The sequence below is a fragment of the Skermania sp. ID1734 genome (assembly GCF_007489285.1).
GTDB lineage: Bacteria > Actinomycetota > Actinomycetes > Mycobacteriales > Mycobacteriaceae > ID1734.
The window spans coordinates 55,518-149,823 of record NZ_VLIY01000014.1 but is presented as its reverse complement, the minus strand read 5'-3'; the positions used below and the strand labels follow the sequence as shown (position 1 = coordinate 149,823).

The following is a 94,306-nucleotide window of genomic DNA, read 5'->3' as shown; positions in this document are numbered from 1 at the left end:
ACCCCACCGAGCGGCTCAACCGAGAGATCCGCCGCCGCACCGACGTCGTGGGCATCTTCCCCAACCGAGATGCCATCGTCCGCCTCATCGGCGCCGTCCTTGCCGAGCAGACCGACGAATGGGCCGAAGGACGCCGATACCTCGGACTCGAAGTCCTGGGCCGCTGCCGACTCACCCTGACCACCGACACCGACACCAGCTCGCAGACGGAGGTGACCACTGATGCACTGATGCAACTACCCGCCTGATCACCAACGAAGGATCACAATTCAGTTACACCACTTCTAGGGGCTTGACCCGCTGCGGCTCATCAGGCAATTGCTGCTGCAATACAGGACTTCGCGCAGACCACACGATCCAGCGCTGCCAGATATGTCGGCGCAGACGAACAGACCAAGAACAAGATTCGCCGATGAGATCGATCGAGCGCATCCGACGCTGCCAACCGCTCTCCATGAACGACTTCGCAACCGAACTTTGCGCCCAGACCGAGCTTCTCGTCGACAGCGCCGACAACGCCGCACGAATCGCGGACCTTCTCCCCCAACACTGGCAAGGGCGGGCGGCGCGATCGGCCACGACAAGAGCGCGCACAGATTGGGAGACTGCACGACGAATCGGCCACGCCATTGACGAACTCGGCGATCACTACACCCGGTTCGGCACGCATCTCGCCGACATCCGCGCCACTCTGCTGAATCTCATCGATGAGGCAGTCGACGAGGGTATGGCCGTCACCGACAACGGAACGGTCACTTCCACATCCGATCCCGATCATGCCGCGTTCCTGCAGCACCGAATTCGGGCACAGATCAACGCCTTTGTCGACACTGAACATCAAGCGGCGAAAGCACTCGACTCGACGCTGACCGAACTCACTACTGCGGCCCCGCACCTCGCGAGCTCGGCGCTGCCGACCGACCCCGCCCAACTGCATCATGCGTGGCAACAACTGTCGACCGATCAGAAGGAGGCCTTGTACGCGCAGGACCGCTTCTTGGGCAACCGTGACGGCATCCCACAGGCCGAGCGTGACATCTTCAATCGCCGAACACTCGAATTGCTGCGCGCCGACTGCACCGCCGCACAGGCGACGGTGGACCAGCTCACGGCCGCTCATCCGGACTGGGCAGCGGGCCGGAACATCCCAATGGATCCCCCGCCGTCCGCGACGCATCACTGGAAACAAACCCATGCAGATTTTGTGTTGTGGCGCAACCGCATCGACGCAGCACGTGCCCGAACCCGCAACATCGACGGCTACGACGCGGTCGCTCGCGCGGCGCAGCCACCACGATTGCTGACGCTCCTCGACAACAATGGCCACGCCGCCGTCGCGACGAACGACCCCGACACGGCGACGCACGTGGTCACCTTTGTGCCCGGCACCGGCGCCACACTGACAGACTTCGATCGCGGCATGACGCGCGCGATTGCCATGCAGGACAAGGCCGTCGCCCTCGGCAGCGGTCAACCAGCAGTGATCGCCTGGTACGGATACGACGCGCCACAGAGTCTGGTCACCGACTCACCGTCGCACGCGTACGCCGACCGCGCGGCGCCGGCACTCGACCGGTTCCAGGAGGGCTTGCGCGCAACGCACATCGGCCAGCCATCCATGAATACCGTTGTCGGACATAGTTACGGAACGACCGTGATCGGTCACGCGGCGAGCAATGGCTACGCCTTGAACGCCGACCGGCTGATCCTGGTGGCAAGCCCCGGCGTCGGCGTCGACAACGTCGCAGACCTACGACTCACCGGCGTCGACCCGGCGCAGAACGGCACCCGAGTGTTCGCCACGACAAACAAATTCGACCCAATCCGCGCAAGTCCCCCGTTCATTCACGAAACCCAACCGATCCGGCCGGAGTTCGGCGCAACAGTCTTCGACGGCGCGCCCACTCGTGGGCCGTGGTGGTCACCCGGCGGAATCGTCTGGGACGGCTCGGGCAGCCACAGTTCGTACTGGGACCCCGACAATCCGGCACTGCACACGATCGCGCGGATAATTGTCGGGCAGCACTAGATTGCGCGCTCCCGGTCCGCCCAGTAGGGGTCGCGCAACTTACGCTTGTACAGCTTGCCGTTTGGATCGCGCGGCAGTTCGTTGACGTAGTCGATGGACTTGGGCCACTTGAACTTCGCCAGCCGCTTGGCGGCAAAGTCGAGCAACTCGGCAGTCAACGCCTCGTCACCCTCGATACCGTCGGCCGGTTGCACCACCGCCTTGATCTCTTCGCCCCAATCTTCATGGGGCACACCGAACACCGCCACATCGGCGACCTTCGGGTGGACGGCCAACTCGCCCTCGATCTCGGCCGGATAGATGTTGACGCCGCCAGAAATGATCATGTCCGACTTGCGGTCACACAGGTACAAGTAACCGTCCTCGTCGACGTACCCCACGTCACCGAGCGTGAAAAGGTCACCCACCCGCGATGCTTCGGTCTTCTTCTTGTCGTGGTGGTATTCGAAGGAGGAACCACCCATCCGCATGTACACCTGGCCGACCTCACGGGGCGGCAATTCATTGCCATTGTCATCGAGCACCTTGACAACAGAATTGGGCCACGCCTTACCCACCGAGCCGGGCTTGCGCAGCCATTCCTCGCCCGAAATCGATGTCCCGCCACCCTCGGTTGCGGCGTAGTACTCGGTCACCACCGGCCCCCACCACTCGAGCATGCGGCGCTTGATCTCCAAGGGGCACGGCGCGGCGCCGTGGATCATGCAGCGCAGCGACGACACGTCGTACTTGGCGCGAACCTCCTCAGGCAGGGCGAGCAGGCGGTGGAACTGGGTGGGAACCATGTGCGAATGGGTGACCCGATGCTCTTCGATCAGCCGCAGCATTTCCTCCGGATCCCAGCGGTCCATCAGGACGACCTTGTGCCCCAATTGAATAGAGATGGTGACGAAGTTGAGCACGGCAGTGTGGTAGAGCGGGGAGCCACAGATGTGGACGTGGCTGTCGAATGCACGCAGTCCGAAGATGCCGAAGAACCCACTCGCGGCCAGCGGCACCTCGTCCGGATCATTACCCGTCAGCGGGCGACGGACGCCCTTCGGACGTCCGGTAGTTCCGGACGTGTACAGCATCGGTGCGCCGGTGGTGCGAATCTCGGGACGTCCCGGCGGTAGATCGGCGCCGAGTTCGGACAGCGGTCGGAACCCGTCGATGGTGCCGACCGCGAACCGCGCGTCCGCCGGGACCCCGGCCTCGTCGGCCGCCTGCACGGCCGCCTCGGCAAAGCGCTCACCAGCCAGAAACGCTTTGGCCTCACTGTCTTTGAGGATGTAAGCGACCTCCGGCCCGGTGAGGTGCCAGTTGACGGCAACAATGTAGAGGCCGGTCTCGAAGGCAGCGAAATAGAAGGCGACCAGGTCGGCGGTGTTGTGCAACATCATCACCACGGCATCGCCGGGGCGCAGACCCATCTGTTGCAAACCTGCACCGTAACGGTCGGCGCGCGCGGCGAGTTCACCATAGGTCAGCGAGTTGCCATCCGGATCGACCAGGGCGATCCGGTGCGGATCGGCAGCAGCGATCTTCCACAGGCCGGGGGCGAGTGCGTCGTCGGTCATTCCTCGAATTTAGAACGTGTTCTAGCTATCGGCAAGTGCGGCGAGGCGTCGCATTTGTTCGACGTCGCCACACGTCACCAACAGCATCGTCACGCCGGCGTCCGACCATTGCTTGATTTCGGTGCGCACCCGGTCTCCGTCGCCGATGATCATCGTCTCGACCACCATCTCGTCCGGTACTGCGGCGGCCGCCTCCGTCTTGCGGCCGGACTGGAACAGCCGGCCGATCTCGTCGACCTCGGCGGCGTACCCCATGCGCCGGTATACCTGCGCGTGAAAGTTCAACTCCGGCGCGCCCATGCCCCCGACGTATAGCGCGATCACGGGTCGCAACCGCTCGATCTCGGCCGCCCGGTCGTCCGTGACGATCACCTGGCAACTCGCGGCCACCTCGAAATCGGCCCGCGACCGTCGCGCGCCGGTACGAGCGAAGCCCTCGTCGAGCCACTCGTTGTACATGGGAGCCAGCCGTGGCGAATAGTAGATCGCCAGCCAGCCGTCGGCGATTTCGGCCGTCAGTGCCACGTTCTTGGGACCTTCAGCGCCGAGCCAGATCGGCAAATCCGCACGTAACGGGTGGGTAATCGGCCGCAACGGCTTGCCCAGACCCGTCGCGCCAGCGCCGGTATACGGCAACGGATAGTGCGGGCCGTCGTTGTGGACGGCGGTCTCGCGGGCCAGTACCTGCCGCACGATGTCGACGTACTCACGCGTGCGCGCGAGCGGCTTGGCAAACGGCTGTCCGTACCAGCCCTCCACCACCTGTGGCCCGGACACGCCCAGTCCGAGGATTGCCCGCCCACCACTGAGGTGGTCGAGGGTCAGGGCGTGCATGGCACACGCGGTCGGCGTCCGCGCGGACAACTGCGCCACTGACGTTCCCAACCGGACGCGCCGCGTCGCCGAACCCCACCAGGCGAGCGGGGTGAAGGCGTCGGAGCCCCAGGACTCGGCGGCGAACACCGCATCGAACCCGACCTCGTCGGCCGCGCGGACCAGTTCGCCGGCGTTCGGAGTGGGCTGGGCGCCCCAGTATCCGAGTTGTAGTCCGAGCTTCATCGCGCGCCTTTCGAAGGGGTGATTCGAAGTCACCCTTGCGAGCAGAATAAGAACCTGTTCTACTCGAAGTTGTGAGCAATGTGAACAGTGCTGTTCGTGACGCACAGCTCGAAAAGCCGCTCAGTGCGCCGCTGCACATGCAATTCGATTACACCAGGTCCGTCGGCCCGGTGCTCGGTCGATTCTTAACGGCCTTGCGCGGCAAGCGGATCCTCGGTATCCGAGGTAGTGACGGGCGGGTGATCGTGCCGCCTTCCGAGTACGACCCGGTGACGTCCAAGCCGCTGACCGAGTTTGTCGACGTCGCAGACACCGGCACGGTCACCACCTGGAGCTGGGTGGCCAAGCCGCTCGAGGCGCATCCGCTGCCGCACCCGTTTGCGTTCGCTTTGATCCAACTCGACGGTGCCGATACCGCGATGCTGCACGCCGTGGACGCTGGTTCGCCCGACGCAATGTACTCCGGCATGCGGGTACGCGCCCGCTGGCGCGGCGAAACGATCGGCGCCATCACCGACATCGTCTGCTTCGAGCCCGGCGAGAACAGCGAAACACCCACGACGGCAAGCGACTCCAGTGGCGAGCCGATCACCATCCTCACCACGCCCGTCAAACTGGAATACCAGCATTCAGCGTCGTTCCAGGAGAGCTACTACCTGCGCGGGTTGAAGGAGGGCCGGCTCATCGGCGGCCGCACCGACGCGAACGGAAAGGTGTACATCCCGCCGCGGGGCGCCAACCCCACCGACGGCCGGCCCACAACCGAGCAGGTGGAACTGCCCGACCGCGGCATCGTCACCACCTTCTGTGTGGTCAATGTGCCGTTCCTGGGTCAGCGCATCAAGCCGCCCTACATCGCGGCGTACGTGTTGCTGGACGGCGCAGATATCCCGTTCCTGCACCTGATCTTGGAATGCGACCCAGCGGAAGTGCGGATGGGAATGCGGGTCGAAGCGGTGTGGAAGCCACGCGAACATTGGGGCTACACCCTCGAGAACATCGACCACTTCCGGCCCACCGGCGAACCGGACGCCGATTACGAAACCTACAAGCATCACCTGTGAGGACGCGTCGATGACCGAAGTGGCTGTGGTGGGTTTTGCCCAATCCCCCAACGTTCGTGAAACAACCGGCACCACCAACGGCGTGGAAATGCTGGTGCCCTGCTTCCAGGAGCTGTACGACAAGCTCGGAATCACTAAGTCCGACATTGGTTTCTGGTGCAGTGGCTCATCAGATTATCTGGCCGGACGCGCGTTTTCGTTCATTGCCGCCGTCGATGCCATCGGCGCAGTGCCGCCGATCAACGAGTCGCACGTCGAAATGGATGCAGCCTGGGCGCTGTACGAGGCGTACCTGAAGATCCTCACCGGCGAGGTCGACACCGCCCTCGTCTACGGCTTCGGCAAGTCCTCGGCAGGACGGCTGCGACAGGTTCTGTCGATGCAACTCGACCCGTATGTGGTTACTCCCCTCTGGCCCGACTCGCTGAGCATTGCCGGCCTGCAAGCCCGCGCCGGGCTGGACGCCGGTAAGTGGACCGAGCGTTCGATGGCCGAGGTCGCAGCACGCAGTCTCGCTGCCGCGCAATCAAATCCGAATGCCCAGCGTTCCGGTCCGGTCGACATCGACGCGCTGCTCGCCACTGAGTATGTGGCGAATCCGTTGCGCGCCCATGACTGCGCACCGATCACCGACGGCGCCGCGGCAATCGTACTTGCGGCCGGTGACCGTGCCCGGGAATTGTGCGAACGCCCGGCATGGATCAGCGGAATCGCGCACCGCATCGATACCCCGAACCTCGGCGCGCGTGACCTGACCGTGTCGGCGTCCACCACCGCTGCGGCGCGCGACGCCACTCGCGGCGATGTCACCGGAATCGACAGCGCGGAACTGTATGCGCCCTTCTCGCATCAAGAGTTTATTTTGCGCGAGGCAATCGGATTGGCCGCCGACACCGAGGTGAATCCGTCGGGCGGTCCGCTCGCCGGCAACCCGTTGTTCGCCGGTGGGCTCGAACGCATCGGACACGCGGCAAACCGAATTCACTCCGGCCAGGCAGGAAGGGTGCTGGCACACGCGACGAGCGGGCCTGCCCTGCAACAGAATCTGGTCGCGGTCATGGAAGGTCGAGACAAGTGAGCAAGCAACTCGCCGCAGTGCTGGGGACCGGACAAACGCATTACGTCGCCAAGCGCCAGGACGTGTCGATGGCGGGCTTGTGCCGGGAAGCCATCGATCGGGCGCTCGCTGATTCCGGGCTGAGTCTGGAAGAAATCGACGCGGTGGTCGTCGGTAAGGCGCCCGACCTGTTCGAGGGTGTCATGATGCCCGAGCTCTTCATGGCCGACGCGCTCGGCGCCACTGGCAAGCCGCTCATCCGGGTGCACACGGCAGGGTCGGTCGGTGGCTCGACGGGATGTGTGGCGACGAGCCTGGTGCAGTCCGGGCAGTATCGCCGCGTACTGGCCGTGGCATGGGAGAAGCAGTCCGAATCGAATGCCATGTGGGCGTTGTCCATTCCCATTCCCTTCAACATGCCGGTGGGCGCCGGCGCGGGCGGCTACTTCGCCCCGCACGTGCGCTCCTACATCCGACGTGCCGGTGCACCAGCACATGTCGGTGCCATGGTCGCGGTGAAGGACCGGCTCAACGGCAGCCGAAATCCATACGCGCACTTGAAGCAGCCGGACATCACCTTGGAATCGGTGCAGGCGTCGCAGATGCTGTGGGATCCGATCCGCTATGACGAGACGTGCCCATCTTCGGATGGGGCCTGTGCGCTGGTCATCGGGGACGCGGACAGTGCCGCGGCCGTCGAGGCGCAGGGCCGCAAGGTCGCCTGGATTCACGCCACCGCCATGCGGACCGAACCGACCACCTACGCGGGACGAGATCAGGTGAACCCCCAGGCTGGCCGCGACGCTGCTGCCGCACTGTGGAAGGCGGCCGGCATCAAGGATCCACTCGAGGAAATCGACGCCGCAGAGATCTACGTGCCCTTCTCCTGGTTCGAGCCGATGTGGTTAGAGAACCTTGGTTTTGCCGCTGAGGGCGAGGGCTGGAAGCTTACCGAGGCCGGCGAGACGGCTATTGGTGGACGGATCCCGGTCAATGCCTCCGGTGGTGTGCTGTCGTCGAATCCCATTGGCGCGTCGGGTCTCATTCGATTTGCCGAAGCCGCCATGCAGGTGATGGGACGCGCCGGCGATCATCAGGTGGCCAATGCGCGCAAGGCGATGGGACACGCTTACGGTGGCGGCTCGCAATACTTTTCGATGTGGGTCGTTGGCTCCGAGCGGCCTGAGTGATGGACACCGTCCATCCGGCGCGCGCCGCCGGGCTCGCCTCCCAGGCCGCAGTTCGTGCGAAGAACAAGCAGCAGTGGCTCGCCTTGTTTGCCCCGGAGGCCTGCGTCGAGGATCCAGTCGGACCGTCAGGGTTCGACCCGGAGGGCAAGGGCCACCATGGCGCCGAGGGAATCTCCGCGTTCTGGGACATGGCCATCGCCAAGGCCGACTCGATCGAGTTTCATTTTCACGACTCGGTCGCGTGCGGCAACGAAGCGTGCTTTCTCGGATTCATCAGAACACTGATCGGCGGCATGCAGATCGATGCCGAGGGCGCCTTTACCTATCGGGTGAATGACGACGGCAAGATCGTTGCCTTGCGGGCGTTCTGGGAGGTCGAGCGGGCAATGTCGACCGCCAAGCCCGTCGCCTGACTCAGCGCCCTTCTCGTTAGGCACCCTCTCGCGGCGAGCCCGAACAAATGGTCGCGTTTGGCCCTCGTTTTCGGGCCATATGCTCGTGATCAACGCGGGAGCCAGCGTAAACCCGGGCCGCACAGTCGCAGCCCGGGTTGCGCTGTAGCACTAGTGCTTGACCGGACAGGTCCCGTAGTCGACCTGGAACTCCTTGATGCCGTTAAGCCAGCCCGAACGCAAGCGCCGCGGCTCCGCGACCCTCGACATGTCGGGCAGATGGTCGGCAATAGCATTGAAGATCAGGTCGATCTCGAGCCGCGCCAGGTTCGCACCCAGACAGAAATGCGCACCGGTGCCGCCGAAGGACAAGTGCGGGTTCGGGTTTCGAGTGATGTCGAACGAGGTCGGGTTCTCGAAGACATCCTCGTCGAAGTTCGCGGAGCTGTACATCATGACAACCCGCTGGCCCTTCTTGATCTGCACGCCGCCGAGTTCGGTGTCTTCCAGCGCCGTTCGCTGGAACGACGTCACCGGGGTGGCCCAGCGAATGATCTCGTCTGCGGCGGTGGCCGGACGCTCGCGCTTGAACAGTTCCCACTGGTCCGGATACCGCAGGAACGCGTGCATGCCATGGGTGATCGCGTTACGCGTCGTCTCGTTGCCGGCCACAGCCAGCAGGATGACGAAGAAGCCGAACTCATCCGAACTCAGCTCGTGCCCGTCGACGTCTGCTTCGATCAGCGTGGTGACGATGTCGTCGGCCGGACACTTCTTGCGCTCTTCGGCCATTTGGTATGCGTAACCGAGGATTTCGGCCGAAGCCGCCACCGGGTCAAGATCGAGTTCGGGGTCGTCGTAGCCGGTCATCTGGTTCGACCAGTGGAAGACCTTCTGCCGATCTTCTTGCGGCACACCGATCAACTCGGCAATCGCCTGCAGCGGAAGTTCGCAGGCGACCTGCGTGACGAAGTCGCCGGAACCGGCTTGTGCGGCCTCCTTGACGATCTGCTCAGCCCGCGCCGACAACTCGGCACGCAGGCTGTTGATGGCGCGCGGCGTGAACCCGCGGGAAACTAGCTTGCGTAGCTTCGTGTGCTCGGGCGCGTCCTTGTTGAGCAGAACGAACCGCTGCAGCTCGATCTGGTCGCGCGTGATGTCGTCGTTGAACCGCGGAATGGCGGTGTTGACCCATGTCGAGAAGACGTCGCTGCGGCGCGAGACTTCTTTGACGTCGTGGTGCTTGCTGACCACCCAGAATCCGTCGTCGTGGAATCCGCCCACCTCCGGTGGCTGTGGGTTCCACCAGATGGGGGCAGTCTTGCGCAGTTCCGCGAACTCCTGGAAGGGAACACGTTGCGCGTAGATGTCCGGATCGGTGAAGTCGAATCCGTCGGGAAGATTTGGCTCGGCCACCAGCGTCTCCTGCGTGTGCTATCTCACTTGACCACCCTGGCCGGCACGCTCGGGCAGCGCCGCCCATCGATGTGGAACACGTTCTAACATCATTGAACCACATCGGGCAAAGGCTGGGAAGAATCAGCGACAATGCCGCCTTGTCGAGGTGTCAGAACGTGTTCTATTTTTGTTGGTATCGAAAGGAGTTTCCGAATGGGCAATCCGGTAATCGTGGAGGCAGTGCGCACACCGATCGGCAAGCGGCGCGGTTGGCTGGCGGGGCTGCACGCAACCGAGATACTCGGCGCTGCCCAGCGTGGCGTGATCGAGCGCGCACAGATCGACCCACTGCTTGTTGAACAGGTCATCGGCGGATGCGTCACCCAGGCCGGTGAGCAGTCCAACAACGTCACCCGCACCGCGTGGCTGCACGCCGGCCTGCCGTGGCAGTCCGGCTGTACGACGGTCGACTGTCAGTGCGGCTCGGCGCAGCAGGCCAATCACTTGATCGCCGGTCTCATCGCCACCGACGCCATAGATATCGGAATCGCCTGCGGCGTGGAGGCCATGAGCCGGGTGCCGCTCGGAGCGAATGTCGGCGAGCACGCGGGTCCTCGTCGCCCGGACAGCTGGGACATCGATCTGCCCAACCAGTTCGAGGCAGCGGAACGGATCGCCCGACGACGCGGGCTGACCCGAGCCGATCTCGACGGTCTCGGCCTGCGCTCGCAATCACTCGCTAAACAGGCTTGGGCACAAGGAAGATTCGAGCGCGAGGTGATACCGGTGACAGCGCCGGTGCTCGACGCCGACGGCAACGCGACCGGCGAGAAGCGAGAAGTGACTCGCGACCAAGGATTGCGCGATACGAGCCCCGAGTCGCTGGCGCAATTGAAGCCGGTCCTCGACGGCGGCCTGCACACGGCGGGGACGTCCTCACAGATCTCCGACGGCGCGGCCGCGGTCCTCCTGATGGACGAGGCCCGCGCACGCGCCGAGGGGCTCACCCCGCGTGCCCGCATCCGCACCCAGTGCCTGGTCGGCGCGGAGACCGAGTTTCACCTCGACGGACCGGTGCAAGCGACGGCCAGACTCCTCGAACGGAGCGGGATGAGCATCAACGATCTCGACCTGTTCGAAGTGAATGAGGCATTTGCCTCGGTCCTATTGTCGTGGGCGGCAGTGCAAAAGCCGGACATGGACAAGGTCAACGTCAACGGTGGCGCGATCGCGCTCGGGCACCCAGTGGGCAGCACGGGATCGCGGCTGATCACGACCGCCCTCCATGAACTCGAGCGCCGCGACGGTAACACCGCACTGATCGCCATGTGCGCCGGCGGTGCACTCTCGACGGGAACGATCATCGAGCGGATCTAATTCTTAGAAATCGGCACCCGGCCAGCTGGTTATTCTGGAGCAACCGAACTATTCCCGTAGTTCGGGTTGCGAAACGCCAGAAAGTCACATGCCACCAGCACACACACGCTAGGCAAGGCAAAGACGGACAACCGCTGGCCGTTTCGGCGTGGGATGCAGCTAACCTGTGCAATCGAGTGGTTGGCAGTGTCCATCGTGGGCAATCAGCAACTAGTTCGCTAATATTGGAGAAGAAACCGGCAAATTGCCACCGAGGAAGGGGCCTGGGTAGCCCACGATGCCAGACTTCGCTGCACGGCTGAACAAACTGTTCGAGACGGTTCATCCACCGGGACGCAAGCCGCACACCAACGCCGAGGTTGCGGCGGCGCTCACGGCGGCGGGTCACCCGATTTCCAAGCCATACCTTTCCCAGCTGCGATCCGGTCAGCGGACGAACCCCTCGGACGAGACGGTCGCCGCCCTGGCCCGCTTCTTCAAGGTCAAGCCGGACTACTTCTTCAACGACATCTACGCCACCAAGATCGAGCACGACCTCGAGCTGTTGTCACAGCTCGAGGGATACGGCCTACGACGATTGTCTATTCGGGCATTCGATTTGTCGGAGGAGTCACAGACCCTGCTGACCGCTCTGGCCGAAAAGCTGCGCGCCAGCGAGGGCCTGCCCTCGGTGCCGCCGGACGGCACCGAGTAGCTCGACTCAGCTGGCTCCGTAGACCGGCTCTGGGGGTGTCGCCGCTCCGATCAGCTTGGTGACCACCGGTCCGATCTCGTCGGGTGACCAGCGCTGCCCCTTGTCGATCGGCACACCGTGCCGCCAGCCATCGGCGAGCGCGATCTTGCCGCCCTCGACCTCGAACACTCGACCGGTGACATCCCGCGACTGCGCACTTCCCAGCCAAACGACCAGGGGTGAAACATTTTCCGGTGCCATTTCGTCGAATCCCTCAGCCGGCTTCGCCATCGCGTCCGGCATGGCCGCCTCGGTCATCCGGGTGCGCGCGGCAGGCGCGATGGCGTTGACGGTGACGCCGTAGCGGGCAAACTCGGCCGCGGCGTTAATGGTGAGCACCGCGATTCCGGCCTTGGCTGCCGCGTAATTGCTCTGCCCGATGCTGCCTTGCAGTCCCGCACCAGAGCTGGTGTTGATGATCCGGGCGTCGACGCCGCGTCCCGCCTTGGACTCGCTGCGCCAGTATTCGATCGCGTGGCGAAGGGGTGCGAAGTGGCCCTTGAGATGCACGCGAATCACCGCATCCCACTCGTCCTCGCTGAGGTTGGCCAGCATCCGGTCACGCAAGAAACCGGCGTTGTTGACCAGCACGTCCAGGCGGCCGAAGGTATCGATGGCGGTGCCGATCAACCGTTGCGCGCCAGTCCAATCGGCGACATCGTCGCCATTGACGACTGCGTCGCCGCCGCCGGCACGAATCTCGGCCACGACCGCTGAGGCAGGGTCTTCACCCGACGCCGACCCGTCCAGGCCGGCACCCAAATCGTTGACCACGACCTTGGCGCCCTCCGCGGCGAATGCCAACGCGTGCGCCCGGCCGATGCCCCGGCCCGCGCCGGTGATCACCACGACGCGACCATCACAAATCCCGCTCAATTGCCCACTCCTGTTGTGTTATTAGATGAATTCTGTGCTGCAGCTTGTTCCACCGCGCCGAGGAACGCCGGCCGTTCGCCACCGCCGTGCACGGTCAGCGTGGAACCGCTGACATAGCCCGCCAGCTCGGACGTCAAAAATGCCGCGCACTGCCCGACGTCCTGCGGCGTCGCCAATCGCCGCAGTGGAATTGTTTGTGCGACAGCGGCAAGTCCGGCCGCGTCGCCGTAATGCAGATGGCTTTGCTCTGTTTCGACCGGCCCCACAACGATCGAGTTCACCCGCACCTTCGGCGCCCACTCGACCGCCAGGCTGCCGACGAGACTGTCGACTCCGGCCTTGGCCGCACCGTATGCGGCGGTACCCGGTGACGGCCGGTGGCCGCTCACGCTCGACACCATCACAATCGATCCGCCCTGCGGTTGGGCCTGCATCACCTCGTTGGCCTGCTGGGAAACCAGAAGCGGCGCCAACATATTCAGTTCCACGATCTTGCGGTGAAAGTTCGGGCTGGCGTCGGCCGCGAGCGCGAACGGTGCGCCGCCGGCGTTGTTGACGACGGCGTCGAGACGGCCGTAACGATCGACGATCCGCGCTATCAGGTCGTGTACCGCAGCTTCATCCCGCACATCGCACGAAACGAAGTCGGCGACCCGATCGCCAACCGCCAACTCGGCTTGACCGGGCCGACGCGCACACACCACCACGGTCGCACCCGCTTCCAGGAACACGCGACTGATGCCGGCACCCACACCGCGCACTCCGCCCGTCACCAGAACGACCGAATCATCCAAAGCAAGACTCAACGTCACCGTGCTAACCTACCAAGCAAGTGCTTGTTTGTGTACCGGCGCCCGCTCACAGAATGGACATGGAATGGGAATCAGCAGCTCACCCGGCGGGCCGGGCGTCAGCGTCATCACCATCGACTACCCGCCGGTCAATGCCTTTCCGGCCCGCGGTTGGTTCGATCTCGCCGACGCGGTGCGCTCCGCCGGCCGAGACCAGAGCGTCCGGGCAGTGGTGATCCGGGCCGAGAACCGTGGCTTCTGCGCCGGTGTGGACATCAAGGAGATTCAGCGCAACGTGCGCAACGGTGCGGCCAGCGCGAAGCACCAGAGCCTGATCGACCACAACCGCGGCTGTGCCGAGGTGTTCTCCGCGGTCTATGACTGCCAGGTGCCTGTGGTCGCGGCGGTGCAGGGCTTCTGCCTTGGCGGCGGCATCGGGATAGTAGGCAACTCCGACATCGTGGTGGCCGCGGACGACGCGACGTTTGGTCTGCCCGAAGTTGACCGCGGAGCGCTGGGTGCCGCCACCCACCTATCGCGACTGGTTCCGCAGCATCTGATGCGCGCATTGTTCTTCACCGCGAAAACCATTACAGCGACGGAACTTCACCATTACGGGTCGGTGTATCGCGTGGTCCCACGCGCCGAGCTTGACAGTGCCGCACTGGAAGTGACAGCCGAGATCGCGGCCAAAGACGGCCGAGTGATCCGCGCGGCCAAGGAAGCACTTAATGGCATCGACCTGCAGAACGTGCACCGCAGCTACCGGTTCGAGCAGGGATTCACCTTCGAACTCAACCTGTCCGGTGCGGCGGATGAGATTCGCGACCGGTTTGAGTCAGACCTGGCCAAACAACGAACACAGAAGGCGTGAGGATGCGCGATAAGAGAACGACGCTCGACGAGGCTGTGGGTGAACTGCGCAGCGGCATGACGATCGGCATCGGCGGATGGGGTTCGCGACGCAAGCCGATGGCGTTCATAAGGGCGCTGCTGCGAACCGACATCACCGACCTCACCGTGGTCACCTACGGCGGCCCCGACCTCGGATTGCTGTGTTCTGCAGGCAAGGTCCGCAAGGCCTACTACGGTTTTGTGTCGCTGGATTCGCCGCCGTTTTACGATCCCTGGTTCGCGCGTGCCCGCACCAGCGGCGCGATCGAGGCCCGGGAGATGGACGAGGGCATGCTGAAATGCGGGCTCGAGGCGGCTGCCGCACGCCTGCCGTTTCTGCCGATTCGCGCCGGCCTCGGTTCCGATGTCATGAATTTCTGGGGCGACGAATTACGCACTGTCACCTCACCGTATCCCGACAGCAATGGACAGGTTGAGACGGTGGTCGCGATGCCGGCGCTGCGACTAGACGCGGCATTTGTGCATCTCAATCTCGGTGACGCCCATGGCAATGCCGCCTATACAGGTGTCGATCCGTATTTCGATGACCTGTTCTGCATGGCTGCCGATCGTCGGTACCTTTCGGTCGAGCGTGTGGTGAGCACCGAGGAACTGGTGAAGTCGGTTCCACCGCAGTCACTTCTGCTCAACCGGATGATGGTCGACGCCGTGGTTGAGGCGCCCAACGGCGCCCATTTCACCCTCGGGGCAAACGATTACGAACGCGACGAGAAATTCCAGCGTCACTACGTCGAGTCGGCAAAGGATGCGGCGACGTGGCAAGAGTTTGTCGAGCAGTATCTGAGCGGCGGCGAGGACGACTATCAAGCGGCCGTGCGCAGGTTCGCTCAGGAAGGCACCCGATGACCACCACAACTGATACCACCCGCGCCGAGATCTGCGCGGTCGCCTGTGCGGAAATATTCTCCGGCGCTGGTGAAATCATGGCGAGTCCGATGGCGACGCTGCCGAGCATCGGTGCGCGGTTGGCCAAGCTGACGACGGAACCGGATCTACTGCTCTCCGACGGCGAGGCGCTGCTCATGGCAGAGACGCCGGCGCTGGGCGACAAAGGTGCCATCGAGGGCTGGATACCGTTCCGGAAGGTGTTCGATGTCGTTGCGTCCGGACGCCGGCATGTGGTCATGGGCGCCAATCAGATTGACCGCTACGGAAATCAGAACCTGTCCGCATTCGGCCCGCTGCAGCATCCGACGCGGCAGATGTTCGGCTCCCGCGGCGCACCCGGAAATACGATCAACCACGCCACCAGTTATTGGGTGCCGAAGCATTCCAGTCGGGTGTTCTGCGAGCAGGTCGACATCGTCTGCGGTGTCGGGTACGACAAGATAGATCCAAGCAATCCGGCATTTCGCTATCTGCACATCCACCGCGTGGTCACCAACCTCGGCGTCTTCGACTTCGGCGGTCCCGGCCACACGATGCGGGCGCTCAGTTTGCACCCCGGAGTGACCGCCGATGAGGTTGCGGCGAATACCTCGTTCGAGATCGCCGGACTGCACGAGGCCGAGCCCACCCGCTACCCCACCGATGAGGAACTGCGGTTGATCCGAGAAGTCATCGACCCCCGCGGAATTCGCAACCGGGAGGTACCCCAATGAGCACCTTGCGCACCGCGCTGACCGAGCTGGTAGGCGTCGAGCACCCCGTCGTCCAGACCGGCATGGGCTGGGTGGCCGGCCCGCGCCTCGTTGCGGGCACAGCAAACGCGGGCGGCCTGGGAATTTTGGCGTCGGCCACCATGACCTACGCCGAGCTCGAGGCGGCGATAGCAAAGACCAAGGGGCTCACGGATAAGCCCTTCGGCGTCAACATTCGCGCGGACGCTACCGATGCGGCGCAACGCATCGAGCTGATGATCCGCGAGAACGTGCGGGTCGCCTCTTTTGCGTTGGCGCCCAAGCAAGAACTGATCGAACGGCTCAAAGATGCCGGCGTCATTGTGATTCCGTCGATCGGCGCCGCCAAGCATGCCAGGAAGGTCGCGGCGTGGGGGGCCGATGCCGTGATCGTGCAGGGTGGCGAGGGCGGCGGCCACACTGGGCCTGTTGCAACCACGTTGCTGCTGCCCTCGGTCCTCGATGCCGTGGACATCCCGGTGGTGGCCGCCGGCGGATTCTTCGACGGGCGCGGCCTTGCGGCAGCCCTGGCCTACGGTGCCGCCGGGATCGCAATGGGCACTCGATTCCTGCTGACCACCGACAGCACGGTGCCGGACGCGGTCAAGCAGGAGTACCTGCGCCGGGGACTGCAAGACACCACGGTCTCGTTCAAGGTCGACGGAATGCCGCACCGGGTGCTCAATACCGAGCTGGTCGACAAACTCGAGCATTCCGGGAGCACCCGTGGACTCGTTGCCGCGGTGAGCAATGCCGCGAAGTTCAAGAAGATGACGGGCATGAAGTGGTCGGCCATGATTCGCGATGGGCTGGCCATGAAGAAGGGCAAGGAACTCACCTGGTCGCAGGTGATCATGGCGGCCAATACGCCGATGTTGTTGCGGGCCGGACTCGTCGAGGGCAACACCCATGCCGGCGTGCTGGCCTCAGGCCAGGTTGTCGGGATGCTCGATGATCTGCCGAGCTGTAAAGAGTTGATCGAGCGGATAGTCGCGGACGCAGTTTTGCGGATCGAGGAACTGAGCAAGCTGCCGACGTAGCGGACTGGTATGTGGCAGGGTAGAGCCCCGTGCGACGGTGGTGGGGCGAGCGTGGGTCGATCAGGCCCTCCTCAGGGGCAACCCCTGGGTGCACATCATCAGTTGGGCACAGCGTCCGGAGCCGCTCGGCGCGCTGCGCGAGCTACACGGCGCCAAGGACGATAGTTTTTGGTCGCCCCACCGCCGCACACGCCGTATGACGCCTCGCGCCGTCTCACCAGCCGTCGCGCACGCTCTCGCCGATGAATTTGCGCGCGGCGGTTTTCGGTGGCGGCACAGCGAACTGGCCGAGGCGTTTGCAGCGATCATCGACCCTGTCGAAGCGGAGTCCCTCGCCTTGCGGGTGGTCGGCTTAATTCCTAGGGAGCCAATCGATCCGCAAACTACCTTGCAGGCGGTCCTCGCTGACCTCCCTGAGTTGCCGGAGACTGTGGTCGCACCTGAAGGCGAACCGGGCGGGTTGCGCTTTGGCGTCCCCGAAATTCTGGATTGCGGTGCACTGGCGACGATGCTCAATCTGACAACTGCAGAATTGGAGTGGTTTGCCGACCACGGTGGCTGGCTACGCACCGCGCGGGAACCACTGTCGCACTACCGATATCGACGGCTACCCAAATCGACGGGCGTGCGACTGGTCGAGGCACCCAAGCCCCGACTGCGCGAAATTCAACGGACCATCAACCGGCGCATACTCTCGGGGATTCCGGCCCACCCTAGCTGCCACGGATTCGAGAAGGGCCGCAGCGCTGAGACGTTTGCGATGCCACACGCGCAAGCCGACGTCGTGGTCCGCGTCGACCTTCGGGATTTCTTTTCCAGCATCACCGTCGCGCGGGTCCGGGCTGTTTTCCGCGCGTGTGGCTACCCCGATTCGGTCGCGACCGCATTGGCCGACCTCTGCACTCATGCGTCCGCGATCGCACCGCTGCGTGGGCTGGATCATCGCCAGCGGACGCTGCTGCGAGTCCCGCACCTTCCGCAGGGCGCGCCGACCTCACCGCGTCTCGCCAATCTTGTTGCGCGTAACCTCGACCGGCGCATTTCCGGGTACGCGCGCCGCAGCGGCCTGGCGTATACGCGCTATGCCGATGACCTTGCGCTGTCGGGAACAATGGATGCCGATTCGGCCGTTTGGGCGGTGACGCGCATCGCTGAAGCCGAGGGTTTCCTCGTTAACCCGGCGAAAACCTCTGTACGGCGACAACATCAGCGTCAAATCCTGGCGGGCCTAGTCGTCAACAACCGTCCGGCTGCTCCCCGTTACGCCTACGATCAGGTTAGGGCGCTGTTGCACAACTGTCAGCGCACCGGCGCTGCGGCGCAGAACAGGCAGGGACACAACGACTTCCGATCGCATGTCTACGGCCTCATCGCCTGGATCGGTGAGACCAGCCCTGCGCGTCGACAACGATTACTGGCCATGGCTGAGCTCGTGGACTGGGACTGAAGGGCATCAGCGTGGCGGCTCCTCCAGGTGCACCGTCGAACCCAGCGCTCCAACGAGGGTCCGCAGGCACAGCTCGCGCACTTCGTCGCGCGACATCGTCTGCTGGGCAACCCAGTTGACGCAGACGGCCCGAGTGAATGCCAGCCAGCCCAGCACCGCAGCACCGGCGACATCGCGCTCGTGCCCGTGCAGCGCCAGTGCGTCGAGCATACGCCGACGCAACACCGCGAGTTCGTCGTCGATGATGGCCTGGATCGTCTGATCACCAGACAGTGCACCGCGATTCACGGCGAGCACGCCATGGGGGTTCTTGATGAAGTGCTCGATGTAGGCGTCGAGGCCAGCCGAAACCTGTTCGGCCATGGGTAGGTTCGGATCGATCTCGGTGGCGGACAGCAGTTGGTCCGACGCTCGCTGAACGATCGCCGCGAAGAAGTCGCGCTTGTTCGGAAAATAGTGGTAGAGCAGGCCACGGGAGACACCGGCGAGTTCGGCGACCTCTTCGATCCAGACATCTTCGTAGGGATGCTCGGCAAACAACCGCGCGCCGATGTCCAAGAGTTGCGCACGCCGCTGCTCCGGATCGAGACGACGGCGCGCAGTGCTCACGGACGAATTCTACTTGACATGGATTCAATAGGGGGTACGTTGCTTACTATACGTCAGTTCAGCAGCGGAGGTTGGCCATGACCGTTGATCTACTGGACGCGCAGGCACCGGCAGTCCCACATCCGCCACATCGCCTTCCGCTGCTCGGCGATCTGCTGGGCATGCGGCCCCGGACGCCGATCCAGAGCATCACCGAGACGGCGCGCACCATCGGTCCGATCTTCGAGCGCAAGATCTTCAACCGGCGAATCGTGCTGGCATCCGGCCCGGACTTGGTGGCCGACCTCTCCGATGAAAAGCGCTTCGGCAAGTTCCTCTCCCCCGCTGTCGCTGCCCTGCGACCGATCGGCGGCGATGGCCTCTTCACGGCGTACAGTTCCGAGCCCAACTGGCGCAAGGCGCACAACCTACTGCGGCCGGCCTTCACCCAGTCGGCGATGCGCAGCTACCACCAGACCATGCTGGATGTTGCCGGTGAACTGACCCGGTATTGGGACCAGCACGCCGGGGTGGCTCCGGTCGACGTGTCGCCGGACATGACGAAGTTGACGCTGGAAACCATCGGCCGCACCGGGTTCAGCCACCCCTTCGATTCGTTCCGCCGAGAGCGGCCGCATCCCTTTGTCGACGCCATGGTCGGCGCGCTGCGCCACGCGCAGCTGCGGACCTTCCTGGCGCCGCCGGTTGTCGGGGATCTCTTGTGGCGCAATGCTGATCGCCGCAACGAACAGCGGCTGCAATACATGTTCGGCGTGGTCGACGACGTGATCCGAGAGCGCCGCGAATCCACCGGCCCGCGCCCGGAGGACCTGCTCGAGTTGATGATGCGAGCGCAGCGCGAACAAGATCCGGATCAGCTCGACGATCGCAATATCCGTTTCCAGGTCATCACGTTCTTGGTTGCCGGTCATGAAACAACCTCGGGGGCACTGTCCTTCGCGCTCTATTACCTGTCGCGGCATCCGGACGTGCTGGCACAGGCGACCGCCGAGGTTGATGCGGTATGGGGAACCGAACGCCCGGGCTTCGAACAGGTCGCGAAGCTGCGCTACGTCCGCCGCGTCCTCGATGAGTCGCTGCGGTTGTGGCCGACCGCGCCCGTGTACGCCCGCGAGGCGAAACAGGACACACTGCTGGCTGGCAGGTACCCGATGAAAGCCGGCGACGGTGTGCTGGTGATCATTCCGGCGCTGCACCGTGACCCGATCTGGGGACCCGACGCCACAGAATTCAATCCCGATCGGTTTTTGCCCGAGCACGTCAAGGGCCGCGCCCCGCACATTTACAAACCCTTCGGAACCGGCGAACGCGCCTGTATCGGAAGGCAGTTCGCGATTCATGAAGCGGTGCTGGTGCTCGGCACCATCCTGCAGCGCTACCACATCGCGGGTGAGCCGGAATATCAACTGCGGGTCGCCGAGCGGCTGACGATGTTGCCGGAGGGGTTTCGCTTGACTTTGCGTCGGCGATAAAAAGCAATTGCTCTCGAACGTTTGTTCGTATACGCTGGTGCCATGGACCATTCGGGGGGACAACCAATATTCGACGCGATCGCCGATCTGCGCCAGAACCTCGCAACACTCGATCGCGATATCGATGACGCTGCACGCATAGATCTGCTCACCGAGCTTGAAGAGCTCAAATCCTGTTGTGCTGCAGCCCAAGCCAAGACAACAGCTGACCTGGACGAATCCCGTCGGCGTGAGCGCGCTCAGCGCGGCGTACCCGCCGATCAGCAGGGACGCGGTATCGGCATGGAAGTCGCGCTGGCTCGCCGCGACTCCACCCACAAGGGGAGTCGGCACCTTGGTATGGCCCGCGCGTTGGTACACGAGATGCCGCACACCCTGCGCTTGCTCGAACGCGGTCTGCTCAGTGAATGGCGCGCGACCATCCTGGTCTGCGAAACCGCCTGTCTGACACGCGAAGATCGCATGGCAATCGACGCCGAGCTCTGCGCGGACCCCGGCACCGTGGAAGGACTCGGTGACCGAAGGCTGCGGGCCAAAGCCCGTGAACTCGCCGCCCGCTATGACGCGGAGGCCATGGTCAAGCGCGCCCGCAAAGCGGAAGGCGACCGGTGCGTCACCACCCGTGCCGCCCCCGACACGATGGCCTATCTGACAGCGCTGCTACCGGTAAAACAAGCCGTCTGCATTTATGCCACCCTCGACCGCGACGCCAAAGCCATTCGCGCCGCCGGCGACAACCGCGGCCACGGGCAGATAATGGCTGACCTGCTCACCGAACGAGTCACTGGCATCGCGTCGGCCAACGCGGTACCTGTCAGCGTCAACCTGATCGTCTCGGACGAAGTGCTCTTCGCTGACGGCACCGAGCCTGGCTATGTGCCCGGCTACGGTCCCATCCCGGCTGGATTGGCCCGGCACTGGGCCAAAGACGCCGCCGCCGACTCACGCGCCGAACTCCGGAAGGTCTACGCAACGCCGAAAACTGGGACCCTGACCGCGATGGAGTCGAAATCCCGATGCTTCCCCACCGCGCTCGCTCGGTTGATCGACACCCGCGATCGTGTCTGCCGAACGCCGTGGTGCGATGCTCCGATCCGGCACCGAGACCACATCACAGCCTACGAGAGCGGTGGCGCTACGACCGCCGATAACGGCGCCGGACTCTGCGAAGCTTGCAACTACGCCGAACAAGGCGAGGGCTTTGACGCCAAACCAGAACCGACACCGCCCGGCGAGCCGCACGTCTACACACTCACCACACCAACCGGACATCAATACCGTTCGGTCGCACCACCTTTGCCGAGGCCGCTCGAACAGATAAATATCGTGGGCGTAGTGGAACGGCACCTTGCGGGACTGTTCTACGACATCACGTATGAGGATGCCGCGTAGATCTACAAGCGTTCGATGATCGACGCGTTCGCGGTGCCGCCGCCCTCGCAAATGGTGAGCAGACCGTAGCGTCCGCCGACCCGATCGAGCTCGTTGAGCAGCGTTGCGAAAAGCTTTGCCCCGGTGGCGCCGAGCGGGTGCCCGAGCGCGATCGCACCGCCGTTGACGTTGACCCGCTCGGGGTCCGCACCAGTGTCCTTTAACCACGAGAGCACCACCGGCGCAAAGGCTTCGTTGATCTCGATGACGTCGATGTCGTCGATCGTCAGTCCCGATCGAGCCAGCGCGTGCTGGGTGGCGGGGATCGGGCCGGTGAGCATGTAGATCGGGTCTGACCCGCGGGCACTCACATGATGAATCCGGGCACGCGGCGTCAGGTTGTGCTGGGCCACCGCCTGCTCCGACGCGAGCAGCGTGGCGCTGGCACCGTCAGAGATCTGGCTGGCCACGGCAGCGGTGAGACGGCCGTCCTCCACCAGCGTCTTCAGTGCCGCCATCTTTTCGAGACTGGTTTCGCGCGGTCCCTCGTCGACCGCAAACTCGCCAACCGGGATGATTTCGCGCTGAAACTTACCGTCGGCGATCGCCGCGCGTGCCCGCTCATGACTACGCAGGGCCCAGCGCTCCATGTCTTCCCGACTGATGTCCCACTTGTGTGCAATCAGTTCGGCGCCATGGAATTGGGAAACCTCTTCGTTCCCATAGCGTTTGTCCCACCCGACGGAACCCTTGAACGGCGTCTCGAACCCGTACTCGCGTCCGGCCAGCATCGCCGCCGAGATGGGAATCGCGCTCATGTTCTGCACGCCACCGGCGATGATCAGATCAGCGGTGCCGCTCATTATCGCCTGGGCCCCAAAATGAATCGCCTGCTGACTCGACCCGCATTGCCGATCGACGGTCACGCCGGGCACTTCGTCGGGGTAGCCGGCCGCCAACCATGCGGTGCGGGCAATATTTCCGGCCTGCGGGCCGACCGCGTCCACACAGCCGAAGATGACGTCGTCCACGGCACCCGGGTCGACGCCGACGCGCTCGACCAGGCCGGTGAGAATAGCGGCGCCCAGATCGGCCGGATGGGTGCCCGCCAACGCGCCATTGCGCTTGCCGACCGCGGTGCGCACCGCGTCGATGATGAATGCCTCGGTCATGTCAGTCTCATTTCTTACTCACGCCGGGCACGGACAGCCCGTCGAGCACGATTGTCAAATAGTGTTTGGCGACCGCGTCCGCGGTCATCGATCCGCCCGGCCGGTACCAGCGGACAGCGACCCACACGGTGTCGCGCAGGAACCGGTAGGCAAGCTCGACATCGGTGTCCGGCCGAAAGCTGCCGTCGCGGATTCCGCGCTCCAGCACGCCCATCCACATCTGCCGGAACTCCTGGTTGCGTTCGTCGATGTAGGCGAACCGCCCGAGGTCGTGCAGATGCTTGGCCTCATCCTGGTAGATGGCCACCGCGGAATGCGAGGCGTCGATAGCCTCGAATGACGCGGTAACCAACGCTTCCAGCGTCGTTCGCGGCGAGAGACCGGCGTCGATGATCTCGCGGTACCTCCCGAACAGGTCATCGAGGAAGCCACGCAAGATCTCATCGACCATCGATTCCTTGGAATCGAAGTGATGATAGAGACTGCCGGAAAGGATACCGGCTGCGTCGGCGATGTCGCGGACTGTGGTTGCTCGTAGTCCGCGCTGCGCAAAGAGTTTCGCCGCTAGATTGAGCAATTCCTCACGGCGACCGCCCTTTTCACCGGTGTCTTTGGGAGCTGGCACTTCAATGGATCCTATCTGCGACGCGGTCAGGCCCGCTGGCTGCTGATCGACACGACCTCACCGGTGAGGTAGGTGGTGTAATCGCTGGCCAGCATGGCGATGGTCGCGGCCACCTCCCACGGTTGCGCGGCCCGACCGAATGCCTCACCGGCGGCCAGCCTGTCGAGCAATTCGTTGGAGGTTACCTTGGCCAGGAATGCGTGCGTGGCGATGCTCGGCGCCACCGCGTTGATCCGCACGCCGAGTTCTGCGGCCTCGATCGCGCTGCACCTCGTCAACGCCATCACGCCGGCTTTTGCGGCGGCGTAGTGCGCTTGGCCGTGTTGCGCGCGCCACCCCAGCACACTGGCATTGTTGACTATCACACCACCGTGACCGGCATTGCGAAAGTACCGCAACGCCTCTCGGGTACAGCGGAACGTACCGTTCAGCGTCACGTCGAGCACGCGATCCCACTGCTCGTCAGTCATGTCGATGACGGGCGTCTCGCCGCCCAGGCCGGCGTTGTTGACGACGACGTCCAACCGTCCCATTACCTGCGCCGCTTCGGAGAACAGTCGGGCAACCTGCTCCGAACTGCTGACGTCGCACGGCACGGCGGCAACCCGTCGATCCGGATAGTTTTCGGAGAGCTCGGCACGCGTGGTTTCCAAACGCCGTTCGTGATAGTCCGAGACGATCACGTCGGCACCCTCGGCGAGCATCCGGCGCGCCGTTGCCGAGCCGATTCCCGTTCCGGCGGCGGCGGTGACGAGAGCCGTTCGACCCGTGAGCAATCCGTGCCCTACGACCTCCGCTGGGGCGATGGCGAGCGGATGGGAGTTGACCGTCATGGACGCGCCTCTCGCGGTAGGCCGAGCACCCGCTCGGCAAGGATGTTGCGCTGCACCTCGTTCGATCCGCCGTAGATCGTGTCGGCGCGACTGAACAGGTAGAGCCGTTGCAGTTCCGATAGCCGCCCGTTCTCGGGCGCGTCAGCAGCGAGCAAGCCCGGCGCACCGAGGACCTCCATCGCGAGTTCGCCGAGACCGCGATGCCAGTTGGCCCACAACAGCTTCGCTACCGACGCCTCACCCGCGCCGGTGCCGGCGTCGACATTCGCGAGCGTCCGCGCGGCGTGCGCGCGCATCACCCGCAGACCGATCCAGGCCCGGGTCAGCTTGTCCCGGATCACCGGATCGCTAGCGGCGCCGTTGCGTTCGGCAAGCTCAACTATCTCTTGCAACTCACGGGCAAAGCCGATCTGCTGACCGAGGGTGGACACCCCGCGTTCAAAGGTCAAGGTGCCCATGGCAATGCGCCAGCCATCCCCGACAGCGCCCACGACCAGATCTGCACTCGTGCGGGCATTGTCGAAGAACACCTCGTTGAACTCGGAGGTCTCGGTCAACTGGAGGATCGGGCGCACCTGCACACCTGGCTGTTTCATCGGCACCAGCAGGTACGACAGGCCGTGATGACGCTTGGACCCGGGTTCTGTGCGCGCGACTACGAAGCACCAATCGGCGACGTGCGCAAGAGAGGTCCATACCTTTTGACCGTTGATGGACCATCCGTCGCCGTCGAGGCGCGCGGTCGTCGAGACCGCGGCCAGGTCGGAGCCGGCGCCCGGTTCGGAGTAGCCCTGACACCACAGTTCGCGCACGGCCTTGATCCCGGGCAGAAACCGGCGTTTCTGGGCATCGGTGCCGAACGCCATCAAGGTGGGGCCGAGCAGTTCCTCCCCGATGTGCGACACCCGTGCGGGGGCGTTAGCGCGGGCGTATTCCTGGTGGAAGATGACCTGTTGTTCCAGCGTCGCCGCACGTCCGCCGTACTCGCGCGGCCAGCCCAGGCAGGTCCACCCGGCAGCAGCCAAGTGGCGGTCCCAGGCCAGCCGCTCCTCATACGCCTCGTGCTCGCGCCCCGGGCCGCCCAGCCCGCGCAGCTGCGCAAACTCACCGACAAGGTTGTCGGCGAGCCAGTCTCGAATCTCCTCGGCGAACCTCGCGTTTGCGGAGTTGCCATCAGCACCCGTCACACGAGTAGGATAACCTACCAAGCACTTGCTTGCTAACGTGGAACGAGAACGACCCGCTAGGTGGAAACGGTGACTCAACCCGCCGCGACGGACCCGTCGCAGACGACGCCCATGGCGCTGCGCCACGCCGCGGCGACGTGGGGCGATTCCGAAGCGGTCGTCGACGGTGACGTGCGAATCACCTGGTCCGGGCTGCTCGCGGCGGTACAGACTGTCGCACGCGGCCTCATTGCCCGCGGACTGCAGCGTGCGGATTGCGTCGCGATCTGGTCGCCAAATACCCATCATTGGGTGACGGCGGCGCTGGCAGTCCACTACGCGGGCGGCGTTCTGATCCCGATCAACACTCGTTACACCGCAGCGGAGGCGTCGGATCTGATTGCACGGACCCGTTCCCGGGTGCTCTTCGTTGCCGCCAGCTTCCTCGGCAAAGACCGGCTCGCCGAACTGCGGCAGTTGACCGACGCCCCCGACCTCGACACGGTGATCCGAATACCCGTGGGCGAGACGGCAACTCCAGGCTCTCCCGGCGACCTCGAATGGGACGATGTCGCCCAGTTTGCGCGGGCGGTCTCCCCGACCGAAGCCGATGAGCGCGCCGATTCCATTGCACCCGAAGATCTTTGCGACATTCTGTTCACGTCCGGTACGACGGGTCGAAGCAAGGGCGCGATGTGCGCGCACCGTCAGGCCCTGGCGGTTGTGCGTGCTTGGGCGGAGTGCGCGACGCTGACCGCGCAAGATCGCTACCTGATTATCAACCCGTTCTTCCACAGCTTCGGTTACAAGGCCGGAATACTGGCGTGCCTGGTTACCGGAGCGACCATCGTGCCGCAGGCCGTATTCGACGTACCGACCGCAATGAGCACTGTTGCGGCGGAACGCATTACCGTCCTGCCTGGGCCCCCGACCATTTACCAGTCGATCCTTGACCATCCCGATCGGGACCGCTTCGAACTGTCCACCCTGCGCGTTGCCGTCACGGGCGCGGCTGTCGTGCCGGTCGCGCTGGTCGAACGAATGCAATCGGACCTGGACTTCGACGTTGTGCTCACGGCCTACGGACTCTCCGAAGGTTGCGGATTCGGCACCATGTGCCGGCCCGATGACGACCCGGTGACTGTCGCGACGACGTGCGGGAGGCCGATCGCGGGCTTCGAGATTCGGATCGATGACCGCACCGGCGAGTTACTCATGCGTGGCCCCAACGTGATGCTCGGATATCTCGACGACCCGGAAGCCACCGCCAAGACCATCGATTCCGACGGCTGGTTGCACACGGGAGATGTCGGCTACATCGACGATCGCGGCTACCTCAAGATCACCGACCGACTCAAGGATATGTACATCTGCGGGGGCTTCAACGTATACCCGGCCGAGGTGGAACAGGTGCTGGCTCGTCTGGACGGCGTCGCCGACTCGGCCGTGATCGGTGTCCCCGATGACCGAATGGGCGAGGTGGGCAAGGCTTTTGTGGTCCGCCGTCCTGATCACGCGCTATCAGCAGACGACGTGATCGGCTACGCCAAGGCGAATCTGGCCAACTACAAGGTGCCGCGAACCGTGGAATTCCTCGACGTGCTGCCGCGGAACGCTGGTGGCAAAGTGCTCAAGCGCGACCTGCGGGCCGCGGAAGGCAGGACATAGCAGTGGATTTGGAACTCGATTCCGCGGAGTTGACATTTCAGCAGGAAGTGCGCGACTTTCTCGCCGAACACGTGCCCGCACAGCCGTTGCCATCGATGGACACCCGCGAAGGGTTCGAAGCCCATCGCGAATGGGAGCGCACGCTGGCCGACGCACGACTGTCGGTGGTGTCCTGGCCGACCGAACTCGGTGGGCGCGACGCATCTTTGGTGGAATGGGTGCTCTTCGAGCAAGAGTACTACGCCGCCGGTGCGCCCGGCCGGGTGAGCCAGAACGGCATCTTTCTGTTGGCGCCCACCTTGTTCGAGCACGGCACCCCCGAGCAATTGCAGCGCATCATGCCGCGCATGGCACGAGCCGACGACATTTGGGCGCAAGCCTGGTCCGAACCGGAGGCGGGCAGCGACCTGGCCGGTATTCGCTCGACCGCAACGCAGACCGACGGCGGCTGGTTGCTGAACGGTCAGAAGACCTGGAATTCCCGCGCCGCCTTCGCGGACTGGGGTTTCGGCCTCTTCCGCAGCGATCCGGCGGCCGAACGACACCGCGGCCTGACCTACTTCATGTTTCCGCTCACCGCGGAAGGTGTCACGGTGCGGCCGATACCGCAACTCGACGGTGAGCCGGGCTTTGCGGAGTTGTTCTTCGACAACGTCTTTGTGCCGAATGCCGACGTGATCGGGGGCGTGCACGACGGTTGGCGCGTCGCGATGAGCACCTCGAGCAACGAGCGCGGGTTGTCGTTGCGTAGCCCGGGCCGGTTCAACGCGGCCACGGATCGGCTCATCCAGTTGTGGCGCAAGCAGGCCGACCCCGCCGACACGGCCGCCCGCGACCGAGTGGTCGATGCCTGGATCGGCGCGGAAGCGTACCGGCTCAGCACGTGGAGCACGGTCACCCGGCTGATCGAAGGCGGCGCGCTCGGCGCGGAGTCCTCGGTGAACAAGCTGTTCTGGTCGCAGCTCGACGTTTCTATCCATGAAACCGCGCTCGATCTGCTCGGCGCTGACGGCGAACTCGAAGGTCCGTGGCTCGACGGGTACTTGTTCTCACTATCCGGCCCGATCTATGCCGGCACCAACGAAATCCAGCGCAACATTGTCGCCGAGCGGCTGCTCGGACTACCGAAGGCCGATCGATGAAGTTCGCATTGTCAACCGAGCAATCCGATTTCGCCCGCAGTCTCGGTGACCTATTGGCCGGCAGCAAGACCCCAGACATCGTGCGATCGTGGGCCCGCGGCGATCTCGACCCTGGGCGGGCGCTGTTGCGGCAGCTCGCCGATGCCGGCGTCACCGGCTTGATCGTCGACGAGTCCTACGACGGCCTGGGGGCGTCACCGGTCGACCTCGTGGTCGCCTTCATCGAACTCGGCCGCGCCGCCGTGCCCGGCCCGTTGGTCGAAACCGCCGCATTCCTACCGGCGTTGCTGCAGCGACTGGACTATCGTGACCTGGCTGCGCAATGGCTGCCGCGACTGGCCACCGGCGCGGCACTCGGCTCCGTCGCGGTACACCCACTGACACCGCGCGCCCTGGACGCCGATATCGCCGACCTGGTGCTCTACGCGGACATGACGACGGTTCGCCGCGCCGATATCAGTGACCGCAGAACGTCAGTGGATGCGGCCCGGCGGTTGTTCGACATCTCCGCGTCCGACGTGGTCGCCGACGACGCCGCGGACGCGGTGAGCGCGGCGGTGGATCACGCCGTACTGGCCTGCGCTGCCCAGCTTCTCGGAGCCGGGCTGAAAATGCTCGAGATCAGCACCGACTACGCGAAGAATCGTGTCCAGTTCGGCAGACCCATCGGTCAATTCCAGGCCATCAAGCACCATTTAGCAGACGCGTTGGTCGCGGTGGAGATGGCGCGGCCGCTGCTCTACGGTGCCGCGACCGCGCTCTCGACGGATTCGCCGACCTCCGCACGCGATGTATCCGCTGCCAAGGTTGCTTGCGGTGATGCGGCGTATCTGGTGGCGCGCAAGGCGCTGCAGGTCCACGGCGCCATCGGCTACACGGCCGAGTACGACCTCTCGCTGTGGTTGACCAAGGTACGGGCACTCCAAAGTGCCTGGGGCACCGCCGAGTTCCACCGCACCCGCATCGCAACCGCATTGCGAGGCACGGCATGATCGGCCGGATCACCGACGAGCAGCGCGACCTGGTAGCGACGGTTCGGTCCCTGCTTGCCAAGCATGCCGGCCTGCGCGAGGCGATCGCCTCGGACTCCGGCTACGACGAAAAGCTGTGGCGGTTGCTGTGCGAACAGGTCGGCGTTGCCGCACTGGCTATACCGGAGGATTTCGGCGGTGTTGGCGCAAGCATCGTCGAGTCGCATCTGGTGTTGTCGGAATTGGGAAGCGTGCTGGCCGCCACGCCGATGCTCGGATCCGTGGCCATCTGCGCGCCGACACTACTCGCGCTCGGCGACGAGAAGTCCTGTGCGCAGTGGCTGCCAGAGATTGCCGCCGGCAGTGCTGTCGCTGCCCTGTGCTGGGCAGGCGAAGCTGGGTGGGATACGCCAGGCGTCAGCGCCGATTCAGCCGGGCGGCTCAGTGGCAGCAGCCAGTACGTGCTCGATGGACACATCGCCGACGTGCTGGTTGTCGTCGCGAGCACCGATGACGGATATGGGTTCTTCGAGGTGGACCCAGCCACAACCACTCGCGCAGCCACTCGCGGGATGGATCCCACTCGGCGCTTTACCAGCGTCAGTTTCGACGCCACCCCGGCGCGACGACTCGACAACGGGAACGGCGGACACGTTATCGATCGCGTACGCGTGATCGCGTGCGCCGCTCTCGCCGCCGAGCAGGTCGGTGCCGCGGACCGGTGCCTGGCCAACACGGTGGCTTACACAAAATCGCGGGTGCAGTTCGGCCGGCCTATCGGCAGCTTTCAGGCGCTGAAGCATCGGATGGCGGATATGTACGCACTGGTGGAGACGGCGCGATCAATGTCCTACGCCGCTACCGCTGCGCTTGCCAACGATGACCCAGATGCCGCCGAATCAGCATTTGCGGCAAAGATTTACTGCTCAGAAGCACTCGAAACGGTTGCCGCCGAGTCGGTTCAACTGCATGGCGGCATCGCCATTACCTGGGAACACGACGCGCACCTGTACTTCAAGCGCGCCCACGCCGATGCGCAATTGTTCGGTGCGCCTCGCTGCTATGTGGAAAAGCTTTCGCAGCACGTGGTTTCCAGCCGTTCCTAACGAGAAGCGGCGGTTGGCGTGAAGCGGACCGGCATGGATTCGAGACCGGAGATGAAGTTCGCCGGTCGCCGCGGTAAGGGCCCGGTCGTAGCTCTTTCCATGTCCGGCAGGCGCGCGAGCAGTCGTTCGAACATCAACCGGGCCTCAATCCGCGCCAACTGATTACCGAGGCAGAAGTGCGTCCCGAAGCCGAAGGCCAAGTGCGGGTTGGGGTCGCGCCTGGAGTCGAAGGCATCCGGGTTGTCGAAGTGGACCTCGTCGAAGTTCGCGGATTCGAAGAGCAACAGCATCTTCTCCCCCGCGCGCAGATCGACGCCGTAGAAGGTGGTGTCGCGGGTGAGAGTCCGGCACATGTTCTTGATGGGTGTCACCCAGCGCAGCATTTCCTCGACCGCACACCGGATTCCGTCGGGGCGCTCGACCAACCGGTCGCGCTGGTCGGTGTGGATCAACAGTTGCTCCATGCCGCCGCTGAGCACGTGCCGGGTGGTCTCGTCGCCACCGACGAGGATCAGCAGCGTCTCACCCACAATCTCGTCGTCGCTGAGTCGCTCACCGTCGACCTCCGCGTGCACCAGGACGCTGGTGAGGTCGTCGGTCGGTTGCTGCCGCCGTTGTGCGATGGTGCGCATGGTGAATTCACCGAACGCTGCATAGGCGCGCATACTCGCCATCAGTTGGTCATTGGAGACGTTGCTGCCCAAGGCCTTTACTAGGTCATCGGACCAGTTCAGAAACATCTCACGCTCACGCGGTCGGACGCCGAGCATGTCTCCGATCACGGCCATCGGCAGCGGCGCGGCCAGGTCGGTAACGAAGTCGCACTCGCCCTTTTCACAGACCGCGTCGATGAGCTGGTCGATGATCGCCTCGATCTGCGGAATTTGTGCCTCTACACGGCGGCGAGTGAAACCCTTGTTGACCAACTTGCGCCGTTGCAGGTGCGCGGGGTCGTCCATATCGATCATCTGGGGCAAGGGGCCGGTTTCCGGCCGAATGCCGCCGGCGTTGGAGAACAAGTCCGGATCGCGTTCGGCAGCCATGATCGCGTCGTAACTCGCCGCCGCCGCGATTGCGTTCGGCACGTCCCTGCACACTGGCGCGTGTCGGCGCATCCACGCGTAGGCCAACCGCGGATCGCCGTGCTCACCTGCGGAGAACCGCCCGTCGAGCAGATCGAAGTCCGGTCTGGTATCAACGCTCGCCATAACCAATACTAGAACGTGTTGCAACCACCCTTCACTGGTAAAGGCGGTGTTGGCGACATGACCACGCACAGTGTGCTGGGCCAGGAAATCGCGATGCCGGTCCACATTCGGCTCGCGCATGCATTCGCCGCTACCTTCCGCGTGCGCGCCGATATCGCGCAAGAGATCATCGACTACTCGGGGCTACGGGTGCTGCGGCTGCCGCGCAACACTGGCCTCTGCACTCTCGTCTTCGTTCACTATGTTGATGGAGATCTAGGGCCCTATAACGAATTCGGCATCTCCTTCGTGGTCCGGCACCATTCCGCCGGTTTGACGAAAGCCGGTGTCTTCATTCACCAGCTCCCGGTGGACGGCGACTTCACCCTCGCTGCCGGGCGCGAGATATGGGGATTTCCCAAGGAACTGGCCGAATTTTCCGCGAGCAACGACGGGCCGCTACGCACCGCGACTCTGCAACAGCGCGGCAGTCTGATCGTGGAACTGTCAGTGCGGCAAGGCATCCCCACACCCGGGTCCGGCATCAATGCCTCGCTCGACGCCTACTCGCATCTCGACGGCGCGACCCGCTGCACTCTCTGGAAGATGCGGCCAGCCGGCGTGCGTACCCGACCGGGCGGCGCCACGTTACGCCTCGGAAACCACCCGGTGGGCGGACGAACTCCGGTCGCTCGGTTTACCCAAGCGGGCACTCATGAGCACCACTATCGATCGACTCGAGATGACATTCGAGGACGCCGAACTGCTATAGCCAGGTATCCAGCGAGGTGGTCGTGAGGAACGACTCGAGATCATCACGCCACTGCGCAGGGACTGTCTTGTCCGGTTCTATCGCCGTGTACTGACCGCGATAGAAAAGCAAGGGGCGCTGTACCTTCGAGTCAGACACGGCCGCAGACGCGGCTTCAGACAATGATTGCACCCGCCCGAACACCACAAAATGGTCGCCGCCGTCATGCACGGTCGCCACGGTGCAGTCGATGTGCGCTAATGCTCCCTCGATGATCGGCGAGCCGAGCGGCGACGGATGCCACGGTATTCCGGCAAACTTGTCCGGCTCGCGGGAGCCGAATCTCGCACAAGTCTCCTGCTGGTTCTCCGCGAGGACGTTGACGCAGAACCGTCCGTTCTCCGCAATCTCCGACCAGGACCGCGACTGCTTGGTCGGGCAGAACAGCACCAACGGGGGGTCAAGTGACAGCGCCGCAAACGATTGGCACGCAAACCCGATGGGTGCGCCGTCCTCGGCCGTGGTGGTGATAATGGTGACCCCGGTACAGAACTGGCCCAGCACATTCCGGAACGTGCGGGCATCGATCCCGCCCGGTTGTTGTGCTGGGTCCACGGTCACTGCTGCATCCCCACGCTGAAGTCGTGCCCCCACAGGCTCACTGCCGTGCTCTCCCGCGCAATCCAGTCGGTGTCGTCCACTTGCCTGCCCTCACAGCCGAACTCGATGTCGAATCCGCCTGGCGTCTTCATGTAGAACGACAGCATCAGGTCGTTGACATGCCGGCCGAGCGTGGCCGACATCTTGACCTTGCGGCGCAGCGCCCGGTCGAGACACAGGCCCACATCGTCGGAGTTTTCGACCTCGATCATCAGGTGAACTATCCCACTCGGCGTGGGCATCGGCAGAAACGCCAGCGAATGGTGCCGTGGATTGCAACCGAAGAATCGCAGCCACGCCGGTGCACCGTCCGCCGGCCGTCCCACCATTTGCGGTGGCAGTCGCATCGAATCGCGGAGCTTGAAGCCCAAGACGTCGCGGTAGAAGTGCAGTGCCTCGGCGTCGTCGCGGGTGGACAGCACCACGTGCCCCAGGCCCTGCTCGCCGGTGACGAAACGATGCCCGTAGGGGCTGACGATGCGACGATGCTCGAGCGCGGCACCGTGGAAGATCTCCAGCGCGTTGCCGGACGGGTCCTCGAAGCAGATCAATTCGTCGACGCGGCGGTCGCGCAACTGCTCGGCGGTCCCCTCCTTGTAGGGAACACCGGCGGCCTCGAGTCTGTCGCGCATATCTTGCAGTTCACCGGCATTCGCGGTCTCCCAGCCGGTCACGGCCAGCCTGTCCTTTTCGCCGGGCACGATCACCAGTCGAGCGGGAAAGTCATCCATCCGCAGGTACAACGAGTTCGGATCGGTACCCTTTCCCTCGATCAGTCCCAGCACCTTGAAGGCATATTCGCGCCACGCGTCCATGTCGGTGGCTTCGATACGCATGTAACCCAGCGAGCGAATACCCATGATCAACCCCCGTCCAGTAGGAAGTCTGTTGCCAGCCGGTTGAATTCGTCGAACTTCTCGAGCTGGGCCCAGTGACCGCAACCGCCGAAGACATGTAGCTGGGCACGCGGGATCATCTTGAGCGCCACCAACGCCCCGTCCAGCGGGTTGACGCGGTCTTCCCGGCCCCAGATCAACAAGACTCGTTGGCGCAGCCGGTACGCATCACGCCAGAGCATGCCCTTCTCGAAATCCTTGCTGGAAAACGACTTACCCATCGCGCGCGCGGCGGCCAGCGACTCCGGCGTGCTAGCAGCCGCGAACCGCTCGTCGATCAGCTCGTCCGTGATCAGGGACTGATCGAAGACCATGATGCGCAGGAATGCCTCGAGCCGCTCGCGGGTCGGCTCGGCCGCGAACCGGCCAAGGTTCTTCACCCCCTCGGTGGGGTCGGGCGCAAACAGGTTGACACTCAAGCCGCCTGGGCCCATGAGGACCAATCGACCCGCACGGTCCGGGTATTCGAGCGCGAACCGTACCGCCGCACCGCCACCCAGCGAATTGCCCAGCAGGTGCACGCGCTCGTTAATGTCCAGCGTATCGAGCAGGTCCTTGAGGGCTGACGCGCTGTGCACGAAGTATTGCGGATGCTCGGTGGGCTTGTCGGATTGGCCGTACCCCGGCTGGTCGACAGCGATCACGTGAAAACTCTTGGCCAGCACCGGAATGTTGCGACCGAAATTCGACCACGAGGAGGCTCCCGGGCCGCCCCCGTGCAGCAGCACAATCGTGGGACCGTTACCGACGCCAGCCTCGTGGTAGTGCAGCTTCAAGTCCGGGCGGACCTGAGCGAAGCGGGACGTCGATTCGTATGTGAGCTCTTGCACGGCCACCATCTCCGCTGATGGTCGGTTCTGGACTCGCTCCGCTCCTCGCGCGTTCCGCGCTGCGATGCTCACTCGCCCGCCACCTCCCTGTTGCCTGGTCGGTTCTGGACTCGCTCCGCTCCTCGCGCGTACCGCGCTGCGATGCTCACTCGCCCTTCACCTCCTAAACCATTGTGTCCGAGATCGGCAGCCCGAACTCACCGGAACCGAACATCATGTAGGCCCGCTCTGGATCATTGGCGGCGTGCACCCTACCTGCGTGCGCGTCGCGCCAGAACCGTTGCAGCGGTGTGCCGTTGGCCAGCGCGGTAGCGCCCGAACTTTCGAAGAGCTTGTCGATCGAGGCAATCGCCCGACCGGTGGCGCGGACCTGGTCTCGACGCGCCCGCAGCCGTAGCTCGAAGGGAACCTCTTCGCCGGCGCACAGCAACGCATATTCGTCCGCGACGTTGCCCGACAACTGCCGCCAGGCGGCGTCAATGTCACTGGAGGCCTCGGCAATTCGCACCTTGGCAAACGGATCGTCCTTCGCCTTCTCGCCCGCGAACGCGGCCCGGATGCGCTTGCCCTGATGCTCGACGTGCGCCTCGTAGGCGCCGTAAGCCATTCCGACGATCGGGGCGGAAATTGTCGTCGGATGTATTGTGCCCCAGGGCATCTTGTAGACGGGCGCGGTGTTGCGTTCGAGACCCGGCGCGGTGAGGTTGCTCATCGCCTTGAAGCTCAGGAACCGATGCCGCGGCACGAACACGTCCTTGACGACGATCGTGTTGCTGCCCGTACCCCGCAGTCCGACGACGTGCCAGACGTCATCGATGCGGTACTCCTCGCGCGGAATCAAAAAGCTACCGAAGTCCACGGGCCGGCCGTCCTTGATCACCGGGCCGCCCACGACAACCCAGGACGCATGATCGCAACCGCTCGACCAGGCCCACGATCCGTTGACGATGTATCCGCCGTCGGTGACGGCACCGGCACCCATCGGCGCGTACGAGGAGGAGATCCGCACGTCAGTGTCGGCGCCCCAAACCTCCTCCTGCGCCTGCTGATCGAACAACGCCAGATGCCAGTTGTGAACGCCGATGATCGAGGACACCCACCCGGTCGAACCGCATGCGCTGGCGATCCTGCGCACCGTCTCATAGAACAGCACGGGGTCCGACTCGTAACCGCCCCACTGGCTCGGCTGCAGCAGCCGGAAGAAGCCGGTCTCTTGAATCGCCTTGATCGATTCGTCGGGAATGCGCCGCAGATCCTCGGCTTCCTGCGCACGTTCGCGCAACGTCGGCAAGAGCGCCTCAACGCGCTGCATCACTTCGTGACTGTCGCGGTCACTCACTTCGAGACGCTCCTTGTTCGATGCGGGTCAGAGGTTACTTCTCAAACTGAGACTAGAACACGTTCCCATTTCTGTCGAGCATCGGGCACCGGCGCCGGGGGCGGGATATCGCCTGAGCGATCCGCATGGAACGCTGGCGCGAGCGCGACAAATTCTATAACGTGTTCTACTGATGAGGGGAAGGAGCAAGGGCACATGGCACGGGTTCGCGAGATCGACGTAGGCACCACCCCGACGCGGTTCGCGCGGGGCTGGCACTGCCTCGGCTTGGAGCGGGATTTTCTCGATGGCAAGCCGCATGCGGTCGATGCTTTCGGCACCAAGCTCGTAGTGTTCGCCGACAGCCAGAACAAACTGCACGTCCTGGATGCATACTGCCGACACATGGGTGGCGACCTGAGCGATGGCACGGTCAAAGGTGATTCGATAGCTTGCCCGTTTCATGACTGGCGTTGGGGTGGCAACGGCAAGTGCACGGCAATCCCGTATGCGCGCCGGGTCCCGCCGCTCGCCAGGACCCGGTCCTGGACAACGCTGCAGGAGAACAAACAACTGTTCGTGTGGAACGACCCGGAGGGCAACCCGCCTCCTGACGACATCACCATCCCGCGGCTCAACGAGGTCTTTTCCGACGACTGGACCGACTGGACCTGGAACAAGTTACTGGTCGAGGGGTCGAACTGCCGGGAGATCATCGACAACGTCGTGGACATGGCGCACTTCTTCTACGTCCACTTCGGATTCCCGAAGTACTTCAAGAACGTGTTCGAAGGCCACGTCGCCACCCAATACCTCCAGAACCACGGTCGGCCTGATGTCTCCAACATGGGCACGCAGTACGGAAACTCGGTGCTCGACTCGGAGGCCTCCTACTTTGGGCCCTCCTACATGATCAACTGGCTGCACAACGACTACAGCGGTTACAAGGCTGAGAGCGTGCTGATCAACTGCCACTATCCGATCACGCACAATTCATTCATGCTCATGTACGGAGTCTCGGTGCAAAAGCCGAAGGGCCTCGACGAGGCGACCACAACGAAGCTGGCCCGCAAGTTCACCGAGGGGGTGACGTTGGGATTCGAACAGGACGTGGCGATCTGGAAGCGTAAGACCAAGATCGACAATCCACTGCTGTGCGACGAGGACGGTCCGGTGTACCAACTGCGCCGCTGGTACGAACAGTTTTATGTGGACATCGCCGACGTTACGCCGCAGATGACGCAGCGTTTCGAGTTCGAGATCGACACCACCAAGGCCGTCGAAGCGTGGGAGAAGGAAGTGGCAGACAACCTGGCCAAGCAGGCGCCGGCGGACGGTAAGACCGCGGGGGTGTAGCTCGTGAGCACCGACGCGTCGGACTGGGTGAAGGCTCCGGCCTTCACCACCGACCCGGCCCGGGCCGAGGCGGTCCGGCAGCAGACCCTCGCGGACCGGCACAACTACCTCGAGCGCGGTATGCAACCGGTGCAGTGCCGTAGCTGCGGCACCGAGGTGCTGGTCCGGAAGAACAGCTTCCAGCAGACCAGCATTCAGTGGACGACGGACCCGCGCACGTCGTGTCCCGTGTTCGCAGCGGGCGATGCTGCCCAGCCGCAGGGCTGCCCGAAGCTGCGGCAAAGCATCGAGCATGCCGTGCTAGAGGGACTGCTCGAAGTGGAGAATCACCTGCCTCCCTGTGCGTGAATTTTCACCGCGGGCGGTGAAAATTCACGCACAGGGAGGGACGGGTCGAGTTCCGCTGCCGATGTCCAAAAGCCGGCGCCCAGCACCAACGCAACCGGCGCCGGGACCAACAGCAGCACCGAGGCGCTGACCTGCGTCGCCACCCACACGCCGAACCCCAACAACGCTGGCGCGGCAAGAAATCGCACCGGCCAACGTGCCACCAGATGCATCCCGGTGATCCAAAGCCGCTGCCCGCGCAGTTGCGGATGAGCGATCCCCAGCGGTAATGCCGCCGTGCTCGCAGTACCCAGAATCGTTGCCACGATTGCGCTCACGATCACCGGACCGAGCGCGATCACGCTGTGGGTCTGATGCCACACCTCGAGCGCGACCAGGAACAACGACACCGCCACGGCCGGAACCGCCATCACCGCGTACCCAAACCCGGTGAAGCAGCACAACCCGCGACACCAGTCGGCGAGCGAGGTGTCTTCCATGCGGATCAAATCATCGACAGTGGCGAGCAGCGCGACTGCCCATGGTGTTTCGAGCGCGGCGAAAACGAGCACCGAAACCGGGGTGACACCCGGCGTCAGCACTACGACGAGGGCGGCCGCCAGACACACGGCCACGCTCGCGAACAACAAGATCGGCAACCCGGACCACGCGCCGCGTGAAACCCGGCGCAGAATCAGCTCGGTCCCGCTCATGCCCGTAATCCCACCGCTGCGATACTGGCCACGAAGCTGCGCTGGAAGATCAAGAAGACGACCAACACCGGAATCACCACGGCCGTGATGGCTGCGAAAACTACTACGGTGGCGCCGTTTTGGCCGTGTTGCAACGTGACCAGGCCGATCGGCAACGTCATGTGCTCGGGGCTGCTCAGGAAGATCAACGGCCCGAAGTAGTTGTTCCACGACATCTCGAACACCAGGATCGTCATGGCCGCCAACGCCGGCCCGGACAGCGGAATCAGCAGCCGAAACAGAATCCACAGATGCCCCGCGCCGTCGATGGTGGCAGCCTCGTCGAGGTCGCGCGGGATCGAGTTGAAGTACTGCCGAAAGAAGAAGATCGCGAAAACATTGATCAGCGCGGGCAGCCACAGCGCGGCGAGGTTGTCGAACAGGCCGAGGAACCGCATGAGGATGAACACGGGTATCACGGTCATCTGCGCCGGCACCATGAGCGCGGTCAGCAGCAGCGCGAAGATCGGATTGCGCCCGCGAAAGTTCACCCTGGAGAAGGCGTAAGCGGCCGTCACGCTCACCGCCAGTGACCCGGCCGTTGAAATCACTGCCACGACCAAGCTGTTGAGCGCCATGCGGCCGAACGGGATCAGTCCGGTGATAGCGGTGTAGTTGGCCGTGGTGAACGGCTTGGGAATCCAGTTCGGCGGCACAGTGAGCGCGTCATCTTCCGGCAGCACGCTCTGCACAACAAGCCAAACCAGTGGGGCAACCATGATCAACGCAACGACGGCCATGACGAGGCTGACCAGGTTGGACCGAAGCCGCGGCATCATTGGTGCACCCATCGCCGGCTCAACCGGAATTGCACGGCCGTGGCGATCATCATCACGACAAACACGATGAATGCCACCGCCGATGCATAGCCGACCTGGAAATTCTGAAACGCCCACTGGTACAGGTACATCACGACAGTCACCGTCGAATTGTCGGGTCCACCTTGGGGAGTGATGATCTGCACCGGATCGAAAATCTGGAACGCGCCGATGAAAGTCACCACCGCGGCGAACAAGATCGTCGGTGACATCAGCGGAATCGTGATGTTCCACAGGATTTGCCACCTGCTCGCGCCGTCGAGCCGGGCCGCCTCGATGAGCTGCTGCGGCACCGTCTGCAGCCCGGCCAGCATGATGACGAAGGTGAAACCGATGGTGTGCCAGAAGTCGATGGCGATGATGGAGGTCAGGGCCCACGCTGGATCGGTGAACCAGTCGGGCGAGGTGATCCCGATCTGCTGCAGGTAGTAGGAAACCAGCCCAAATGTGGGGTCCAGCACGAACTTCCACAGCAACGCCACCGCCGCCCAGGAAATCACGAACGGAAAGAACACCGCCGTCCGGACGAAGTAGGACAAAACACGGCTCGCGATCCGGTTGACGCCCAAAGCCAATAGCAGGCCGCCGACCAAATGGGTTGCCACCGAAGCGAAGGCGAAGATGAAGGTATTGCCGAGCGCCTTGTAGAACAGCGAATCGCTGAACAACCTGGTGTAGTTGTCCAGACCCGCAAAGTGCGCCGGCGTGAACATGTCCCAGTGAAAAAGGCTGAGCACGATGGCGGCGACGAAGGGCCCGAGAATGAAGATGGCGAACAGCACCAGCGCCGGGCTCAGGAATCCATAGCCGGTCCAGGACCGACGCGGCACCGGGCTGGCGACGGCGGTCACAGCAGCCGCCCCATCGTCGTGTTGGCGTCTGCGAGGGCGTCTTTCACCGACTTTGTGCCAGTGATCGCCGCCTGCCACCCGGTGACGACCGCGGTCTGAATCTGGCCGCCACGCTCCGGCGACGGCATCGGCGTGCCGTATCGGATCGCCTCCGCAAGCAGTTCGGACCCCTTGGGCGAATCCTTCAGAAACACCTCGCTCAGCGCCACCGATCGAAGCGCGGGAACTGTCGTACCCCCGATCTGCGCGTAAAACCGGGCGGCGTCAGCAGACATCATCCATTCCAGAAAGGTCCACGCCTTCTCCTTCTTCTGCGACGTCTTCAGAATCGGCCAGCCGTCCCAGCCGATCGGTGTCCCGTTGCGAACCTTGAAGGGCCAATTGACGATACGTGTCTTGTCGACCATGTCTAGGCGGCGCAGGTCCAGAGTCGGCCACCGGCCACCACCCAGCGTCGCGAGTTTGCCCCGCTTGAACTGACTGGTCGCCTCGAAGGCGCCGCCCGGTCTCGGCGACAATCCCGCGTCCAGCAGGCTCTTCACGTACGTTGCCGCTTCGACGGCTGCCTCCGAATCGAAGGTCGGCTCGGTCCAGTCGGCGTTGAAGGTGCTGGCGCCGTTGGTCAGTAGCCACGGCATGATATCGACGAAGGGGAAGTTGTAGGCAATGGGCAACAGGAATGCTCCCGTGCGGTCCTTGATCCGCTGCCCTGCTCTGCGAAAATCCGCCCAGCTCCAATCCCGTTCCGGGAGCTCGACCCCGGCCTTCTCGAAGACCTCGGTGTTGCAGTACATCACGACCGGGTTGTAGCCGCCCGGGATGTAATAGGTCTTGCCGTCGGTGGACCCGTACTTGTTGGTCCACTCCTTCAGATGTGGGTCGATTCCGGCATAGTACGCGTCGACGACACCTCGGTCTTTGGCGATGAACTCGTCGAGCGGCGTTAATAAACCTTTGGCCGCGAACAACTTTTGACCTTCGGTGGCGACGTCGACAATGTCCGGACCCTTGCCGCCGGCAATCTGCGTGGAGACGGTGGCCGCGAAGGTCGCCCAGTCCCCCGCCGCGATGCCGCGCGCAGCTACCTCGATGTCGGGATGGGTGCGGTGAAACTCGGCGAAGAGCTTGTTGAAGGCCTTCTGCTGGGTGGCGTCGCCCTGGAAGACCAGATCGAGCGGTCCATTGGGTGAGCCGGAATTCCAGCCGATGTGGCAGCCGGTCGTCACGCCAATCGCAGGTAGTGCGGCCCCGGCCCCGAGTAGCCGCAGCGCCCGACGGCGCGAAATCTGCGCGGGGACTCCAGAGGCCATGGGGGTCGACTCGGCTCAGGCGCTCCCGGCGAGCAGCAGGCTGGCGACCAGTTCCGGATTGTCCGGCATGGGAACGTGGCCAAGACCGGCCACCTTGATGACGCGGGCGTGCGGGAACACGCGTGTGACGCCGTTGGCTTGGTAGATCGGCAGGATCAGGTCCCGACGGCCCCACGCGACGGTGATCGGGCACCGGTCATCGACGGGGCTGGTGAAGGTCAATGTCGCGTTTGCCGCGTGGTTGACCACTCGGTTCTCGACCAGGGACCGCACATCGATGGCGCAGGCGTCCACGTCAGCACGCCAGCCGTTGGCGTAGAAGGGGCCCAACAGCAGCGCGCGTAGGGCCGGATTCTGGACAGCTGCCGCGACATTGTCCGGTCCCAGCAACCGGGCTGCCGCGCGGAGACCAGTGAACATGGCGACCGATCGGCGGTGGTCCCACTGGCCGACGGCAAAGCCAGCCGGTGAGAGCGCGGTGGCCGACTTCGCGTAGCCGCGGGCCGCGAGTTCGAGCGCGGCATATCCACCGAGCGAGTTACCGGCGAGGTGGGGCTTCTCCCCCGGCCGCGACATTTCGAGAACAAACTGCTCGAGCTCGGCGAGCGATTCGGCGAGCACATCGCCGGACTCGTCGACATCTGGGGACTCGCCGTGCCCGGGCAGGTCCACGGTGATAACCGTGCGGTGCTTGGCCAGCCGGTCGACGACCGGATCCCAAGCGTGACGCCGGTGCACGAGGCCGTGAAAGAGGATGAGCGTTGGACCGGACCCGCGAACGTCATAGGCGAGTTCGGATGCGCGGACGGCGGTGTCGAGCGCTACGGACAACGAAGCCTCCCTCGTTGGATGCTCTCGCATGGAGATCCTGTGAACCGGAGTCACAGTGAAGTTAACGTACGGCACCGCGAGGCTGCGACGAAACGCAGCGGCCGAAACGCGGCGATGCCCACCTTGTAACCACATAGTGACCTAGGCCACTGTGCTTATCCATTGCGCCGGCTCATCCGTTACCGCCTCATGACTCCGACAGTCAGCGGGAGCGGGATACGACCATCGTTGAACTGGAAGTTTGCGCCAGAACTGAATCTGGTCAGCGCCACTTCGGTGGCCTCCGGGAACGGCGTGGCGGCGGTGTCGATCTGGATGGTCAACGCGTCTTCATCGGCGGCGACGACGCTGGTGTAGAACCGCGCATCGACGCCGCGAACGAGCGCATCCAGTGGATCCAAATGGTCAGGACCCAGCAGCGACAGCCACCCGCCATCGGCCTGCGCCGGGCTGTGCTGGGCGATCCGGAGACGCAGCGGTCCGTCCGCGGCGATCGATACGCCCCCATACCCGGCGGGATTCACGGCTGGATGAACACGAAGGACGTGCACAAGAGCCTCGAGATCCCGTCCCAGTCCCAGGGCGCGCCGGATGCGCTCGGCGGTGAGGCCGGCGATGCCGCCGAACTGCCTCCGACCGATCGCGAGCGCGTCGGCCTCGGTGGTGCGGGCTCGGACTGCCTGCGTGAAACCCAGGGTGAGTAGGTGCTGTTGCAAGCAGATCTCGTCGGCGATCCGGACCAGCGCCGAGGCCGAGAAGTCGGCGAAGCGGACATCGCTGAGCAGCGGGCCGGTGTAGTCAGACCGGCCGCTGTCCGCCGGATCGATAGGCACCAGGTCGAACCGGGCCGCGTGAGATTCGGCCAGGGCTTCGGCGTGCGGCGGGTCCGATTGGGGCTCGTATAGGGGGTCTATGGTCACCCGCCAGGCGCAGTTCGGCACCCGATCGGGCGGACGCCGCGGCGGACGGTGGATGGGGCGCACTTGGGCGTGCGGATTGGTGGCGGCCGCGGTCGCATCGAACGTCGGGTCCTCGATGTCGTGGCACATCGCGGTGACGTACTCGTCGCCGAGCACCTCCACGTCCATGAGGGCCCCGCAGTGGTCGAGCCAGAACTCGCCGTGGTCGTGATCGTCCACCCGGAAACGGAAGTCCATGAACTGTGGTGGCGCGCCGATATCGAACTGCAGTCCCTTGAAGATCGTTTCGACGCTGTCGCCGCGAAAGTTCAGCGCGTCCTGCATCCGTCGGGTGTAGATGGGGCTGGCCGCAGCCCATTCTTCGATAGCGACGGCCGTCATGCCTTCGCGGCCCAAGGCGCCGATGAGTTGCGCCATGCCGGAGCGGTCGATGAGGTGGCCGCACAGCAACAATTCGGGCACGAGAGTTGCTAGCTGCCCGCGCGAAAGCTGTTGAAAGTTCGAGTGTTTCACCAGATGTCCACCGGTGCTTGGCCGGCCGGATACCACCCTGGTAGTGCGGTGGCGGACATCGACCGCGCGATCCGCTTCTGCATCCCGGGCGAAAGCGCGTTGTGCTGCATCATCTCGACGAACAGCGCGGACACATTGCCAAGGTCGAAAAAGTCGCGCTGCCACGACCATTGATAGTTTCCGCCGTACCGAAACCAACTACCGCCGATGCCGGCCACCTCGTAATTGCGCCCGTCCGGACGTTTCGCTTCCGATATCTGTTTCCAGAAGCCGATCACGTCACCGGAGCGGTCATCGATGACGAATTGTTGGTAGGGGTACGACCAGCCTTGCAGGCCGTCCATTTCCTGGCCGAGCGCAAGTTCACGAATCTCGTCTCGGCCGACAGCCATGAACTCTTGGGCCGGACCGTAATTCCAGCCATAGGTCGCGTCGGCGGTGTACATCGCGGCGAGAGAGGTCCAGTCGCCGAGCTCCTCGCACCGCTTGTTCTCCGCTACCCAGCGTTGCACCATCTCGTCGAGTTCGGCGCGGTCGAAACTAGGCATCTGCGGTTCCTTCGGTCAGCGTCAACGCCTGTGTGGGGCAATAGCGCACGGCGCGCTGCACCTCCGCGCGCAAGCTTTCGTCTGGTTGCTCGAGCAAAATGTCGACCTTGCCGTGCTTGGGTACGGCGAACACCTCAGGTGCCTCCAGTTCACACATGGCATGGCCCTGACATAGGTCCAGATCGGCTGCGAGTCTCATAACTACACCCGCTCGCGGTATCGGACCAAGCACGGTTGGGCGAGCTGGACCACCATCTTGCTGTGATCATTGCGATAGGTTTCCGGTGGTTGCGCCAGCTCGAAGTCGAACTTGTGCAACAGGATCGAAAAAATCGCCTTCAACTGCATTGTCGCGAACGCCGCTCCGACACAGCGATGTCGTCCGGCTCCGAACGGGATCCACGTCCAGCGGTTGAGGATGTCTTCTTGATTCGGATCGATGTAGCGGTGCGGATCAAATGCATCCGGATTCGGAAAGTCCGACGGCAATCGGTTGGATATTGCCGGCGAGGCTGCGACCAGGTCGCCCGCTGCGATTCGACGTCCGGCCACCTCGAAGTCTCCGCGTGCCACCCGCAACAGCATGATCAACGGCGGATGCAGGCGAAGTGTCTCCTTGATCACTGCCTCGAGCACCGGGATTTGCCGCAGCGCATGGAAGCTGACCTCCGACCCGTCGGCGTACAGGTCGTCCAGCTCCTTGCGCACCGCTTCGACATAGTCGGGGTGTCGCAGCAACTCGATCAATGTCCACGCCGCCGTCCCTGAAGTGGTGTGGTGGCCGGCGAACATCATCGAGATGAAGATGCCGGTGATCTCGTCGGCGGAGAATCGCGGCGTTCCGTTCTCGTCGTTGATGGCGACGAGCACGTCGAGCATGTCGCGGTCCTGTTTGCCCAGTGGTGGGTGGGCGATTCGGCCTGCCATGATCTCTTGCACCAACGCGACCAAGCTCTGGCGTGCCTCGTCGCGACGCCGGAAGCTTTCGATCGGAGCGTAAGGATCCACGAAAGCAAGTGCGTCGGTGCCTCTTTCGAGCTCGTGATAGAGGCGGGCAAAACGACTGTCGAGTTGCTTGCGAAACTTCCTGCCGATCAGACAGGCCGACGAGGTGTAGATGGTCAGCTCGGCGAAGAAGTCGAGCAGGTCGATGGTGCCTGCCGAACCCCAACTGGCAACCATCTGATCAACCTCTGCGGCAATGGTTTTCGCATGTCCCTTCATGTACTCGCCGCGCAGCGCTTGATTGTGCAACATCTCCTTGCGTCGCTGCGGGCTGGCATCGAACACGACGCCCGCTCCGAATATCGGCTTCATGAACGGGTAAGCGGCCTGCTGGTCGAGTTCCTCCTCGCTGGAACGAAAGAAGAACTCGTTGGCCTCCGTACCGGTCAACAGCACGACCTTGCGATCGGCAAGCCGAAAGGCGCCGACATCTCCACATTCGTCTCGAACGCGGCGCATCAATCCGATCGGGTCGCGGCGAAGTTCCTCGAGATGGCCGTGCGGGTGGGCTCCGCCCGACACCACGGCAGGATCACGGGTGATCGACTCGACGCTCACGAATCATCCTTTCGCAGGGGTGCTTCGGGTTGAACCTCGACCAGAACAAGATGCGCGCCGCGCGGTGCCGACACAACGGCGACGACGGCCGCGGCGATGTCTGCAGGGCGCAGAAAGTAGGGGTGCCGTGCGAAGCCCCACCTGGCCCAGTCGTCGAGCACGGGACCGATGACCTCCGGGGTGGAATCCATGCCCATCCCGGTCAGGGTCGGTCCCGGACGCACCACCGAGGCGCGAATACCGGTTCCTTCCAACTCCATTCGCAGCTGCAGACCCATCGCTTCGACACCGGACTTGGCGGCGTTGTAGGCACCCATGCGCGGCCGCGGGAATGGGGCACAGTCGGAACCGATCAGCACCACGTCGCCGCGGCGGCGTGCGAGCATGCCCGGCACAACCCGATGCACCAGCCGCTGAGCTCCGGCCAGGTGCACCTGGAGCTGGGCCAGGAAACGATCCGGGTCCATGTCGTGCACCGTGGAGAATTCGAGATTTCCCGCACTGGAGACGAGTATTTCGGTCGGGCCCAGTGCGGCCTCAGCCGCCGTGACGAACTCGTCCACTGAGTCGGACCGGGTTACGTCGAGATGATGAGCAAAGACGCAACCTCCTGCGGCACGGATCTTGTCGGCGACGGCTTCGCATTCGTCGACTCGTCGCGCTCCCAGCGCAACCGGGTGCCCACACTCGGCGAGCGCGACCGCCGTGGCCATCCCGATACCCGACGATGCACCGCTGACGACCGCCGGCCGGCGTTCGGGATTGGGTGGGAATCTCGGCATCAGCTGCTCACCACCGTGATCGGCAGTGCCGAGAAGCCGCGGACATTTGTCGAATGCACGCGCACTGCACATTTGGCGTCGACCGAATAGTCTGCAACTCTCGCCGCGAATTCGCGCAGCGCAATGTTCGCCTCCAGGCGGGCCAGGTGGGCGCCCAGACAAAAGTGTGTGCCCGCACCGAAACTCAGGAGCTTCGACCTACTGTCGTGTCCTATCTGGAATTCATCAGCAGCGTCGAATACCGAATCGTCACGATTGGCCGAACCGATGAGGAGCAGCACCTTCTCCCCTGCGGGGATGGTCGTCCCGGCGTACTCGATGTCGGTCGCGGCCGTGCGGGCGAGTATCTGGGTTGAGGTGTCGTACCGCAGCGTCTCCTCGACCCAGTCCGGCACGCAATCCAGGTTCGCGACAACCCTTCGATACTGGTCCCTATGACGATCCGCCCAATAGAGCGCGTTGCCAAGGAGTTTCGTCGTCGTCTCGTTGCCGGCCACCACCATCAAGAAGAGGAAGCCGACAATTTCGGAATCATCGAGACGGTCACCATCGATGTCGGCGCCCAACAGTGCCGAAATCAAATCGGTGCCGGGGTTGCGGCGACGCTCGGTGAGCAACTGGTTGTAGTAGCCGAAAAGCTGCACCGCTGCCTCCATGGCGGCAACCGGTACGTCCTGTACGCCCTCTTCGCGGTGTACCAGCAGATCGGCCATGCGCCGTAACTCATCGCGGTCGGATTCGGGCACGCCGAGCAGCTCCGAAACCACATCCATCGGCAGTTTCCCGGCAACGTCAGCGACCCAGTCGAAACTACCTGTGTCCAGCGCCGGTTCGAGGTAGTGCAGCGTCAGTTTCCTGATCTGTTCCCGTAGTTCGTCCACGCGACGGGGAGTGAAACCTTTAGAAACGAGTCTTCGCATCCGCAAATGGCGCGGGTCGTCCATCGCCAGGAACGACATCACGCGGTGGGCGTGCGGACCGTACGCGGAGGAATCCAGCGAGACGCCGTTGGCGCTGGACAACCGCTTGCTGTCGCGCAGCGCGGCGGCAACGTCGCGGTGGCTCGACAGGGCCCAGAATCCCAGGTCCGCGTTGTGATAGACGGGAGCTTCGTGCCGCAACCGTCGATAGACCGGATAGGGATCGTCGTGGAATCGATAGTCGTACGGATCGAACAGCAGCGGTTCCAACGAGGCGGCGGTCATGCGAGCCTCCCGCCTACGCGAGACAGGTTCCTGGACACGTGTCTGGACGTTACTACTGCGATCCAGCTCCTGCAATGGTTAATCGGCGCCGATTCGAGCTAGAACGTGTGTCATATTGCCGCCGGATATGCGTTAGGAGGCGTCGCCTTATCGCGTAGCTTGACCGGTAGAATCTGTTCTCATCGATTCGCGGCACACGGTTGCCATTCCATGCCCGCCGAACTAAAGTCCAGACACATGTCCAGTCTTCGACCGGCCGACGCTTCGCCGCTGCTTATCGACGGGAAGTTGGTTCCCGGCTCCGGCGGCACGTTCACCACCGTCAATCCCGCGACCGAGGAAACGCTTGGTCACGCGGCAAACGGCACGGCAGCCGAGATGGACGCAGCCATAGCAGCCGCCCGATCGGCCTTCGATCACACCGACTGGCGCCGGGACCCAACCTTCCGCGCGCACTGTCTGCGCCAACTTTGCACCGCCCTGCAGTCACATCTCGATGAACTTCGCGCCATCACCATCGAAGAGGCCGGCGCGCCAGCGTTTCTCACGCACGGTCCACAACTGGCCGGTCCGATCGCCGACCTGAATTACGCGGCGGATCTGGCCGAAAACTACCGGTGGGAAAGCGATCTCGGAGTTGCAGCGCCGATGGGTGTGCAGACCCATCGGTCCATCAGGCGCGAACCAGTCGGCGTGGTCGGTGCGATAACGCCCTGGAATTTCCCGCATCAGATCAACTTCGCAAAGCTCGGCCCGGCGCTCGCCGCCGGAAACACGGTGGTGCTCAAACCAGCCCCAGACACCCCGTGGTGTGCGGCGCTCGTCGGCATGGTCATCGCCGAGGAAACCGACATCCCGCCGGGTGTGGTGAATGTCGTGACGTCCGACGATCACCACGTCGGGGCGCAATTGGCGAGCGACCCACGGGTGGACCTGATCTCGTTCACCGGCTCGACGCCGACCGGCAAGGCGGTAATGCGCGCCGCGGCAAGCAATGTGACGAAGGTTTTCCTCGAACTCGGCGGCAAGTCCGCGTTCGTGGTGCTCGACGACGCCGACCTCGCGGCAGCCTGCGGGTATGCGGCGTTCTCTGTGTGCGTGCACGCCGGACAAGGCTGCGCATTGGCGACGAGGCTGCTGGTGCCGAGGTCGCGCTATGACGAGGCCGTGCAAGCCACGGCGGCCACCCTGGGCGGCATCAGGCCCGGCGATCCGGCCGAGCCGACGACGGTGTGCGGTCCGCTGATCTCGGCTCGACAGCGCGATCGAGTCGAGCGATATCTCGCGACTGTCACCGACGATGGCGGACGGATCGTCACCGGCGGCGGGCGTCCCGCCGATCGAGACCGCGGTTTTTTCATCGAACCCACGCTCGTCGCAGACGTCGGCAATGACGCCGTCGTTGCCCGTGAAGAGATTTTCGGGCCGGTATTGGTGATCCTTCCCTACGACGACGATGAGGACGCCATCCGCATCGCCAACGACTCCCCCTACGGACTGTCCGGTGCCGTGTGGGGCCGGGACGAAGCGCGGATACGGCACGTCACCGACGAGATTCGCACCGGAACGCTCAGCGTCAACGGCGGCAACTGGTACAGCGCCGACGCGCCGTTTGGTGGCTACAAGCAATCCGGCATCGGCAGAGAGATGGGCGTCGCGGGGTTCGAGGAGTACCTCGAAACCAAGCTCGTCGCCACCAAGGCAGGGTAGGAGCAGCGGCATGACACGCTTCACGGGAAAAACGGCGATCGTTACGGGCGCGGCTCGCGGCATCGGCGAGTGCTACGCCCACGCACTCGCACACGAAGACGCCAATGTGGTTGTCGCCGACCTCAATACCGAATTAGGCACATCCGTCGCCAAACAGATCGTGGCGTACGGCGGGCGGGCAATATTCTGCGACGTCGACGTCTCCGAACCGGAGTCCGCCAAACGCCTTGCCGAGGCGGCGGTTGCCGAGTTCGGCACCATCGACCACCTGGTGAACAACGCCGCGATCTACGGCGACATGAAACTGGATATCCTGCTGACTGTTCCGTGGGACTACTACAAGAAATTCATGGCCGTCAACATGGACGGCGCGCTCAACGTGACCCGCGCGGTCTGGCCGCACATGCGCAAGAACGGCGGGTCGATTGTCAACCAATCCTCCACCGCAGCATGGCTTTACTCGGGTTTCTACGGCTTGGCCAAAGCCGGCATTAACGCCATGACCCAACAATTAGCCTATGAGCTGGGCGGGAACAACATCCGGATCAATGCGATCGCTCCTGGACCGATCGACACGGAGGCGACCCGGACGGTGACGCCCGGCAATATCGTCGACACGATGGTGCAGATGTTGCCGCTCAAGCGCATCGGCACACCGGAGGACCTGGTAGGCGCCTGCCTGTATCTGCTTTCCGACGACGCCAAGTGGGTTACCGGTCACGTGCTCAATGTCGATGGCGGACAGATTTTCCGATCATGAACGGGGGCGCTCAACCAGTCGGTTTCATCGGCCTGGGCAATATGGGTGCGCCGATGGCCAAACGCCTGCTCGACTGGCCGGGCGGCCTTGTTGTCGGTGACGTGCGCGCCGAGGCGGTCGAGCCGTTCATCGCCGCGGGCGCGCAGAGCGCAGGCAGCCCAGCGGAATTGGCAAAACTGGCCACGATCATCTCGGTAACCGTCCTCGACGACGCCCAAGTTCGTGACGTGGTGAGCCAAATTCTCGAGACTGCCGCGCCGGGCACGGTGATTGCCGTGCACTCGACCATCAGCGACACCACCGCAACGGAACTGGCGCAGCAGTGTCTGGAGCACGAGGTCGAATTGATCGATGCCCCGGTCAGCGGCGGCGCCCCGGCGGCCAACCGCGGTTCGCTGGCCGTGATGGTCGGCGGGTCGGCAGCGGCCTACCAGCGCGTCGCCGGCCCGTTCGGAAAGTGGGCCGGGCTGATTGTGCACGCGGGCGACGTCGGTGCCGGAACACGGATGAAGCTGGCCCGCAATCTCGTGCACTTTGTCGCCTTTGCTGCCGCCGGTGAGGCCCAGCGCCTGGCCGCGGCATCGGGACTGGACATCACCGAGCTGGGCAAGGTGGTGCGCCATTCGGACGCCATCACCGGCGGCCCGGGAGCGATCATGTTGCGGAATACGACCGAACCGGTTGCGCCCGAGGATTTTTGGTATCCGATCCTGAGCCATGTCCGCGATTTGGGTGAAAAGGACTTGGCGTTGGCAACTGATCTCGGCGCCCGACTCGGCGTCGACCTTCCGCTGACTCAGCTTGCGCGTGCCGAGTTGGGAAACGGACTCGGTGTGGGAGAAGGGAACGTGACATGACCGACGATGTGCGCCAGCGCGGCCTCGACATGATGCAGCAGGTGTACGGCTGGCACGTCAAGGATGCGCCCGGCGATCACTTCGCCTATACCGTCGACCACCTCTTCGCCGACATCTGGTCTCGCGACGGCCTGAGCATCCGCGATCGGCGCCTGCTGCTGCTTGGAGCCATGACGGCCCAGGGAATCTTCGACATGGCCGAGGTCCAGGTGCGGGCTGCACTGCACAACCAAGAGTTCACTTCGGACCAGCTGCAGGAGATCGCGATATTCCTGTGCCACTACGTGGGATGGCCGCTGGGCACCAAGCTGGATCTGATGACACGGTCGGTGATCGCTGACGTGAAGAAGAAGCAGGACTGAGAGGCGTGCGCAGATGACAGACCTACCGAACTTTCGGCCGCTGTCCGCATCGAATGTAGCCGAGTGGGCCATCGAGGCCGACGTCGTGATCGCCGGATACGGCATCGCCGGGGTGTGTGCCGCCATCGAGGCTGCCCGAGCCGGCGCTGAGGTGGTAGTCCTCGAGCGCACCAGTGGCTGGGGCGGGGCCGCCGCGCTGGCCGGCGGCTTCATCTACCTGGGCGGGGGCACCCCCCTACAGCGGGCGCTGGGCTTCGAGGATTCGGCGCAGAACATGGCCACATTCATGATGGCCGCACTGGGGCCGGGAGCCGATCGCGCGAAGATCGAGGACTACTGCGCGGGCAGCGTGGATCACTACCAGTGGCTGGTGGATTGCGGGGTGCCGTTCAAGGAAGAGTTCTGGGGTGAACCGGGTTGGGAACCACCGCACGACGAGGGTCTGATGTACTCCGGCGGCGAAAATGCAGCGCCCTTCAACGCAATTGCCACACCGGCACCGCGCGGGCATCTTCCGCAGATGCAGAACAAGCGCACCGGCGAGCGGGGCGGCGGTTACATGCTGATGAAGCCGCTCGTCGAGACGGCCGAAAAGCTAGGCATCCGAGCGGAGTACGACATCCGGCTGCAGCGATTGATCGTTGACGGCGACCGCGTCGTCGGTGTCGAGGCCAAGCGATATGGCCAGACGATTTCGGTGCGTGCGCGTAAGGGCGTGGTGTTGGCCACCGGCAGCTTTGCCTACAACAACGAGATGGTTGAAACGTACGCTCCGAGGTTGATCGGCCGGCCGGGCGCCGCCATCGAAGAGCATGACGGGCAAGCGATTCGGGTGGCGCAGGCGCTCGGCGCCGATGTCGCACACATGGACGCAACCGAGGTCGCCTTCTTTTGCGACCCGCAACTCATGGCGCGCGGCATCCTCGTCAACGGCCGCGGCCAGCGGTATGTCCCGGAAGACACCTATCCCGGCCGGATCGGCCAATTGACACTGATCCAGCAGGACAACCAGGCCTTCCTCATCATCGACGAGGCCGCCTATGAAGAGGGCATGATCACCGAAACGTCGACGCCCTTCTTCCGTACCCCGCCGAAGTGGGTGTGTGAGAGCGTCGCTGAACTCGAGGCGGAAATTGGCCTGCCGGAATTGGCCTTACAGTCTACCGTCGAGACGTACAACCTGCACGCCAAGGAACGCCGGGATCCGTTGCTGGGCAAGAAGCCTGAATGGGTCCGGCCGGTCGGCACGCCGATCGCCGCGTTCGACCTGCGCGGCTTCACCGCCGGGTTTACCCTCGGTGGGCTGCGGACCGACCTGGATTCGCACGTGCTGCACGTCTCGGGAGACCCGATTCCGGGCCTCTTCGCGGCCGGACGGTGCACGTCGGGAGTGTGCGCCGGCGGGTATGCCAGCGGTACCTCGCTCGGTGACGGGAGTTTCTACGGACGTCGCGCGGGAACTGCAGCGGCCCTGGGGAAGTGACCATGAAATTCGGGATTGTGTTGTTCACCAGCGACCGTGGTATCACGCCCGCGGCGGCGGCGAAAGCGGCCGAGAACGCAGGGTTTTCGACCTTCTACGTTCCCGAGCACACGCATATCCCGATCAAACGCCAGGCGGCGCACCCGCAAACCGGCGACGCGACGCTGCCGGACGACCGCTACATGCGGACGCTGGATCCTTGGGTGTCGCTGGGCATGGCTGCAGCCGTCACCGACCGCATCGAACTCGCGACGGCCGTTGCGCTGCCGGTGGAGCACGACCCGATCACGCTGGCCAAGACGATTGCCACGCTCGACTTCCTTTCCGGCGGCCGGGTGACCCTTGGTGCCGGCTTCGGCTGGAACACCGACGAATTGAGTGATCACGGTGTGCCCGGAAACAAGCGCAGGACAGTGCTGCGCGAATACCTCCAAGCGATGCGCGCGTTGTGGCGGGACGAAGAGGCCAGCTACGCCGGCGATTTCGTAAACTTCGGCCCGAGCTGGGCCTGGCCGAAAACCGTGCGGAGCGAGGGCGTTCCGGTGCTGATCGGCGCGGCGGGCACCGAACGAACGTTTCGCTGGATCGCCGAATTCGCCGACGGCTGGATCACCACCCCTCGAGAGCGCGACATCGACGACCCGGTGCGGCTGCTGCACAAGATCTGGCAGGACGCCGGACGAGACGGTTTGCCGCGCATCGTTGCGTTGGACATCAAGCCTGACGGTGAGCGGTTGCGGCATTGGGCAGAGATCGGCGTGACGGACGTGGTCTACGGCCTACCGGACCGCGACGAAGCCGGCGTGGTCGCCTACATCTCCCGATTGGCTGACAAGCTTGCCACCCTAGGGATGCTGTAGTAGCGTCCAGACATGTGTCTAGTTCGGTGAAGTTGGAGTCGACGCGTCGGCGGCTGACCGAGAAGCAAGCCGACACTGTGGCCCGACTGACCAAGGCTGCGGTCGAGGTTCTGAGCGAGGAAGGGTTCTCCGGGCTCACGGTTCGCCTTGTCGCCGCTCGCGCCGGTGTCGCGCCCGCGACCGCGTACACCTACTTCTCCTCGAAGGAACACCTTGTCGCCGAGGTTTTCTGGCGACGTCTGGCGACATCCGACATCGAGTTCGACGATGGCGCAGCGACTTCCGAGCGAGCGATCGCGGTGCTGCGCGGAATCGCCTTGTTGGTCGCCGATGAACCGGAGTTGGCCGGCGCGGTCACCAGTGCCTTGCTCGGCAACGATCCCGATGTGCAGCATCTGCGGCTGCGCATCGGCGGGGAGATCCGCCAGCGGCTCGCCACAGCGCTCGGACCGGAGTCCGGAGCGGACGTTCTCGAGTCGTTGGAGCTGCTCTACGCGGGCGCGTTGGTTCGCGCCGGAATTGGTTACGCCTCCTATGCGGAGATCGCAGATCAGCTCGAGCGCTCGGCGCGGCTGGTGCTCAAGTAGGGCCGTGCGTGATTTTTCACCGCGGGCGGTGAAAAATCACGCACGGGGAGGGAGGGCTTCGCGCTGCAGCTCCAAGGCGATGTCGATCAGCTGATCCTCTTGGCCACCAACGAGTTTGCGCTTGCCCGCCCGGACCAGCATCTCCGCGGCGGACACCCCGTACCGCTCCGCTTGGCGTTCGGCGTGCCGGAGGAAGCTCGAGTAGACGCCCGCATAACCCATCATCAATGCCTGCCGATCCAGCAGGCACTCCTGCGGCATCACGGGACGCACGACGTCTTCGGCGGCGTCGGCAATCTTGAAAAAGTCGATGCCCGTCTTGATGCCGAGCTTGTCGCAGACACCTACGAACGCCTCGACGGGCGTGTTCCCCGCTCCGGCACCGAAACGCCTTGCGCTGCCGTCGATCTGCAAAGCGCCCGCGCGCACGGCAAAGACCGAGTTCGCCACGGCAAGGTCGAGGTTCTCGTGGCCGTGAAAGCCGACCTGAGCGTCGTCGCCGAGTTCGGCAACAACGGCAGCGACACGGTCAGCCACCTGCTCGAGCACCATCGCACCCGCCGAGTCGACAATGTAGACGCATTGGCAACCGGCATCGGCCATGATGCGCGCCTGCTTGGCCAGCACCTCCGGCGGCTGGGTGTGCGCCATCATCAAAAATCCCACGGTCTCCAGCCCGCGTTCCCGGGCCAGGCCGAAGTGTTGAATGGATACGTCCGCTTCGGTGCAGTGCGTGGCGATCCGGACTATCGACGCGCCGTTGTCCTGCGCGATGACGATGTCCTCCTTCACCCCCACGCCCGGCAACATCAGCACGGCGATCTTGGCCCGCTTGGCGGTCTTGGCCGCGATCGAAATGAGTTCCTGCTCCGGAGTTTTCGAGAAGCCGTAGTTGAAGGAGGACCCGCCGAGTCCGTCGCCGTGAGTCACCTCAATGACCGGGACGCCGGCCTCGTCGAGCGCGGACACGATGTTCTCCACATCCTGCGCGGTGAACTGGTGGCGCTTGTGATGCGAACCGTCCCGCAGTGAGGTGTCGGTGACGCGAATGTCGAGTTCGTCGGAGAAAGGCATTCGTTTGGCTCCTTACACCCGTGTCGAGAGCATCTGCCTAGCGACCTCTTCGCCAACCTTGGTGGCCGCGGCCGTCATGATGTCGAGGTTGCCCGCATACGGCGGCAAAAAGTCGCCGGCCCCTTCGACTTCCAGGAAGATCGACACCTTGGCCAGGCCGCCGGACACCAGGGACGGCGGGTCGAACTGCGGATCGTTGAGCAGGCGGTAGCCGGGCACGTACTGCTGCACGTCGGCCACCATGCGATGCACCGATTCGGTGATCGCGTCGTGGTCGGCGTCCTCGGGGATGGCGCAGAAGATGGTGTCGCGCATGATCATCGGCGGTTCGGCGGGGTTGAGGATGATGATCGCCTTGCCCCGCTGGGCGCCGCCGATGGTTTCCACGCCGCGGCTGGTCGTCTTGGTGAACTCGTCGATGTTGGCCCGGGTGCCGGGACCGGCCGACACCGAAGCGACCGACGCGACGATCTCGGCGTAGGGCACCTCGACCACTCGCGACACCGCGGCCACCATGGGAATGGTGGCCTGGCCGCCACAGGTGATCATATTGACGTTCGGCGCGTCGAGATGCTCACCGATATTCACCGGCGGGATCACCGCCGGTCCCACCGCAGCAGGAGTCAGGTCGATGGCCCGGATGCCGGCTTCGGCGTATTTGGGCGCGGCCTCGCGGTGCACATAGGCCGAGGTGGCCTCGAAGATCAGATCGGGCTTGTCTGGTTGGGCGAGCAGCCAGTCGACTCCGTCGGCCGACGTCTCCAACCCCATGCCGCGCGCACGCTTGAGACCTTCACTGGCCGGGTCGATGCCGATCATCCAGCGCGGCTCGAGCAACTCCGAGCGCTGCAGTTTGTAGAGCAGGTCCGTGCTGATATTGCCCGATCCGACAATCGCGACGGTTGCTTTTGCTGTCATCGCTTCTCCCCTACTTGAATTGCAGCGAAACGGAGCCGAGCCCACTGAACTCGGCATGAAAGCTGTCACCGGGGCGCGCGTCGATGGCGCGCGTGCACGAACCGGGCAGCACGATGTCGCCGGCTTTCAACCGCACCCCGAAGCCCGCGACCTTGCGGGCAAGCCACGCCACCGCGATCACGGGATCGCCGAGCACGGCGTCGCTACGCCCTTCGGCGATCCGTTCTCCGTTGCGGGTGAGCACCGCATCGATGGCCTTGATGTCGATGGCGTCCGTGGCCACGCGCTGCTTACCCAGCACGAAGCCCGCCGAAGACGCGTTGTCCGAAATCGTGTCAGCCAGCTTGATCTTCCAGTCCACAATGCGGCTGTCGATGAGCTCTATCGACGGCGCAAACGACTCGGTTGCGGCGAGGACATCCGCCTCCGTGCACTCCGCACCGGGCAGGTCGGCGCCGAGCACGAACCCCACCTCGACCTCGACCCGCGGGTAGCAGTATCGCGAGGTGTCCACGGGCTCGTCCTCGGTGACCTCCATGTCGGCGAGCAGGTGGCCATAGTCGGGCTCATCGACGCCCATCATCTGCTGCATCGCCTTGGACGAAAGCCCCACCTTGTGCCCGACTACCCGCGCGCCGTCGGCGAGCCGTCGACGAATGTTGATCAGCTGGATCTCGTAGGCGTCGACCACATCGATGCCGGGATAAGAGTCGGTGAGTGGGCGGATCGGTGCGCGGTCGAGTTCGGCCTGTGCAAGCCGCTCGGCGATCTCCGCACGCACAGAACTGTCCAGCATCAGCCCCGATCCTCCCTGCGACGTGCGTCGCTTCTCTCCTGACTGTAACGTGTTTCGGTTTCTCTTGGCAAAGGTCGGCAATACTTCCTGGCAGGAAAGGATGGACTGCGGGCGGCATCATTCTATAACGTGTTCTACATGAGCGATCGGGAATACGACATTGTGGTCGTCGGCAGCGGCGGCGCCGGACTGACCGCGGCACTCACCGCAGCCCACCACGGACTCAGCGTCGTCGTGGTGGAAAAGGCCGCCCACTACGGCGGGTCCACCGCGCGATCGGGCGGCGGTGTGTGGATTCCCAACAACCCGGCGCTCGTCGCTGATGGGGTCCGGGACACTCCGGAGGCGGCGCGGCAATACCTGCATTCCATCATCGGCGACGACACCCCGGCCGAACTGATCGACACCTTCTTGGCCCGCGGCCCGGAGATGCTCTCGTTCGTGCTGCAGAAGACACCGCTCAAGCTGCGCTGGGTTCCCAACTACTCCGACTACTACCCCGAAGCGCCGGGCGGCCGTCTCGGCGGGCGCTCCGTCGAACCGGCACCGTTCAACGCCAAGCCACTCGGCGCCGAACTGGCCAACTTGGAACCGCCCTACAGCAAGACACCTCTCAACGTCGTAGTGACCCAAGCCGATTACCGTTGGCTGAACCTGCGTAAGCGGCACATCCGCGGGCCCATGCGTGCGATGCGGGTGGGTGCACGGTTGTTCGCTGCGCGGCTCACCGGCAAGCATTTGCTGGGCATGGGCCAGGCGTTGGTAGCGGCCCTGCGAAAGGGATTGCTGGACCTCGATGTTCCCGTGCTGCTCAACACCCCGATGATCGACCTGCATACCGACGACGGGGTGGTGACCGGCGTCGATGTACTGCTCGACGGGACCCCGACGCTGCTCCGCGCGCGGCACGGCGTCGTACTGGCCGCTGGCGGATTCGAGCGCAACGCGGAAATGCGGCACCAGTACCAGCGCGAACCGATCGGCACGGAATGGACGGTTGGGGCGGCCGCCAACACCGGGGACGGCATCGTGGCGGGTCAAAAGCTCGGAGCGGCAACAGACTTGATGGACGACGCGTGGTGGGGCCCGTCGATTCCGCTGCCCAAGGGTCCGTGGTTCTGCCTGGCCGAGCGTTCGCTGCCCGGTGGCATCATGGTGAACATGCAGGGTCGCCGATTCATGAACGAGGCGCTGCCCTACGTCGAGGCCGTGCATCGGATGTACGGTGGCCGCAACGGCACCGGGGACGGCCCAGGCGAAAACATTCCGGCATGGATGGTCATGGATCAGCGCTACCGCGACCGGTACATGTTTGCGGGGCTGCAACCGGAGCAACGCTTTCCGAAGAAGTGGGTCGAATCTGGAGTCGTGGTGCAAGCCCCGACCATCGCGGAGTTGGCCGCCAAGACCGGCCTGCCGGCCGACGAGCTCACCGCAACGATTCAGCGCTTCAACGGCTTTGCCCGCTCAGGCAAGGACGAGGACTTCGGTCGCGGGGACAGCGGCTATGACAACTACTACGGCGATCCACGCAACAAACCGAACCCTAATCTCGGCGCGCTGGAGAAGTCGCCGTTCTACGCCATCAAGATGGTGCCAGGCGATCTCGGTACCAAGGGCGGCCTGCGTACCGATGCGTCCGCGCGCGTGCTGCGTTCGGACGGCAGCGTCATCGACGGCCTCTATGCCGTTGGGAACTGCGCGATCCCGGTGATGGGTCATACCTATGCCGGTCCGGGCGCCACCATCGGACCTGCGATGACCTTCGGCTACCTCGCCGCGCTCGATATTGCGCAGCGGGCCACGTCGGAATCCAATGTAGACAGCCGCAAAAACACCGTGAGCAACTGAAAGGGCCAGGCATGCCAATCGATCCCGCAGTGGCGATCGGAGCCGAGCTACCCAGCGTCGACTTCAGCTGGGAAACCGCGGATGTGCAGCTCTACCACCTCGCACTGGGCGCCGGTGCCCGGGCGACCGACCCAGCCGAGCTGCGCTACCTCAGCGACACCGATCCGCAGGTGTTACCGACATTTGCCACCGTCGCCGCGACCTTCCATGCCACCGAACCGCCGCGGGTGTCGTTTCCAGGCATCGACATCGACCTGGCGAAGATCGTGCACGGCAGTCAGGAGATAACCGTGCATCGGCCACTACCCCCGGCGGGGAAAGCGACCACCGCCACCCGTATCGCCGAGGTATGGGACAAGGGCAAAGCCGCGGTGATAGTGCAGGAATCCACCACACTGGACGAATCCGGCGCCCCGCTGTGGAGCGCGCGTTCCTCGATTTTTGCCCGCGGCGAAGGCGGATTCGGCGGCGAGCGTGGTCCCTCCGACGCGGTGGCACTGCCCGATCGAGCGCCCGATCACGAGCTCGAGGTCGCCACGCTGCCGCAGCAAGCCCTGCTGTACCGAATGTGCGGCGATCGCAACCCCCTGCATTCCGATCCGGAATTCGCCAAGGCCGCAGGGTTTCCCGCACCGATCCTGCATGGCCTGTGTACCTATGGGATGGTATGCAAGGCGGTGGTCGACGGGGCGCTGGAATCGGACGTCAGCCGCGTCAAGGGCTTTCGTGCACGGTTTGCCGGTGTCGTCTTTCCGGGCGAGCGGTTGCGGGTACGCGTCTGGCACACCGACGCCGGCCTCGGAGTCTCGGCAACGGTGATCGACCGCGACGACGCGCCGGCCCTGTCCGATGTCGTGATGACGCTCGCCTGAGCCATGGACGCCAACCTCACGATTGAAACTGCCGAAGGCCGCGTCCGGGGACGTCGTGAAGGCGCCGTGCGGCGCTGGCGCTCCATTCCTTACGCCGCACCGCCGGTGGGTGATTTGCGTTGGCGCGCACCGGCGCCCGTGACGCCGTGGCGAGGTACCAGGGATGCCACCTACTTTCGGTATGCGTCCTGCCAACCGCCGTGGGGCGCCGGGCTCTCCCCTGGCCGAGTGCAGCCGGTGAACGAGGACTGCCTGACGCTGAATGTGGTGGCCCCAGTGGCCGCGAGCGACAAGCCGAGGCCGGTGATGGTCTTCATCCACGGCGGCGGATACATCGTCGGAACATCAGCGCTGTCCCTTTACAGCGGAGTGCGACTCGTCGAGCGCGGCGACATCGTGTTCGTTTCGATGAACTACCGACTCGGTCCACTGGGCTATCTCGACGTGAGCAGTTTCGGATCCCCGGACCGGCCCATCGACAGCAACCTCGGCTTGCGCGACCAGGTGGCCGCGCTCGAGTGGGTGCAGCGCAATATCGCCGCATTCGGCGGAGACCCGGCCAACGTCACCATCTTTGGCGAATCCGCGGGCGGCAATGCCGTGACTTCCCTGATGGTCACGCCGGCGGCAAAAGGGCTGTTTCACCGTGCCATTGCGCAGAGTTCGCCAGCGCACTGGGCTCATGATCTCGACGACTCGCAGCGCTGGGCAGACATGTTCATCGACCTGCTCGGCGCGACACCTGATACTGCGGTGCAGGCGCTGGAACTCGCGACGCCCAAGGAACTCGGCAAGGCGATGCTCGCGCTCTATCGCCGTGTGGCCAACGATGTTCCCGGTCACTTTCCCCTCGAACCAGCCATTGACGGTGACTTCTTTCCGAAATGGCCAGTGGCGGCATTCCGCGACGGCACCGCCAACCGCGTGCCGCTGATCATCGGAACCAACCGACGTGAAAGCAGTTTGTTCTCCCGGATTCCCGACGCACTGCCGACCAAGCCGCACCGGATCGAAACGTTGTTCGAGGCGACAGATCCAGATATCCGCGATCGAGTGCTCGCCGCCTATCCCACCTACCCAAGCCCCAAAGCCGCACTTGCCATCGGCACCGATGTCACTTTTTGGCACCCGAGTATCGAAGTGGCGGAATCGCATTCGACACACGCACCGGCATACATGTACCGCTACGACTTCGCGCCACGGCTGATGCGCGGAATGGGACTCGGCGCGACGCATGCGATGGAACTGCTACCTGTGTTCGGTGCGCATGAGACCGCGATCGGCCGAATGACGACCAGCCTCGGAGACCGCCGGGCGATGCGCTCGGTCGTGTACCAAATGCAAGGTCACTGGCTCAACTTCGCTCGGCACGGCGCACCGCAGGACTCATGGCCCGGCTACGAACAACAAACCCGAGCGACCCTGGTCATCGACGCACCCCCGCGAGTCGAGAACGATCCGCACGCTGAGCGCAGACGCGCGTGGGCCGGATTCGAAGGCCACCACCGCCGCACGTCGGCACCGGGGGAGCCGGCGATTCGGTCCAGCTGACCCCAGCATTTTCGTCCCATTGGTCCGCTTTGGGGGCTAGCGTTGTCGGATGACATCGATACGAGTGGCCGCGCTCTGTTGTGCAGCGGTCTTTTGGCTGCTCACCGGGTGTGGCAGTAGTGAAAACAGTGCCGATAATGCGCCGTCGTCGGGGTCCGAGTTCACGGTGGCGCCCGGGAATGCGAGCAAGGCTGCCTCGGTGGACGTCTGCGCGCTGCTCAGCGAAAGCGACGCTGCGGACGTGGCGCGCAGCCAGCACCTCAGCGGCAGTCAGTCCGCTGACACGCAATACACGTTGAAGACCGAGAAAATCGACTACAACGAGCAGACCTCGCCGCGCTCGGGTTGCAAGTTCACCATCTCCGGCGGCGGAGCGGTAGCGACCGTCGGAATCGATGTGGTGCCCGGCGACAACTTTTCGTTGTACGCCAACGACCCACAGGCCAAGAAGGTCGACGGGCTCGGTGACGAAGCCGTGACGGTCGCCGGAACGACCTACGTGCGGGTCGGTGACGTGATGATGCAGGCTGGCGAGAACTCCGCCACCAATGACTTCGCTGTCGCTATGTTCACAAAGATGGCTCCGAAGCTGCAGTAGCGCTACCGCACTATGCGCTGCCCGCAGCGGAAGAGTTCCTCCGGGTCGTACTCGGCCTTCAGTTTCGTGAGGCGGCGGTAATCCGCGGGATGGAACGCCGTCCGGACTGGGTCGGACTCCGGATCCGGCAGATACGCGAAGGAGAGCGCTCGGCCGATAGTCCACGGCGCCAATGCTTCCCGTAGTCGGCGTTGAACCGACCATGCCGACTCGATGCCGTCGGCTCCGATCATCGATATGACCCGGACGATGTATTGGGCCTCGCGGAAGCCGATAGCGCTGGGCACCTGCGGGACTCGCGACACCGCACCACCAAGGTGACGGATATCGAGTACCGGCGGTTCGACCGGACCGCTGGCCACGATGGCGGATATGCGTTGCACGGCCGTGGGATTCAGGTCGCTCAGCAGCACGTTGTCACCCGAATATGCGTGCGGAACCGGTGGGTCGTTATAGATGGAACCGCTTTCGGCGTAGGGCATTGTCCGCATGTGCTCGAGCAGTCGCGGCCCGACTGCTTGGATCGGGGCCAGCAGTTGCTCGCCGATTTCGGCGGGACCGTCGAATGCGATACGTACGTGCGCTACCTGCCGGCCCCGAATTGGCTCCGGAATGAACGGCAGGTTGGGCAGTGGAATGACGCCTACCGACGCCGTCGCCGCCTCCGGCAGACTCTTCGTCCATTCCGGGTAGGCAGCAAGAACTTTGGGAATCAGGTGGGTATCGAAGTACATCCCGCCGCCATAGACCGTGCGCGTGTCGAACAGGCCGATCTCCAAGCCGGTGACAATCCCGAAGTTGTCGCGGCCGCCGAGCAGCGCCCAGCAGAGGTCCGGGTCCCGGTCTGCGGTCACCATACGGAGTTCACCGTCGGCCGTGACGACCTCCATTCGCCGCACCTGATCGACCGCGAGCCCGTGTTTGCGGGCGAGAATGCCGTATCCGCCACCCAGCGTGTAGCCCACCGCACCGACCTCGGGTGAGCTGCCCGAGGGCGCTGCCAATCCGAACTGCGCGGCCGCGTCGAGCACCGCACGCCAGCGAGCGCCGGCTTCCACCCACGCGGTGCGGTTCACGGGGTCTACTCGCACCCCATTCATGAGATGCGTGTCGATCAGCACGGCACCGGGCTCGGTCATGCTGCGGCCGTGCCCGGTCGCCTGCACCTGTACCGGTAGGTTTTGCGCCGCAGCGTATTCAACCACTTTGACCACGTCGGACGCGCTCCCGGCGGTGACGACGCTACTCGGCCGCGGCGGGGCGAAGGTCTGGAACCCGGCTAGATCGTTGTCTGTCATGCCTTCAGCATCGTAAGGTTTCACCCAGAAGTCCAAGAGATAGTTTTTCTAGCGGCAAGAAGCACTGGTTATGGAACTGCACCAGCTCGAATACTTTCTCGCCGTTGTCGAGGAGGCCAACTTCACCCGTGCCGCCGAGCGGTTGCATGTGGCTCAACCCGGGGTCAGCGCACAGATCAAGCGGCTCGAGCGCGAGTTGGGGCAAGCGCTGTTGGATCGATCCAGCCGCTTCGTGCGTCCCACGGCCGTCGGCGAAGCGGTGCTGCCGCATGTCAAGCAAGCGCTCGCGGCGGTAGAAGCAGTCCGTACCACCGCCGATGAATACGCCGGCCTGGTGCGCGGGCGGCTGAACATCGGCATGCTGTCCTCGGCGACAGCCGGCGACGTCGATCTGCCTCAGCTTCTTGCCGACTTCCACCGCCACCATCCTGACGTAGAAATCACGCTCGCCGAAGACACGGCCGCCAACCTACTCGATTCGGTGCGCACCGGACGTGCTGATCTTGCGTTCACCGCCATTGGTGAACCCCCGAAAGACCTTGCCACCGCGGTGGTTCGCACCGAGCGCCTTGTCGCTGCAGTCGGCGTCGAAGATCTGACCGTGCGCCGCAAAACCATTCGGCTCACCGATCTGGTCCAGCATCGGCTCATCAGCTTGCCGCGCGGGTCGGGACTACGAACAATTCTCGACGACGCCTGCAGCCGTGTCGGTTTGCGTCCCGTCATCGGGTACGAGGCTGGAAATCCCTTGGTCGCATGCCAACTCGCCGCGGCAGGTCTGGGTATCGCGGTGGTACCCGAATCGGCCGTCATCATCGAGCCAACGTTGCGGTCCGCGCGCATCGTGGAGCCCGCGCTAGTCGGCAGCGTAGTCCTTGTCTGGCGATCGAGCGGCACCACCAGCCCAGCAGCCCGAGCTTTCATCGTCAGCGCGCGTGCGGCTATAGACGAATCGATCCGCCGTGACGAAAGTACGGCAGTACCACCAACGCGTAGGCGATGACGACCGCGGGTGCGGCCACCACAGGCACCCAGCGAATCGGGACGGCCACCCAGGCAGCGCCTGCACCGAGAGCGGCGAACACCATCATCGCCAGCAGCACGGGTCGCGTCGTTGTGACCAGTCCGCGCGGTCCCCCCGCCGCATGACGAGTGAGGAGATAGGCTGTCGCGCACAGCCCAGACAACACCGCGAATATCGGCTCCGGCCCCGAAAGAGCCAGCGCAACAACGATGGCCAATACCGCGACCGTCGCCGCCACCCGGAGCCACACCGATACGACCAGAGCGGCAACAGAAACACCGACCGCCGCCAGCGCCCAGCCGTAAGCCTCGACGGCGCACGCGCCAATCATCAACAACCCGAAAACAACCGCAAACGCTCTGGGTGCAGGCTGTGCCGTCGGTGTGCTCATCGCTTCCGCCTCGCCGGTCGCCGCCGGACAGGCACCAGCTGCATCGCCTGATCGAGCGTGATATCGCCGTGCCACGAAACAATGTCGACACCCACGGTCCCCATGTCTCGATACATCGCCGACCGCTCCAGCGCCCACATGCGGGCCACCATCGGCTCGAGCTCCTCTTCGAACGGCGCCCCCTCGAGCACGTCGACAGCGACGACCATATGTCCGCGCTTGCGTAAGTCGATGAGCGCCAAGGCAAATTCGGTGTCGAGCATCGTCGAGAACGCAACCAAAATGGCACCGGACGGTACCGCGGCGCGCGGCGCCAACGTTCCGGTGGTCGTTTCGTATTCGCCGCCGACCGCAAGCACGGCGTCCAGGACGCGGTAGAACTGCCGGCGGCCGATGTCGGCGCCGAGCCACCGCGGCCGGCGCCCGCCGAGTGCGACGATGCCCGCCCGGTCGCCGTTTCGCAACGCCGTCTGCACCACCTGCGCGGCGCCCCGAACAACCCGCTCGGTGGCGGCAGTGGCCGGTCCCGGCGCCTGCGCGTACGTGTCGATCAGTACCACTACGTCCGCGGCGCGGTCGGTGAGCCGCTCGGTGACATGCAGGCTGCCGCGGCGCGCACTCACCGACCAGTTGATGGTCCGAAGCTGGTCTCCGGGAACGTATTCCCGCACATCCGCATACTCGACGCCGGGCCCCTTGTGCCGGGTCAGATGCACGCCCAGCCGGTCGGGAAGTTCGGTGCGCGGCAAGGTGGTCGGCTGCGCCCCCACGAGCGGAAACACATACATCTGTACGGGCACCGCAACTTCCGTTGCGGTGAGCAGGCCGCTCGCGCCTACTGCTTGGACCTGCAGCCCGATCGGGTACCTACCCCAGCGTTGCGCCGACGCGGACAACTCCAGAGCAGCATCGGATTCCTCCGCGGACGCCTGAACTTCGAGACCCTCCATCGGGACCACCGACACGGCGAGGGCGATACCGCGCTCCTTGGTGGATGCCCATACTCGCATCGTGACGGTTTCGCCCTCGAAACACCGGATCTCCGCGACGTCGGCGTGCGCATACACCACCGAACGCGGCCGCTGCCAGCCGATCGAGGCGAGTACCCCAAGCAACGGTGCGGCGAAAGCGGCCACCTGCCACGCCGACGCCGCCACGGCTACCGCCAGTGCCGCGGCGGCGCAGGTAGCAAGTGCGAGCATCAACGGCGACGCGCGCCAGTGCAGCGGCACCTCGACCCGGCCTTCAGTCATCGCGGGCGAGCTCTGGGCACGGGCAGGCGGCGCAGCAGCTCGCCGATGACGTCGGACCCGTGGATCCGGCGCACCCACATCTCGGGCCGCAAGCTGATCCGATGCGAGATCACCGGTACCGCCAGCGCCTTCACGTCCTCCGGGATCACATAATCGCGGCCTAGCAACAAGGCTCGGGCGCGGGCAAGCTGGACCAGATCCAGTTCCGCGCGCGGGCTCGCGCCCACCTCCACCTGCGGATGGTTGCGGCTCGCCGTCGCCAGCGACACGACGTATTGCAAGACGTCGTCGTGCACCGTGACCTCCTCGACCGACTCACGCATCGCGATGAGATCGTGCGCGTCGACCACCTGGGACACCGCTGGCGGAGCCGATCCGCGATTGAGCCGACGGCGAAGCATCGTGGCCTCATCCGCACCACTGAGGTAGCCGAGCTCGAGTCGCATGGCGAAGCGGTCCAGTTGGGCCTCGGGCAGCGGGTACGTGCCCTCGTATTCGATGGGGTTGTCCGTCGCGAGAACGATGAACGGCGTCGGCAATCTGCGGGTCTCGCCGTCGATGCTCACCTGCTCCTCGGCCATTGCCTCGAGCAGTGCGGCTTGGGTCTTCGGTGGCGTGCGATTGATCTCGTCGGCGAGCAGCAGATTGGTGAAGATCGGACCGGGACGGAAGTCGAAGCGACCCGCCTGCATGTCATAGATCGTCGAGCCGAGCAAATCTGCCGGCAGCAAGTCTGGAGTGAACTGCACCCGGGTGAAGTCCAAACCCAGCGCCCTGGCAAACGAGCGAGCGATGAGCGTCTTGCCGAGACCCGGCAGATCCTCGATCAGCACGTGCCCGCGAGCGAGGATGGCAGTCATGATCAAGGTCAGCGAATCCCGCTTGCCGACGACAACACGCTCGATCTCGGTGAGCACGGCCTCGGCCCGTTCGGTGGTGACCGTGGCGGGGGTGGTCATACTTGCTCCAATCGTCGCAGTATCTCGTCCAACGCGCTACGCCCCGGGCCTGGTTCGGCGGCACGCGCGCGGGAAACATTGCTCGGATCCACCCAGCTCCACAGTTCGGGGCCGAACAGCATTCGCCCGGTGGCATCCAAGGCAGCAGGATCCTTGTTCTGGCGATGGCCGGTGGCCAACTGGAATTCGCGGGCCAGCATGGGCCGCAGGTGCCGATCCCAGTCCGCCCGGGTTGCTTCCGACCAGCCGATCAGTGTCTCTGTGCGAGACAGCCAGCGTCGCAACGCTTCCTGTGGATCACTGATAGGTGGCTCGTCGGCTGCCGCGGATTCGTCGTTGTCCAAAAACCACCGCACCGCAATTAACACGATCGCCACGGCTAGCCCCGCCGCCCACGCCACAATTCGACGACTAGGCAGGAAGAGTGCGTAAATCTCCACGCCGACGACGAAGACCAGTCCCGCTGCCACCAAACGCTTCATGCGACACTCCGCAATTCCGCTAGCACCGACCGCAGGGAACGAACCGCAGCATCGCGATGGTTTTCGGTCATCACATGCGGACTGAACCGGGCTTCGGCGAAGAGCTGCACCAGATTTGCGGCGTTCTCGGCGTGGACGGCGTGGTGCTCGACAGCCCGGGCCAACACCTCTGAGGGCGTATCCGAGTCTTGCGGAGCGGCCTCTGGTGCGTTTGCGAGCGCATCCTCCATCGCCGCGTAGCACGCGATGATCGCCTCGCGTGGTTCCCGACTGAGGTCACCGATCTCGGCCAGGCCAAGTTCCGCCGCACGCACCAGCGGGGCCGAATCTGGCGGCTGCTCCGGTGTTTCCATATCGAAATCCGCCACGATGTACGGTTCCGGTGTGCGAACCCGGCGGCGGTAGACAACGAACGCGCCCGCAGCGAAGAGCAACATCAGGGCGATGGCCATCGCGGCGATATAGGGAAAAGTGTTGGTGCCCTGGTCCGGTGGCGGTTGCTGCGGAGGCGGCGCCGGTGTCGCGCGCCCCGAGCCCGGTGCTGGTTGCAGTTTCCCCGGCGGGTGCTGCTGCGTCGGCTGATGGATCCCCAATCGCGCAAGTATCACCACGACAACGAGACCGAGCAGAACTGCCCCCAACGCGTAAAGCAATAGGCGCAGTGGCGGTTTCCGAGGTCTACGGAAGGGATCGGGAAGCTCATCGAGGTCAGGACGCACGGCCACGCGCTGGCGCAGCATCGCGATGAGTCCAATAGCGGTGATCACGATCGCGCCCCCGAGCATCACGATCACAGCAACAAAAGTCATCGGGCCACCGGTGGGACGTGACCGGGGTTGCGGCTCCACCCCAGGCAGATAGCCGCGCAAGGTGATCACGGCAAGCACAATCAGCGCCGCGGCCCCGACCACGCGCGCCATCTCCTTGTCCGAACCGGCCATACGCAACAACTCGTCTCCGCCAAGCGCGGTTGGCACTATCGTGCCTACCCCATACTTGCATGTCGAACACACGCTCGCCGGGAGAAAGCTCGGCGCTAACTTCGCAGGTCAGCGAGCACGGCGTCGGCCTCCGTCTCGGGCGACGCGGCAATGTTCACGGTGATCGCGCCCTCGTCGGGTTGTGGCGGCTCGAGCGCGGCGAACTGCGAATCCAACAGGGCTGCGGGCATGTAGTGGCCGCGCCGAGCTGCGAGACGGGCCGCGATCGCGTCGCGCTCGCCGTGCAGGTACACGAACCGCACACCCTTGCCCCGCAAGACATCTCGATACGATCGCTTCAGCGCCGAGCAGGCAACCACACCCGACTGCCCGGCTTCCAGTCGCTCGCGGATCCACGCGGCGACGCGGTCGAGCCAGGGCCACCGATCGGCATCGGTAAGCGGAATTCCGGCGGGCATCTTGGCAATGTTTGCGGCGGGATGCAGGTCGTCACCTTCCTGAAAGTCCCAGCCCAACCGCTGGGCGAGCAGTCGGCCGAGCGTGGACTTCCCGGAGCCCGAGACGCCCATCACCACCAGTACGGTCGGGTTCATATGCGACGCAGTTCCGTCATTGCCCGCACGATACGCGGCTCGCTTTGCTCGTCGGGCTCGGCTTATCGGTTGCCCAGCGCCGTAGAATCGTCGGATGGCGCCACGCCGGAAGATTGCCCCACTTGCCGCGGCAGTCGTTGCCGCCTCGGTGGCGTGGACGTCTGCATGCGGGTCCGGGGGCACGCCCGCGGCCCAATCTTCGACCGCGGCTGAGTCGTCGGCGGTGACGTCGTCGGCGGTGACATCAACCTCGTCCGCGGGCGCGCCCTCGGCGGCGGCAAAGGTGCTGGCCCCGATTTCTGAGCGGGTCACCGGTCAGCCGATCGACGGTATTTCGGCCGACACCGCCGAAAAGTTGCTGTTCCATATCCATGCGCACCTGGCCATCTACGTCGACGGTCAAGAGAAGTTGGTGCCGTACGGCATCGGGATCGTGGGTCCCTACAAGCTCAAACAGACCGCCTACGGCCCGTTTGTCGAGTCGGGTTCCAAGTACTACTGGCTGCACACGCACGACGAGACCGGCATCATCCACATCGAATCGCCGGTCCAGCGCTCGTTTACGCTCGGAAACTTCTTCGACATTTGGCAGCAGCCGCTCGGACCGGATCAGGTCGGGCCGGCGCGCGGTCCGGTGACAGTATTCGTCGACGGCAAGCAGGTGCAGACGGACCCGCGCACCATCGAGCTGCACAACCACGAACAGATTCAGCTCGACGTCGGCAAGGTCGTCGCCTTCAAGCCGTACGACTTCCACGGCTACTGAGCGGAACTACCGCGTGAGGATCAGTCCGGACGTCGGCACCCCGGTCCCGGCGGTGACGAGGACGTTGCGCGCGTCGTCGACCTGGTTCACCGAGGTCCCGCGAATTTGGCGCACGCCTTCGGCGATGCCGTTCATGCCGTGAATGTAGGCCTCGCCGAGTTGGCCGCCGTGGGTGTTGATCGGTAGCCGCCCGCCGTGCTCGATGGCGCCGTCGGCAATGAAGTCCTTGGCTTCCCCGCGATCGCAGAAACCCAGTTCCTCCAACTGCATCAGCACGAACGGGGTGAAGTGGTCGTAGAGAACCGCGGTCTGGATGTCTTGCGGTGTGAGGCCGGACTGGTGCCACAATTGGTCGCCCACGAGGCGCATCTCCGGCAGACCGTCCATAGCGTCGCGGTAGTAGCTGGTCATGATGAACTGGTCGTCGCCCGAGCCCTGGGCCGCCGCCGCAATGATTGCCGGCGTGTTCGGCAGATCCTTGGCCCGCTCAACCGAAGTCACAACGATGGCGATGCCACCGTCGGACTCCTGGCAGCAGTCCAGCAGATGCAGCGGCTCAGCGATCCAGCGGGAATTTTGATGGTCCGCCAACGTGATTGGCTTGCCATAGAAGAACGCTGCCGGGTTGACGGCGGCATGCTTGCGGTCGGCGACGGCAATGCGCCCGAAGTCTTCGCTCGTCGCGCCGTAGACGTGCATATAGCGCCGCGCCACCATCGCCACCTGGCTGGCGGGCGTGCCGAGACCATGCGGATAGGTCCAACTCGCGTCGATTCCGGCCGAGGTGGGCGCACCCGCCAATGCCGTTGACACTTGGCCGAATCGGGTAGCCGAACGCTCGTTGAAAGCGCGATACGCGACCACCACATCGGCAACCCCGGTGGCAACTGCCATGGCCGCCTGCTGAACAGTTGCGCATGCGGCCCCGCCGCCGAAGTCGATGAGGCTGAAGAACTTCAGCGCCCCCATTCCCACCGAGCGAGCTACTGCGGTGGCGCGGTTGGAGTCCATCGAAAAGGTCACGAGGCCGTCCACGTCGGCCGGAGTCAGGCCTGCGTCGGCCAAGGCTGCGTTGACCGCCTCTGTGGCCAGACGCAATTCGGTGCGGCCGGAGTCTTTCGAGTAGTCGGTCGCGCCGATGCCGACGACGGCGGCCTTACCGGAAATCCCGCTCACAACGAAACCTCCACGCGCGCAACGACATGATCGCCAAGGCTGTCCTTGCCCACCACCGACACTGTGACCAGGTCGCCATCGACGCCGGTCACCTCACCGGTCATGGTCAGGCTGTCGTTGGCGTACCACGGCACGCCGAGTCGCAGCTGCACCGACTTCACCCGCGCCCTCGGACCGGCCCAATCGGTGACGAACCGCTGGACCAGACCGGTGTCGGTGAGGATGTTGACGAAGATGTCTTTCGATCCGCGCGCCTGGGCCTTATCCCGATCGTGGTGAACATCTTGAAAGTCCCTGGTGGCCAAGGCACTACTGATCACAAAGGTCGGGTCCCCGGTGATGGTCAATGGTGGCAGCTGCGTTCCTACATCGGCGTTCACGAGTGGAGGTCCCTTTCGGCCGGCCGCCACGCTGGCAGCGTGAAATCGTCATCGATCCGCAGGAACTCCACCTCGACGGCCATCCCAATCCGCACGTCCTCCGGTGCCACTCCGCGCAGCTCACCGAGCATCCGCACGCCTTCGTCAAGCTGGATGAGCGCCACCACGAACGGCGTGGTGCGGCCCGGGACTTTCGGCGCGTGATGCACAACAAAGCTGAAGACGGTGCCCATGCCCTTGGCCACCACATAGTCCGTCTGCTCGGTCTTGTCCAGCCACACTGCCGGTACCGGCGGATGTTTGAGTGTCCCGTCGGGCAGTCGCTGAATGCGTAGCTCGCCGAGCTTGACGCCTTCCCAAAAGAATTCGGTGTCGCGGGAGACAACCGGCCGGATCGCCTGGGCTGGATCGATTCCGTCGGGTGCGGGCGGCGCACTTGGCGGCGCGAACTTGAGCACGCGAAACAGCATCTCGCAGACCAGTTCTGCGACGTCGGACGCTGGGTCTCGAACGTACCAACGGTTGCGGGTGGTGACGAACCACCCGTCACCGAGCGCGGTCTTCTTCGGCCCGACAACGTCTTCGAGCTCGATGGTGATCTCGACTCGCTCGTCGATGTTGAGGTAGCGGTGGTAGGTCTGCTCGCAGTTGGTCGCGACGATTGACGTGAAGCCGGCCTCATCCAAGATGGCCATCATCATGCCCAGCGGATCGTCGGCACTGCGCGTGCCGTGCAGACCGGGCATGGTCCACACTTGCGCCATGGCCGGTGGGGCGACGATCCCGTCGTGGCCCGCCGCTATCGCGGCGGCTTCGTCGACATAGATCGGGTTGGCATCTCCGATCGCCTCAACCCAGTTGTTGATCATCGCCTGGTTGACGGGGTCGCGGGCGAGTCGCGGTTTGCTCTCGCCCGCGGCGCGCACGCGTTGCGCTGCGGCCAGGATGGTTTCGGTCATGTGGCGACTTCCTATCGGGGAACTCGGGGCAGCCGGAGTCCGGCGGTGGCGATAAGTTCGCGCATCACCTCGTTGACGCCGCCACCAAAGGTGATCACGAGATTTCGCTTCAGCTGCTTGTCCAGCCAGTCCATGAGGTGTGCGGTCTCCGCGTCGCTCGGATCTCCGTGCCGGCCGACGATGTCCTCGGCGAGGCGGCCGACCCGCTGCAGTCGTTCGGTGGAAAAGACCTTGGTGGCCGACGCATCCGCGATGTCCACGGCGGCGTTCTCGCTGGAGGCGACCTGCCAGTTCAGCAGTTCGTTCAGTCGGTAGATCGCGTGTATCTCGCCGAGCACCCGCTGGACGTCCGGCTCGCCGAGCAGTTTGGTTCGAGCGGCCCAGTCATGCAGCTTGTCGTAGATGCCGCCGATGCGGCCCGCTGGCCCGAGCATGACGCGCTCGTGATTGAGCTGCGTGGTGATCAGCTTCCACCCCGAGTTCTCCTCGCCGACGAGCATTTCCGCGGGTACCCGTACGTCGGAGTAATAGGTGGCGTTGACGTGGTGTGCGCCGTCGCAGGTGATGATCGGCGTCCAGGAATAGCCGGGATCGTTGGTGTCGACGATCAGGATCGAAATGCCCCGATGGCGGCTGTCCGGCGTTCCCGTACGGCAGGCGAGCCAGATGTAGTCCGCATCGTGGCCGCCAGTGGTGAAGATCTTTTGTCCGTTGACGATGAAGTCTCCGTTGGCATCTCGCTTCGCCGTGGTACGCAGTGCCGCCAGATCCGTGCCCGCCTCCGGTTCGGTGTAGCCGATGGCGAAATGCACCTCGCCCGCGAGGATCGCCGGGAGGAACTTTCGCTTCTGCTCCTCAGATCCGTACGCCTGCAACGTCGGCCCGACGGTTTGCAGGGTGACCGATGGCAGCGGGACATCCGCCCGGACTGCCTCGCTGGTGAAGATCTGTTGCTCGATTTCACCGAACCCTTTGCCGCCGAATTCCTTCGGCCATCCGACGCCGAGCCAGCCGTCGCGGCCCATGCGGCGAATCACCGCACGGTAGGTCGGCCCGTGCCGCTCGGTCATCATGATCTCGGCCTCTTCAGGCGAGATCAGTTGCGCGAAGTACTCGCGTAACTGCGCCTGCAACGCCCGCTGCTCGTCGGTCAGATCGATGAACACCGCGCCCCCAACAGTTCCAGCCTGTGCGACTCGCCGCCAACCAGACGCGCCAGATCCTTCGCCTGCGAGTAATACCGATGCATCGGATACGTCACGTCCACGCCGATTCCGCCATGCAAATGGTGGCAAACCTGCATGGCCGCAGGCACTTCGGCGGCAATCCAGTAGGCAAGCACATCCAGATCATCATCGGCATCCAGGCCCTCGGCCACCCGCCAACTGGACGAGAGCGCCGCGACATGCAGCGTCCTGGAAACGACGTAGACGTTGGCAATCTCCTGGGCAACGGCCTGGAAGGTGGCCAGCGGCTTGCCGAACTGGTGCCGGCTACCGAGGTGTTTTGCCGTCAGCTCCAACGCGCCCGCGAGCAGGCCGTCGGCAGCGGCGCCGATGCACGCCAGTGCAATACGTCGCAGCGCATTCGGATCTCCCGGCAGCAGATTGGCTTTCGGCACCACTGCGCCATCGAAGCGAACCGCATACTCGGGCATGCCCGACGACGACGGGCTCGCGACCATCGAAACGCCGTCCGCGTCCGGCGGCACCAGCACGACACCGGCATCGGTGGGCACCAGGATCGCGTGCGCCTGCGCCGCGTATGGCACGGCGACCTTCGCCCCGGTGACGATGAGCGAATCTCCTTCGGGCAGTGTCGTCGTGACCGGATGCTGCACCATCGGACGCCCAGGCTCACAGAGCGCGGCCGTGAGAATTTCGCCTTCGCCGACCGCTTGCAGGATGTCGTCGTGAGCACGCTCGGGATCCAGCTGCAGCAGCGGCAGCACCCCCAGGCCGATCGTCGCTAGTGCGGGCACTGGCAGTGCGGCACGGCCGATCTCACCAAGCAGCACAGTCAACTCCGCGAGCCCTAGGCCGTCGCCGCCGCATTCTTCCGACAGCGCCAACGCGACGAGGCCGGCGTCGACGATTTCCGCCCAGGCCGCATCGGCCGCCGCCTCCGTCAGCCGCGACACGAGGCCACTCGCCGCCTGCGCGACCGCCTCTTGGGTCTCGGTGCGCGAAAAGTCCATCTGACCTCCTAGCGCGCCGTCACCGGCCCGCTGTACTAGAACGTGTTCTAGTTGTATCACCGATTTCGCCGCCACGAAAGGTCAGCTGGACTTCCCCTCACGCGGCAGCCCCAGAATCCGCTCCGCGGCCACGGTCAGCAGGATCTGCGTGGTGCCGCCCGCGATGGACAGGCAACGGGTCAGCAAGAACTCGTGTGACGCCTCGGTGTCGAGGGCGCCCTCGGCACCGGAAACTTCCATCGCGAACTCGGCGATGTCTTGACGGTATTGCACGCCAACGAGTTTGCGGACGCTCGAGGCGGGGCCCGGGTCCTGGCCGGCCAACTGCCGAATCGTCGTCCGGACGTCGAGCAGCGTGCCGACCATCACCTGTGCGATCAACCCACCGAGCCGATCGGCCGTCACCGCGTCACGCACATCCACGTTGGCAATCAGCTGCTCCACGAACTGACCAAGCGTCGAGCCGCCCCCGATCGCGACTCGCTCATTGGCCAGGGTCGTGTTTGCCAACCGCCAGCCACCATCGACCGGCCCGACCACACAGTCGTCGGGCACAAAGACGTCATCGAGGAACACCTCGTTGAACCTTGGCTCGCCGGTGATCTCCCGCAGCGGTGCAACGGTGATGCCGGGCGAGCTCATGTCGACGAGGAAGTAGGTGATTCCGCGGTGCTTCGGCGCTTCTCTGTTGGTGCGGGCCAGGCAAATCGCCCAGTTGGCACGATCTGCTGCCGACGTCCACACCTTCTGGCCTTGCAGCCGCCAACCGCCGGAGACCTTGGTCGCGGTGGTTCGCAAGGAGGCCAGGTCCGAGCCCGCACCTGGCTCGCTGAACAGCTGGCACCAGAAGGTGTCGCCGCGCAGCGTCGCCAGCACATGACGCTCGATCTGCTCCGGTGTGCCGTGTTCGAGAATCGTCGGAATGGCCCACCACCCGACCACCAGGTCGGCGCGCTCCACGCCGGCGGCGCGCAGTTCCTCGTCGATGAGCAGCTGCTCCACCGCATCGGCGTCCCGACCGAATGGCTTGGGCCAGTGCGGCGCGAACAACCCGCGCTCCACCAGCGCGGCGCGGCGCCGCTCGGCGGGTAGCGCCGAAACCGCATCGACCTCAGCGCGGATGCGCTGGCGCAGTTCATCGTGATCGGACAGGTCAATGCCCGCACTACGTCGCCGACCCTCTTTGGCGAGTTCGGCGACGCGACGCCGCCAACTCGACGAGCCCCCCAGCAGCTGCCGCAGCGCGGCGGCTCGGCGCAAGTAGAAGTGCGCGTCGTGCTCCCAGGTGAACCCGATCCCGCCGAGGACCTGGATGCAGTCCTTGGCGTTCTCCACGGCCGCATCGAGCGCCACCGCCGCGGCCACGGCCGCAGCAAAGGGCAGTTCATCCCCGCGCTCGGCAGCCACCGCCGCATCCCAGGCCACAACGCGCGCCGCCTCCGCCCGGCACAACATCTGTGCGCAGATGTGTTTGACGGCCTGGAAAGAGCCGATCTTGCGTCCGAACTGCTCGCGGATCTTTGCGTACGCGACGGCCGTGTCCAGGCACCATCCGGCGACGCCCGCGGCCTCGGCAGCCGCAAGGGTGGCGGCTCTATCGAGCGCGCTGCGATGGTCGAGCCCGGTCAGGATCCGGTCAGCCGGCACGACGACGTTCGCGCAGTGAACCCGCTCGACCGGGACGCTGACATCGAGACCGGCGGCGGCCTCGCGAATCAGCCCCTCCGCGTCCGATTCGACCAGGCACCAGACGGTTTCGGTGCCGGTGTCTGCGGCGAGAAGCACCGCCACCCCGGGGGCGGAACCCATGGCCAGACCCGCACTCCCGTTCAGCACGAGCGCACGGTCCTCGCCAGGTCGCGCGGTCACCGCGGAGTCGCCGAGCGCGACGGCACACTGCAGACGCCCATCGGCGATGTCGGCTCCGACCGCCTTGGCGCTCGGTTGCGCTGCCGTCTTCAAGAGCAGTCCGGCGAGGGCGGTGCTTAACACCGGCCCGCTGACGAGCTCGCGCGCCGCTTGCTCCAGCATGGCCGCCAGGTCCACCACCGTGCCGTCGACACCGCCGTGCTCTGGCCCCACGGCAACCGCGAAGACGCCCAGTTGCGCCAATCCGTCCCAGTGGTTGATCCAGGCCGTTCCGTCGCCGGCGCGCAACGCCGCGATCGGGGCCACACTCGCAGCCCAGGAACGAATCGCATCCTGAACCGCTCTTTGTTCGTCGCTGGTGGCTATAGTCACAGCGCTGGCCGCCTTTCCACGATGACACGCGTGCGTAGAACGTGTTCTAATATGGATTCCAGTCTAGAGTCAAGGCGAAGGTATCCACAGGCTCCGCGGGGTGAGGCAGTGTGACGCCTCGTCAGGACCGATTGGGTGCAGGCGAGCAGCACGCAGCAACGAAGGCAAGGACTTCTCGATGACATCCCCGTCCCGACCGCGCAATGCGAACAACGGAGCGATCACCACGCTCACCGAGGAAGACTTGAGCTCGAACGCTCAGCGCGAACGACGCAAACGAATCCTCGATGCCACGCTGGCGCTCGCGTCCAAGGGCGGTTATGAGGCCGTCCAGATGCGCGCGGTCGCCGAACGTGCGGACGTGGCGGTCGGCACCCTCTACCGCTACTTCCCGTCGAAGGTGCACCTGCTGGTCTCAGCCCTGGCGCGTGAGTTCGAGAAGATCGAGGGCAAGCGCAAGATTCCGGCCGGACAGTCCGCGCAGGAACGCATGCATGTGCTGTTGGCCCAGATCACCAAGGCCATGCAGCGCGACCCGCTGCTCACCGAGGCGATGACCCGGGCATTCATGTTCGCCGACGCCTCGGCCGCGGCTGAGGTGGATCGCGTGGGTCGAGTCATGGACCGGCTATTCGCGCGGGCCATGAACGACGCCGAGCCGACCGACGAGCAACTGGCCATCGCGCGAGTCATCAGTGACGTGTGGCTGGCGAACCTGGTCGCCTGGCTCACCCGCCGGGCATCGGCCAACGACGTCGCCGCGCGGCTGGACCTTACCGTCGATTTGCTGCTCGGAGACCGCAAAATAGTGTGATCTTGCGCGCCCCAGGGCGCCGCAAGCACCCTGTTGACGGCACTCATCACTTAGGTTTGAAACGTGAGTGCGCAGGACCTACCGATCGAGTTACGACGAGCGTTGTCGACCATCGCTCGCACTCCCCGACTGCTCGTCGCATCGGATTACGACGGCACGATGGCGCCGATCGTTTCCGACCCGAACAAGGCCTTTCCGCACGACGAGTCCGCGCGGGCGCTGCGCGCGCTTGCCGGACTCCCACACACCACCGCCGCCGTCATCTCCGGCCGGGCGCTGCGCGATCTCGCGGCGCTGTCCCGGCTTCCGGTGGAGGTACAGCTGGTCGGTAGCCACGGCTCGGAGTTCGACGTCGGGTTCGTGCACGCCATCGACGCGGACGCGAAACAACTGCTCGAAGAACTCGGCAGCGAACTGGACCGGATTGCCGCCGAGAGCCCCGGCGTCACCGTCGAGCACAAGCCGGCCAGCGTCGCCCTGCACGTGCGCAACGCGGAACCGCCGATTGCTGCGCGAGCGCTCAAGCGCGCCCGACGCGGACCGGCCACCTGGGTGGGGGTGCAAGTCACCGAGGGCAAGTCGGTCATCGAACTTGCCGTCATCGAAACCGACAAGGGCACCGCGCTAGACATCCTGCGGCATCAGAACGGCGCGTCCGCGGCGGTCTTCTTCGGCGACGACGTGACGGATGAAAAGGCGTTCCGTCAGCTCTCCGGTCCGGACGTCGGCATCAAGGTCGGCGAGGGCGAGACGCTGGCGAAATACCGGGTCGCGTCCACCAAGGATGTGGCCGCCGCGCTCGCGTACCTGCTCGAGGAGCGGCGCACCTGGCTGTCGGGTCCTGCTGCACCGCCCATCGAGCGCCTCACCATGCTGGCCAGTCCGCGCTCGGTCGCGTTGCTGACGCCCGACGCCAATGTGACGTGGCTGTGCCATCCCGAGCCGGACTCGGCGGCGATCTTTGCGCATCTGCTCGGCGGGCCGGAGGCGGGCCACTTCAGCATCGGCCCCGAACGTGCCGCGCTACCGCTCTCGCAGCGCTACCTTGATGGGACGATGACCGTCGAAACTCGCTGGGCCAGTCTGCAAGTGCTCGATTATCTGCCGCACCACGTAGCGCCCGAGCGCACCGACCTGACCCGCGTGATCACCGGCGACGCCAAAGCCGTGGTGAGCTTCGCGCCGCGGCCGGAATTCGGCCAGGTGCAGGTGATGCTCGAGCGGGAAGCATTCGGCCTGCGTGTCTTTGGCACGAACGATCCGGTGGTGTTGCGCTCGCCCGGCGTCGAGTGGGAGATCGTCAGCGACGGCGTGCACCAGTCGGCGACCGCGGTGGTGGACCCTTCGCAGGGCCCGGTGGTTCTCGAACTTCGATGTGGAACATGGGATCTCGGCCCATCGGTGGTCGCCGAAACCGAGCGACGGGCGACCGCGGAGGCGTACTGGCGAGACTGGGCCGACAAGCTGAACCTGCCGCCGTTGAAGCCGGACCTGATGAAGCGCTCGGCCCTGACGTTGCGCGGTCTCGTGCACGCGCCGTCAGGATCCATCCTGGCCGCGGCCACCACCTCGCTGCCCGAAGACATTGGCGGCGTACGGAACTGGGATTATCGCTACTGCTGGTTGCGGGACGCGGCATTGACGGCATCCGCCTTGGTGTCATTGGGGTCACTGCAAGAGGCCGAGGAATACCTGGCGTGGGTGCATCAAGTTCTCGAGACCCTGCCCGGTCCGGAGCGGCTGCACCCGCTGTACACGATCTATGGCTCGAACCTGCCGCCCGAGGCGGTCATAGACGCGCTGCCCGGGTACGCCGGCTCACGTCCGGTGCGGGTGGGCAACGCGGCAAACATGCAGGTGCAACTCGATGTCTTCGGACCGATCGTGGACCTGATCTGCTCGCTCGCGCACGCCCGCGAAGCCCAGGGATTTAACACCGCCCGCACGGCGTTGCCGGACGTCGACTGGAACCTGGTATGCGCCATGGTTTCCGCGGTGCAGCGACGCTGGCACGAACCGGACCATGGCATCTGGGAGATCCGCGACAATCCGCGCCACCATGTCTATTCGAAGGTGATGGGCTGGCTGACCGTGGACCGTGCGCTCACGCTGGCCAAACAGTTCGACCGCGAGCACGATCCCGCGTGGGATCGACTGCGTGACGACATCGCCGCCGACGTTCTTGCCCACGGCTGGAAAGACGACGTGCAGTCGTTCACGGCGGCCTATGACGGCACCGACCTCGACGCGGCATCGCTGCACATCGGCCTGAGCGGGCTCATCGACCCCGCGGACCCGCGGTTCGCGGCCACCGTGGTGGCCACCGAGGCGGAGTTGCGCAGCGGTTCGACGGTGTATCGCTACCACCACGACGACGGTCTGCCCGGCGGCGAAGGCGGCTTCCACCTGTGTGCGGCCTGGCTGGTGGAGGCATACCTGCTGATCGGGCGCCGGTCCGACGCCGAGGCGCTGTTCACCCAATTGGTCAACGTGGCCGGCCCGACCGGCCTGCTCAGCGAGGAGTACGACCCGGTCGCGGAGCGGTCGCTCGGCAACCATCCGCAGGCCTACAGCCACCTCGGCCTACTGCGCTGCGCGCAACTGCTCTCTGCCGAGTCGGGATAGGGATTGGTCGATCGACGCCCGTTGTATACACACACGTGTACACATCTGGGGCGGCGGTGATCATCCCCGGCTATACACACATCAATACACACCATCGCTGGCGTTGGCCTGCGCCGGCAACCTTCAGTGGAATTGCGCCAGCGCCATGGACACACGCTAAGCTATAACGGAAATGGTTTCCATTAGCAGTTAAGGACTCGACGTGTCTCGCTTTGCGCTGCGTGCCGCGGTCGCTGGCCTTTGCGTTGCGGCACTCGGCGTCGCGGCGTGCGGAACCGACCACCGCGACAGCGGAAAACCACAGGTGGTCGCGTCGACGAACGTGTGGGGCTCGGTAGCGCAAGCCGTGGCCGGACCGGACGCGGACGTGGCGTCGATCATCTCCGATCCCGCGGCCGACCCGCACTCGTTCGAGTCGGCACCCGCCGATGCCGCCCGAGTGACCGATGCCGACCTGGTTGTCTACAACGGCGGCGGCTACGACAGCTTCATCGACAAGATCCTGGCCGCCGAACCGGCGAAACGGACGGTGCAGGCCTACGAACTGCGTGCGGACAAGAACGACGACAATGAACACGTCTGGTACGACATCCCGACGGTCACGGCAGTCACAGCCAAGATCGCGACAGAACTCGGCGACGTCGATCCGACACACCGGCAGGGCTACGCCGACCGCGCGAAGGACTTCGACAATCGGCTTCGCGAGGTTTCGGCAGCGATCCAGCGCATCGCCGCCGGCGCACCGCATGCACCTGTCGCGCAGACCGAACCAATTGCGCACTACCTGTTGCTCGCCGCAGGCGTCGTCGACCTCACCCCGCATGGCTTCGAGCACGCGATCGAGGACGGCACCGACCCGTCACCGAGCGACGTCGCTGCCACGCGGGATCTGTTGACCGGCAGAAAGGTCCGGGCGCTGGTCTACAACAGCCAAACCGAGGACAAGCTCACCAAGGACATCCGAACCACCGCCCAGGCGGCCGACATCCCCGTCGTCGCCATGACCGAGACGCTGCCCGCTGGAGTCGACTACCTCGAGTGGCAGCTCCGCAACGCTGAATCCCTTTCGGTCGCACTTCATTCCGAGGCGCAATGACCCCGCCCGCCGTCGAACTCGCAGGCGCAACGCTGCGCTTCGGTGATCGGACCCTGTGGGACAACCTCGACTTATCCGTGTCGCCCGGCGAATTCGTGGCTGTCCTGGGACCGAACGGTTCCGGGAAGACCTCGCTGTTGAAGGTGCTGCTTGGACAAGTGGGCCTCAGCTCGGGTCGTGCGACCGTCGCCGGCGCAGCGGTGCGCGTCGGCAATCCAGCACTCGGTTATGTGCCGCAGCAGAAGTCGATGGATGACGGGCTGCCGCTGCGGGGTCGCGACCTGGTCGGTCTCGGTGTCGACGGACACCGCTGGGGGCTGGGCTGGCGCAATCGCGCGCAGCGGCGCCGGATCGTCGATCGTGCGCTCGCCGAGGTCGACGCCCTGCACTACGCGCAGGCCCCGCTGGGCTCCATGTCCGGCGGCGAGCAGCAGCGTCTGCGGGTAGCCCAGGCGTTGGTCGGCGACCCGCAGGTGTTGTTGTGCGACGAGCCGTTGCTGAGCCTCGATCTGGCAAATCAGCAGTTGGTTTCGGTTCTGATCGACAGACGGCGCAGAACCCACGGCACCGCAGTGCTATTCGTCACCCACGAGATCAACCCGATTCTGCCGATGGTGGATCGGGTGCTGTATCTCGTCGACGGCAAGTTCCGGATCGGTGCGCCGGAGGACGTCATGACGAGCGCAGTGTTGTCGGACCTGTACGGCACCGACGTGGACGTACTGAAGGTGCGCGACCGGCTGGTGATAGTCGGGACCGGGGATGCGGTGGATGCGCTCGGGTCGGCGGGCGGGCATCATCCGGAGGGTGTATGAACGAGAAACTCGCAGATGTCTTTTCGAAGTTCTTCGACTTCGGTCTCACCAGTGACCTGCTCGGCTACGACTTCGTCCAGCACGCGCTGCTTGCCGCCGCGATCCTCGGCCTGCTCGCCGGCGCGATCGGGCCGTTGATCATCAGCCGCCAGATGTCGTTCGCGGTGCACGGCACCAGTGAGCTGTCGCTGACCGGCGCGTCGGCCGCGCTGCTGGCCGGTTTCAGCGTGGGCGTGGGAGCGATCATCGGGTCGGTCGTCGCCGCGGTATTGTTCGGGCTGTTGGGAAACAAAGCGCGGGAACGAGATTCGGTCATCGGTGTGATCGTGTCCTTTGGCCTCGGCCTGTCGGTGCTGTTCATCTGGCTTTATCCCGGGCGCACAGGAACCAGTTTCTCGTTGCTGATCGGACAGATCGTGGGAGTCGGCAACAGCGGGCTCAACTTGCTGTTGGCCTGCGCGGTGATCGTGCTCGCGGTACTCGCGGTGGTGTATCGGCCGCTGCTGTTTGCCAGCACCGATCCCGAGGTGGCACTCGCCCGCGGCGTTCCGGTGCGCGGACTGTCGATCGTTTTCGCGGTGCTGGTCGGTGTGGCTGCGGCGTTGGGCGTGCAGATCGTGGGCGCGCTGCTGGTGCTGTCGCTACTGATCACTCCCGCCGCCGCGGCCGCGCGGGTGACCGCCTCGCCGTTGCGAGCGACCATTCTGTCGATTGTGTTCGCCGAGGTGTCCGCGGTCGGCGGAATCGTGCTGTCCCTGGCACCCGGAGTGCCGGTCTCGACGTTTGTCACCGGTATTTCGTTTGTCATCTACCTGGTGTGCCGCGGTGTCGGGGCTCGGTCGAAGTACCGCTCGCGGCCGCAGGTGGCCCCGATCGCGATCACGCGCGACGCCGCTGGAAGCGTCGACGCGTGAGGATCATCGCCGAAATCGAGCAACTGCTGGCCAGTTCGGACACGCGAGTGATCATCGGCTTCGCCGGCCCACCCGCAGCGGGCAAAAGCACCCTCGCACGGGCGCTCGTGACGCTGTTTGGCGATCAGGCCGGCTACGTCCCGCTCGACGGCTTCCATTTATCCAATTCGGTACTGAGCTCCCTCGGGCTATCGGGTCGAAAGGGTGCGCCCGAGACGTTCGATGTTCTCGGCTACCGGGTGCTATTGGCCCGGCTCGCCGCCGAATTCACCAAGAACGACGTCTACTGTCCCGAATACGATCGCGGGCTGCACGAACCTATTGCGGCCCGATCGGTGGTATCGGCAACCACCCGACTCATCATCACTGAGGGCAACTACCTCGGCCTACCCACCGGTGAATGGCGAGACATTTCCCCGCGACTGACCCGGTGGTATTACGTCGACGCGCCGGAGACCTCCCGTGCCGAGCGACTCATCGCCCGACACATCGCCGGCGGACGAACCCCGGCGGCAGCGCGCGAGTGGTATTCGGCGGTGGACCGACCGAACGCCGAACTAATCGCGACGTCGAAGTCTCGCGCGTACAGAACCGTCGACGAAGACGAAGTGGCCGGGGTGCTAAGTCTCGCGCAGCCACTGCCTGGTGCCGAACGACCCGATTGACCGCGCGGCGGTTTGGGCACCGATGGCCAAGGCGTCGGCCAAATCTGATCCGGTGGCAAGTCGCAGACAGGCGGCGCCATGGAAAACATCCCCGGCCCCCAGCGTGTCCTTCACTGCAACGGCCGGCACCGCAATCTCACCGCGCAATGATCCGTCACGCCACTGCACCGGTTCGGCGCCGCTGGTGACGGCCACTTTATCGACGCCACGCTCCGCGAAATAGGAATAAAGGTCGCCATTCGGCGCGGTGAAGTCCGCGGACAGAATTGCAATGTCGACGAATTCCATCAGGGAGTCGAAGTTGGATTTGTAACTACCGCCATCGAAGACAACGAGCGGCTTTGGATCCAATTTCTGCAGGAGCCCCGCGACGAGGTTCGGGTAATACCCGTCGACAAGGACGACATCGGGCGTGGCGCCGGGCAGGCTTTCAGGTAGCAACTCATCGCGCAACTGACCCGGCGTAGACGTGACCGCGCGGTCCCCCGAGTCCGCGAGCACAGATATCGCCGAGGTGGGCGGCTCGTCGCCGGCGCCCGAACTCCAATCGACGATCTCGACTCCCAGTCCGGTCAGTTCCTCCTTGATCACACCAGCCAGCGGCGTCGCGCCCAAACGGGTGTGCAAGGTGGCTGCACCGCCAAGGTGTTGAAAGGTCACCGCCGCGTTGGTCGCCGGGCCGCCGGCCGCGACCGTTTGCCGAATGGCCCGAATCTTCTCGTTCGGACCGGGTTGACGATCGACCAAGTGGATCACGTCGAAAGTAGCCAGTCCCAGGAACCAGCCAGTGGGTCGTTGCACTGCGCCGCTCCCTTCTCGCCGACACCCGCGGTGACCGATCACCACGGCGGTAGGTTGAACCCGTGCGCTGGCAATTCTGGATCGACCGCGGCGGAACATTCACTGACATCGTCGCGCGCAAACCCGACGGCACGCTGATCACCCACAAATTACTCTCGGAGAATCCACAGCGATACCGCGACGCCGCAGTCGCCGGTATTCGGCAATTGCTCGGTGCCAATCAGGACGACCCCGTGCCCGCCGACCGCATCGAGTCCGTCCGGATGGGCACCACTGTGGCCACCAACGCCTTGCTGGAGCGCAAGGGCGAACGGACCGCGCTGGTGATCACCAAGGGCTTTGCCGATGCCCTGCGGATCGGATATCAGAACCGGCCGCGCATCTTCGACCGCCACATCGTACTGCCCGAGCCGCTGTATGAGCGGGTCATAGAGGCAGACGAACGAATGTCCGCCGACGGCGAGGAGTTGCGCCCGCTCGACCATGACGGGGTCCGGTCACAGCTCGCGGCTGCGCATGCCGACGGCATCAGTGCGGTCGCCGTGGTCTGCATGCACAGCCATCTCTACCCCGACCATGAGCGCCAAATCGCCGAAATAGCCACGGAGCTCGGGTTCGAGCAGGTCTCGGCCTCGGCCGAGGTGAGTCCACTGATGAAACTCGTACCGCGTGGCGACACCGCCGTGGTCGACGCCTACCTCTCCCCCGTTCTGCGGCGTTACGTCGCACAGGTAGCCGACCAACTCGCCGGTGTCACACTGATGTTCATGCAGTCCAACGGCGGACTCGCTGAGGCACACCACTTCCGCGGCAAGGACGCGATTCTGTCCGGACCGGCCGGCGGCATCGTCGGCATGGTCCGGATGTCACAGCTGGCCGGCTACGACAAGGTGATCGGCTTCGACATGGGCGGAACGTCAACGGACGTTTCGCATTACGCCGGCGAGTACGAACGGGTGTTCAACACAGTAGTGGCGGGCGTGCGACTGCGGGCACCGATGATGGACATCAATACGGTGGCCGCGGGCGGCGGGTCAATACTGCACTTCGACGGTAGCCGCTACCGCGTCGGCCCGGACTCGGCCGGCGCCGACCCGGGCCCTGCCTGCTACCGCAACGGCGGCCCCCTCACCGTCACCGACGCCAATGTGATGCTTGGCAGGATCCAACCGCACCGATTCCCCAAGGTATTCGGCCCCGACGGCGATGAGTCGCTGGACACCGATGTCGTTCGGAAACGCTTCGCGGACTTGGCTCGCGAGATCACCGACGCTACCGGTGATGAGCGGTCGCCCGAGCAGGTCGCCGAAGGGTTCTTGCAGATCGCTGTTGCCAACATGGCGAACGCGGTCAAGCGGATTTCAGTCGAAAAGGGCCATGATGTAACGCGTTATGCCCTCACGACTTTCGGCGGTGCAGGCGGCCAGCATGCCTGCGCGGTGGCCGATGCGTTGGGCATCGACACCGTGCTGGTTCCACCGATGGCCGGCGTGCTGTCGGCCCTGGGCATCGGCCTGGCCGACGCGACGTCGATGCGTGAACAGTCGGTGGAGCTGCGGTTGGCCGCCGACTCGTACGACGAACTATGCTCCCAGGCAGAACAACTCGTCGAATCAGCGCGACAGGAATTGCGCGACGAGGACATTCCCGAGGCCCGAATAGAGTTTCGCCGTCGCGCCCATTTGCGCTATGAGGGCACCGACACAACGGTCGCCGTTGTCCTCGCCGACATCGACGGCATGCGAGCCGAATTCGAACGCCTGCATCAGCAGCGGTACTCGTTTCTCCTGGATCGGCCGATCACGGTCGAGGCGCTCAGTGTGGAGGCAATAGGGCGCACCGAGGAGCCTGACCTGTCCGCGCTCGGCGATAGCGGCAACGAGGACACCGGCAGCGAGTCGGTTCGGATGTTCTCCGGTGGCCAGTGGCGCGATGCCGTACTGCGCACTCGCGAATCGCTGACCTCGAGCGACGTCGTCGATGGACCTGCCGTAATTGCGGAAGCGGACTCCACCACCGTCATCGACTCCGGTTGGCGCGGAAAAGCGGTCGAGACCGGACATCTGGTCATCGAACGGGTAGAGCCGCGCGCCCGCCCCGAGGCGAGCGCGGAGGCGGACCCGGTGCTGCTGGAGATCTTCAACAACCTGTTCATGTCTATCGCCGAGCAAATGGGCACCAGGCTGGAGGCAACCGCGCAGTCGGTGAACATCAAGGAACGGCTGGACTTTTCCTGCGCACTGTTCGATCCGCACGGAAATCTCATCGCCAACGCGCCGCACATTCCCGTGCACCTGGGATCGATGGGCCCGAGCGTCAAGGAAGTGATCCGGCGACGCGGTGATTCCCTGCAGCGCGGCGACGTCTATGCCGTCAACGACCCGTTCCACGGTGGAACCCATTTGCCGGACATCACCGTGATCACGCCGGTCTTCGCCCACGATGCCGATGAGGTGCTGTTCTTCGTCGCCTCGCGCGGCCACCATGCCGAAATCGGCGGCCTGACGCCCGGTTCCATGCCCGCCCGCAGTTCGACGATCGACGAGGAAGGCGTGCTGTTCGACAACTGGTTGCTGGTGCGGGACGGGAAGTTTCAGGAATCGGATACGCGTGCGCTACTGACGGGCGCACGCTACCCGTCGCGCAATCCGGATACGAACCTGGCCGATCTGCGGGCGCAGATTTCGGCGAACCAAAAGGGTGTCGACGAGGTCGGCAAGATGATCGAGAACTACGGCATCGACGTCGTCCACGCGTATATGGCGCACGTACAGGCGAACGCGACGGAATCCGTACAACGGGTGCTGACATCGCTGCGTGACGGCGAGTACCGCTACGAAATGGATTCCGGTGCCATAATTTGCGTGCGAATCACAATTGACAAGGAGAAGCGGGAAGCGACGATCGACTTCACCGGCACCTCCGACCAACTCGACACCAACTACAACGCACCGTCATCCGTGGCGATCGCCGCGGTGCTGTATGTATTCAGAACTCTTATCAATCAAGATATTCCGTTGAACGACGGGTGTCTTGCACCACTGCACATCGTGATTCCCGCTAGGAGCATGCTTTCCCCGGAGCACCCCGCAGCAGTGGTCGCCGGCAATGTGGAAACGTCACAGGCAATCACCGGCGCACTCTACGGAGCACTCGGCGTGCAGGCCGAAGGGTCGGGCACGATGAACAACCTGACGTTCGGAAACGCCAACCATCAGTATTACGAGACGATCAGCTCGGGATCCGGTGCTGGCGAAGGCTTTCCCGGTACCCCGGTTGTGCAAACACATATGACGAACTCTCGACTGACGGACCCTGAAGTGCTGGAGTGGCGACTACCGGTTGTGCTGGAAGAATTCTCGATCCGCCGCGGCAGCGGCGGTGCCGGGCGCTGGCGCGGTGGTGACGGCGCGGTGCGGCGGTTGCGGTTCACCGAGGACATCACTGCCAGCACGCTTTCCAACCATCGGCGCGTGCCGCCCTACGGTATGGCTGGTGGCGCTGCGGGCGCGCTCGGCGAGAACATCGTGCAGCGCGGTGACGGCAAGCGCGAGAGGATGGCCGGATCCGACTCCGTCGAGTTGTCCGCGGGGGACATCTTGGAGATCCGGACGCCTGGGGGCGGGGGTTACGGTCGACGCGATTGAGAATCATGGTTAACTTGCGGCCATAGCCAGCGCTAGTCAGAAGGAGACCGAATGATCGACTTCGAGATATCACCTGACCTAGCGGCGCAACGCGACCGGGTGCGTTCGTTCGTCGAAGCCGAGATTGTGCCCTTCGAGCGCGATGCACGACTAACTCAACACGGCCCGAGCGACGAGTTGCGGCAGGAACTGGTCGAGCGGGCACGCACGGCTGGACTGCTCACTATCCAGGCGCCGAAGGAGTACGGCGGCTGGGGCCTGTCGCATATCGAACAGGCCGTTCTCTACGAGGCGGCCGGCTGGTCCACGTTGGGTCCGATTGCGATGAACTGCGCGGCGCCCGACGAGGGCAATATGTTTCTGCTCAACAAGATTGCCAACGCGGCGCAGGCCGAACGGTATCTACGCCCGGTGATCGATGGGCGTCAGCGGTCGGTGTTCGCGATGACCGAGCCCGGCGGTGCGGGTTCCGACCCATCCCAACTGCAGACGACCGCATCCTTCGACGGCGACCGGTTCCGCATCAACGGCAACAAGTGGCTGATCACTGGCGCTCACGGCGCCAAGACCTGGATCGTCATGGCGAACGTCGAGCCGAATCCGCATGGGCCGGACGGTCCGACGTTGTTCGTCACCGACGGCGAACAACCGGGCATCGTCATCGAACGCATCATGAACACGATGGACCGCAACTATGTCGAGGGCCACGGCATTGTGCGGTTTGCCGATCTCGCGCTCGACCCGGATTCGGTTCTGGGCGAGGTCGGTCAGGCATTCCGGTATGCGCAGATGCGGTTGGCGCCGGCCAGGTTGACGCACTGCATGCGCTGGCTTGGTGCAGCGGAACGCGCGCAGAGCATCGCGATTGCCCACGCCAAGACCCGCACCGCCTTCGGCAAACCCATCGGTGAGCACGAGGGCGTGTCGTTCATGCTGGCCGACAACGAGATTGCCCTACACCAATGCCGATTGACCATCTGGCACGCTTGCTGGTTGATGGACCGCGGCGAGAAGGCGCGGCATGAAAGTTCGATTGCCAAAGCCTATGTGTCCGAGGAGCTTTTCAAGGTCGCCGACCGCTGCGTTCAGGTTCTCGGCGGGATCGGTATCAGCGATGAGACCGTCGTGGAAATGATCTTCCGCGACATGCGCGCATTTCGCCTCTACGACGGACCCACGGAAGTGCACAAGTACGCGATCGGCCGCACGATTCTGCGCTGACCCCCTGTGCGTGATTTTTCACCGCGGGCGGTGAAAAATCACGCACAGGGGGGCGGGGAATGCTAGGTGCTGCTGCTTACGGTAACCGCGATGCCAATTCCGATGTAGATGAGGATTCCAAGCACCATCAGGCAGGTGGAAACGATCCCCAGAACGTAGCCGACCATGACGTTGGACCGGCCGCCAACGGTGCCGCCCGAGGCGTCGATCTCGTTGAGGGTCTTCTTACCCAAGACCCACGCCACGATGCCGATGATTCCGCCGATGCCGCCGCACAGCAGCACCACGCTCACGATGCCCAGCACCAGGACCGTGGTCGCCTGCGGGTGATCCGGCGGCGGACCAAAACCATAGGGCGGCTGGCCGTATGGCTGCGGCTGGCCGTATTGCTGCTGTCCGTACTGCGGGTACGAGGTCTGGCCGTAGGGCTGCTGGTGATAGGTGGGGTTCTGCGGCTGACTCGGCCCCCACTGCCCCTGGTTCGGATCCCATTGGTTGCTCACTAAACGACTCCTGTCCGTGCCGTGCCCCGCAGTGAGAGCCGTCTATACCTGACGGCGCTGTCGAGCGATCTCGGCCAGCACCACGCCAGCCGCCACCGAAGCGTTGAGCGACTCGACCGGTCCAGCCATCGGTACGCTCACAATGCTGTCGCATGATTCTCGCACCAGCCGCGAAAGACCCTTGCCTTCGGAGCCAACAACGACCGCGAGCGGGCCTACACCGTCGAAGTCGTCGAGGCTCGTGTCCCCCTCCGCATCCAGCCCAACTATCCTGATGCCATTGGCAGCCCAGTCCTTCAGGGTGCGGGTGAGGTTCGTTGCCCGCGCGACCGGCAACCTCGCTGCCGCACCCGCGCTGGTGCGCCAGGCCACCGCGGAGACACTGGCACTCCTGCGCTGCGGGATGACGACGCCGTGCCCGCCGAAGGCTGCCGTCGAGCGAATGACCGCCCCTAGGTTGCGCGGGTCGGAAATGTTGTCCAAGGCAACGAGTAACGCGTCGTCACCGGCGGCGCGCGCCGCCGCGACCAGGTCGTCCGGGTGGGCATAGCGATAGGGCGGCACCTGCAGGGCCAGGCCCTGATGTAATCCGTTGGCGCTGAGTCTGTCCAGATCTGTGCGCGGCACTTCAAGGATCGAGATCCCGGTATCTGCGGCCCGTTGCACGCTCTCCTTCAGCCGATCGTCGCTGTCCGCGCCGACGGCAACGTACAGCGCCGTCGCCGGAACGCCGGCCCGTAGGCACTCGACGACCGGGTTGCGGCCGAGGACCATCTCTGGACCGTCCTCGTTGTTGCGGCGAGGGGCGGGTCGCTGCGAATTGGACGCCGCACGAGCTCTTTTGGCCGCCGGATGATTCTTGCGCGCGCTCGCGGGCGGGGTTGCCCCGCGTCCTTCGAGTCCGCGACGGCGTTGCCCTCCGGAGCCGACGACCTGGCCCTTCTTGGTGCCGCTCTTGCGAATAGCGCCGCGTCTGCTTGAATTGCCGGCCATTAACTTCTCGCCCTTAATGACCACTCGGGCCCATTCGCAGTGTCAGTAACCTCTATACCTAACTCGCCCAGCCGATTCCGGATCTCGTCGGCGACCGCCCAGTTCTTCGCGGCCTTGGCGGACTGCCGCCGGTCGAGCTCGCCCCGCACCAACCCGTCAAGGGCCGCAATCGCTTCCGAGTTGTCCTTGGCGCCGCGCCACTGATCATCGAGCGGATCGACACCGAGTATGTTCAGCATCGCCCGTACCGTTGCGGCGTGATCGCGGGCCTGCGCGAGCTCACCCGAGTCCAGTGCCCGATTGCCCTCGTGCACGACCCGGTGCACCTCGGCAAGCGCCCGCGGCACGGCAAGGTCGTCGTCGAGGGCGTCGGCAAACTCGGCTGTCCACTTGCCCATTGGTACGTCACCGGCACGTTCAGCGGTTTTCAGCACGAACTGCTCGATGCCTTGATAGGACTTGGCCGCGACCTCAAGCGCGTGGTCGGAGTATTCGAGCATCGACCGATAGTTCGCGCTGCCCAAGTAGTAACGAAGCTCTACGGCCCGAACTCGCTGCAGCACATTCGGTATGGAGAGCACATTGCCGAGCGACTTGGACATCTTCTCCCCGCCCATGGTGACCCACCCGTTGTGCAGCCAGTAGCGCGCGAAGCTGTCACCCGCTCCCTTGGCCTGGGCGATTTCGTTCTCGTGGTGCGGGAACACCAGGTCCATTCCGCCGCAATGGATGTCGAATTCCGAACCGAGGTAGGTCTCGGCCATCGCGGAGCACTCGAGATGCCAGCCGGGCCGACCGCGACCCCACGGAGTGGGCCAGGACGGCTCCCCCGGCTTTTGCGCCTTCCAGAGCGTGAAGTCGCGCTGGTCGCGCTTGCCCTCACCAGCACTTTCGCCTTGATGCACGTCGTCGAGCTTGTGACCGGACAGGCTGCCGTAGTCCGGGTAGCTCGACACGTCGAAGTAGACGTTTCCGTCGGCGGCGTAGGCGTGGCCGTTGTCGATCAGTCGTTGAATGAGCTCGACCATCTGGGTGATGTGCCCGGTCGCGCGCGGTTCGCAGGACGGCGGCAGTACGCCGAGCGCCTGGTAGGCGCTGTCGAAGGCCCGCTCATAAGTTGCTGCCCATTCCCACCAGGGTCGGCCGGCGTCGGCCGCTTTGTTCAGGATCTTGTCGTCGATGTCGGTGACATTGCGGATGAACGCCACGTCGTAGTCGTGCGCGAGCAACCAGCGTCGCAACACGTCGAACGCGACCCCGCTGCGCACGTGGCCGATGTGTGGTTCACCCTGCACGGTTGCGCCACACAGATACACCGACGCTCGGCCAGCGACCAGCGGAACGAAGTCCCGCAAGGTCCGCGTCTGGGTATCGAATAGTCGCAACGTCACGACCGGCCATCCTACCTGGGGGTTGCCCCCTCATCTTCAATCAGCGCAGCCGTCGCGATCGCCGCAATTCCTTCACCGCGACCGGTTAACCCGAGACCGTCAGTCGTGGTGGCCGAAACCGACACCGGCGCGCCGAGAACGTCGGACAGCACCTGCTGGGCTTCCGTGCGACGCGGGCCGATCTTCGGGCGGTTACCGATCACCTGCACGGCCGCGTTGCCGACGGACCATCCGTTCTCGGACAGTAACCGCCGCACCTCGGCCAGCATTGCCGCGCCGCTCACGCCCGCCCATTCCGCCCGACCCGTGCCGAAGACCGCACCGACGTCACCGAGTCCGGCGGCCGACAACAGCGCGTCGCAGAGGGCGTGGGCTGCGACATCGCCGTCCGAGTGTCCGGAGCAACCGTCCGCATCCTCGAACAGCAGACCCGCTATCCAGCACGGGCGACCACGCTCGATCGGATGTACGTCGCTGCCGATCCCCACCCGCATCTCAACCCCCTGCCAGGGAACGCGCCAGACGCAGGTCCAGCGGAGTAGTGATCTTGAAGGCCAGCGGGTCGCCGGGCACGGTATGGACGCGCTCCCCAAGCCGCTCGACGAGTCCGGCGTCGTCGGTCGCAAAAGCACCCGCGGGAGCGGCGGCGTACGCGCGACGCAGCAAATCCGCGGCGAATCCCTGTGGTGTCTGAATTGCGCGCAACTGCGCACGATCGGGAGTCCCGGTGACATCACCGGCGTCATCGACGGTCTTGATGGTGTCGGCCACCGGCAGGGCGGGGACAACCGCCGACCGGCCCGCCTGCAGTTCCGAAACCACGCGGGAAACCAGACTCGGGGGCGTCAAGGCCCGCGCGGCGTCGTGGACGAGGACGAAGTCGGCATCGCTGGCAGCGTCCATCCCCGCGCGGACGGAGTCGATTCTTTCGGCGCCACCCGCGACCACCTGCACCTGTTCGGGAACCAGATCAGCAGCCCGAGCGAGCAACTCCGACGGCACTACGACAACGACGCGGTCGACAACACCCGAGCTCAACAGGCCTTCGACGGCGATGCTCACCATCGGGCAACCAGCGATTTCGACGAACGCCTTGGGCTGTGCCTCACCCAGACGTGTGCCGCGACCGGCAGCCGGAACCAACGCGACTACGCGGCCGCGGACCTGGATGCTCACGCTCAGGAAGCGGCGGCGAGAACCTCGTCCAGAATCGTTTCAGCCTTGGCATCGTCGGTGCCTTCGGCCAACGCAAGCTCGCCGACCAGGATCTGGCGGGCCTTGGCCAACATTCGCTTTTCGCCGGCCGACAGGCCACGATCTTGCTCACGGCGCCACAGGTCACGAACCACCTCGGCCACCTTGTTCACGTCGCCGGAGGCGAGCTTTTCGAGGTTCGCCTTGTAGCGCCGCGACCAGTTGGTCGGCTCCTCGGTGTGCGGCGCCCGAAGCACCTGGAAGACCTTGTCGAGACCCTCTTGACCGACGACATCGCGCACGCCGACAAACTCAGCGTTTTCGGCGGGAACTCGAACGGTGAGGTCGCCTTGCGCGACCTTGAGTACTAGATACTCTTTCTGTTCACCTCTGATGGTACGAGTTTCGATTGCTTCGATCAGCGCCGCTCCGTGGTGGGGGTAAACGACGGTGTCTCCGACCTTAAAAATCATATGTCCCGTGCCCCTTTCGATGTAGTCAGTTTAACATGGCGCCAAACAGCGGTGCGACCAACGGTGCAGGTCAGGGGCGGTAGCAGCCCATCTTGAGGGTTGACAAGCAGCGGCAT

Annotated in this window: 91 protein-coding genes and 1 pseudogene; 43 read left to right on the top strand and 49 right to left on the bottom strand. The window is 64.5% G+C overall.

Going from position 1 to position 94,306, the window contains the following annotated elements; all coding sequences use genetic code 11:
• Both FOS14_RS18095 and FOS14_RS18090 read left to right on the top strand, forming a co-directional pair.
• The coding region (locus tag FOS14_RS18095) for a transposase (RefSeq protein ID WP_185981611.1) at window positions 1–248 on the top strand (248 nt) is incomplete at its 5' end.
• Window positions 249–454: 206 nt separating this feature from the next.
• The gene (locus tag FOS14_RS18090; RefSeq protein WP_185981819.1) at window positions 455–2,029 is read left to right on the top strand and encodes an alpha/beta hydrolase; all 1,575 of its coding nucleotides are present in this window, start codon (window positions 455–457) and stop codon (window positions 2,027–2,029) included.
• Here the strand turns inward: FOS14_RS18090 and FOS14_RS18085 are convergent.
• Window positions 2,026–3,588 carry an acyl-CoA synthetase gene (locus FOS14_RS18085; RefSeq protein ID WP_143772197.1) on the bottom strand — a complete coding sequence of 521 codons (1,563 nt, stop codon included), beginning with the start codon at window positions 3,586–3,588 and terminating at the stop codon, window positions 2,026–2,028. The two genes, FOS14_RS18090 and FOS14_RS18085, sit on opposite strands and share 4 nt — an antisense overlap.
• 21 nt (window positions 3,589–3,609) lie before the next feature.
• On the bottom strand, window positions 3,610–4,647 hold the full coding sequence (locus tag FOS14_RS18080; RefSeq protein ID WP_143772196.1) for an LLM class F420-dependent oxidoreductase: 1,038 nt from the start codon (window positions 4,645–4,647) through the stop codon (window positions 3,610–3,612).
• Window positions 4,648–4,784: 137 nt separating this feature from the next.
• On the opposite strand from FOS14_RS18080, the gene FOS14_RS18075 reads away from it, so the two are divergent.
• From FOS14_RS18075 to FOS14_RS18060, 4 genes are read left to right on the top strand one after another with little or no spacing between them, the layout of a single operon-like run.
• On the top strand, window positions 4,785–5,711 hold the full coding sequence (locus tag FOS14_RS18075; RefSeq protein ID WP_143772221.1) for a Zn-ribbon domain-containing OB-fold protein: 927 nt from the start codon (window positions 4,785–4,787) through the stop codon (window positions 5,709–5,711).
• A gap of 10 nt (window positions 5,712–5,721) precedes the next feature.
• Window positions 5,722–6,789, top strand: coding sequence for a thiolase domain-containing protein (locus FOS14_RS18070; RefSeq protein ID WP_143772195.1), 1,068 nt, complete (start codon window positions 5,722–5,724; stop codon window positions 6,787–6,789).
• Window positions 6,786–7,958 (top strand): thiolase domain-containing protein, encoded by a 1,173-nt coding sequence (locus tag FOS14_RS18065; RefSeq protein WP_143772194.1) that lies wholly within the window; start codon window positions 6,786–6,788, stop codon window positions 7,956–7,958. The genes FOS14_RS18070 and FOS14_RS18065 overlap by 4 nt, the downstream gene beginning before the upstream one ends.
• The gene (locus tag FOS14_RS18060) at window positions 7,958–8,371 is read left to right on the top strand and encodes a nuclear transport factor 2 family protein (protein WP_143772220.1); all 414 of its coding nucleotides are present in this window, start codon (window positions 7,958–7,960) and stop codon (window positions 8,369–8,371) included. The genes FOS14_RS18065 and FOS14_RS18060 overlap by 1 nt, the downstream gene beginning before the upstream one ends.
• A gap of 150 nt (window positions 8,372–8,521) precedes the next feature.
• Here FOS14_RS18060 and FOS14_RS18055 read toward each other — a convergent pair whose 3' ends face one another.
• The gene (locus FOS14_RS18055) at window positions 8,522–9,766 is read right to left on the bottom strand and encodes a cytochrome P450 (RefSeq protein ID WP_143772193.1); all 1,245 of its coding nucleotides are present in this window, start codon (window positions 9,764–9,766) and stop codon (window positions 8,522–8,524) included.
• A 195-nt stretch (window positions 9,767–9,961) separates the two neighbouring features.
• On the opposite strand from FOS14_RS18055, the gene FOS14_RS18050 reads away from it, so the two are divergent.
• Both FOS14_RS18050 and FOS14_RS18045 read left to right on the top strand, forming a co-directional pair.
• Entirely contained in the window at window positions 9,962–11,125 is a 1,164-nt protein-coding gene (locus FOS14_RS18050) for a steroid 3-ketoacyl-CoA thiolase (protein WP_143772192.1), read from the top strand.
• Between the two features lie 277 nt (window positions 11,126–11,402).
• On the top strand, window positions 11,403–11,819 hold the full coding sequence (locus FOS14_RS18045) for a helix-turn-helix domain-containing protein (protein ID WP_143772191.1): 417 nt from the start codon (window positions 11,403–11,405) through the stop codon (window positions 11,817–11,819).
• Window positions 11,820–11,825: 6 nt separating this feature from the next.
• On the opposite strand, the gene FOS14_RS18040 is transcribed toward FOS14_RS18045, so the two are convergent.
• Together FOS14_RS18040 and FOS14_RS18035 are read right to left on the bottom strand one after the other, a co-directional pair.
• On the bottom strand, window positions 11,826–12,734 hold the full coding sequence (locus FOS14_RS18040) for an SDR family oxidoreductase (RefSeq protein ID WP_143772190.1): 909 nt from the start codon (window positions 12,732–12,734) through the stop codon (window positions 11,826–11,828).
• The gene (locus FOS14_RS18035) at window positions 12,731–13,540 is read right to left on the bottom strand and encodes an SDR family oxidoreductase (protein ID WP_143772219.1); all 810 of its coding nucleotides are present in this window, start codon (window positions 13,538–13,540) and stop codon (window positions 12,731–12,733) included. Before FOS14_RS18035 ends, FOS14_RS18040 begins: the two co-directional genes overlap by 4 nt.
• Before the next feature lie 70 nt (window positions 13,541–13,610).
• Here FOS14_RS18035 and FOS14_RS18030 point away from each other — a divergent pair, with 70 nt between their 5' ends.
• The 5 genes from FOS14_RS18030 (at window position 13,611) to FOS14_RS18010 (ending at window position 18,546) form a co-directional block, all read left to right on the top strand.
• Window positions 13,611–14,399: an enoyl-CoA hydratase family protein gene (locus tag FOS14_RS18030; RefSeq protein WP_143772189.1), complete on the top strand. Its 789-nt coding sequence runs from the start codon at window positions 13,611–13,613 to the stop codon at window positions 14,397–14,399.
• A gap of 2 nt (window positions 14,400–14,401) precedes the next feature.
• The gene (ipdA, locus tag FOS14_RS18025; RefSeq protein WP_143772188.1) at window positions 14,402–15,286 is read left to right on the top strand and encodes a cholesterol ring-cleaving hydrolase subunit IpdA; all 885 of its coding nucleotides are present in this window, start codon (window positions 14,402–14,404) and stop codon (window positions 15,284–15,286) included.
• Window positions 15,283–16,041, top strand: a complete 759-nt coding sequence (locus tag FOS14_RS18020) for a CoA-transferase subunit beta (protein ID WP_143772187.1) — start codon at window positions 15,283–15,285, stop codon at window positions 16,039–16,041. Before ipdA ends, FOS14_RS18020 begins: the two co-directional genes overlap by 4 nt.
• A complete protein-coding gene (locus FOS14_RS18015) occupies window positions 16,038–17,099 on the top strand; it encodes a nitronate monooxygenase (protein ID WP_143772186.1) in 1,062 nt (353 codons plus the stop codon). The genes FOS14_RS18020 and FOS14_RS18015 overlap by 4 nt, the downstream gene beginning before the upstream one ends.
• A gap of 88 nt (window positions 17,100–17,187) precedes the next feature.
• Complete coding sequence (locus tag FOS14_RS18010) at window positions 17,188–18,546, top strand: reverse transcriptase family protein (protein WP_255450442.1); 1,359 nt, start codon at window positions 17,188–17,190, stop codon at window positions 18,544–18,546.
• Between the two features lie 6 nt (window positions 18,547–18,552).
• On the opposite strand, the gene FOS14_RS18005 is transcribed toward FOS14_RS18010, so the two are convergent.
• Window positions 18,553–19,155: a TetR/AcrR family transcriptional regulator gene (locus FOS14_RS18005; RefSeq protein ID WP_143772184.1), complete on the bottom strand. Its 603-nt coding sequence runs from the start codon at window positions 19,153–19,155 to the stop codon at window positions 18,553–18,555.
• Between the two features lie 77 nt (window positions 19,156–19,232).
• Between FOS14_RS18005 and FOS14_RS18000 the strand changes: the two genes are divergently transcribed.
• Together FOS14_RS18000 and FOS14_RS17995 are read left to right on the top strand one after the other, a co-directional pair.
• Window positions 19,233–20,627, top strand: a complete 1,395-nt coding sequence (locus tag FOS14_RS18000; protein WP_143772183.1) for a cytochrome P450 — start codon at window positions 19,233–19,235, stop codon at window positions 20,625–20,627.
• A gap of 42 nt (window positions 20,628–20,669) precedes the next feature.
• Entirely contained in the window at window positions 20,670–22,019 is a 1,350-nt protein-coding gene (locus FOS14_RS17995; RefSeq protein ID WP_143772182.1) for a DUF222 domain-containing protein, read from the top strand.
• Between the two features lie 2 nt (window positions 22,020–22,021).
• On the opposite strand, the gene FOS14_RS17990 is transcribed toward FOS14_RS17995, so the two are convergent.
• The 4 genes from FOS14_RS17990 to FOS14_RS17975 are packed head-to-tail and all read right to left on the bottom strand — an operon-like array spanning window position 22,022 to window position 25,815.
• Complete coding sequence (locus tag FOS14_RS17990) at window positions 22,022–23,170, bottom strand: acetyl-CoA C-acetyltransferase (RefSeq protein ID WP_143772181.1); 1,149 nt, start codon at window positions 23,168–23,170, stop codon at window positions 22,022–22,024.
• A 7-nt stretch (window positions 23,171–23,177) separates the two neighbouring features.
• Window positions 23,178–23,795, bottom strand: coding sequence for a TetR/AcrR family transcriptional regulator (locus FOS14_RS17985; protein ID WP_143772180.1), 618 nt, complete (start codon window positions 23,793–23,795; stop codon window positions 23,178–23,180).
• 26 nt (window positions 23,796–23,821) lie between these two features.
• A complete protein-coding gene (locus FOS14_RS17980) occupies window positions 23,822–24,628 on the bottom strand; it encodes an SDR family oxidoreductase (RefSeq protein ID WP_143772179.1) in 807 nt (268 codons plus the stop codon).
• The gene (locus tag FOS14_RS17975; RefSeq protein WP_143772178.1) at window positions 24,625–25,815 is read right to left on the bottom strand and encodes an acyl-CoA dehydrogenase family protein; all 1,191 of its coding nucleotides are present in this window, start codon (window positions 25,813–25,815) and stop codon (window positions 24,625–24,627) included. The genes FOS14_RS17980 and FOS14_RS17975 overlap by 4 nt, the downstream gene beginning before the upstream one ends.
• 111 nt (window positions 25,816–25,926) lie before the next feature.
• Here FOS14_RS17975 and FOS14_RS17970 point away from each other — a divergent pair, with 111 nt between their 5' ends.
• From FOS14_RS17970 to FOS14_RS17955, 4 genes are read left to right on the top strand one after another with little or no spacing between them, the layout of a single operon-like run.
• Window positions 25,927–27,462 (top strand): FadD3 family acyl-CoA ligase, encoded by a 1,536-nt coding sequence (locus tag FOS14_RS17970; RefSeq protein WP_143772218.1) that lies wholly within the window; start codon window positions 25,927–25,929, stop codon window positions 27,460–27,462.
• A 2-nt stretch (window positions 27,463–27,464) separates the two neighbouring features.
• On the top strand, window positions 27,465–28,604 hold the full coding sequence (locus tag FOS14_RS17965; protein ID WP_143772177.1) for an acyl-CoA dehydrogenase family protein: 1,140 nt from the start codon (window positions 27,465–27,467) through the stop codon (window positions 28,602–28,604).
• Window positions 28,601–29,596: an acyl-CoA dehydrogenase family protein gene (locus FOS14_RS17960; RefSeq protein ID WP_143772176.1), complete on the top strand. Its 996-nt coding sequence runs from the start codon at window positions 28,601–28,603 to the stop codon at window positions 29,594–29,596. The genes FOS14_RS17965 and FOS14_RS17960 overlap by 4 nt, the downstream gene beginning before the upstream one ends.
• Window positions 29,593–30,681, top strand: coding sequence for an acyl-CoA dehydrogenase family protein (locus FOS14_RS17955; RefSeq protein WP_143772175.1), 1,089 nt, complete (start codon window positions 29,593–29,595; stop codon window positions 30,679–30,681). Before FOS14_RS17960 ends, FOS14_RS17955 begins: the two co-directional genes overlap by 4 nt.
• Here FOS14_RS17955 and FOS14_RS17950 read toward each other — a convergent pair.
• Entirely contained in the window at window positions 30,678–31,889 is a 1,212-nt protein-coding gene (locus FOS14_RS17950; protein WP_143772174.1) for a cytochrome P450, read from the bottom strand. The genes FOS14_RS17955 and FOS14_RS17950 overlap by 4 nt on opposite strands.
• Before the next feature lie 57 nt (window positions 31,890–31,946).
• Between FOS14_RS17950 and FOS14_RS17945 the strand changes: the two are divergent.
• Window positions 31,947–32,640: pseudogene (locus FOS14_RS17945) on the top strand (acetoacetate decarboxylase family protein).
• Here the strand turns inward: FOS14_RS17945 and hsaB are convergent.
• The 4 genes from hsaB to hsaA all read right to left on the bottom strand — a co-directional run bounded on the left by hsaB (window position 32,635) and on the right by hsaA (window position 36,317).
• Window positions 32,635–33,234 (bottom strand): 3-hydroxy-9,10-secoandrosta-1,3,5(10)-triene-9,17-dione monooxygenase reductase subunit, encoded by a 600-nt coding sequence (gene hsaB, locus FOS14_RS17940; RefSeq protein WP_304944900.1) that lies wholly within the window; start codon window positions 33,232–33,234, stop codon window positions 32,635–32,637. The pseudogene FOS14_RS17945 and the gene hsaB overlap by 6 nt on opposite strands.
• Window positions 33,235–33,236: 2 nt before the next feature.
• Entirely contained in the window at window positions 33,237–34,139 is a 903-nt protein-coding gene (gene hsaC, locus FOS14_RS17935; protein ID WP_143772173.1) for an iron-dependent extradiol dioxygenase HsaC, read from the bottom strand.
• Between the two features lie 2 nt (window positions 34,140–34,141).
• Complete coding sequence (gene hsaD, locus FOS14_RS17930) at window positions 34,142–35,014, bottom strand: 4,5:9,10-diseco-3-hydroxy-5,9,17-trioxoandrosta-1(10),2-diene-4-oate hydrolase (protein WP_143772216.1); 873 nt, start codon at window positions 35,012–35,014, stop codon at window positions 34,142–34,144.
• A 154-nt stretch (window positions 35,015–35,168) separates the two neighbouring features.
• Entirely contained in the window at window positions 35,169–36,317 is a 1,149-nt protein-coding gene (gene hsaA, locus FOS14_RS17925) for a 3-hydroxy-9,10-secoandrosta-1,3,5(10)-triene-9,17-dione monooxygenase oxygenase subunit (protein ID WP_185981822.1), read from the bottom strand.
• 222 nt (window positions 36,318–36,539) lie between these two features.
• On the opposite strand from hsaA, the gene FOS14_RS17920 reads away from it, so the two are divergent.
• Window positions 36,540–37,679 (top strand): Rieske 2Fe-2S domain-containing protein, encoded by a 1,140-nt coding sequence (locus FOS14_RS17920; RefSeq protein WP_143772171.1) that lies wholly within the window; start codon window positions 36,540–36,542, stop codon window positions 37,677–37,679.
• A 3-nt stretch (window positions 37,680–37,682) separates the two neighbouring features.
• Window positions 37,683–38,027, top strand: a complete 345-nt coding sequence (locus tag FOS14_RS17915) for a hypothetical protein (protein WP_143772170.1) — start codon at window positions 37,683–37,685, stop codon at window positions 38,025–38,027.
• Here FOS14_RS17915 and FOS14_RS17910 read toward each other — a convergent pair.
• The 11 genes from FOS14_RS17910 to FOS14_RS17860 all read right to left on the bottom strand — a co-directional run bounded on the left by FOS14_RS17910 (window position 38,006) and on the right by FOS14_RS17860 (window position 48,099).
• Entirely contained in the window at window positions 38,006–38,719 is a 714-nt protein-coding gene (locus tag FOS14_RS17910; protein WP_143772169.1) for a hypothetical protein, read from the bottom strand. The genes FOS14_RS17915 and FOS14_RS17910 overlap by 22 nt on opposite strands.
• Entirely contained in the window at window positions 38,716–39,537 is an 822-nt protein-coding gene (locus FOS14_RS17905) for a carbohydrate ABC transporter permease (RefSeq protein ID WP_143772215.1), read from the bottom strand. The genes FOS14_RS17910 and FOS14_RS17905 overlap by 4 nt, the downstream gene beginning before the upstream one ends.
• Window positions 39,534–40,427, bottom strand: a complete 894-nt coding sequence (locus FOS14_RS17900) for a carbohydrate ABC transporter permease (protein WP_143772168.1) — start codon at window positions 40,425–40,427, stop codon at window positions 39,534–39,536. Before FOS14_RS17900 ends, FOS14_RS17905 begins: the two co-directional genes overlap by 4 nt.
• Entirely contained in the window at window positions 40,424–41,737 is a 1,314-nt protein-coding gene (locus FOS14_RS17895; RefSeq protein ID WP_143772167.1) for a sugar ABC transporter substrate-binding protein, read from the bottom strand. Before FOS14_RS17895 ends, FOS14_RS17900 begins: the two co-directional genes overlap by 4 nt.
• A 15-nt stretch (window positions 41,738–41,752) precedes the next feature.
• Window positions 41,753–42,568 (bottom strand): alpha/beta fold hydrolase, encoded by an 816-nt coding sequence (locus FOS14_RS17890; RefSeq protein ID WP_255450440.1) that lies wholly within the window; start codon window positions 42,566–42,568, stop codon window positions 41,753–41,755.
• A gap of 179 nt (window positions 42,569–42,747) precedes the next feature.
• Window positions 42,748–43,950 carry a hypothetical protein gene (locus FOS14_RS17885; RefSeq protein WP_370512255.1) on the bottom strand — a complete coding sequence of 401 codons (1,203 nt, stop codon included), beginning with the start codon at window positions 43,948–43,950 and terminating at the stop codon, window positions 42,748–42,750.
• A 47-nt stretch (window positions 43,951–43,997) separates the two neighbouring features.
• The gene (locus FOS14_RS17880) at window positions 43,998–44,549 is read right to left on the bottom strand and encodes a nuclear transport factor 2 family protein (RefSeq protein WP_143772165.1); all 552 of its coding nucleotides are present in this window, start codon (window positions 44,547–44,549) and stop codon (window positions 43,998–44,000) included.
• Window positions 44,542–44,748, bottom strand: coding sequence for a ferredoxin (locus tag FOS14_RS17875; RefSeq protein ID WP_143772164.1), 207 nt, complete (start codon window positions 44,746–44,748; stop codon window positions 44,542–44,544). The genes FOS14_RS17880 and FOS14_RS17875 overlap by 8 nt, the downstream gene beginning before the upstream one ends.
• A gap of 2 nt (window positions 44,749–44,750) precedes the next feature.
• Entirely contained in the window at window positions 44,751–46,112 is a 1,362-nt protein-coding gene (locus FOS14_RS17870; RefSeq protein WP_304944899.1) for a cytochrome P450, read from the bottom strand.
• Complete coding sequence (locus tag FOS14_RS17865; protein WP_143772163.1) at window positions 46,109–46,894, bottom strand: SDR family oxidoreductase; 786 nt, start codon at window positions 46,892–46,894, stop codon at window positions 46,109–46,111. Before FOS14_RS17865 ends, FOS14_RS17870 begins: the two co-directional genes overlap by 4 nt.
• The gene (locus FOS14_RS17860) at window positions 46,894–48,099 is read right to left on the bottom strand and encodes a cytochrome P450 (protein ID WP_143772162.1); all 1,206 of its coding nucleotides are present in this window, start codon (window positions 48,097–48,099) and stop codon (window positions 46,894–46,896) included. Before FOS14_RS17860 ends, FOS14_RS17865 begins: the two co-directional genes overlap by 1 nt.
• Before the next feature lie 237 nt (window positions 48,100–48,336).
• Between FOS14_RS17860 and FOS14_RS17855 the strand changes: the two genes are divergently transcribed.
• The 7 genes from FOS14_RS17855 to FOS14_RS17825 are packed head-to-tail and all read left to right on the top strand — an operon-like array spanning window position 48,337 to window position 54,718.
• The gene (locus tag FOS14_RS17855) at window positions 48,337–49,809 is read left to right on the top strand and encodes an aldehyde dehydrogenase (protein ID WP_143772161.1); all 1,473 of its coding nucleotides are present in this window, start codon (window positions 48,337–48,339) and stop codon (window positions 49,807–49,809) included.
• A gap of 10 nt (window positions 49,810–49,819) precedes the next feature.
• Complete coding sequence (locus FOS14_RS17850; protein WP_143772160.1) at window positions 49,820–50,569, top strand: SDR family oxidoreductase; 750 nt, start codon at window positions 49,820–49,822, stop codon at window positions 50,567–50,569.
• Window positions 50,566–51,426, top strand: a complete 861-nt coding sequence (locus FOS14_RS17845; RefSeq protein WP_143772159.1) for an NAD(P)-dependent oxidoreductase — start codon at window positions 50,566–50,568, stop codon at window positions 51,424–51,426. The genes FOS14_RS17850 and FOS14_RS17845 overlap by 4 nt, the downstream gene beginning before the upstream one ends.
• Window positions 51,423–51,788 (top strand): carboxymuconolactone decarboxylase family protein, encoded by a 366-nt coding sequence (locus FOS14_RS17840; RefSeq protein WP_143772158.1) that lies wholly within the window; start codon window positions 51,423–51,425, stop codon window positions 51,786–51,788. The genes FOS14_RS17845 and FOS14_RS17840 overlap by 4 nt, the downstream gene beginning before the upstream one ends.
• A gap of 13 nt (window positions 51,789–51,801) precedes the next feature.
• Window positions 51,802–53,271: an FAD-dependent oxidoreductase gene (locus FOS14_RS17835; RefSeq protein ID WP_143772157.1), complete on the top strand. Its 1,470-nt coding sequence runs from the start codon at window positions 51,802–51,804 to the stop codon at window positions 53,269–53,271.
• 2 nt (window positions 53,272–53,273) lie between these two features.
• A complete protein-coding gene (locus FOS14_RS17830; protein WP_143772156.1) occupies window positions 53,274–54,131 on the top strand; it encodes an LLM class F420-dependent oxidoreductase in 858 nt (285 codons plus the stop codon).
• 26 nt (window positions 54,132–54,157) lie between these two features.
• Window positions 54,158–54,718, top strand: a complete 561-nt coding sequence (locus FOS14_RS17825) for a TetR/AcrR family transcriptional regulator (protein ID WP_143772212.1) — start codon at window positions 54,158–54,160, stop codon at window positions 54,716–54,718.
• Between the two features lie 36 nt (window positions 54,719–54,754).
• Here the strand turns inward: FOS14_RS17825 and dmpG are convergent, their stop codons facing one another.
• Genes dmpG through FOS14_RS17810 form a run of 3 tightly spaced genes read right to left on the bottom strand, consistent with a single transcriptional unit; the run spans window position 54,755 to window position 57,506 of the window.
• The gene (gene dmpG, locus FOS14_RS17820; RefSeq protein WP_143772155.1) at window positions 54,755–55,792 is read right to left on the bottom strand and encodes a 4-hydroxy-2-oxovalerate aldolase; all 1,038 of its coding nucleotides are present in this window, start codon (window positions 55,790–55,792) and stop codon (window positions 54,755–54,757) included.
• A gap of 12 nt (window positions 55,793–55,804) precedes the next feature.
• The gene (locus tag FOS14_RS17815; protein ID WP_143772154.1) at window positions 55,805–56,710 is read right to left on the bottom strand and encodes an acetaldehyde dehydrogenase (acetylating); all 906 of its coding nucleotides are present in this window, start codon (window positions 56,708–56,710) and stop codon (window positions 55,805–55,807) included.
• A gap of 10 nt (window positions 56,711–56,720) precedes the next feature.
• Complete coding sequence (locus tag FOS14_RS17810; protein WP_143772153.1) at window positions 56,721–57,506, bottom strand: 2-keto-4-pentenoate hydratase; 786 nt, start codon at window positions 57,504–57,506, stop codon at window positions 56,721–56,723.
• A gap of 138 nt (window positions 57,507–57,644) precedes the next feature.
• Between FOS14_RS17810 and kstD the strand changes: the two genes are divergently transcribed.
• The 4 genes from kstD to FOS14_RS17790 are packed head-to-tail and all read left to right on the top strand — an operon-like array spanning window position 57,645 to window position 62,378.
• Complete coding sequence (kstD, locus tag FOS14_RS17805) at window positions 57,645–59,357, top strand: 3-oxosteroid 1-dehydrogenase (RefSeq protein ID WP_143772152.1); 1,713 nt, start codon at window positions 57,645–57,647, stop codon at window positions 59,355–59,357.
• 11 nt (window positions 59,358–59,368) lie between these two features.
• Window positions 59,369–60,229, top strand: coding sequence for a MaoC/PaaZ C-terminal domain-containing protein (locus FOS14_RS17800; protein WP_143772151.1), 861 nt, complete (start codon window positions 59,369–59,371; stop codon window positions 60,227–60,229).
• 3 nt (window positions 60,230–60,232) lie between these two features.
• Window positions 60,233–61,780, top strand: a complete 1,548-nt coding sequence (locus FOS14_RS17795; RefSeq protein WP_143772150.1) for a carboxylesterase/lipase family protein — start codon at window positions 60,233–60,235, stop codon at window positions 61,778–61,780.
• A 49-nt stretch (window positions 61,781–61,829) separates the two neighbouring features.
• Window positions 61,830–62,378, top strand: a complete 549-nt coding sequence (locus FOS14_RS17790; protein WP_143772149.1) for a hypothetical protein — start codon at window positions 61,830–61,832, stop codon at window positions 62,376–62,378.
• Window positions 62,379–62,380: 2 nt separating this feature from the next.
• On the opposite strand, the gene FOS14_RS17785 is transcribed toward FOS14_RS17790, so the two are convergent.
• Window positions 62,381–63,676, bottom strand: coding sequence for an FAD-binding oxidoreductase (locus tag FOS14_RS17785; RefSeq protein WP_143772148.1), 1,296 nt, complete (start codon window positions 63,674–63,676; stop codon window positions 62,381–62,383).
• A gap of 70 nt (window positions 63,677–63,746) precedes the next feature.
• On the opposite strand from FOS14_RS17785, the gene FOS14_RS17780 reads away from it, so the two are divergent.
• Window positions 63,747–64,679: a LysR family transcriptional regulator gene (locus FOS14_RS17780; RefSeq protein WP_143772147.1), complete on the top strand. Its 933-nt coding sequence runs from the start codon at window positions 63,747–63,749 to the stop codon at window positions 64,677–64,679.
• Here the strand turns inward: FOS14_RS17780 and FOS14_RS17775 are convergent.
• The 6 genes from FOS14_RS17775 to FOS14_RS17750 are packed head-to-tail and all read right to left on the bottom strand — an operon-like array spanning window position 64,618 to window position 69,319.
• Window positions 64,618–65,091: a hypothetical protein gene (locus FOS14_RS17775; RefSeq protein WP_143772146.1), complete on the bottom strand. Its 474-nt coding sequence runs from the start codon at window positions 65,089–65,091 to the stop codon at window positions 64,618–64,620. The genes FOS14_RS17780 and FOS14_RS17775 overlap by 62 nt on opposite strands.
• Entirely contained in the window at window positions 65,088–66,344 is a 1,257-nt protein-coding gene (locus FOS14_RS17770; protein ID WP_143772145.1) for a DUF58 domain-containing protein, read from the bottom strand. The genes FOS14_RS17775 and FOS14_RS17770 overlap by 4 nt, the downstream gene beginning before the upstream one ends.
• Window positions 66,341–67,303, bottom strand: coding sequence for a MoxR family ATPase (locus tag FOS14_RS17765; RefSeq protein WP_143772144.1), 963 nt, complete (start codon window positions 67,301–67,303; stop codon window positions 66,341–66,343). Before FOS14_RS17765 ends, FOS14_RS17770 begins: the two co-directional genes overlap by 4 nt.
• Window positions 67,300–67,785, bottom strand: a complete 486-nt coding sequence (locus tag FOS14_RS17760) for a hypothetical protein (RefSeq protein ID WP_143772143.1) — start codon at window positions 67,783–67,785, stop codon at window positions 67,300–67,302. The genes FOS14_RS17765 and FOS14_RS17760 overlap by 4 nt, the downstream gene beginning before the upstream one ends.
• On the bottom strand, window positions 67,782–68,762 hold the full coding sequence (locus tag FOS14_RS17755; RefSeq protein WP_143772142.1) for a DUF4129 domain-containing protein: 981 nt from the start codon (window positions 68,760–68,762) through the stop codon (window positions 67,782–67,784). The genes FOS14_RS17760 and FOS14_RS17755 overlap by 4 nt, the downstream gene beginning before the upstream one ends.
• A 59-nt stretch (window positions 68,763–68,821) precedes the next feature.
• The gene (locus FOS14_RS17750) at window positions 68,822–69,319 is read right to left on the bottom strand and encodes a gluconokinase (protein WP_143772141.1); all 498 of its coding nucleotides are present in this window, start codon (window positions 69,317–69,319) and stop codon (window positions 68,822–68,824) included.
• A gap of 94 nt (window positions 69,320–69,413) precedes the next feature.
• Between FOS14_RS17750 and FOS14_RS17745 the strand changes: the two genes are divergently transcribed.
• A complete protein-coding gene (locus FOS14_RS17745) occupies window positions 69,414–70,085 on the top strand; it encodes a hypothetical protein (RefSeq protein WP_143772140.1) in 672 nt (223 codons plus the stop codon).
• A 6-nt stretch (window positions 70,086–70,091) separates the two neighbouring features.
• On the opposite strand, the gene FOS14_RS17740 is transcribed toward FOS14_RS17745, so the two are convergent.
• The 6 genes from FOS14_RS17740 to FOS14_RS17715 all read right to left on the bottom strand — a co-directional run bounded on the left by FOS14_RS17740 (window position 70,092) and on the right by FOS14_RS17715 (window position 77,038).
• Window positions 70,092–71,261, bottom strand: a complete 1,170-nt coding sequence (locus tag FOS14_RS17740; protein ID WP_143772139.1) for a lipid-transfer protein — start codon at window positions 71,259–71,261, stop codon at window positions 70,092–70,094.
• Window positions 71,258–71,641, bottom strand: a complete 384-nt coding sequence (locus FOS14_RS17735; protein WP_255450439.1) for a MaoC family dehydratase — start codon at window positions 71,639–71,641, stop codon at window positions 71,258–71,260. The genes FOS14_RS17740 and FOS14_RS17735 overlap by 4 nt, the downstream gene beginning before the upstream one ends.
• The gene (locus FOS14_RS17730; RefSeq protein ID WP_143772137.1) at window positions 71,638–72,600 is read right to left on the bottom strand and encodes a bifunctional MaoC family dehydratase N-terminal/OB-fold nucleic acid binding domain-containing protein; all 963 of its coding nucleotides are present in this window, start codon (window positions 72,598–72,600) and stop codon (window positions 71,638–71,640) included. Before FOS14_RS17730 ends, FOS14_RS17735 begins: the two co-directional genes overlap by 4 nt.
• An 11-nt stretch (window positions 72,601–72,611) precedes the next feature.
• Window positions 72,612–73,766, bottom strand: a complete 1,155-nt coding sequence (locus FOS14_RS17725; RefSeq protein WP_143772136.1) for an acyl-CoA dehydrogenase family protein — start codon at window positions 73,764–73,766, stop codon at window positions 72,612–72,614.
• The gene (locus FOS14_RS17720) at window positions 73,751–74,797 is read right to left on the bottom strand and encodes an acyl-CoA dehydrogenase family protein (RefSeq protein ID WP_143772135.1); all 1,047 of its coding nucleotides are present in this window, start codon (window positions 74,795–74,797) and stop codon (window positions 73,751–73,753) included. The genes FOS14_RS17725 and FOS14_RS17720 overlap by 16 nt, the downstream gene beginning before the upstream one ends.
• Window positions 74,798–74,878: 81 nt before the next feature.
• Complete coding sequence (locus FOS14_RS17715; protein ID WP_143772134.1) at window positions 74,879–77,038, bottom strand: acyl-CoA dehydrogenase; 2,160 nt, start codon at window positions 77,036–77,038, stop codon at window positions 74,879–74,881.
• Between the two features lie 178 nt (window positions 77,039–77,216).
• Here FOS14_RS17715 and kstR point away from each other — a divergent pair, with 178 nt between their 5' ends.
• The 6 genes from kstR (at window position 77,217) to FOS14_RS17685 (ending at window position 83,967) form a co-directional block, all read left to right on the top strand.
• Entirely contained in the window at window positions 77,217–77,852 is a 636-nt protein-coding gene (kstR, locus tag FOS14_RS17710; RefSeq protein ID WP_143772133.1) for a cholesterol catabolism transcriptional regulator KstR, read from the top strand.
• Window positions 77,853–77,915: 63 nt separating this feature from the next.
• Window positions 77,916–80,477 (top strand): trehalose-phosphatase, encoded by a 2,562-nt coding sequence (gene otsB, locus FOS14_RS17705; protein WP_143772132.1) that lies wholly within the window; start codon window positions 77,916–77,918, stop codon window positions 80,475–80,477.
• A 202-nt stretch (window positions 80,478–80,679) separates the two neighbouring features.
• Window positions 80,680–81,573, top strand: a complete 894-nt coding sequence (locus tag FOS14_RS17700; protein WP_143772131.1) for a metal ABC transporter solute-binding protein, Zn/Mn family — start codon at window positions 80,680–80,682, stop codon at window positions 81,571–81,573.
• Entirely contained in the window at window positions 81,570–82,388 is an 819-nt protein-coding gene (locus tag FOS14_RS17695; protein ID WP_143772130.1) for a metal ABC transporter ATP-binding protein, read from the top strand. The genes FOS14_RS17700 and FOS14_RS17695 overlap by 4 nt, the downstream gene beginning before the upstream one ends.
• Complete coding sequence (locus FOS14_RS17690) at window positions 82,385–83,302, top strand: metal ABC transporter permease (RefSeq protein ID WP_143772129.1); 918 nt, start codon at window positions 82,385–82,387, stop codon at window positions 83,300–83,302. Before FOS14_RS17695 ends, FOS14_RS17690 begins: the two co-directional genes overlap by 4 nt.
• Complete coding sequence (locus FOS14_RS17685; protein WP_185981818.1) at window positions 83,299–83,967, top strand: nucleoside/nucleotide kinase family protein; 669 nt, start codon at window positions 83,299–83,301, stop codon at window positions 83,965–83,967. Before FOS14_RS17690 ends, FOS14_RS17685 begins: the two co-directional genes overlap by 4 nt.
• Here FOS14_RS17685 and FOS14_RS17680 read toward each other — a convergent pair.
• On the bottom strand, window positions 83,923–84,768 hold the full coding sequence (locus tag FOS14_RS17680; protein ID WP_221936736.1) for a PfkB family carbohydrate kinase: 846 nt from the start codon (window positions 84,766–84,768) through the stop codon (window positions 83,923–83,925). The two genes, FOS14_RS17685 and FOS14_RS17680, sit on opposite strands and share 45 nt — an antisense overlap.
• Window positions 84,769–84,830: 62 nt before the next feature.
• On the opposite strand from FOS14_RS17680, the gene FOS14_RS17675 reads away from it, so the two are divergent.
• Window positions 84,831–88,415 carry a hydantoinase B/oxoprolinase family protein gene (locus tag FOS14_RS17675; RefSeq protein ID WP_255450435.1) on the top strand — a complete coding sequence of 1,195 codons (3,585 nt, stop codon included), beginning with the start codon at window positions 84,831–84,833 and terminating at the stop codon, window positions 88,413–88,415.
• Window positions 88,416–88,466: 51 nt separating this feature from the next.
• Window positions 88,467–89,636, top strand: coding sequence for an acyl-CoA dehydrogenase family protein (locus tag FOS14_RS17670; protein WP_143772127.1), 1,170 nt, complete (start codon window positions 88,467–88,469; stop codon window positions 89,634–89,636).
• A 62-nt stretch (window positions 89,637–89,698) separates the two neighbouring features.
• Here the strand turns inward: FOS14_RS17670 and FOS14_RS25545 are convergent, their stop codons facing one another.
• The 6 genes from FOS14_RS25545 to carD are packed head-to-tail and all read right to left on the bottom strand — an operon-like array spanning window position 89,699 to window position 94,190.
• On the bottom strand, window positions 89,699–90,139 hold the full coding sequence (locus FOS14_RS25545; protein WP_370512254.1) for a DUF4190 domain-containing protein: 441 nt from the start codon (window positions 90,137–90,139) through the stop codon (window positions 89,699–89,701).
• 42 nt (window positions 90,140–90,181) lie between these two features.
• Window positions 90,182–91,132, bottom strand: coding sequence for a 23S rRNA (guanosine(2251)-2'-O)-methyltransferase RlmB (gene rlmB, locus FOS14_RS17660; RefSeq protein ID WP_143772126.1), 951 nt, complete (start codon window positions 91,130–91,132; stop codon window positions 90,182–90,184).
• Window positions 91,132–92,523: a cysteine--tRNA ligase gene (cysS, locus tag FOS14_RS17655; RefSeq protein ID WP_143772125.1), complete on the bottom strand. Its 1,392-nt coding sequence runs from the start codon at window positions 92,521–92,523 to the stop codon at window positions 91,132–91,134. The genes rlmB and cysS overlap by 1 nt, the downstream gene beginning before the upstream one ends.
• Window positions 92,524–92,534: 11 nt before the next feature.
• A complete protein-coding gene (gene ispF, locus FOS14_RS17650; protein WP_143772124.1) occupies window positions 92,535–93,017 on the bottom strand; it encodes a 2-C-methyl-D-erythritol 2,4-cyclodiphosphate synthase in 483 nt (160 codons plus the stop codon).
• 1 nt (window position 93,018) lies between these two features.
• On the bottom strand, window positions 93,019–93,693 hold the full coding sequence (gene ispD, locus FOS14_RS17645) for a 2-C-methyl-D-erythritol 4-phosphate cytidylyltransferase (protein WP_143772209.1): 675 nt from the start codon (window positions 93,691–93,693) through the stop codon (window positions 93,019–93,021).
• 8 nt (window positions 93,694–93,701) lie between these two features.
• A complete protein-coding gene (gene carD, locus FOS14_RS17640) occupies window positions 93,702–94,190 on the bottom strand; it encodes an RNA polymerase-binding transcription factor CarD (protein WP_143772123.1) in 489 nt (162 codons plus the stop codon).
• Window positions 94,191–94,306 lie beyond the last annotated feature (116 nt).

Bases quoted from the DNA above. Each gene is read 5' to 3' on its own strand.
- FOS14_RS18090 (WP_185981819.1), top strand. From the start codon at position 455: ATGAACGACTTCGCAACCGAACTTTGCGCCCAGACCGAGCTTCTCGTC.
- FOS14_RS17950 (WP_143772174.1), bottom strand. From the start codon at position 31,889: ATGGCGAGCGTTGATACCAGACCGGACTTCGATCTGCTCGACGGGCGG.
- FOS14_RS17960 (WP_143772176.1), top strand. From the start codon at position 28,601: ATGAAGTTCGCATTGTCAACCGAGCAATCCGATTTCGCCCGCAGTCTC.
- FOS14_RS18020 (WP_143772187.1), top strand. From the start codon at position 15,283: ATGACCACCACAACTGATACCACCCGCGCCGAGATCTGCGCGGTCGCC.
- FOS14_RS17775 (WP_143772146.1), bottom strand. From the start codon at position 65,091: ATGAGCACACCGACGGCACAGCCTGCACCCAGAGCGTTTGCGGTTGTT.
- FOS14_RS17895 (WP_143772167.1), bottom strand. From the start codon at position 41,737: ATGGCCTCTGGAGTCCCCGCGCAGATTTCGCGCCGTCGGGCGCTGCGG.
- FOS14_RS17780 (WP_143772147.1), top strand. From the start codon at position 63,747: ATGGAACTGCACCAGCTCGAATACTTTCTCGCCGTTGTCGAGGAGGCC.
- FOS14_RS18030 (WP_143772189.1), top strand. From the start codon at position 13,611: ATGGGAATCAGCAGCTCACCCGGCGGGCCGGGCGTCAGCGTCATCACC.
- hsaC (WP_143772173.1), bottom strand. From the start codon at position 34,139: ATGGGTATTCGCTCGCTGGGTTACATGCGTATCGAAGCCACCGACATG.
- dmpG (WP_143772155.1), bottom strand. From the start codon at position 55,792: ATGCCTTTCTCCGACGAACTCGACATTCGCGTCACCGACACCTCACTG.
- FOS14_RS17920 (WP_143772171.1), top strand. From the start codon at position 36,540: ATGGCACGGGTTCGCGAGATCGACGTAGGCACCACCCCGACGCGGTTC.
- FOS14_RS17730 (WP_143772137.1), bottom strand. From the start codon at position 72,600: ATGACCGAAACCATCCTGGCCGCAGCGCAACGCGTGCGCGCCGCGGGC.
- FOS14_RS17850 (WP_143772160.1), top strand. From the start codon at position 49,820: ATGACACGCTTCACGGGAAAAACGGCGATCGTTACGGGCGCGGCTCGC.
- FOS14_RS17800 (WP_143772151.1), top strand. From the start codon at position 59,369: ATGCCAATCGATCCCGCAGTGGCGATCGGAGCCGAGCTACCCAGCGTC.
- FOS14_RS17810 (WP_143772153.1), bottom strand. From the start codon at position 57,506: ATGCTGGACAGTTCTGTGCGTGCGGAGATCGCCGAGCGGCTTGCACAG.
- FOS14_RS17830 (WP_143772156.1), top strand. From the start codon at position 53,274: ATGAAATTCGGGATTGTGTTGTTCACCAGCGACCGTGGTATCACGCCC.
- FOS14_RS17835 (WP_143772157.1), top strand. From the start codon at position 51,802: ATGACAGACCTACCGAACTTTCGGCCGCTGTCCGCATCGAATGTAGCC.
- FOS14_RS18000 (WP_143772183.1), top strand. From the start codon at position 19,233: ATGACCGTTGATCTACTGGACGCGCAGGCACCGGCAGTCCCACATCCG.
- FOS14_RS18015 (WP_143772186.1), top strand. From the start codon at position 16,038: ATGAGCACCTTGCGCACCGCGCTGACCGAGCTGGTAGGCGTCGAGCAC.
- FOS14_RS17670 (WP_143772127.1), top strand. From the start codon at position 88,467: ATGATCGACTTCGAGATATCACCTGACCTAGCGGCGCAACGCGACCGG.
- kstD (WP_143772152.1), top strand. From the start codon at position 57,645: ATGAGCGATCGGGAATACGACATTGTGGTCGTCGGCAGCGGCGGCGCC.
- FOS14_RS17690 (WP_143772129.1), top strand. From the start codon at position 82,385: ATGAACGAGAAACTCGCAGATGTCTTTTCGAAGTTCTTCGACTTCGGT.
- FOS14_RS17865 (WP_143772163.1), bottom strand. From the start codon at position 46,894: ATGCCGAGATTCCCACCCAATCCCGAACGCCGGCCGGCGGTCGTCAGC.
- FOS14_RS17770 (WP_143772145.1), bottom strand. From the start codon at position 66,344: ATGACTGAAGGCCGGGTCGAGGTGCCGCTGCACTGGCGCGCGTCGCCG.
- FOS14_RS17785 (WP_143772148.1), bottom strand. From the start codon at position 63,676: ATGACAGACAACGATCTAGCCGGGTTCCAGACCTTCGCCCCGCCGCGG.
- FOS14_RS17875 (WP_143772164.1), bottom strand. From the start codon at position 44,748: ATGAGACTCGCAGCCGATCTGGACCTATGTCAGGGCCATGCCATGTGT.
- FOS14_RS17910 (WP_143772169.1), bottom strand. From the start codon at position 38,719: ATGAGCGGGACCGAGCTGATTCTGCGCCGGGTTTCACGCGGCGCGTGG.
- FOS14_RS17795 (WP_143772150.1), top strand. From the start codon at position 60,233: ATGGACGCCAACCTCACGATTGAAACTGCCGAAGGCCGCGTCCGGGGA.
- FOS14_RS17880 (WP_143772165.1), bottom strand. From the start codon at position 44,549: ATGCCTAGTTTCGACCGCGCCGAACTCGACGAGATGGTGCAACGCTGG.
- FOS14_RS18070 (WP_143772195.1), top strand. From the start codon at position 5,722: ATGACCGAAGTGGCTGTGGTGGGTTTTGCCCAATCCCCCAACGTTCGT.
- FOS14_RS17990 (WP_143772181.1), bottom strand. From the start codon at position 23,170: ATGACCGAGGCATTCATCATCGACGCGGTGCGCACCGCGGTCGGCAAG.
- FOS14_RS17855 (WP_143772161.1), top strand. From the start codon at position 48,337: ATGTCCAGTCTTCGACCGGCCGACGCTTCGCCGCTGCTTATCGACGGG.
- FOS14_RS18060 (WP_143772220.1), top strand. From the start codon at position 7,958: ATGGACACCGTCCATCCGGCGCGCGCCGCCGGGCTCGCCTCCCAGGCC.
- FOS14_RS17860 (WP_143772162.1), bottom strand. From the start codon at position 48,099: ATGACCGCCGCCTCGTTGGAACCGCTGCTGTTCGATCCGTACGACTAT.
- FOS14_RS17845 (WP_143772159.1), top strand. From the start codon at position 50,566: ATGAACGGGGGCGCTCAACCAGTCGGTTTCATCGGCCTGGGCAATATG.
- FOS14_RS17980 (WP_143772179.1), bottom strand. From the start codon at position 24,628: ATGACGGTCAACTCCCATCCGCTCGCCATCGCCCCAGCGGAGGTCGTA.
- FOS14_RS17695 (WP_143772130.1), top strand. From the start codon at position 81,570: ATGACCCCGCCCGCCGTCGAACTCGCAGGCGCAACGCTGCGCTTCGGT.
- FOS14_RS17720 (WP_143772135.1), bottom strand. From the start codon at position 74,797: ATGGACTTTTCGCGCACCGAGACCCAAGAGGCGGTCGCGCAGGCGGCG.
- FOS14_RS18075 (WP_143772221.1), top strand. From the start codon at position 4,785: ATGCAATTCGATTACACCAGGTCCGTCGGCCCGGTGCTCGGTCGATTC.
- FOS14_RS18050 (WP_143772192.1), top strand. From the start codon at position 9,962: ATGGGCAATCCGGTAATCGTGGAGGCAGTGCGCACACCGATCGGCAAG.
- FOS14_RS17955 (WP_143772175.1), top strand. From the start codon at position 29,593: ATGATCGGCCGGATCACCGACGAGCAGCGCGACCTGGTAGCGACGGTT.
- FOS14_RS17815 (WP_143772154.1), bottom strand. From the start codon at position 56,710: ATGACAGCAAAAGCAACCGTCGCGATTGTCGGATCGGGCAATATCAGC.
- hsaD (WP_143772216.1), bottom strand. From the start codon at position 35,014: ATGGTGGCCGTGCAAGAGCTCACATACGAATCGACGTCCCGCTTCGCT.
- FOS14_RS17750 (WP_143772141.1), bottom strand. From the start codon at position 69,319: ATGAACCCGACCGTACTGGTGGTGATGGGCGTCTCGGGCTCCGGGAAG.
- kstR (WP_143772133.1), top strand. From the start codon at position 77,217: ATGACATCCCCGTCCCGACCGCGCAATGCGAACAACGGAGCGATCACC.
- FOS14_RS18085 (WP_143772197.1), bottom strand. From the start codon at position 3,588: ATGACCGACGACGCACTCGCCCCCGGCCTGTGGAAGATCGCTGCTGCC.
- carD (WP_143772123.1), bottom strand. From the start codon at position 94,190: ATGATTTTTAAGGTCGGAGACACCGTCGTTTACCCCCACCACGGAGCG.
- FOS14_RS18080 (WP_143772196.1), bottom strand. From the start codon at position 4,647: ATGAAGCTCGGACTACAACTCGGATACTGGGGCGCCCAGCCCACTCCG.
- hsaA (WP_185981822.1), bottom strand. From the start codon at position 36,317: ATGCAGCGCGTTGAGGCGCTCTTGCCGACGTTGCGCGAACGTGCGCAG.
- FOS14_RS18045 (WP_143772191.1), top strand. From the start codon at position 11,403: ATGCCAGACTTCGCTGCACGGCTGAACAAACTGTTCGAGACGGTTCAT.
- FOS14_RS17905 (WP_143772215.1), bottom strand. From the start codon at position 39,537: ATGATGCCGCGGCTTCGGTCCAACCTGGTCAGCCTCGTCATGGCCGTC.
- rlmB (WP_143772126.1), bottom strand. From the start codon at position 91,132: ATGGCCGGCAATTCAAGCAGACGCGGCGCTATTCGCAAGAGCGGCACC.
- FOS14_RS17760 (WP_143772143.1), bottom strand. From the start codon at position 67,785: ATGAAGCGTTTGGTGGCAGCGGGACTGGTCTTCGTCGTCGGCGTGGAG.
- FOS14_RS17840 (WP_143772158.1), top strand. From the start codon at position 51,423: ATGACCGACGATGTGCGCCAGCGCGGCCTCGACATGATGCAGCAGGTG.
- ispF (WP_143772124.1), bottom strand. From the start codon at position 93,017: ATGCGGGTGGGGATCGGCAGCGACGTACATCCGATCGAGCGTGGTCGC.
- FOS14_RS17970 (WP_143772218.1), top strand. From the start codon at position 25,927: ATGGCGCTGCGCCACGCCGCGGCGACGTGGGGCGATTCCGAAGCGGTC.
- FOS14_RS17765 (WP_143772144.1), bottom strand. From the start codon at position 67,303: ATGACCACCCCCGCCACGGTCACCACCGAACGGGCCGAGGCCGTGCTC.
- FOS14_RS17745 (WP_143772140.1), top strand. From the start codon at position 69,414: ATGGCGCCACGCCGGAAGATTGCCCCACTTGCCGCGGCAGTCGTTGCC.
- ipdA (WP_143772188.1), top strand. From the start codon at position 14,402: ATGCGCGATAAGAGAACGACGCTCGACGAGGCTGTGGGTGAACTGCGC.
- FOS14_RS17995 (WP_143772182.1), top strand. From the start codon at position 20,670: ATGGACCATTCGGGGGGACAACCAATATTCGACGCGATCGCCGATCTG.
- FOS14_RS17790 (WP_143772149.1), top strand. From the start codon at position 61,830: ATGACATCGATACGAGTGGCCGCGCTCTGTTGTGCAGCGGTCTTTTGG.